At 68.1% G+C, this 111,130-nt stretch carries 106 protein-coding genes (2 of these 106 running past the window's edge); 69 read left to right on the top strand and 37 right to left on the bottom strand.

The features are described from left to right. From AC1DSC_RS18195 to AC1DSC_RS18185, 3 genes are all read right to left on the bottom strand, one after another. Positions 1-536, bottom strand: partial view of a Bug family tripartite tricarboxylate transporter substrate binding protein gene (locus AC1DSC_RS18195; protein ID WP_478131841.1) — the 5' portion only. Its footprint begins 457 nt before the window's first position; the window shows 536 of its 993 coding nt (coding positions 1-536); the start codon lies at positions 534-536; its stop codon lies off the left edge, out of view. Between the two features lie 50 nt (positions 537-586). After that, complete coding sequence (locus AC1DSC_RS18190) at positions 587-2,422, bottom strand: CocE/NonD family hydrolase (protein ID WP_018904124.1); 1,836 nt, start codon at positions 2,420-2,422, stop codon at positions 587-589. Positions 2,423-2,615: 193 nt separating this feature from the next. Further along, on the bottom strand, positions 2,616-3,563 hold the full coding sequence (locus AC1DSC_RS18185; RefSeq protein ID WP_038106945.1) for a LysR family transcriptional regulator: 948 nt from the start codon (positions 3,561-3,563) through the stop codon (positions 2,616-2,618). Between the two features lie 74 nt (positions 3,564-3,637). Between AC1DSC_RS18185 and AC1DSC_RS18180 the strand changes: the two genes are divergently transcribed. From AC1DSC_RS18180 to AC1DSC_RS18160, 5 genes are all read left to right on the top strand, one after another. Further along, the gene (locus tag AC1DSC_RS18180) at positions 3,638-4,306 is read left to right on the top strand and encodes an RraA family protein (RefSeq protein WP_026283934.1); all 669 of its coding nucleotides are present in this window, start codon (positions 3,638-3,640) and stop codon (positions 4,304-4,306) included. Next, positions 4,303-5,679: an amidase gene (locus AC1DSC_RS18175; RefSeq protein ID WP_278881017.1), complete on the top strand. Its 1,377-nt coding sequence runs from the start codon at positions 4,303-4,305 to the stop codon at positions 5,677-5,679. The genes AC1DSC_RS18180 and AC1DSC_RS18175 overlap by 4 nt, the downstream gene beginning before the upstream one ends. Next, a complete protein-coding gene (locus AC1DSC_RS18170) occupies positions 5,672-6,628 on the top strand; it encodes a Bug family tripartite tricarboxylate transporter substrate binding protein (RefSeq protein ID WP_015866094.1) in 957 nt (318 codons plus the stop codon). Before AC1DSC_RS18175 ends, AC1DSC_RS18170 begins: the two co-directional genes overlap by 8 nt. 99 nt (positions 6,629-6,727) lie before the next feature. Next, entirely contained in the window at positions 6,728-7,657 is a 930-nt protein-coding gene (locus tag AC1DSC_RS18165; protein ID WP_018904128.1) for a Bug family tripartite tricarboxylate transporter substrate binding protein, read from the top strand. Further along, positions 7,654-8,340, top strand: a complete 687-nt coding sequence (locus AC1DSC_RS18160) for a DUF4286 family protein (RefSeq protein ID WP_278881020.1) — start codon at positions 7,654-7,656, stop codon at positions 8,338-8,340. The genes AC1DSC_RS18165 and AC1DSC_RS18160 overlap by 4 nt, the downstream gene beginning before the upstream one ends. A 59-nt stretch (positions 8,341-8,399) precedes the next feature. Here the strand turns inward: AC1DSC_RS18160 and AC1DSC_RS18155 are convergent, their stop codons facing one another. Then, positions 8,400-9,071 (bottom strand): RraA family protein, encoded by a 672-nt coding sequence (locus AC1DSC_RS18155; protein WP_018904130.1) that lies wholly within the window; start codon positions 9,069-9,071, stop codon positions 8,400-8,402. 33 nt (positions 9,072-9,104) lie between these two features. Next, on the bottom strand, positions 9,105-10,313 hold the full coding sequence (locus AC1DSC_RS18150) for an aspartate transaminase (RefSeq protein ID WP_369664604.1): 1,209 nt from the start codon (positions 10,311-10,313) through the stop codon (positions 9,105-9,107). Positions 10,314-10,475: 162 nt separating this feature from the next. On the opposite strand from AC1DSC_RS18150, the gene nac reads away from it, so the two are divergent. From nac to AC1DSC_RS18080, 14 genes are all read left to right on the top strand, one after another. After that, positions 10,476-11,414 carry a nitrogen assimilation transcriptional regulator NAC gene (gene nac / locus AC1DSC_RS18145; RefSeq protein WP_049826248.1) on the top strand — a complete coding sequence of 313 codons (939 nt, stop codon included), beginning with the start codon at positions 10,476-10,478 and terminating at the stop codon, positions 11,412-11,414. Between the two features lie 147 nt (positions 11,415-11,561). Then, positions 11,562-12,002 carry an acetyl-CoA carboxylase biotin carboxyl carrier protein gene (locus AC1DSC_RS18140; RefSeq protein ID WP_018904133.1) on the top strand — a complete coding sequence of 147 codons (441 nt, stop codon included), beginning with the start codon at positions 11,562-11,564 and terminating at the stop codon, positions 12,000-12,002. Positions 12,003-12,015: 13 nt separating this feature from the next. Continuing rightward, complete coding sequence (accC, locus tag AC1DSC_RS18135; RefSeq protein WP_018904134.1) at positions 12,016-13,368, top strand: acetyl-CoA carboxylase biotin carboxylase subunit; 1,353 nt, start codon at positions 12,016-12,018, stop codon at positions 13,366-13,368. Next, positions 13,365-14,033: a 5-oxoprolinase subunit PxpB gene (gene pxpB, locus AC1DSC_RS18130; protein WP_018904135.1), complete on the top strand. Its 669-nt coding sequence runs from the start codon at positions 13,365-13,367 to the stop codon at positions 14,031-14,033. Before accC ends, pxpB begins: the two co-directional genes overlap by 4 nt. Next, positions 14,030-15,034, top strand: a complete 1,005-nt coding sequence (locus AC1DSC_RS18125; RefSeq protein WP_018904136.1) for a 5-oxoprolinase subunit C family protein — start codon at positions 14,030-14,032, stop codon at positions 15,032-15,034. The genes pxpB and AC1DSC_RS18125 overlap by 4 nt, the downstream gene beginning before the upstream one ends. Before the next feature lie 339 nt (positions 15,035-15,373). Next, positions 15,374-15,769: an acetyl-CoA carboxylase biotin carboxyl carrier protein gene (locus tag AC1DSC_RS18120; RefSeq protein ID WP_018904137.1), complete on the top strand. Its 396-nt coding sequence runs from the start codon at positions 15,374-15,376 to the stop codon at positions 15,767-15,769. A 25-nt stretch (positions 15,770-15,794) separates the two neighbouring features. Then, positions 15,795-16,559 (top strand): LamB/YcsF family protein, encoded by a 765-nt coding sequence (locus AC1DSC_RS18115; RefSeq protein ID WP_015866386.1) that lies wholly within the window; start codon positions 15,795-15,797, stop codon positions 16,557-16,559. 166 nt (positions 16,560-16,725) lie between these two features. Beyond that, positions 16,726-17,478: an SDR family oxidoreductase gene (locus AC1DSC_RS18110; RefSeq protein ID WP_018904138.1), complete on the top strand. Its 753-nt coding sequence runs from the start codon at positions 16,726-16,728 to the stop codon at positions 17,476-17,478. Between the two features lie 32 nt (positions 17,479-17,510). Further along, positions 17,511-18,212, top strand: coding sequence for an amino acid ABC transporter permease (locus AC1DSC_RS18105; RefSeq protein WP_018904139.1), 702 nt, complete (start codon positions 17,511-17,513; stop codon positions 18,210-18,212). Between the two features lie 6 nt (positions 18,213-18,218). Further along, positions 18,219-18,977 (top strand): amino acid ABC transporter permease, encoded by a 759-nt coding sequence (locus AC1DSC_RS18100; protein WP_015866389.1) that lies wholly within the window; start codon positions 18,219-18,221, stop codon positions 18,975-18,977. 81 nt (positions 18,978-19,058) lie between these two features. Then, complete coding sequence (locus AC1DSC_RS18095) at positions 19,059-19,793, top strand: amino acid ABC transporter ATP-binding protein (protein ID WP_018904140.1); 735 nt, start codon at positions 19,059-19,061, stop codon at positions 19,791-19,793. 37 nt (positions 19,794-19,830) lie between these two features. Further along, a complete protein-coding gene (locus AC1DSC_RS18090) occupies positions 19,831-20,673 on the top strand; it encodes an ABC transporter substrate-binding protein (protein WP_018904141.1) in 843 nt (280 codons plus the stop codon). A 102-nt stretch (positions 20,674-20,775) separates the two neighbouring features. After that, on the top strand, positions 20,776-20,982 hold the full coding sequence (locus AC1DSC_RS18085; RefSeq protein ID WP_018904142.1) for a hypothetical protein: 207 nt from the start codon (positions 20,776-20,778) through the stop codon (positions 20,980-20,982). A 142-nt stretch (positions 20,983-21,124) separates the two neighbouring features. Then, a complete protein-coding gene (locus AC1DSC_RS18080) occupies positions 21,125-21,400 on the top strand; it encodes a hypothetical protein (protein WP_015866393.1) in 276 nt (91 codons plus the stop codon). Positions 21,401-21,411: 11 nt separating this feature from the next. Here AC1DSC_RS18080 and AC1DSC_RS18075 read toward each other — a convergent pair whose 3' ends face one another. Together AC1DSC_RS18075 and AC1DSC_RS18070 are read right to left on the bottom strand one after the other, a co-directional pair. Next, on the bottom strand, positions 21,412-23,169 hold the full coding sequence (locus AC1DSC_RS18075; protein ID WP_307596047.1) for a chloride channel protein: 1,758 nt from the start codon (positions 23,167-23,169) through the stop codon (positions 21,412-21,414). A gap of 107 nt (positions 23,170-23,276) precedes the next feature. After that, positions 23,277-23,693, bottom strand: a complete 417-nt coding sequence (locus AC1DSC_RS18070) for a MarR family winged helix-turn-helix transcriptional regulator (RefSeq protein ID WP_018904145.1) — start codon at positions 23,691-23,693, stop codon at positions 23,277-23,279. 248 nt (positions 23,694-23,941) lie between these two features. Between AC1DSC_RS18070 and AC1DSC_RS18065 the strand changes: the two genes are divergently transcribed. The 6 genes from AC1DSC_RS18065 to AC1DSC_RS18040 are packed head-to-tail and all read left to right on the top strand — an operon-like array spanning position 23,942 to position 28,593. Continuing rightward, the gene (locus AC1DSC_RS18065; protein WP_015866396.1) at positions 23,942-24,430 is read left to right on the top strand and encodes a tripartite tricarboxylate transporter TctB family protein; all 489 of its coding nucleotides are present in this window, start codon (positions 23,942-23,944) and stop codon (positions 24,428-24,430) included. Between the two features lie 19 nt (positions 24,431-24,449). Beyond that, positions 24,450-25,967, top strand: a complete 1,518-nt coding sequence (locus AC1DSC_RS18060; protein ID WP_026283938.1) for a tripartite tricarboxylate transporter permease — start codon at positions 24,450-24,452, stop codon at positions 25,965-25,967. A gap of 24 nt (positions 25,968-25,991) precedes the next feature. After that, positions 25,992-26,825 (top strand): nitronate monooxygenase, encoded by an 834-nt coding sequence (locus AC1DSC_RS18055; protein WP_369664603.1) that lies wholly within the window; start codon positions 25,992-25,994, stop codon positions 26,823-26,825. A gap of 45 nt (positions 26,826-26,870) precedes the next feature. Further along, on the top strand, positions 26,871-27,596 hold the full coding sequence (locus tag AC1DSC_RS18050) for an RNA polymerase sigma factor (RefSeq protein WP_278878840.1): 726 nt from the start codon (positions 26,871-26,873) through the stop codon (positions 27,594-27,596). 35 nt (positions 27,597-27,631) lie between these two features. Next, positions 27,632-28,201 carry a ferritin-like domain-containing protein gene (locus AC1DSC_RS18045; protein WP_062365352.1) on the top strand — a complete coding sequence of 190 codons (570 nt, stop codon included), beginning with the start codon at positions 27,632-27,634 and terminating at the stop codon, positions 28,199-28,201. Further along, positions 28,198-28,593 carry a c-type cytochrome gene (locus AC1DSC_RS18040; protein WP_369664602.1) on the top strand — a complete coding sequence of 132 codons (396 nt, stop codon included), beginning with the start codon at positions 28,198-28,200 and terminating at the stop codon, positions 28,591-28,593. Before AC1DSC_RS18045 ends, AC1DSC_RS18040 begins: the two co-directional genes overlap by 4 nt. A 4-nt stretch (positions 28,594-28,597) precedes the next feature. On the opposite strand, the gene AC1DSC_RS18035 is transcribed toward AC1DSC_RS18040, so the two are convergent. Next, positions 28,598-29,584 (bottom strand): DMT family transporter, encoded by a 987-nt coding sequence (locus AC1DSC_RS18035; RefSeq protein WP_369664601.1) that lies wholly within the window; start codon positions 29,582-29,584, stop codon positions 28,598-28,600. A gap of 44 nt (positions 29,585-29,628) precedes the next feature. Here AC1DSC_RS18035 and AC1DSC_RS18030 point away from each other — a divergent pair, with 44 nt between their 5' ends. Beyond that, complete coding sequence (locus tag AC1DSC_RS18030; protein ID WP_369664600.1) at positions 29,629-30,498, top strand: LysR family transcriptional regulator; 870 nt, start codon at positions 29,629-29,631, stop codon at positions 30,496-30,498. An 18-nt stretch (positions 30,499-30,516) separates the two neighbouring features. On the opposite strand, the gene AC1DSC_RS18025 is transcribed toward AC1DSC_RS18030, so the two are convergent. Both AC1DSC_RS18025 and AC1DSC_RS18020 read right to left on the bottom strand, forming a co-directional pair. Next, entirely contained in the window at positions 30,517-31,074 is a 558-nt protein-coding gene (locus AC1DSC_RS18025; protein WP_278878834.1) for a flavin reductase family protein, read from the bottom strand. A gap of 14 nt (positions 31,075-31,088) precedes the next feature. Continuing rightward, the gene (locus tag AC1DSC_RS18020) at positions 31,089-32,354 is read right to left on the bottom strand and encodes an acyl-CoA dehydrogenase family protein (RefSeq protein ID WP_278878833.1); all 1,266 of its coding nucleotides are present in this window, start codon (positions 32,352-32,354) and stop codon (positions 31,089-31,091) included. Between the two features lie 136 nt (positions 32,355-32,490). Here AC1DSC_RS18020 and AC1DSC_RS18015 point away from each other — a divergent pair, with 136 nt between their 5' ends. After that, on the top strand, positions 32,491-33,027 hold the full coding sequence (locus tag AC1DSC_RS18015) for a MarR family winged helix-turn-helix transcriptional regulator (protein WP_278878831.1): 537 nt from the start codon (positions 32,491-32,493) through the stop codon (positions 33,025-33,027). 24 nt (positions 33,028-33,051) lie between these two features. Beyond that, the gene (locus tag AC1DSC_RS18010; RefSeq protein ID WP_278878829.1) at positions 33,052-34,005 is read left to right on the top strand and encodes a LysR family transcriptional regulator; all 954 of its coding nucleotides are present in this window, start codon (positions 33,052-33,054) and stop codon (positions 34,003-34,005) included. On the opposite strand, the gene AC1DSC_RS18005 is transcribed toward AC1DSC_RS18010, so the two are convergent. Genes AC1DSC_RS18005 through AC1DSC_RS17995 form a run of 3 tightly spaced genes read right to left on the bottom strand, consistent with a single transcriptional unit; the run spans position 34,006 to position 36,953 of the window. Then, positions 34,006-35,067 (bottom strand): maleylacetate reductase, encoded by a 1,062-nt coding sequence (locus tag AC1DSC_RS18005; protein WP_278878827.1) that lies wholly within the window; start codon positions 35,065-35,067, stop codon positions 34,006-34,008. Positions 35,068-35,071: 4 nt separating this feature from the next. After that, positions 35,072-35,941, bottom strand: coding sequence for an intradiol ring-cleavage dioxygenase (locus AC1DSC_RS18000; RefSeq protein ID WP_278878825.1), 870 nt, complete (start codon positions 35,939-35,941; stop codon positions 35,072-35,074). Between the two features lie 34 nt (positions 35,942-35,975). Further along, positions 35,976-36,953: an amidohydrolase family protein gene (locus tag AC1DSC_RS17995; RefSeq protein ID WP_062365361.1), complete on the bottom strand. Its 978-nt coding sequence runs from the start codon at positions 36,951-36,953 to the stop codon at positions 35,976-35,978. Between the two features lie 265 nt (positions 36,954-37,218). On the opposite strand from AC1DSC_RS17995, the gene AC1DSC_RS17990 reads away from it, so the two are divergent. After that, complete coding sequence (locus tag AC1DSC_RS17990; protein WP_012748727.1) at positions 37,219-38,595, top strand: MFS transporter; 1,377 nt, start codon at positions 37,219-37,221, stop codon at positions 38,593-38,595. A 35-nt stretch (positions 38,596-38,630) separates the two neighbouring features. Here the strand turns inward: AC1DSC_RS17990 and AC1DSC_RS17985 are convergent, their stop codons facing one another. Continuing rightward, positions 38,631-38,906 carry a hypothetical protein gene (locus AC1DSC_RS17985; protein ID WP_278878822.1) on the bottom strand — a complete coding sequence of 92 codons (276 nt, stop codon included), beginning with the start codon at positions 38,904-38,906 and terminating at the stop codon, positions 38,631-38,633. 508 nt (positions 38,907-39,414) lie between these two features. Here AC1DSC_RS17985 and AC1DSC_RS17980 point away from each other — a divergent pair. Beyond that, positions 39,415-42,261, top strand: a complete 2,847-nt coding sequence (locus AC1DSC_RS17980) for a hypothetical protein (protein WP_478131840.1) — start codon at positions 39,415-39,417, stop codon at positions 42,259-42,261. Between the two features lie 108 nt (positions 42,262-42,369). Here the strand turns inward: AC1DSC_RS17980 and AC1DSC_RS17975 are convergent, their stop codons facing one another. Both AC1DSC_RS17975 and AC1DSC_RS17970 read right to left on the bottom strand, forming a co-directional pair. Continuing rightward, positions 42,370-42,744 (bottom strand): hypothetical protein, encoded by a 375-nt coding sequence (locus AC1DSC_RS17975; protein WP_278878587.1) that lies wholly within the window; start codon positions 42,742-42,744, stop codon positions 42,370-42,372. 157 nt (positions 42,745-42,901) lie between these two features. Beyond that, on the bottom strand, positions 42,902-43,621 hold the full coding sequence (locus AC1DSC_RS17970) for a FadR/GntR family transcriptional regulator (protein ID WP_369664598.1): 720 nt from the start codon (positions 43,619-43,621) through the stop codon (positions 42,902-42,904). A gap of 174 nt (positions 43,622-43,795) precedes the next feature. Between AC1DSC_RS17970 and AC1DSC_RS17965 the strand changes: the two genes are divergently transcribed. From AC1DSC_RS17965 to AC1DSC_RS17870, 20 genes are all read left to right on the top strand, one after another. Beyond that, a complete protein-coding gene (locus AC1DSC_RS17965; protein WP_478131839.1) occupies positions 43,796-44,671 on the top strand; it encodes an amidohydrolase family protein in 876 nt (291 codons plus the stop codon). 6 nt (positions 44,672-44,677) lie between these two features. Continuing rightward, entirely contained in the window at positions 44,678-46,207 is a 1,530-nt protein-coding gene (locus AC1DSC_RS17960) for a sugar ABC transporter ATP-binding protein (RefSeq protein WP_478131838.1), read from the top strand. 17 nt (positions 46,208-46,224) lie between these two features. Next, on the top strand, positions 46,225-47,253 hold the full coding sequence (locus AC1DSC_RS17955) for an ABC transporter permease (protein WP_478131837.1): 1,029 nt from the start codon (positions 46,225-46,227) through the stop codon (positions 47,251-47,253). A 29-nt stretch (positions 47,254-47,282) separates the two neighbouring features. Continuing rightward, positions 47,283-48,233: an ABC transporter substrate-binding protein gene (locus AC1DSC_RS17950; protein ID WP_278878593.1), complete on the top strand. Its 951-nt coding sequence runs from the start codon at positions 47,283-47,285 to the stop codon at positions 48,231-48,233. Positions 48,234-48,254: 21 nt separating this feature from the next. Further along, a complete protein-coding gene (locus AC1DSC_RS17945) occupies positions 48,255-49,535 on the top strand; it encodes an L-fuconate dehydratase (protein WP_018904168.1) in 1,281 nt (426 codons plus the stop codon). A gap of 29 nt (positions 49,536-49,564) precedes the next feature. After that, complete coding sequence (locus tag AC1DSC_RS17940; RefSeq protein WP_369664595.1) at positions 49,565-50,341, top strand: SDR family oxidoreductase; 777 nt, start codon at positions 49,565-49,567, stop codon at positions 50,339-50,341. A 41-nt stretch (positions 50,342-50,382) separates the two neighbouring features. Beyond that, positions 50,383-50,712 (top strand): L-rhamnose mutarotase, encoded by a 330-nt coding sequence (locus tag AC1DSC_RS17935; RefSeq protein WP_018904170.1) that lies wholly within the window; start codon positions 50,383-50,385, stop codon positions 50,710-50,712. A gap of 215 nt (positions 50,713-50,927) precedes the next feature. Next, positions 50,928-52,223 (top strand): hypothetical protein, encoded by a 1,296-nt coding sequence (locus AC1DSC_RS17930; protein ID WP_369664594.1) that lies wholly within the window; start codon positions 50,928-50,930, stop codon positions 52,221-52,223. A 292-nt stretch (positions 52,224-52,515) separates the two neighbouring features. Further along, positions 52,516-55,188: a pyruvate dehydrogenase (acetyl-transferring), homodimeric type gene (gene aceE / locus AC1DSC_RS17925; protein ID WP_018904172.1), complete on the top strand. Its 2,673-nt coding sequence runs from the start codon at positions 52,516-52,518 to the stop codon at positions 55,186-55,188. 8 nt (positions 55,189-55,196) lie between these two features. Then, positions 55,197-56,807: a dihydrolipoyllysine-residue acetyltransferase gene (gene aceF, locus AC1DSC_RS17920; RefSeq protein ID WP_018904173.1), complete on the top strand. Its 1,611-nt coding sequence runs from the start codon at positions 55,197-55,199 to the stop codon at positions 56,805-56,807. Between the two features lie 13 nt (positions 56,808-56,820). After that, positions 56,821-58,593: a dihydrolipoyl dehydrogenase gene (gene lpdA, locus AC1DSC_RS17915; RefSeq protein ID WP_018904174.1), complete on the top strand. Its 1,773-nt coding sequence runs from the start codon at positions 56,821-56,823 to the stop codon at positions 58,591-58,593. Between the two features lie 9 nt (positions 58,594-58,602). Beyond that, entirely contained in the window at positions 58,603-59,397 is a 795-nt protein-coding gene (locus AC1DSC_RS17910) for an alpha/beta fold hydrolase (protein WP_018904175.1), read from the top strand. A gap of 17 nt (positions 59,398-59,414) precedes the next feature. Next, positions 59,415-61,700, top strand: a complete 2,286-nt coding sequence (locus AC1DSC_RS17905) for an NADP-dependent malic enzyme (protein ID WP_018904176.1) — start codon at positions 59,415-59,417, stop codon at positions 61,698-61,700. A gap of 13 nt (positions 61,701-61,713) precedes the next feature. After that, entirely contained in the window at positions 61,714-63,111 is a 1,398-nt protein-coding gene (locus tag AC1DSC_RS17900) for a dicarboxylate/amino acid:cation symporter (protein WP_018904177.1), read from the top strand. A 32-nt stretch (positions 63,112-63,143) separates the two neighbouring features. Further along, positions 63,144-64,478, top strand: a complete 1,335-nt coding sequence (locus AC1DSC_RS17895) for an NAD(P)/FAD-dependent oxidoreductase (protein WP_018904178.1) — start codon at positions 63,144-63,146, stop codon at positions 64,476-64,478. A gap of 47 nt (positions 64,479-64,525) precedes the next feature. After that, positions 64,526-65,710: an acetyl-CoA C-acetyltransferase gene (locus tag AC1DSC_RS17890; protein WP_026283941.1), complete on the top strand. Its 1,185-nt coding sequence runs from the start codon at positions 64,526-64,528 to the stop codon at positions 65,708-65,710. Positions 65,711-65,749: 39 nt separating this feature from the next. Continuing rightward, positions 65,750-66,505 carry an acetoacetyl-CoA reductase gene (phbB, locus tag AC1DSC_RS17885; protein WP_012748757.1) on the top strand — a complete coding sequence of 252 codons (756 nt, stop codon included), beginning with the start codon at positions 65,750-65,752 and terminating at the stop codon, positions 66,503-66,505. Between the two features lie 10 nt (positions 66,506-66,515). Next, positions 66,516-67,190: a DUF6781 family protein gene (locus AC1DSC_RS17880; protein ID WP_018904180.1), complete on the top strand. Its 675-nt coding sequence runs from the start codon at positions 66,516-66,518 to the stop codon at positions 67,188-67,190. Positions 67,191-67,224: 34 nt separating this feature from the next. Continuing rightward, positions 67,225-69,060, top strand: coding sequence for a sensor histidine kinase (locus AC1DSC_RS17875; RefSeq protein WP_018904181.1), 1,836 nt, complete (start codon positions 67,225-67,227; stop codon positions 69,058-69,060). After that, entirely contained in the window at positions 69,057-70,424 is a 1,368-nt protein-coding gene (locus tag AC1DSC_RS17870; RefSeq protein ID WP_012748760.1) for a sigma-54-dependent transcriptional regulator, read from the top strand. Before AC1DSC_RS17875 ends, AC1DSC_RS17870 begins: the two co-directional genes overlap by 4 nt. A 9-nt stretch (positions 70,425-70,433) precedes the next feature. Here the strand turns inward: AC1DSC_RS17870 and AC1DSC_RS17865 are convergent, their stop codons facing one another. From AC1DSC_RS17865 to AC1DSC_RS17850, 4 genes are read right to left on the bottom strand one after another with little or no spacing between them, the layout of a single operon-like run. Further along, positions 70,434-71,651, bottom strand: coding sequence for an NAD(P)/FAD-dependent oxidoreductase (locus AC1DSC_RS17865; protein ID WP_278877497.1), 1,218 nt, complete (start codon positions 71,649-71,651; stop codon positions 70,434-70,436). Between the two features lie 4 nt (positions 71,652-71,655). After that, complete coding sequence (locus AC1DSC_RS17860) at positions 71,656-71,973, bottom strand: non-heme iron oxygenase ferredoxin subunit (protein WP_278877494.1); 318 nt, start codon at positions 71,971-71,973, stop codon at positions 71,656-71,658. An 8-nt stretch (positions 71,974-71,981) separates the two neighbouring features. Beyond that, positions 71,982-72,452, bottom strand: coding sequence for an aromatic-ring-hydroxylating dioxygenase subunit beta (locus AC1DSC_RS17855; protein WP_369664593.1), 471 nt, complete (start codon positions 72,450-72,452; stop codon positions 71,982-71,984). A 1-nt stretch (position 72,453) separates the two neighbouring features. Continuing rightward, positions 72,454-73,719, bottom strand: a complete 1,266-nt coding sequence (locus AC1DSC_RS17850; RefSeq protein ID WP_369664592.1) for an aromatic ring-hydroxylating dioxygenase subunit alpha — start codon at positions 73,717-73,719, stop codon at positions 72,454-72,456. 128 nt (positions 73,720-73,847) lie between these two features. On the opposite strand from AC1DSC_RS17850, the gene AC1DSC_RS17845 reads away from it, so the two are divergent. Further along, positions 73,848-74,762, top strand: coding sequence for a LysR family transcriptional regulator (locus AC1DSC_RS17845; protein WP_369664591.1), 915 nt, complete (start codon positions 73,848-73,850; stop codon positions 74,760-74,762). Between the two features lie 86 nt (positions 74,763-74,848). After that, positions 74,849-75,559: a gamma-glutamylcyclotransferase gene (locus AC1DSC_RS17840; RefSeq protein WP_307596024.1), complete on the top strand. Its 711-nt coding sequence runs from the start codon at positions 74,849-74,851 to the stop codon at positions 75,557-75,559. A 16-nt stretch (positions 75,560-75,575) separates the two neighbouring features. On the opposite strand, the gene AC1DSC_RS17835 is transcribed toward AC1DSC_RS17840, so the two are convergent. Together AC1DSC_RS17835 and AC1DSC_RS17830 are read right to left on the bottom strand one after the other, a co-directional pair. After that, entirely contained in the window at positions 75,576-77,216 is a 1,641-nt protein-coding gene (locus tag AC1DSC_RS17835) for an AMP-binding protein (protein WP_018904189.1), read from the bottom strand. A 29-nt stretch (positions 77,217-77,245) separates the two neighbouring features. Further along, positions 77,246-77,836, bottom strand: a complete 591-nt coding sequence (locus AC1DSC_RS17830; protein ID WP_018904190.1) for a 2-hydroxychromene-2-carboxylate isomerase — start codon at positions 77,834-77,836, stop codon at positions 77,246-77,248. 158 nt (positions 77,837-77,994) lie between these two features. Here AC1DSC_RS17830 and AC1DSC_RS17825 point away from each other — a divergent pair, with 158 nt between their 5' ends. Then, positions 77,995-78,735, top strand: a complete 741-nt coding sequence (locus AC1DSC_RS17825) for an SDR family oxidoreductase (protein WP_018904191.1) — start codon at positions 77,995-77,997, stop codon at positions 78,733-78,735. Between the two features lie 10 nt (positions 78,736-78,745). Next, positions 78,746-79,732 (top strand): NAD(P)H-dependent flavin oxidoreductase, encoded by a 987-nt coding sequence (locus tag AC1DSC_RS17820; RefSeq protein WP_018904192.1) that lies wholly within the window; start codon positions 78,746-78,748, stop codon positions 79,730-79,732. A gap of 34 nt (positions 79,733-79,766) precedes the next feature. Here the strand turns inward: AC1DSC_RS17820 and AC1DSC_RS17815 are convergent, their stop codons facing one another. Then, positions 79,767-81,545 (bottom strand): acyl-CoA dehydrogenase C-terminal domain-containing protein, encoded by a 1,779-nt coding sequence (locus AC1DSC_RS17815; protein WP_018904193.1) that lies wholly within the window; start codon positions 81,543-81,545, stop codon positions 79,767-79,769. Positions 81,546-81,561: 16 nt separating this feature from the next. Next, complete coding sequence (locus AC1DSC_RS17810) at positions 81,562-82,746, bottom strand: acetyl-CoA C-acyltransferase (RefSeq protein WP_018904194.1); 1,185 nt, start codon at positions 82,744-82,746, stop codon at positions 81,562-81,564. Between the two features lie 311 nt (positions 82,747-83,057). Between AC1DSC_RS17810 and AC1DSC_RS17805 the strand changes: the two genes are divergently transcribed. Together AC1DSC_RS17805 and AC1DSC_RS17800 are read left to right on the top strand one after the other, a co-directional pair. After that, positions 83,058-83,648 (top strand): TetR/AcrR family transcriptional regulator, encoded by a 591-nt coding sequence (locus tag AC1DSC_RS17805; RefSeq protein ID WP_012748773.1) that lies wholly within the window; start codon positions 83,058-83,060, stop codon positions 83,646-83,648. A gap of 48 nt (positions 83,649-83,696) precedes the next feature. Beyond that, complete coding sequence (locus AC1DSC_RS17800) at positions 83,697-84,173, top strand: MarR family winged helix-turn-helix transcriptional regulator (RefSeq protein WP_018904195.1); 477 nt, start codon at positions 83,697-83,699, stop codon at positions 84,171-84,173. A gap of 9 nt (positions 84,174-84,182) precedes the next feature. On the opposite strand, the gene AC1DSC_RS17795 is transcribed toward AC1DSC_RS17800, so the two are convergent. Further along, positions 84,183-85,652 carry an efflux transporter outer membrane subunit gene (locus AC1DSC_RS17795; RefSeq protein WP_018904196.1) on the bottom strand — a complete coding sequence of 490 codons (1,470 nt, stop codon included), beginning with the start codon at positions 85,650-85,652 and terminating at the stop codon, positions 84,183-84,185. Positions 85,653-85,756: 104 nt separating this feature from the next. Between AC1DSC_RS17795 and AC1DSC_RS17790 the strand changes: the two genes are divergently transcribed. The 6 genes from AC1DSC_RS17790 to AC1DSC_RS17765 all read left to right on the top strand — a co-directional run bounded on the left by AC1DSC_RS17790 (position 85,757) and on the right by AC1DSC_RS17765 (position 92,734). Beyond that, a complete protein-coding gene (locus tag AC1DSC_RS17790) occupies positions 85,757-86,374 on the top strand; it encodes a TetR/AcrR family transcriptional regulator (protein ID WP_018904197.1) in 618 nt (205 codons plus the stop codon). Between the two features lie 83 nt (positions 86,375-86,457). After that, positions 86,458-87,573, top strand: a complete 1,116-nt coding sequence (locus AC1DSC_RS17785; protein WP_018904198.1) for an efflux RND transporter periplasmic adaptor subunit — start codon at positions 86,458-86,460, stop codon at positions 87,571-87,573. Beyond that, positions 87,570-90,647 carry an efflux RND transporter permease subunit gene (locus tag AC1DSC_RS17780; RefSeq protein ID WP_018904199.1) on the top strand — a complete coding sequence of 1,026 codons (3,078 nt, stop codon included), beginning with the start codon at positions 87,570-87,572 and terminating at the stop codon, positions 90,645-90,647. The genes AC1DSC_RS17785 and AC1DSC_RS17780 overlap by 4 nt, the downstream gene beginning before the upstream one ends. 41 nt (positions 90,648-90,688) lie before the next feature. Next, complete coding sequence (locus tag AC1DSC_RS17775; RefSeq protein WP_026283942.1) at positions 90,689-91,501, top strand: oxidoreductase; 813 nt, start codon at positions 90,689-90,691, stop codon at positions 91,499-91,501. A gap of 34 nt (positions 91,502-91,535) precedes the next feature. Then, entirely contained in the window at positions 91,536-92,447 is a 912-nt protein-coding gene (locus AC1DSC_RS17770) for a LysR family transcriptional regulator (RefSeq protein WP_018904201.1), read from the top strand. 56 nt (positions 92,448-92,503) lie between these two features. After that, a complete protein-coding gene (locus AC1DSC_RS17765) occupies positions 92,504-92,734 on the top strand; it encodes an antitoxin (protein ID WP_015865429.1) in 231 nt (76 codons plus the stop codon). An 87-nt stretch (positions 92,735-92,821) separates the two neighbouring features. On the opposite strand, the gene acs is transcribed toward AC1DSC_RS17765, so the two are convergent. The 11 genes from acs to AC1DSC_RS17710 form a co-directional block, all read right to left on the bottom strand. Next, positions 92,822-94,744, bottom strand: coding sequence for an acetate--CoA ligase (acs, locus tag AC1DSC_RS17760; protein WP_278876693.1), 1,923 nt, complete (start codon positions 94,742-94,744; stop codon positions 92,822-92,824). A gap of 96 nt (positions 94,745-94,840) precedes the next feature. After that, the gene (locus tag AC1DSC_RS17755; protein WP_018904204.1) at positions 94,841-95,749 is read right to left on the bottom strand and encodes an acyltransferase domain-containing protein; all 909 of its coding nucleotides are present in this window, start codon (positions 95,747-95,749) and stop codon (positions 94,841-94,843) included. Beyond that, positions 95,746-96,609, bottom strand: coding sequence for a triphosphoribosyl-dephospho-CoA synthase MdcB (gene mdcB, locus AC1DSC_RS17750; protein ID WP_018904205.1), 864 nt, complete (start codon positions 96,607-96,609; stop codon positions 95,746-95,748). The genes AC1DSC_RS17755 and mdcB overlap by 4 nt, the downstream gene beginning before the upstream one ends. Next, entirely contained in the window at positions 96,606-97,289 is a 684-nt protein-coding gene (gene mdcG, locus AC1DSC_RS17745; protein WP_436046152.1) for a malonate decarboxylase holo-[acyl-carrier-protein] synthase, read from the bottom strand. The genes mdcB and mdcG overlap by 4 nt, the downstream gene beginning before the upstream one ends. Before the next feature lie 26 nt (positions 97,290-97,315). Beyond that, the gene (gene mdcE / locus AC1DSC_RS17740; protein ID WP_015865434.1) at positions 97,316-98,017 is read right to left on the bottom strand and encodes a biotin-independent malonate decarboxylase subunit gamma; all 702 of its coding nucleotides are present in this window, start codon (positions 98,015-98,017) and stop codon (positions 97,316-97,318) included. Positions 98,018-98,031: 14 nt separating this feature from the next. Continuing rightward, entirely contained in the window at positions 98,032-98,910 is an 879-nt protein-coding gene (locus AC1DSC_RS17735) for a biotin-independent malonate decarboxylase subunit beta (protein WP_018904207.1), read from the bottom strand. Beyond that, the gene (gene mdcC / locus AC1DSC_RS17730) at positions 98,907-99,239 is read right to left on the bottom strand and encodes a malonate decarboxylase acyl carrier protein (protein ID WP_018904208.1); all 333 of its coding nucleotides are present in this window, start codon (positions 99,237-99,239) and stop codon (positions 98,907-98,909) included. The genes AC1DSC_RS17735 and mdcC overlap by 4 nt, the downstream gene beginning before the upstream one ends. Positions 99,240-99,253: 14 nt before the next feature. Further along, a complete protein-coding gene (gene mdcA / locus AC1DSC_RS17725; RefSeq protein WP_278876680.1) occupies positions 99,254-100,936 on the bottom strand; it encodes a malonate decarboxylase subunit alpha in 1,683 nt (560 codons plus the stop codon). A gap of 9 nt (positions 100,937-100,945) precedes the next feature. Beyond that, positions 100,946-101,710, bottom strand: a complete 765-nt coding sequence (gene madM, locus AC1DSC_RS17720; RefSeq protein ID WP_015865438.1) for a malonate transporter subunit MadM — start codon at positions 101,708-101,710, stop codon at positions 100,946-100,948. A gap of 5 nt (positions 101,711-101,715) precedes the next feature. Beyond that, positions 101,716-102,132, bottom strand: coding sequence for a malonate transporter subunit MadL (gene madL / locus AC1DSC_RS17715; RefSeq protein ID WP_015865439.1), 417 nt, complete (start codon positions 102,130-102,132; stop codon positions 101,716-101,718). Positions 102,133-102,261: 129 nt separating this feature from the next. After that, positions 102,262-103,176, bottom strand: coding sequence for a LysR family transcriptional regulator (locus tag AC1DSC_RS17710; RefSeq protein ID WP_278876681.1), 915 nt, complete (start codon positions 103,174-103,176; stop codon positions 102,262-102,264). 113 nt (positions 103,177-103,289) lie between these two features. Between AC1DSC_RS17710 and AC1DSC_RS17705 the strand changes: the two genes are divergently transcribed. After that, positions 103,290-104,315: an AraC family transcriptional regulator gene (locus tag AC1DSC_RS17705; protein ID WP_062364572.1), complete on the top strand. Its 1,026-nt coding sequence runs from the start codon at positions 103,290-103,292 to the stop codon at positions 104,313-104,315. 13 nt (positions 104,316-104,328) lie between these two features. Here the strand turns inward: AC1DSC_RS17705 and AC1DSC_RS17700 are convergent, their stop codons facing one another. Beyond that, complete coding sequence (locus tag AC1DSC_RS17700; protein ID WP_018904211.1) at positions 104,329-105,516, bottom strand: ABC transporter substrate-binding protein; 1,188 nt, start codon at positions 105,514-105,516, stop codon at positions 104,329-104,331. Positions 105,517-105,705: 189 nt separating this feature from the next. Between AC1DSC_RS17700 and AC1DSC_RS17695 the strand changes: the two genes are divergently transcribed. The 6 genes in view from AC1DSC_RS17695 to AC1DSC_RS17670 are tightly spaced (at most 16 nt apart) and all read left to right on the top strand, a layout consistent with a single transcriptional unit that may run on beyond the window. Beyond that, positions 105,706-106,968 carry a dienelactone hydrolase family protein gene (locus AC1DSC_RS17695; RefSeq protein WP_278876686.1) on the top strand — a complete coding sequence of 421 codons (1,263 nt, stop codon included), beginning with the start codon at positions 105,706-105,708 and terminating at the stop codon, positions 106,966-106,968. After that, complete coding sequence (locus AC1DSC_RS17690; protein ID WP_369664589.1) at positions 106,965-107,930, top strand: PDR/VanB family oxidoreductase; 966 nt, start codon at positions 106,965-106,967, stop codon at positions 107,928-107,930. The genes AC1DSC_RS17695 and AC1DSC_RS17690 overlap by 4 nt, the downstream gene beginning before the upstream one ends. A gap of 16 nt (positions 107,931-107,946) precedes the next feature. Then, complete coding sequence (locus AC1DSC_RS17685) at positions 107,947-109,275, top strand: aromatic ring-hydroxylating dioxygenase subunit alpha (protein WP_369664588.1); 1,329 nt, start codon at positions 107,947-107,949, stop codon at positions 109,273-109,275. Next, positions 109,272-109,760 carry an aromatic-ring-hydroxylating dioxygenase subunit beta gene (locus AC1DSC_RS17680; protein WP_015865446.1) on the top strand — a complete coding sequence of 163 codons (489 nt, stop codon included), beginning with the start codon at positions 109,272-109,274 and terminating at the stop codon, positions 109,758-109,760. Before AC1DSC_RS17685 ends, AC1DSC_RS17680 begins: the two co-directional genes overlap by 4 nt. Continuing rightward, positions 109,757-110,356 carry a cysteine hydrolase family protein gene (locus AC1DSC_RS17675; protein ID WP_307595991.1) on the top strand — a complete coding sequence of 200 codons (600 nt, stop codon included), beginning with the start codon at positions 109,757-109,759 and terminating at the stop codon, positions 110,354-110,356. The genes AC1DSC_RS17680 and AC1DSC_RS17675 overlap by 4 nt, the downstream gene beginning before the upstream one ends. Beyond that, on the top strand, positions 110,353-111,130 hold the 5' portion of the coding sequence (locus AC1DSC_RS17670) for an SDR family oxidoreductase (RefSeq protein ID WP_307595989.1). 11 nt of this gene lie beyond the right edge of the window; the window shows 778 of its 789 coding nt (coding positions 1-778); the start codon lies at positions 110,353-110,355; its stop codon lies beyond the right edge, outside the window. The genes AC1DSC_RS17675 and AC1DSC_RS17670 overlap by 4 nt, the downstream gene beginning before the upstream one ends.

Genomic DNA, 111,130 nt, shown 5'->3' with positions numbered 1-111,130 from the left:
GCGATCAGTTCCATCGCGATGTGGGTGGAGTTGCCGATGCCGGCGCTGCCGAAGGTCAGTTCGCCGTTCTTCGTCTTCGCCTGCTCGAGAAACTGCGCGAAGGTCTTGATGCCGCTCTTGTTGCTCGTCACCAGCACGAAGGGCGTATCGGCCACGGGCGCAAGAAAGGTGAAGTCCTTCAGCGGATCGTAGGGCAGGCTCTTGTACAGGGCTGGGTTGAAGGCGATCTGCGACACGCCCGCGAGCACCAGCGTGTAGCCGTCGGCGGGCGCCTTGGCCACGGCGCCCAGGGCCACGAGGCCGTTGGCCGCCGGATTGTTCTCCACCACCACCGCCTGGCCCAGCTGCTGGGCGAGCCGGTCGCTGAGCAGGCGCGCGATCACGTCCGATCCCGAACCCGCGCCCTGCGGCACCACGAGCTTGACCGGCCGTACGGGCCAGGGCGATTGGGCCTGCGCCGCGAGAGGCACGGATAGGAGCGGCGTGCCGGCCAGTGCCAGCATGGAAACGAACGAGCGACGGGTGACGGGGGGCATGGCGTGCCTCTCTCTTGGCATGTTGAAGGAAGAACGGGAGAGCGAAGTGCTTAGCGCAGCGCGCCGCGCAGCGGAAGATCGAACCAGCTGGCGTCGGCGCCGCGAAGGATCTCCAGGCGCGGCGGCCGCCCGTGCGGCACCTGCGGGCCGTGGCCTTCGTCGCTGCCGCCGATCGACAGCCGTATGCGGCTGCCCGCCGCAAAAGTCCACGAGACCGGCAGCAGCGCGAAGTTCAGGCGCGCGGGCTCGTGGGGCACCAGCAGCCGGGCCGAGGCACGGTCGCAGGTGTTCACGGGCCAGCTCGCCACGTAGTCCGGCGAATGCGACAGGCCTTCGCGGTGCAAGGCCCGCAGCAGGCCTTCGGTGACGTAGCGGCAGCTGCCGTCGGCCAGCACTTCGCTCAGATAGACGTAGACGGCCGCGTCGGTCTCCGACGATGCGAGCAGCAGGCTCGCGCTCACATGGCCCGTCAATTCGGCGGATGCAGCCAGCGGTGCGCTGGTGTAGTGCAGGTATCGCGCCTGGCGCTCGGTCCAGTCGGGGTAGTAGTGCTCGATGCCGACGGCACCCAGCCGTTCCAGCCGCGTCTGGCGGCCGGTCGAGACGGAGAAGTCGACCTGGTAGCTGTCGCGGCCCGGGGCGGGTGCGTGCAGCGCCAGCACGCCGTTCGCATCGGGATGGACGCGGCAGGTTCCCGCGACTGGCGGCCATGCATCGGCGGCCTGCCACTTCTCGTCGTGGATGGTGAAGTAGTGCACCGGCTGCTCCCTGTCGAGCCCGGTATCGATGCCGCGCAGGTGATGGTCGAAGAAGCGCAGCACTTCGGCCAGCAGCGGAAAGTCCGAGCCGGTCTGCTCGCGCCAGGGCGAGACGTTGCTGCGCGCACCATGGTCCCAGGGGCCGAGCAGCAGGCGGTGCTGGTGCCTGGGCAGCGTCAGGAAGCGCGTGATCGCCGAGTTGCTGTAGCCGGCACCGTCGTACCAGCCCGAGACGGAGTAGATCGCCACGTCCTCGGGAATCTGGCGCGCGTAGTGGCCGGGGCTGCACACGTCCAGCGTCAATGCGGGGTCGTGCAGCGTTGCGTCGTGCCGGAACGGAAGCTCGCGCGCCATGTCGTTCAGCCGGCAGTTGCTGCGGTGCTGGTGCAGCGCCTGGGCCAGCAGCCGGCCATCGGCATCGGCGTCCACCGGCTGCGGCCCCGCGAACAGCGGGTTGCCGTAGTACGCGAACTTGGCAAGGGCCGGGCGGTCGTCCTGGTCGAGCGCGACCATCAGTTCGTCGTAGCGGCCGGTCCAGATGGTCGAGAGCACGCCGCCCACGTAGAGCTGGTCGGTGTAGATGTCGGTCACGGCGAACAGCGGTGCGATGGCCTTGACGGCGGGGTGCCGCGTGCTTGCGAGGAACACCGCCGCCGCGCCCAGGTACGAAATGCCGGTCGAGCCGATGCGCCCGTCGCTCCAGGGCTGCTGCACGATCCACTCGGCGATCTCGTGGTAGTCGTCGCGCTCCTTCGGCGAGCGCAATGCGTCGCGCGTGCCAAAACTCGCGCCGGTGCCCCGCACGTCCACCACCACCACCGCGTAGCCATGCGGCACGAAGAAGTCGCGGTAGCGGCCGCAGTTGGGGCTGGCCTCCACCGTGGGGTCGGTGGTCACGAAGCGCCGGTAGTAGGGCGTGAAGATGACGATGGTGGGCAGGCGGGCGGGCGGCTGCGCGCCGTTGCTCGCCTGGGGCAGGTAGTAGTCGAGCGCAATGCGGCAGCCGTCGCGCATCGTGACGTAGAGCGACTCCGGCCGCCCGGGCAGGCCGAAGGCGGGCTTGCGCCCGGCGAGGTAGGCGCTGGGCGGCAGGTGCCAGGCGCCTGGCGTGCTATCGCGGTCCGACATGAGCGGGGTACTTTTCCTGAAGACAGAGGGATGGTGTTGCCACCGTTCCGCCATTCTGGGAATGCGAGCCCGCGTTGAAAAATGCGAAATCCCGATTGATCCATAGGTTGAGCCTATGGAAGGAGGCGATGCTCCACCGCGGCCGAGCAACCTGCCGACACATCAGAACCCGACAGTCGTTCTCAAGGCTTTCTCAGCCGCTGTCCCGGGACGCTCCGTCGGCCTGGAAGAACCCGGCGTCCTGCAGGCTGCGCAGCACGATGTCCAGGATGCGCGCCGTCGTGTCGCTGCGGTGGTGCGCCAGGTACGAAAAGTAGTAGGGCACGTTCGGCACCGCCGGCTTGGCGCGCAAAATTTGCAGGGATTTTTCGGCGACCTGCCGGCGCGTGATCGATGCTGGCAGCATGGCAATCGCATGGCCGGAGGCGACCAACGCCACCATGAGCGAGAGCGAGTTGCAACTGCTGTACTCCTCGAACGAATAGCCGTCCGAGGCCAGCCAGCGCGATGCCGATTCATGCAGGGTCGACGGCGGCGCATTGCAGACGATGCGGTGGTTCAAGGCGTGGGCCGGCAAAAAGTCTTCGTCGGGCATCATCAGGTCGTGGGCCGCCACCCACTGGTGTTCGGTCAGTCCGATGAACTGGCTTGTCACGTCGGGCTGGCTGCTTTGCCCCGTGTGCAGCGCCATGTCCAGTTCGTGGTTGTTGATCTTCTGAAGCAGCTGGGCGCCTCCGCCCACCGTCAGGTCCACGCGAAGCGCCGGATAACAGTCCTTGATGTCCTTGAGGATCTGCGGCATCCCGATGATCGCGCAGGACTCGTCCACTCCCATGCGCACCAGGCCGGTGATGGTGCGCCGCAGATCGAGCCGCGCCATGTCCTGCGCCGACGCCAGCACGCGCTCCGCATAGACCAGCACGTTGCGTCCCAGCTCTGTCACCAGCAGGCGCTGGCTCTGGCGTTCGAACAGCTGGATACCCAGTTCCTCCTCCAGGTCGCGGATGCGGTGCGAGATCGCCGGCTGGGTGAGATGCAGGTGGCGCGCCGCTGCATGCACCGTGCCGAGACGCGCGGTCCACACGAAAGCTTCCAGCTGGTGGAGGGTGAACCTCGTTGATAAAGAACTCGAATCAACCATCGTGAGAATTGATCAGTATCGGTGCCGGGAGCGGCTGCCTACGATTGCCGTCATTCACAACGACGATATCCGAAATGACTGCCATCGAACGAGGAGAGTTGCCGCCGCCATGCACGCTGCAACTGCTGGCCCTGCTGAAGGAGGCCGAGCCGGCCACCATCGGCCACTTTCATGATCGCGGCTTCCTGCATGGGCGGATCAAGGCCATGGCTGCGGTGGCGCGCAGCGTCGGCACTGCCGTCACCGTGCGTTGCGAGGGCTCGGACGGATCCATCCTGCATCACGCGCTGGGACAACTGCGGGCCGGCGATTTCCTGTTCGTCGACCGCGCGGGCGACGAGACGATCGCGTGCATGGGAGGCGCCAGCATGCTCGCGGCGCGCCTTCGCGGTGTCGCAGGCGTGGTGGTCGATGGCTGCGTCACGGACATTGCGGAGCTGCGCGAGCTCGGCGTGCCGGTGTGGGCCCGCGGCCTGAGCGCCCGCACCACCCGCGCCAGCGGGCACGCGGGCAGCTTCTGCCGGCCAGTGGACTGCGGGGGCGTGCGCGTGCATCCCGGCGATGCCGTGCTGGCTGACGAAAACGGCGTTCTGGTGATGCGGCCCGACGAGGCGTGGGCCTTGGCCCGGAAGGCGATCTTGCTGCAACAGGCGGAGCAGCAGACGCTGTCACGGCTGCGCGCCGGCGAGTCCTATTCCGACGTGCTGGACACGCGCCTTGTTTTCCAGGAGGCAGCGGCATGACGAGCGCCCATCAGACCAGGCCGCCCGCCTTCGCACCGATGGCGGAACTGTCCCGTGCCTTGCGAACCGGAGAGACGAGTTCGGTGATCCTCACGCGGGAGTGCCTTCGCCGCATCGCAGCGCACGACGCTGTCTTCAAGAGCTTCCTGGCGGTCTACGAAGAAGAGGCCTTGGCGGCGGCGGCCCTCGCAGACGAGGAACTTCGCGCAGGCCACGACCGCGGCCTGCTGCACGGCATTCCGTTGGCGCTGAAGGACCTGGTGAACATCCAGGGCAAGCCCACGACGGCGGGCTCACCGCTGCTGTCGGCCAACATCGCGCAACAGGACGCAGCCATCGTTCGGCGCATTGCCGACGCCGGCGGCGTCATCGTCGGCAAGACCCACATGGTGCAGTTCGCGCTGGGCGCCTGGGGCACCAATACGCACATGGGCACGCCACGCAATCCGGCCGGCCGCGCCATGGACACGCTGGTGGCAGGCGGCTCCAGCAGCGGATCGGCCGTGGCCGTGGCAGCCCACCTGGTGCCGTGGGCGATCGGCTCCGACACCGGCGGCTCGGTTCGCGTACCCGCGGCCTTCTGCGGCATCGTGGGCTTCAAGCCCACCATCGATGCGCTGCCGCGCGAGGGCGTCTATGCGCTCAGCGAGAGCCTGGACAGCGTGGGCCTGCTCGCGTCGTCGGTGCAGGATGCCCGGCTGTGCTTCGAGGCGCTCGCCGGCGCGCCCGGTTCGGGCGCGGACGCCCGCCAGCGGATCGGCGTCCTGGAGGCGGATGAACTCGCGCCGCTCGCGCCGGCCGTCGCGCGATGCCAGGCACAGTGCCTGCAAAGGCTCGAGCAGGCGGGTTTCAGCCTGGTGCCATTCCGGTTTCCGGCGCCGCTGGCGGCGTTCAAGGAACCCACCAATGCCATCATGATCGCCGAAGGCGCCTGGGTGAACAACCGGTTCCTGGACGACCCGGACGCACCGATGGATCCGTCGGTGCGGTCGCGGCTTGTCGCCGCCCGGGCGACCACGGCCGTGCAGTACCTGCAGGCCCAAACCACCGCGTCGCGCTGGCAGCAGGAGTTCGCCGGCGAGATGGACAGGCTCGGGCTGTCCGCCGTCGCCATGCCCGTCACGGCGATGACCGCGCCGCGCCTCGAGGACGTCGACCACAACGTGGCGCCGGTCCACTTCACCCGCCCGGTCAACCTGCTCGCGCTGTGCGGTATCTCGCTTCCCGCGGGTGAGGACGACGACGCACGGCCCATCGGGCTGCAACTGGTCGGGCGCGCGGGATGCGATCACGCACTGCTGGGTGTCGCTGCCGATGTCGCCGCCGCACTGCATCCGTCTCGAATTCCGTCGCAGGAGGTGCGCAATGCTTAGCAAGCTGGCTGCCGTCCTGCTGGCATTCGTCGTTCCGTGCGCGGCCGCCCAGGACTACCCGCACAAGCCGGTGCGCCTGATCGTCCCGTTTCCTCCGGGCGGCAGCGTGGATCTGGTCGCGCGCCTGGTCGGCAAGAGCCTGCAGGACGCGCTGAAGCAGCCCTTCGTGGTCGACAACAAGCCGGGTGCCTCCGGCAACGTCGGTGCCGCCTACGTCGCCAAGGCGCCGCCGGATGGCTACACGCTGCTGGTCGGCAGCGCCGGTGTCTTTGCCGCCAACCAGTTCCTGTATGCCAATCCGCCATTCGATCCGCTGCAGGCCTTTGCGCCCATCATGCGGATCGTCGATCAGCCCAACATCCTGGTCGTGGGCCAGCAGTCGCCCGTGCGCAGCGTCAACGAGTTGATCGCGCTGGCCAAGGCACGCCCGGGAAAGCTGAGCTTCGGCAGCGCGAGCGTCGGTTCCGCCCAGCACTTCTCTACCGAGATCTTCATGCAGCAGGCCGGCGTGGAGCTCCTGCACGTTCCCTACAAGGGAGGCGCGCCGGCGCTCGTGGATCTGATGGGCGGGCAGATCGACATGCTGTTCGACACCTCGCCGACGGCCTTGCCTTACGCCAGGAGCGGCAAGCTGCGTGCGCTGGCCATCACCAGCCGACAGCGCTCGCCGCTGCTTCCGGACGTTCCCACGATGAAGGAAGCGGGGCTGCCCGACTTCGAGGTCGTCACCTGGACCGGCATTGCCGCGCCGGCCGGCACACCCCAGGCCGTGATCGACAGGCTCAACGCCGCGATCAAGACCGCGCTGCGCGGCGAGTTGCGTAGGCAGCTCGAGGAGACCTCCCTCATTCCGGTCGGGGACTCGCCCGAAGCCTTCCGGGAGTTCATGCGCAAGGACGCGGACAGCTACGCGCGCCTCGTGAAGGCCGCCAAGATCACGCCCCAGTGATCTTGCAGGGCGGTCCGGACGACGAATTTTTCACTCTCTTGATTGGATGCTGACATGAAGATTGCCTTGATACGTGTTGCGTGTGCCCTCTCACTGGCAATGGCAGGGCCGGCGTTCGCAGGGGACTACCCGGACAAGCCCATCCGCATCGTGGTTCCCTATCCGCCGGGCGGCGCGTCCGACACGGTGTCGCGCCTGATCGGGCAGCAGCTGTCGCAACGCCTCAAGCAGCCCGTGGTCGTCGAGAACAAGCCGGGTGCCACCGAACAGATCGCGGCCAGCTTCGTCGCCAAGGCGAACCCGGACGGCTACACGATCCTGCTGGCCTCCACCGCGGGACTTTCGGTCAATCCGACCCTCTACAAGGGACGCCTCGCCTACGACCCGGAAAAGGACCTCGCGCCGATCGTGCTGGCCGTGACCCTGCCCAGCGTGGTCATGGTTCATCCTTCGATGCCGGTCAATTCGTTCGACGAGCTCACGGCGTTCGCGCGGTCTTCGGCGACACCGATCAACTACGCTTCCAGCGGCGCCGGCAACCCCAGCCACCTGGGCATGGAGCTGTACAAGCGCGCGGCGTCCATCGACATGACGCATGTGCCTTACAAGGGTGGCGCGCCCGCGCTCCAGGATCTGATGTCCGGCCAGGTGTCCGTGATGATGGCCATCGGTCCGGAGTCGATGCCGATGGCCAAGGCCGGCCGGATGAAGGCGCTTGCAGTGACGACAGCGAAACGCTCGCCCGCCTATCCCGGACTGCCCGCAGTCTCCGAGACCAAGGGCTTTGCCAACTTCGAGCTGCTGCACTGGTTTGCACTGCTGGCACCCGCCCGGACGCCCGACGCCGTCATTGCGCTGCTGAACAAGAACGTGAACGACATCCTGAAGGACCCGGAGGTGAAGAACAAGCTTCTCGAGATGGGAATGGAGCTCGAAGGCGGCTCGCCGCAGCGGCTGGCCGAAACGATCAAGCGGGACCGCCTCAAGTGGGAGAAGGTGATCATCGAATCGAACATCCGGATCGATTGATCCGCACCGACCCACATCATCATCCGAAAGAGAGAACCGACATGGTCTTTGCTGGCGAAGGCATCCTGATTTCATCGATGGAAGTGCTCCCCGAGGAGGAGGCCGACTTCAACGAGTGGTTCGACCGTGAGCACCTGGCCGAGAGAGTGGCAATTCCCGGTTTTCTCGAGGCGAGACGGTATGAATCCGTCGGCGCGCCGACGCGCTACCTGCAGATCTACAACACCACGCGGTTCGATGTGCTGGACAGTGCGCCTTACCGGGCAGCCCTGGCGAGCCAGACCGAGTGGTCGAATCACCACATTTCACGATTCATCGCGCCGACGCGCGTGGTCGGACGCCTGGTGCACAGCGCGGGGGTCGCGCGAGGCGTCGCAGTCGCACTTATGCGACTTCGGCCGTCCGGTGATCCGGCCATGATGCCGGCGCTTGCGGGCGTTCTGGAAGTGCTCGACCAACCGGGCACGGCTTCGATCCACTTTGTCGAGGCCGATGCTGGCCTTTCCAGGCCGGTGACGGCGGATTCGGGCTACGTGGGCAGCGAGGACTGTTATGTGCTTATCGAGTGCACCAGCGAGGCCGCCGCCGGGAAAATCATCGCCCGACTGGGAGCGCCAGTGCAGAAGTATGGAGAACTCATCGACGCGCGAGTTTTCCGGTATCGCATGGATATCAGCGCGTAAGACGACCTCCAGCGCGGGTTCCGCCGTGCAGGCGCTCGCTTCTCCCGCTCATCCAGGCTTCAGTTGGCGCAGCGCGCTTCGAGCGCGTCGATGAAGGCGCGGTCCCATCGGCCTTCCTTCATGGCCCGGATGGTCTCCGCCTCCGTTGCGAGGTGCGCGCGTGCCTTCTCGATCAGCAACTCGGCCTCGTCTGGCGCGAAGGCCATCAGCCCGTCCTGGTCGCCGACCACGATGTCGCCGGGATTGACGACCATCCCGCCGACGGACACCGGCACGTTGATCTCGCCGGGGCCGTCCTTGTAGGGACCGCGGTGGGTGACGCCGCGCGCATACACCGGGAACTCGCGCGCACGGACCTCGGCCACGTCGCGGATCGCGCCATCGACCACCACGCCCAGGATGCCGATGTGCGCGGCGTAGAACGAGAGGATGCCGCCGACCACCGCGTTGTTGAGGTCGCCGCCGGCATCGATCACCAGCACGTCGCCGGGCCGGCAGAATTCGAGCGCGCGCAGGTACGTGAGGTTGTCGCCTCCGCGCGAGCGTGCCGTGACGGCCGTGCCCGCCATGGTCCGCGCCGTTGGGCGGTGGTAGGGATGCAGGCCGATGCTGCCGATGTTGCGGTGCATGTTGTCACTGAGCGCCGCGACGGGCATCTCGCGCAGTGCGGCGAGGATCTCGGGCGCCACCGGTGCGGCCGACGGGTTCTTGCGGATGGCTTTGTAGGGCATGGTGTTGTCCTCGGAAATTCAGTCAGGCGCGCGTCAGCGCAGGGCGGCCACGGCCCGTGCGATGCGCGCGCAGCCTTCCTCCAGCGTCTCGATCGACGTGGCAATGGAAAGGCGGAAGTAGGGCGACAGGCCGTAGGCGGTGCCCGCGACCACGGCCACGCCTTCGCTCTCGAGCAGGTACATCACCACGTCGCCGTCCTGGTCCAGCCGCTTGCTCTCTGGCGTGGTCTTGCCGATCAGGCCGCCGCAGTGGATGTACAGGTAGAAGGCGCCCGGCGGCGGGCTGCAGTGCAGGCCGGGGATGTCGTTGATCAGCGCCAGGGTGCGGTCGCGGCGCTGCTTGTAGATGGCCACGCTCTCGGCCACGAAGTCCTGGTTGCCGTCGAGCGCCGCCGCGGCGGCCGCCTGGCTCACCGAGCAGCAGTTGCCGGTGGACTGCGACAGCAGTGTGTTCATCGCCTGGACCAGATCCGCCGGGCCGGCCGCGTAGCCGATGCGCCAGCCGGTCATCGCATAGGTCTTGGAGACGCCGTTGATCACCAGCGTGCGCTCGCGCAGCGCAGGCGCAACCGCAAGCAGGTGCGGCGTCGCCTGGCCGTCGAAGCGGATGTGCTCGTAGATGTCGTCGGTCATCACCATCACTTGGCGGTGGCGCTGCAGCACCTCGGCCAGCGCGCGATATTCGTCGGCGGTGTAGCTGGCGCCGGTCGGGTTGCTCGGCGAGTTGATCAGCAGCCAGCGCGTGCGCGGCGTGATCGCGGCCTCCAGCTGCGCTGGCGTCAGCTTGAAGCCGTTGGCCTCGGGGCAGGCCACGGTGACCGGCGTGCCTTCGCAGGCCAGCACCATGTCGGGATACGACACCCAGTAGGGCGCGGGAATGATCACCTCGTCGCCCGGCTCCAGCGTGACGGCGAGCGCGTTGTAGATCGCGCTCTTGGCGCCGCTGGTGGCGATGATCTCGTTCATCGCGTAGTGCAGGCCGTTCTCGCGCTCCAGCTTGGCGGCGATGGCTTGGCGCAGCTCCACCGTGCCGGCCATCAGGGTGTAGCGCGTCGCGCCTTTCTCGATGGCGGCGGCGGCGGCCTGCCGGATGTGGGGCGGCGTGTCGAAGTCGGGCTCGCCCACCACGAGGTTCACGATCGACTTGCCCTGGCGGCGCAGTTCGTTGGCGCGGTCGGCGGCCGAAGTGCTGGGCGAGGGCTTGATGCGCCGCACGCGGGCGGCAATGCGGGAGGGCGTCACTTGTCTTCCTGGGTTGGCGATGGCATGGACCGAACGGTACGCACATCGATCGCGCGAGGCCAAGACGAGATTGCACTGGTTGTATAGGCAGAGCTTATGGTGGGCCCCGATGGCCGCTGCGCGAGGGCGGTGCTAGGCTCGGCTTTTGCTTGGGGACACGGCGTGAACCTGCGACGCCTCAAATATTTCGTGAAGATCGTGGACATCGGCAGCCTGACGCAGGCGGCCGAGGTTCTTTTCATCGCCCAGCCCGCGCTGAGCCAGCAACTGGCCACGCTCGAGGGCGAGGTGCGCCAGCAGCTGCTGGTGCGCACCAAGCGCGGCGTCACGCCCACCGAGGCCGGCAAGGTGCTGTACCGGCATGCGCAGATCATCCTGCGCCAGTGCGAGCAGGCCCGCGTGGACATGGAAGCGGCCGGCGAAGGGCTGTCGGGCCAGGTGTCGGTGGGGCTTGCGCCCGGCACGGCGGCCTCGGCGCTCTCGCTGCCGCTCTTGCGCACGGTGCGTGCGCGCCACCCCGGCATCCTGCTCTACCTGAACGAAAACTACGGCACCACGCTGAGCGAGCTCATCATGAACGGCCGCATGGACCTGGCCGTGCTCTATGGCGACAAGGCGATCCACGGCCTCTCGTTCCTGCCGCTGCTCAAGGAGCCGCTGTTCCTGGTCGGGCCGGCCGCCATGCCGGCGCCGGCGCAGCCGGTGAAGCTGGCCGACCTGCGCGACATCGAGCTCTTCCTGCCGCGCCCCTACAACGTGGTTCGCAAGCTGGTCGACGCGGCCTTCGTGCGCGCGGGCATGGTGCCGCGCGTGGTGGCCGAGATCGAGTCGGCCTTCACGCTGACGGCCGCCATTGCCGACGGGCTGGGCGCCACCATCCTGCCGGCGTCGATGGCGCGCGAAGTGGTGGCGGCCTGCGGGGCCTGGCAGTTCCAGATCGTCGATCCGGTCATCGAGGCGCCGCTCGCGCTGTGCCAGTCCGACCACCTGCCGCTCTCGGAGCCGGCGCAGGCGGTGAAGAGCATCCTGCTCGAACTCGTGGTCGACCTGGCCGGCACCTTCGCGGCCACGCCCGAACCCGAACTGGCTGCGCTGTCGTAGCGTGCCGTCATAAGCCGGCCTTATCCCGGCACAGCCATTCCGTCTTGGGCTTTGTGCCCGCGGGCCGCTACCGTTCATGCCTGCCGTCACGCGTTCGCGGAATGCGTCGGCCACCAAGGATGTTCTGTCGCCACAGGCAGCCCCGGCATGAAGCAGGAACAGATCAAGACGCTCATCGACGCACTCGCGGCCTCGGACCTCGCGGAGCTGGAGTACAGCGAAGACGGCAGCACATTGCGGCTGGTGAAGCAATCGGCGCTGGCGGCCGTGCCCGCAGCCGCGCGGCGCCCGGCTGCTGCTGCGCGCAAGGCGCCCACCGCGGAGTCTGCGCAGCAGGCACCGCCGCCAGCCGCCGCGGCCGAATGCCTTGCGCCGCTCTACGGCGTGGTGCACCTGCAGTCCGCGCCGGGCGAGCCGCCCTTCGTGCAGCCGGGGCAGGCCGTCGAGGCCGGCCAGATGCTCTGCGTGATCGAGGCCATGAAGATGTTCAACGAAGTCCGCGCCGACGCTGCCGCCACCGTGCAGGCCGTGCTGGTGCGTTCGGGCCAGGAAGTGGAAGCAGGCGAGCCCCTGTTCCGCTTCGGTTGAGGAAAGCTGCGCGATGTTCGACACCGTCCTCATTGCCAACCGCGGCGAGATCGCCCTGCGCATCCTGCGCGCCTGCCACGGCCTGGGCCTCAAGACCGTGGTCGCGCATTCCGAGGCCGACAGCGAAGCCAGCTACGTCGCGCAGGCCGACCAAGCGCTGTGCATCGGGCCCTCCGCGCCGGGGCAGAGCTACCTGAACCAGTCCGCCATTCTGTTTGCCGCCGAACTCAGCGGCGCGCAGGCCATCCACCCGGGCTACGGCTTCCTGTCGGAGAACGCGGGCTTTGCCGCGCGCGTGGAGCAGGCCGGCCTCGTCTTCATCGGCCCCAGCGCCGCCTGCATCCGCACCATGGGCGACAAGGTCTCGGCCAAGCGCGCGATGCGCAAGGCTGGTGTGCCGTGTGTGCCGGGGCCCGACGAGCCGCTGCCGGACGACCCGGCCGCCGTGCAGGCCATCGCGCGCGAGATCGGCTATCCGGTGATCGTCAAGGCGGCGGGTGGTGGCGGCGGGCGCGGCATGCGCGTGGTACAGGGCGAAGCGGCGCTGCTCGATGCGATGGCGCTCACGCGCGAGGAAGCGCGCCAGGCCTTCGGCAACCCCGAGGTCTACATCGAGAAGTTCCTGCTGCACCCGCGCCACGTCGAGATCCAGGTGCTGGCCGACAGCCACGGCAACGCCATCTGGCTGGGCAGCCGCGACTGCTCGCTGCAGCGCCGCCACCAGAAGGTGATCGAGGAAGCGCCCGCGCCCGGCATCGATGAGGCGCTGATGGCCGAGGTGGGCGAGCGCTGCGCGGCCGCCTGCCGGCAGATCGGCTACTGCGGCGTGGGCACCTTCGAGTTCCTCTACGAGAAGGGCGCCTTCTATTTCATCGAGATGAACACCCGCCTGCAGGTCGAACACCCGGTGACTGAGATGACCGCGGGCATCGACATCGTGCAGCAGCAGTTGCGCATGGCGCGCGGCGAGCGCCTTGCGCTGGTGCAGCACGAGGTGCGCTGCCAGGGCCATGCGATCGAGTGCCGCATCAACGCCGAGAACCCGGACACCTTCGCGCCTTCGCCCGGGCGCATCACCGGCTGGCAGGTGCCGGGCGGCTTCGGCGTGCGGGTCGATTCGCACGCCAACGCCGGCTACCGCGTGCCGCCGTACTACGACTCGATGATTGCCAAGCTGATCGTGCACGGCAGCACGCGCACCGATGCGCTCGACCGCATGCGCCTGGCGCTCGCCGAGATGCGCATCGACGGCATCGCGACCAACGTGCCGCTGCACCGCGAGCTGCTGCGCGACGAGGGCTTTGCCGCCGGCGGCGTCGACATCCACCACCTCGAGCGCTGGCTGCAGCAAAGGAGCGCGGCATGACCGTGCAGCGGCCATCGATCAGCCTGCTGGGCACGACCGCGCTGATCTTCGAGGCGCCCGGCGAGATGAACCTCGACTCGCAGCAGCGCATCTGGGCGCTGGCGCACGAGACCCAGGCCTGGCCGGAGATCCGCGAAGCCGTGCCGGGCATGAACAACCTGATGCTGACCTTCCTGCACCCGCCGCGCGGCGCCGGCGCGCTCCAAGCCCTGGAGGCGCGCCTGCACGATGCGTGGGACGCGGCCGTCGCACGACCGCGCGAAGGCCGGGTGGTCGAGCTGCCCGTGGTCTACGGCGGCGCGGGCGGCCCGCACATGGCCGACGTGGTGGCGCACACGGGCCTCAGCATCGAGCGCATCGTCGAGCTGCACAGCGCGCCGCTCTACCCGGTGTATGCGCTCGGCAGCCATCCGGGCTACTGCTACCTGGGCGGCATGGACGCGCGCATTGCCACGCCGCGCCGCAAGGTGCCGGTGCTGAGCATCCCGGGCGGGGCGGTGTCGATCGGCGGGGCGCAGACCGGTGTCTCGGCCTCGGCCGGGCCCAGCGGCTGGAACACCATCGGCAGCACCTCGATGTGCTTCTTCGATCCCGCGCAGGACCCGCCCGCGGCGCTGCAGCCGGGCGACATGATCCGTTTTCGCGTGGAGGGCATCGTCCGATGATCGAAGTGCTTTCCTCGGCCGCGCTCGCCACCGTGCAGGACCAGGGGCGCACCGGCAGCCTGCGCTGGGGCGTGGGCACCTCGGGCGCCATGGACAACCTGGCGCTCGCGGCCGGCAACCTGCTGCTGGGTAATGCGCTGGATGCAGCCGCCATCGAAGTGCCGGTGTTTCCCTTCAAGGTGCGTTTCGGCGAGGACTGCGCCTTCGCGCTGACCGGCGCCGATTGCGCGGCCCGGCTGGACGAGCAGCCGCTGCTGCCCTGGTGGGTTCACCAGGCGCGGGCCGGGCAGGTGCTGGCGCTGGGCCTGCCGCAAGGCGGCGCGCATCAGCGCGGCAGCCGCGCCATGCTGTGCCTGGCCGGCGGGGTCGAGGTGCCCGAAGTGCTGGGCTCGCGCAGCACGCAGCTGCGTGGCGCCTTTGGCGGCCACGAAGGGCGTGCGCTGCGCCGGGGCGACGTGCTGCGCGCCGCCGCAGCGGGCGCTGCGTGCAAGACCGGCTTCGGCCTCGTGCCGCCCGCGCTCGCATTGCCGCTGCAGCAGGGCGGCGTGGCAGCCGTGCGCGTACTGCCCGCGGCCGAGTACATGGCGTTCGAGCCCGCGTCGCGCGACGCCTTCTGGGCCGGCGAATGGAAGATCACTGCGCAGAGCGACCGCTACGGCTACCGATTGGAGGGCGAGGCACTGCGCCCCATCGCACCGATGGAGCTGCGCTCGCACGGCATCGTGCCCGGCGTGATCCAGGTGCCGCACAGCGGGCAGCCGATCATCCAGATGCGTGACGCCCAGCCTTCGGGCGGCTACCCGAAGTTCGGCACGGTGATCGAGGCCGACATGTGGCGCCTCGGCCAGGCGCCGATCGGCAGCCGCGTGCGCTTCATCGAAACCACCTGGGACGAAGCGCTGGCCGCGCTCGACGAAGTGCGCGCCTGGCTCGACAAGGTGGCACGCATGGTGGAACTGCATCGCGGTGCGCCTGTTTCCGTAGCGAGGCAACCGGGATGACGCCTTGTTTTTTTATTCGCCGTGTCGTGTTTGGAGCGTGCTGTTCAGGGCGCGCTCCTGCCGACGGGGTACCTTGCTCCGCGAATGTCCCCCGCCTTCGGCTCCTCCTTTATTTCGCTGCGCAAGGCACCCCATCGACAGGAACGTTATGCGCAGCGGCGGTTGATCAGCGGTACACCACGAGCGTGCCCAAGTGCACAGGGCATCGGGTGCTCCCCGCAGCGAAATCAAGGAGGAGGCCGCAGGCCGGGGGACATTCGCGGAGGGGAGTACCCGGTGGCCTGTGCACGCGTCCCGAACAGAAGCGCCCCGAACAACAGCACCCCAAGAAAAGCTGACATGCAGGACATCGCACTGCGCACCTCGCAGCTGGCCGCCTGGCTGGCCGGCACCGACATCGGCCTGCTCGAACTGCGCACGCCAGAAGGCACGCTGCGCCTCGGACGGCAGGGCGACAACATCGTTGAACTGCCGGCGGAAGAAGCCGAACCAGAGCACTCGCCGATCCACGCCCCCTCCGTCGGCGTGTTCCTGCACAGCCATCCGCTGGCCGCGGCGCCGCTGGTGCGCATCGGCCAGCGCGTCGAAGCCGGCCAGACCCTCGGCCTGCTGAAGATCGGCCCGCTGCTGCTGCCCGTCACCGCGCCGCAGGCCGGCATCGTCGACGGCCTCCGCGCGGCCGACGGCCTTGCAGTCGGCTTCGGCGCGCCGCTGCTCGACCTGCTCCCCCTCTGACGAACGAGAGAGAAAAAGGACTCCCATGGACATCGACCTGAACGCAGACCTCGGCGAAGGCTTCGGACCCTGGCGCATGGGCGAGGACGAGGCGCTGCTCGACATCGTTTCTTCCGCCAACGTGGCCTGCGGCTTCCATGCGGGCGATCCGGTCATCATGGACCGCACCGTGCGCCTGGCGCTGGCGCGGGGCGTTGACGTGGGCGCGCACGTGGGCTTTCCCGACCTGCTCGGGTTCGGCCGCCGGCCGATGCAGATCGAGCCGAAGGAACTCGTCGCCTACGTGCTCTACCAGCTGAGCGCGCTGGACGGCATGGCGCGCACCGCCGGCCACCGCATGACGCACATGAGCTTTCACGGCGCGCTCGGCAACATGGCCGCGGCCGACGCCGCGCTGGCCGAGCCGCTGGTGCGCGCGGTGGCGGATTTCGATCCGATGCTCATCGTCAGCACTTCCGCCAGCCGCGCCATCGAGGACGCGGCCGCGCGCTGCGGCCTGCGCGTGCGCACCACCTTCCTGGCCGACCGCGCCTGCGGCGACGACGGCCTGCTGGTGCCGCGCAAGCTGCCCGGTTCGGTGATCCACGACCAGGGCGCGGTGCTGGCGCGCGTGCGCCAGCTGCTGGAGGAGGGCACGGTCACCAGCCACAGCGGCAAGAAGATCCCGATGCGCGCGCATTCGATCCTGCTGCACGGCGACACGCCCGGTGCGGTGGAGCTGGCGCGCGCGGTGCGCAGCGTGGTCGAGCAGGCGGGGCGCGTGGTGCCGATCTCGAAGCAGCCGGACTAGCAGGTCTGCAGCCCGGACATGGTGCTTACCCTAGGCCGTATGCACGAACACGGGGCAACATAAGGGCGGCTTATCGCTCCACAGCCAATCCGTCTTGGCGCCGCGAAGAAGCGCTCGATACAGTGAATTCAACGCAGCGATCTCCAGTTCCACGAAAGAAACAAAGATGCCCTTCTCCGACTACAAGACCGCGCTGGTGACGGGGGCCTCCTCGGGCATCGGTGCCGCCGTCGTCGAGCGCCTCTGCAAGGAAGGCCTCCAGGTCCACGCGCTGGCGCGCAGCGCCGGCAAGCTGGCCGAACTGGCCGCGCGCACCGGCTGCATCCCGCATGCCATCGACGTGAGCGACCTCGCCGGCATCACCCGCCTCACGCAGGAGGTGGCATTCGACGTGCTGGTCAACAACGCCGGCGTCGACCGCCCCGGCTCCATCCTCAAGGCCGATGCCGAGGGCATCGACCTGCTGGTCGACGTGAACCTGCGCGCCGTGCTGCACCTGTGCCGGCTCGTGGTGCCCGGCATGGCCGCGCGCGACCGGGGCCACGTGATCAACATCAGCTCCATTGCCGCGGCCTACAACTTCGGCGGCAACAGCACCTACCACGCGACCAAGGCGGCCGTAAGCATGCTGTCGCGCCAGCTGCGCATCGACGTCTTCGGCAAGCGCGTGCGCGTGACCGAGATCTGCCCGGGGCGCGTGGCCACCGACATCTTCGCGCACGTGCACGGCGACTCCGAAGAAACCCACAAGCGCTTCGTCGAAGGCTACGAGCTGCCGCAGGCCGAGGACATCGCCAATGCCATCGCCTTCGCGATTGCGGCGCCCATCGCGGTCAACGTGGGCCACATGGAAATCACGCCCACGCTGCAGGTGCCCGGCGGACTCTCGACCGCGCGCCCGGAAGCGCCGCAGGCCTGAACGCCCCGCACGGCCACGCCAAGGAGCAGCACATGAAGGACTTCGACCTGCTCGCGATCCTGCTGAAGCCGGAGTTCGGCGCGATGCTGCTGCACGGCCTGCAGGAAACGCTGAAGATCGCGGCCGGCTCCTGGCTGCTGGCCATGGCCATGGCGGTCGTGCTGCTGGTCGTGCGCCTCATGCCGAGCCGGCTGGCCGAGCGTGTGGTGATGGGCTATGTCTCGTACCACCGCAACGTGCCCACGCTGGTGCAGCTCATGCTCTGGTACTTCGGCATCTTCAGCCTGCTGCCCGATGCGCTGCAGGGCTGGCTGTCGGTGCACAACGCGGAGACGATTCTCTCGATCGTCGCGCTCGGGCTCTGCCAGGCCGCCTACTTCAGCGAGGACATGCGCTCGGGCCTGCGCTCCATCCCGCCCGGCCAGGCCGAGGCCGCGCGCGCGCTCGGCCACGGCTACATCGGTTCGATGCGCCACGTGATGCTGCCGCAGGCCATCCGCAACGCGGTGCCGGCACTGGTGAACCACAGCGTGTCGCTGTTCAAGAACAGCAGCCTGGCGATGGCCATCGGCGTGGCCGAGCTGACCCACGCGGTGAAGGAGATCGAGAGCCAGAGCTTCCGCACCTTCGAGGCCTACAGCATGGCGACGGTGCTGTACCTCGTGTGCTCGCTGCTCATCATGGCCGTCGGCGGCTGGCTGTCGCGGCGCTACCGCATCGCCCAAGCGAGGTAAGAGGCCATGTTCAGCGTCTTTGAAATCCTGCGCGACAACTGGCTGCTGCTGCTCGTCGGCCAGTACCCCAGCGGGCCGCTCGGCGGCATCGTCGCCACGCTGATCCTGTCGGTGCTGGGCATCGTGCTGGCGTTTCCGCTGTCTGTGCTGCTGGCGCTCGCGCGGCTGTCGCCCTGGCGCCTGCTGCGCTGGCCGGCCACGGTGCTGGTCTACGTGGTGCGCGGCGTGCCGCTTCTCATGGTGATCCTGTGGGTCTACTTCCTGGTGCCGATCCTGATCGGGCGCGATGTGTCGGGCTTCACCACCATGCTGTGCACGCTGGTGATCTACGAGGGCGCCTACCTGTCGGAGGTGGTGCGCGCCGGCATCCAGGCGCTGCCCAAGGGCCAGGCCGAAGCGGCGCGCGCGCTCGGCCACAGCCACCTGGGCACGATGTGGTTCGTGATCCTGCCGCAGGCGCTCTACAACATGCTGCCGAGCATGCTGAGCCAGTTCATCTCCACCATCAAGGAGACCACGCTGGGCTACGTCATCAACGTGCAGGAGCTGACCTTCGCGGCCAACCAGATCAACAACCAGCTGCTGACCAAGCCGTTCCAGGTGTTCTTCATCCTGGCGATGACGTACTACGTCGTCTGCTTCAGCCTGACGCAGCTCGCGCAGTGGCTGGAGCGGCGCATTGCCCACAAGCGGCTCGGTGCAGCTTCCGTGAAGACATCCGAAGACGGTGTTTCGCTGCCGCCGCCGGTGGCAGCAAACCCGTGAGGCCGCGCTCGACGGCCATCGACCACAAGACCAGGAGACAGCGCCATGAACCCCGTTCCACACCCCGCAGGGGATGACACCATGATCCTGTTCTCCAACATCAACAAGTGGTATGGCGACTACCAGGCGCTCGCCGACGTCAACGCCGAGGTCAAGAAGGGCGAGGTGGTGGTGGTCTGCGGCCCTTCGGGCTCCGGCAAGTCCACGCTGATCCGCACCGTCAACCGGCTGGAGGAAGTGAAGTCGGGCCAACTGCTGTTCGACGGCCACGACATCCACGCGCCCATGAGCAGCGCGGCGCTCAACAAGCTGCGCAGCCGCATCGGCTTCGTGTTCCAGAGCTTCAACCTGTTTCCGCATCTCTCGGTGCTGGAGAACATCATGCTGTCGCCCATGCGGGTGCTGGGCGTGAAGCGGTCCGACGCAAAGGCGAGGGCGGCGCAGCTGCTCGAGCGCGTGGGCCTGTCGAACAAGGCAGGCGCCTACCCGGCGCAGCTGTCGGGCGGACAGCAGCAGCGCGTGGCGATTGCGCGCGCGCTGGCCATGGAGCCGCCTGCGATGCTGTTCGACGAGCCCACCAGCGCGCTCGACCCCGAGATGGTGGGCGAAGTGCTGTCGGTGATGCGCGGCCTGGCCCACGACGGCATGACCATGATGTGCGTCACGCACGAGATGAACTTCGCCCGCGAGGTGGCCGACCGCGTCTGGTTCATGGACGCGGGCCGCATCCTCGAGAAGGCCGACCCCGAGGCCTTCTTCAAGAGTCCGCAGCATCCGCGTGCGCAGCGCTTCTTGTCGGACCTGCGCGCGCACTGATTTTTTTCTTCCCCCAGCATCTCCTCAGGAGCTCACCATGTCGAACAGAAACGTCTTCCGCCTCACCACGATCGGAACCTGTCTTTGCGCCGCCTCTCTGCTGGCGCATGCCGACCAGTGGAGCGACATCAGCGCGCGCAAGGAGCTGCGCTGCGGCACCTTCGCCGACGTTCCGCCCTTCGCCGCGCCGGATCCGAAGACGCGCGAGATGGTGGGCCACGACGTCGACCTGTGCCACGCGCTGGCCAAGGAACTCGGCTTGACGGCCAAGGTCACGCCGCTCTCGGTGGAAGCGCGCGTGCCCGAGGTCAAGCTCGGGCGCGTCGACGTGACCATTGCCAACCTGGCCTACACCAAGAGCCGCGGCGAGCAGATCCAGTTCAGCGACCCGTACTACGTGGCCAAGGAAATGCTCGCGGTGAAAGCCTCCGACCCGGGTGCCGCCAAGGCCGACTTCAAGGGCAAGCGCCTGAGTTCGACCAAGGGATCGACCTCGGAGCTGTCGATCAAGATGAACGGCTCGGAGCCCGTGACCTTCCAGGACACCGGTTCGGCCTTCATGGCGGTGCAGCAGAACAAGTCGGTCGGCATGGTCGCGAACACCATGACCATCACCAAACTGGTCAATCAATCGAAGACCGAGGGCGTGGCGCTCAAGATGATCAAGGAGCCGATGGTGCTGCAGCCCATCGGCATCGGCATGAAGAAGGACGAGCCGGTGCTGTTGGCCAAGGTGAACGGCGCGCTCTACGCGCTCGAGAAGTCGGGCGAGCTCGACAAGATCTGGGCCAAGTGGCTCGGCCCGAACACCGAATACAAGATGGTGCGCGAAGAAAAGGTCACGCCGCTGGCCGACCTCAAGTTCGAACTCCTGCCCTGAGAGCATCCACCTTGCCGCCAGCGCACCCAACTAGTTATAAGAACTAATTATTAAAACGAAACTGCGTATTGTTTTTGCGCGTTTCTTGGGCATCATTTCCGCATGGAGAAGACAAAGGCCCTGGTGACCGTGATCGAGATGGCGCGCGCCGGCCTCGGCTTTACGCCTGCCGACGCCCTCGACCACATCGCCGCTCTCATCGCCCAGGAGGATGCACAAAGCCCGTTCCACGACCGCCGGGTCGAGGAACTGCTTCGCCTCGGGGCCTGCATCTGGAGCCTGCGGCGGGACCTCGTGACGCCGCGCTGAGCTTTGCTTCGCCCCGCCGCCTCGCGCGCACGGGCTATGCCGTGTGGCCAGATGCAGGAAAGGGTACTTAAGGCTACATTTTCCAGACCAAGAAAAGCCGGCATTCTTTGGGTCGAACAAACGCCGGCAATCGGAGGACTGAATGCCGCTCTTGTTCCTGCTGAGGCTCCAGCACACGCTGCTGCCTGTCCGAGTCGCGCTTCCGGAGGAAGTGCGGATCGTCTCGGTGCTCGTGGCCACGGGCTTGATCGAGGCCGAGTTCGCACCCGTGAGGCCCGCTGGCCGGGATGCCGCATCGCGCATTGCGACGGTGAGGCGCATCACCGAGGAAGGCCTCGCCGAGCTCGCGCAGATGAGCGACGCCCCCAAGTTCGTGAAGACCTCGATGCAGTTCGCGCGCGGATTGCGATTGATGTAGGGCTTGCAGGATCAGGCCTGCCACGGCAGCCCGCGCATCCGCTCGCGCTTTTCTTCCTCGTCGAAGTGCGCGAGCGAAGGCTTGATCAGGTCGCTGCGCGCCACGATGCCCACCAGCACCAGCGACTGCGCGTCCTTCACCACGGGCAGCCGCTCGAGCCGATGGCGCGCGAGCCGCGTGGCCACCGCGCGGCAGTTCTCGCCCGGCAGCGCAAAGAACAGCGGCACGTCGGCGCATGCGTCGCCCACGGTGGCAATGGGATCGCGCGTGCCGCACGCGGCCAGCATCGCGCGGTCCGCCACGCCGATCACCGCGCCGTTGCGCACCACGGGGAACGCACGGTGGGCCTGGCCGTCGCCGAAATGCTCGAACAGCGCCCGCGCCACCGGCAGGGCCGCGTCGATGCTGCGCACCTCGCGCGTCATGACCTCTTCCACCGAGTGCCGCTCGAGCGGATCGACGCCGTATTCGCGGTAGATGTGATAGCCGCGGCGCGCGATCTTCTCGGTGAGGATCGAGCGGCGCATGGTCAGCACCGTGAAGCCATAGGCCACGGCGGAGGTGGTCAGCAGCGGCAGCAGCGCATTGCTGTCGTGCGTGAGCCCGAAGGCGAAGATGGTGGCGGTGAGCGGTGCGCGCATCACGCCGCCCAGCGTGGCGGCCATGCAGACCAGCGGCCACAGCATCGGGTCGTTGCCGGGCAGCACGTGCGAGAGCACCACGCCCAGGCCCGCGCCCATCATCAGGAGCGGCGCAAGCACGCCGCCCGAAGTGCCCGAGCCCAGCGAGATGACCCAGATCACCGCCTTCACCGCGAGCAGCGCGGCCACCACGCCGAGCGCCAGGTGGTTGTGCAGCAGATCGCCGATCACGTCGTAGCCCACGCCCAATGCACGCGGCTCGAAGTAGCCGCCGATGCCCACCGCCAGGCCGCCGATCGCCGGCCACCACATCCAGTGGATCGGCAGCTTACCGAACAGGTCTTCGACCTTGTAGAGCGAGATCGAGAGCGAGGCCGACAATGCGCCGCACAGAAGCCCCGCGGCCACGCACGAGAGCATCGCGAGCGGGCCGGGCACCGCGGTCTGCAGCGGAAACAGCGGGCCGGCATCCATCAGCAGCGGACGTGTGAACCCCGCCACCGCGCAGGCCACGGCCACCGGCAGCAGGCTGCGCGGCCGGAGCTCGAACAGCAGCAGTTCCACCGCCAGCAGCACGGCCGCCACCGGCGTGCCGAACACCGCCGTCATGCCCGCGGTGGCGCCGGCCACCAGCAGCGCCTTGCGCTCGGCGGCCGTGAGATGGAAGTGCTGCGCGATCAGCGAGCCGATGGCGCCGCCGGTCATGATGATCGGCCCTTCGGCGCCGAACGGGCCGCCGCTGCCGATCACGATGCCCGAGGACAGCGGCTTGAGCAGCGCCACCTTCGGCGACATCTTGCTCTTGCCGAACAGGATCGCCTCGATCGCCTCGGGAATGCCGTGGCCGCGGATCTTGTCGGAACCGTAGCGTGCGACCAGCCCCACGATCAGCCCGCCGATCACCGGCACCGCAATGACCCAGGCGCCCAGCGTGTGCCCGGCCGGCGAGCGGTCCGCCAGCGAGAAGGTCTGGAAGAAGAACAGGTTGGTGAAGAAGCGGATCAGGTCGAGCAGCACGCGCGCGGCCACGGTGCTGACCGCCCCGACCACGATGGCCATGACGGTGATGCGCAGCAGGCGCGCATTGAGGGCGAAGTCGCCGCGGGGCGGGTGGGGGACTGGAGTCATGGCTGTTCGGGAAGAGTCGATCTGCCTCATCCGAGGCCAGCCCTCGAATATATCATTTCATGACATATTCGGTTCGCCCCCTGCGTTGAGAAACCCGCAGCGGCCTGCTAGGCGCCGCCCTTGCTGGCGAGCGCCACCACCTTGGCCAGTTCGGCCACCTGGTCCGCGTGCAGCACCGCGAGCCGTTCCAGCTTCCTGCGTCCCGCGGCCAGCAGATGGACCTCGACCTGGCGCCGGTCCGCATGGCTGGGCTTGCGCTTGACCAGGCCGGCCTCCTCGCAGCGCGACACCAGGGCGACCACGCCGTGGTGCTGGGCCTGCAGTCGCTCGGCGATCTCGCTGATGGTGGCCCACTCGCGGCCGGGAAAGCCCTGGGTGTGGAGCATCAACTGGTATTGAAGGACGGTGATGCCTTCCTCCCGCGCCGCGTCTTCGCTGAAGCGAAGGAAGCTGCGCAGCCTGAATCTGAAGTCGGACAGTGCCTCGAAGTGCTGCTTCTCGATGGATCCCCGTTGGCTGGCCATGAACTTTCCAAGAATGATTGTGCGAACGGAAAGCAATGTAGCAGCCGGCCCGATTCCGACGCAGGGTAATTACTCACAATGTGATGCAATAAACCTCATAACATGATGCATCTGACTTGAACCTGACCTGTGCGATGCCGGCTGCCTTCTCGGCATGCCGCGCGCACTTCCCCGTTGTCCGCTGCCGTTGCCCGTGCATCAGTGCGGGTTGCCGTATCCATTCCATTCGAGAGAGAGAAAGATTGCGTATGCAGATCAAGAGCCAGAAGACCTTCTTCTCGGGCATCATGTTCACCTGCGTCGGCGCGGCGTTCGCGCTGGGCGCCGCCAACTACAACGTCGGGAGTGCGGCCCGCATGGGGCCGGGCTACTTCCCGCTGATCGTGGGCGTGCTGCTGACCCTGCTGGGCCTGGTGGTGATTGCCACCGCGTTCACGGGCCCCACGTCCGACGGCGAGCCGGTCGGAAAGATCGCATGGAAGCCGCTCGGCTTCATCATCGGCGCCAACCTGCTGTTCGGCATCCTGCTGGCGGGCCTGCGCAGCATCGGCCTGCCGGCCATGGGCCTGATCCTCGCCATCTATGCGCTGGTGATCGTGGCCTGCATGGCCGGTGCCAACTTCTCGATGAAGCTGTCGCTGGTGCTGGCAACCGTGCTGGCCATCGGCAGCTACCTGACCTTCATCGTGGGACTCAAGCTGCAGTTCCAGGTGTGGCCCACCTTCATCACCGGCTGAGCGCGAGGCACCACCCATGATGGATCTGATCAACCACCTGTCGCTCGGCTTTTCCACCGCGGTGACGCTGCAGAACCTGGTCTATGCGTTCATCGGCTGCCTGCTGGGCACGCTGATCGGCGTGCTGCCGGGCATCGGCCCGACGGCCACCATTGCCATGCTGCTGCCGGCCACCTACGCGCTGCCGCCCGTGGCCGCGCTCATCATGCTCGCGGGCATCTACTACGGCTCGCAATATGGCGGCTCGACCACCGCCATCCTGGTCAACCTGCCGGGCGAATCGTCGTCCGTGGTGACGGTGATCGACGGCCACCAGATGGCCAAGCGGGGGCGCGGCGGACCGGCGCTCGCGGCCGCGGGCCTGGGCTCGTTCTTCGCGGGCTGCGTGGGCACGCTGATCCTTGCCGCGTTCGCGCCGCCGCTGACCGAGATCGCCTTCAAGTTCGGCCCGGCCGAGTATTTCTCGCTCATGGTGCTGGGCCTGATCGGCGCGGTGGTGATGGCCTCGGGCTCGCTGCTCAAGGCCATCTGCATGATCATGGTGGGCCTGCTGCTGGGCCTGGTCGGCACCGACGTGAATTCGGGCGTGGCGCGCTACAGCTTCGACATTCCGGAACTGACCGACGGCCTGGGCTTCATCGCGATCGCCATGGGCGTGTTCGGCTACGGCGAGATCATTGCCAACCTGGCCCGGCCCGAGGACGAGCGCGAGGTCTTCACGGCCAGCGTCACGGGCCTCATGCCCACCAAGGAAGACTTCAAGCGCATGTTTCCGGCCGTGCTGCGCGGCACCGCGCTGGGCTCGTCGCTGGGCATCCTGCCGGGCGGCGGCGCCACGCTGTCGGCCTTTGCGGCCTACACGCTCGAAAAGAAGATCAAGCTCAAGGCGGGCGAAGTGCCCTTCGGCAAGGGCAACATCCGCGGCGTGGCCGGGCCCGAAGCCGCAAACAACGCGGGTGCGCAGACCTCCTTCATTCCAATGCTGACGCTGGGCATTCCGCCCAACCCGGTCATGGCGCTGATGGTCGGCGCCATGACGATCCACAACATCCAGCCGGGCCCGCAGGTGATGACCAGCAACCCGGAGCTGTTCTGGGGGCTGATCGCCTCGATGTGGATCGGCAACCTGATGCTGGTGATCCTGAACCTGCCGCTCATCGGCCTGTGGATCAAGCTGCTGACCATTCCCTACCGGTGGCTGTTCCCGGCGATCGTGCTGTTCTGCGCGATTGGCGTGTACTCGACCAACAACAACGTGTTCGACATCTGGCTGGTGGCGATCTTCGGTGTCGTGGGCTACACCTTCATCAAGCTCGGATGCGAGCCGGCGCCGCTGCTGCTCGGCCTCATCCTGGGGCCGATGATGGAAGAGAACCTGCGGCGCGCGCTGCTGCTCTCGCGCGGCGACTGGAGCGTGTTCGTCTCGCGGCCGATTTCCGCGGGGCTGCTGGCGGGCGCGGTCGCGCTGCTGCTGATCGTGCTCCTGCCCTCGATCAGATCGAAGCGCGAAGAGGCGTTTGTCGAGGAAGCAGGTTAGCCAAGGCAAGACAAGGAGCCGCCCATGTCCAGTTCCCGCCAGGCTTCGGCGCCCGAATCCGCCGCGGCGCTGCACCGGCCGGTGTGCGAGCTGCTCAAGTGCAGCCTCCCGCTGGTGCTGGCCGGCGCGGCCGACCCCGAACTGGTCGCGGCCGTGACGCAGGCCGGCGGCTTCGGCTTTCTCGGCACGTCGGAGGCGCCGCCTGCGCGCCTCCGCGAAGAGGTGCTGGCGGTGCGGGCGCACACGGACCGGCACTTCGGCGCTGAATTGAATCCGGCCGCCACGGAGCCGGCGCTGCTCGACGCGCAGATTGCTGCCTGCATCGAACTGCGCGTGCCGGTGGCCGGGCTGCTCGGCGCGCTGTCCAGGACCGCCGTGCGGCAGCTTCGCGAAGCCGGGGTGGTGGTGGCCTGCCAGGTGTCATCGGTCAGCGGCGCGTGCGAAGCAGAAGGCGCCGGGGCGCAGATCCTGATCGTGCAGGGCCGGGAGGCCGGCGACGCCGTGCGCGGTGCGCAGCCGCTGGCTGCCATTCTTGCGGATGTGCTGGTGCTGGCGTCGGTTCCGGTGCTCGCCGCGGGCGGTATTGCCGATGGGGCGGACATTGCCGCCGCGCTGGCTGCGGGCGCGCAGGGCGCCGTTCTGGGTGCCGCGGCCCTGCAGGCGCGCGAGGGCGAAGGTGAGGCCGAAGGCACGGCACCGCTGGAGAAGATCGCCAGCGCCAGCAGGCGCCTGCACCAGCTCGCATCGGACGCGGCGGCCTCGCTGCGGGGCCGGGCACTGCGCTTTCCTGAACGCGTGATGCTGTCCTCGCCGGTCTGCTATGCCGACGAACTCGCGCCATCGAGCAAAAATAATTGAAACGCGGCGCGGGGCTGCTTCATCCAATGGGAAAGAGAAGCACACATGTCCCACGCCGCCCCCTCCCCAGTTGCCGCATCGGCGAGCCCCGCACAGGGCTCCGACCGCGAACTCGCGGCGCGCGCCGCGCAAGGCGATGCGCCGGCCTTCGAGTGCATCATGCGGCGCCACAACCAGCTGCTGTTCCGCACGGCGCGCAGCATCCTCAAGAGCGACGAAGAAACCGAGGACGCGCTGCAGGACGCCTACCTGCGCGCCTGGCGCGCCATCGGCAGCTTCCGCGACGATGCGCAGCTCTCGACCTGGCTGGTCCGCATCGTGATCAACGAGGCCCTCGGGCGCCTGCGGCGCCGCGGTGCGCAGGTGATTCCGCTCGACGGCGCCGCCGCGCCCGGCTTCGATGAAGACGAGCCCGAATCGGCCGCCGCCGACGATCCCGACAAACAACCGGAACGCCACGCCATGCGGGAAGAACTTCGGCGGCTGATGGAGCGCCGCATCGATCGCCTGCCCGATGCCTACCGCACCGTCTTCATGCTGCGGGCGGTCGAGGAAATGAGCGTCGAGGAAACGGCCGCGGCCCTGGCGCTGCCCGAAGCCACCGTGCGCACCCGCTTCTTCCGCGCGCGCAGCCTTTTGCGCGAAGGCCTGTCCCGCGACATCGACGTGGCGGTGGGCGATGCATTTTCATTCGACGGCGCGCGCTGCGATCGCATCGTGGCGCGTGTGCTGGCGAGCCTGGCCGACGGGCGGGAATCACCCCGCCCCTGAAGCTCTTACCCACGATCACTACGAGGAAAACAACCATGTCCTTCTTTCAAATGACTTCTCCCGTCGCCGCGCGGCGCATGTTCCTCGGCCAGTCGGGGCTGGTGCTGTCCGGTGCCGCGGTCGCGCTGCTGGCCGGCCGCGATGCCCTGGCCGCCAAGACCGGCGGCGCCACCGGCAACGACGTGCAGATCCTCAACACCGCGCTTGCCGCCGAACTCGAGGCCATTGCGGCCTACCAGGCCGGGGCCGAGAGCAAGCTGCTCGAGAAGCCCGTGCTCGACCTGGCGCTGAGCTTCCAGGGCCACCACAAGGCGCATGCGGACCTGCTCGCCAAGACGGTCGCCAAGCTCGGCGGCCATGCCGTGGCGGCCAAGGCCAGCTACGGCTTTCCGCTGGAGCAGCTGAAGTCGCAGGCCGACGTGCTGCGCTTTGCGGCCAAGCTGGAGCAGGGTGCCGTGAGCGCGTACCTGGGTGCCGTGCCGCTGTTCGGCAATCGCGACCTGTCGAAGGCGGCTGCGAGCATTCTTGGCGACGAGGCGATGCACTGGGCCGTGCTGCGGCAGGCACTCGGCGAAACGCCCGTGCCTTCGGCCTTCATGTCATGAGCTCAGGCCGGTGGCTCCTTGCGGCCGCCGCACTGGCCGCGGCCGCGCACGCGTGGGCAGTGCCCGACGCGGTGCGCGGCGAGCAGGTCTACGCGCGCTGCCTGGCCTGCCATGCGCTGGCGGTCGACCGCGTCGGGCCCCGGCACTGCGGGCTGTTCGGCCGGCTGGCCGGCAGCGTGCCCGGCTTCGCCTACTCGGAGGCCATGAAGAAATCGAAGATCGTCTGGAACGACAAGACGCTCGACCGCTTCCTGGCCAAGCCGCTGGCCATGGTGCCCGGCACCGCCATGACCTACGACGGCGTGCCCGACGCCGCAGAGCGCGCGGACCTGATCGCCTACCTCAAGCATGCCAACGAAGCGCCGCCATGCAGCGGCCGCGCACGCGAGTGAGCCATCAGCCGCCGCCCGCCGCATTCTGCTTCGGCTGCTTGATCGTCCACAGCGCTGCCGCCATCAGCGCGACACCCGTAAGCTGGACCCCGTTCAAGCGGCGCCCGTACACACCCCAGTCCACCAGCACCGCAGTCAATGGGTACACGAACTGCAGCACGGCGATCCTGCCGAGCGAAAGCCGGGCCATGCCCGCAAAGAGAAGGGCGTAGGCCAGCCCGGTGTGCAACACGCCCAGGCCCGCGAGCCACGCCCAGGCGGGCGCCGAATCCGGCCAGCCGAACACAAGAGGCACCCACGCCAGGACAACAACGCCGATCAGGCACTGCCACCAGGCCAGCGCGTAGGACGTGATGGCTTTTTCCGTATTGGCGAGGATGGTCACCGCGGCATAGCAGAGCGATCCGCCCAGGCACATGAGCAGGCCGAGCGTGTAGCCGCTGCCCCATGAGGCCACCGATGCCATGTTGCCGAAAAGCCCGGTCGTCAGCGCGAGGCCGCACAGTGCGGCCAGTGTGGCGGCCCACTGGCGCGGCGACACGGCTTCGCGCAGGACCAGTGCGCCGAAGAGAATGATCCACACCGGCTGGATGTGAAAAACAATGGTGGCCACCGCAATCGAGATGCGCGGGATCGCCGCGAAGAACAGCGCCCAGTTCAGCACCATCAGGCAGCCCGTCGCGCAGGCGATCCATCCGCTCTTGCCGCGCAGCCGCAGCTCGTTCGTTCGGCCGGTTGCCAAGCCCCATGCGAGCAGCGCCAATGCACCGAAGGCGCAGCGAAACAGCACCGTGACCAGCGGATGCTGGTGCGCCTCTTCCACGAAGACGCCGATCGTGCCGAGCAGCACGCCGCCGGCAATCAGCAGCCATTGCCCCGTGCTCTCCCGTTTCGATTGCCGGCGCGTCGCCGCGAACGCGGGGTGCACCTGGACTGCCTTCTTTTGCATGAAGGCGATCGTCCGCCCATGCGACAGCGGCGTAAAGCGCATAGTTCGAAGGCCTATCATTCGAACATCGAATGAGAAGCGCGACGATGAAATATCCCGATCTCCAGATCGACTGGCTGCGCGCCCTGGTGGCGGTGGTGGATGCCGGCTCGCTCTCTGCCGCGGCACCGCTGGTCCACCGCTCGCAGTCGGCGGTGAGCATGCAGATCAAGAAGCTGGAGAACGCGCTCGGCCAGGCCGTGCTGCTGCGAGGCCCGCGGCACCTGGAAGTGACGCCGGCGGGCGCGCAGCTGCTGGGCTATGCGCGCCGCATGCTCGAACTGCAGTCGGAAACGCAGAACGCCATGTTCGGACCGGAGCTCGCGGGCCGCGTGCGGCTCGGCGTGCCGGACGACTACGCCTCCACCTACCTGACGCCGGTGCTGCGCAGCTTTGCCGGCCGCTACAAGGGCGTGGAAATCGAGCTGACCTGCGAGCAGTCGACCTCCCTCATTCCCAAGATCGCGCGGGGCGAGCTCGACCTGGCGCTGGTCTCTCGCGACAAGCCGCAACGCGGACAGCTCCTGTTCCACGAACCGCTGGTGTGGGTGGGCACGGCGCAGCATGAAGCCTGGCGCCGCAATCCGTTGCCGATCGCCGTCTACGAGGCGGGCAGCATGGCCCGAACTGCCGCGCTCTCAAGCCTGGCCGCCAGGCGGCGCGCCTATCGCATCGTCTATCACAGCTCCAGCCTCGCCGGCCAGCTCGCGGCCGTGGAGAGCGGCCTGGCCGTCGCCGTGTTCACGCGCTGCAGCGTTCCGGCCCACCTGCAGATATTGCAGAACCTGCCCAGCGGCTTCGACCTGCCCAGGCTCAAGTCGATGGATGTGGCGGCGCTGCGCAGCAAGGTGTCGCTGCGCTCGCCCGCGGTGGATGCGATGTACGAGCAGATGGTGCGGACCTTGAGCCCCGCATAGGCGAGGGCACCGGCGCGATCAACTGCCTCCGCCCTGCGGCCGCGCCAGGGTCTCGGCAAGCTCCCACAGCGAGCCCATCTGGCCTGAATGAAAAAGCAGGGGTGGCACATCGGTCCGCGAGAAGCGCTCCACGCGGCCGAGGATGATGGTGTGGTCACCTTCCTGGTGGCGCGAGTAGGTCGAGCACTCGAAGGTCGCGACGCTCTCGACGAGCCGAGCGCATCCGTTGGACCCGATCTCGAAGGCTTCGGCGAAGCGCTCGAACTTGTCGGCCGCGGGCTTGGCGAAATGCCAGGCCAGCTCGCGCTGCCCGGCGGTCAGCACGCTGAGGTTGAACGGCCGCGTCGCCAGGAATGCATCGGCGCTGCGCGTGTCGTCGCGGATGCTCCACAGGATCAGCGGCGGGTCGAGCGACACCGATGCGAAGGAGTTGATCGTCATGCCTTCGCGCTTGCCGTCCGGCGTGGTGGTGGTCACGAGGCACACCCCCGTGGGAAAGGCGCCGAGCGCCTGCCGCAGCTGGCGCGCATCGACCGTCTCGGCCGCGTCGCCCGTGATGAGAGCCCAGGAGTACATGGCCGGTGCCTCGGTCAGTACTGGCCCTTCGGCTCCAGGCCGAGCAGGTACTGGCCCACCATCGAGGAGACCGCGTCCCAGTTGAGGCTGATGTGGCGCGAGATCGCATTCGTGTCGCGCCACATGCGCTGGATCGGCTGGTTCAGCGACAGGCCCGCGCCTCCGACGCTCGCGAACACCGCCTCGACGGCATCGCGCGAGAGCCGCGCGGCAAAGGCATGGTCGCGCCGGTTGCGGATCCGCTGCTCGATGCTGATGACGTGGCCGTCCACGGCCATCTGCTCCACCTGCGCGGTGTCGCGATAGAGCAGCAGCCGCGCCGCATCGACGCTGGCCGAGGCTTCGGCCAGGCGCGACTGCACGGGAAAGAATTCGCTGAGCCGGCTGCCGCCGCCGGCCACGGCGCCCCGGGTGACGCGCGTGCCGGCCAGTGCGATCAGTTCGTCGACCGCGCCTTGCGCGGTGCCGACGATCGGCGACACCAGGCAGACCGGCACCGCCGACAGAAAGGGGATGCGGTAGATCGGATTCGCGTTGACCTTGGCGCCCGGCGGATTGTTGGAGGATGCCTCCGCGAAGGTCAGCTTGCGGTGCCCCGGAATGAACACCGGCTTGTCGATGACGATCGCCTTGGACCCGGTGCCTGCCTGGCCGGCCACGTGCCAGTTGTCCTCGATGGCCCAGTCCGAGCGCGGCGCGAGCAAAAAGCCGGCTGTCGGCGGGGCGCCTTTTTCTTCAGGCGGAAACTGCACGCCCAGCAAGGCCCACTGCGAGTTGTCCACGTTCGAGGCAAAGAGCCACTTGCCTTGCACCCGATAGCCGCCGTCGACCTTCTCGGCCATGGTCGCGGGCGCATACGAGCCGCAGACGATCGCGCGCGGGTCCTTGCGCCAGACGTCGTCCTGCGCCTCTTCCGGAAAGATCGCGACCAGCCACTGGTGGATGGCGCCGAGCGAGCAGCCCCACGATGACGAGGTGCAGCCCCGCGCCAACTCGCTGACCACGTCGATGAACGCAGTGAACCCGTACTCGTAGCCGCCGTAGCGCGCGGGCTGCATCAGCCTGAAGAAGCCCGCGTCGTGGAAGGCCTGCGTGGTGGCCTCGGAAACGCGGCGGTCCTGTTCGGTTTGCTGCGCCCGCTCGCGCAGCATCGGCACCAGATTGCTTGCAGATGCAGCTATTGTTTCGATCGAAGGCGCGTCCGTCACGGGCGACTTTCGGCCCGGAGCGGGGAGGTCTACGCGGTCCAGTTGGGCAAAGGGGTTGGCGGCTTCAGTCATTGGTGGTCTCCGGATGGTGGGTGGGAACTCGACGGTGGCAAGGCTTCGATTGAAGCGCATGAAATTTGCAAATGCAAATAATAAATGCTTGGGGTTTACGCTATATCGATGCCGGCAATCGCCTGTAGCATTCGGTATGGCCACCAGAAAACAGACCGCAGCGAAGTCGACGCAGCCACGCAAGGCGCGCACCGAGGCACCTCCAAAATTGAATGCAAACGCAGATAAATTAACGGACCATGACCTCGAGCGGGCCATTCCGTACCTGCTTGCCCGCGCAGGCATGCGCATGGGGCAGTCGTTCAGCAAGGAGCTCAAGCAGTTCAAGCTCTCGCTGACCGAGTGGCGGGTGTGCGTGGCGCTGCACCACAAGGCGCATCAGCGCCTCTCGGATCTGGCGCTGCACACGTCGACGGACGCTTCCACGCTCTCGCGGGTGGTCGATGGCCTCCTGCAGCGCGGCGTGCTGGTGCGCGACCGGTCGGACGAGGATGCGCGCGCGCTCGCGCTGAGCCTGACCGAGGCGGGCCGCGACCTCACGCTGCGGATCATTCCGCTGGCCCAGGTCTACGAGCGTGTCTCGCTGGCCGGCTTGACTACCACGCAGGCCGAATCGCTTCGGGACATGCTCCGGATGGTCTACGACAACCTGGCCGTGCTGGACAACGAATGACCGTTCGGTGAAGGAGGCGGCGCCATGAACATCAACTCCATCGACCTGAACCTTTTCCTGGTGTTCCAGGCGATCTACGCCACGCGCAGCGTCACGCTCGCGGGCGACCGCCTCGGCATGACGCAGTCCGCGGTGAGCAATGCCCTCAAGCGCATGCGCGAACGCTTCAACGACGCGCTGTTCGTGCGCTCGGCCGACGGCATGGTGCCCACGCCGGTCGCCGAGCGGCTCATCGCGCCCATCGAGGAAGGCATCGCGTGCCTGGTGCAGGCGGTCGACCAGGGCCGGACCTTCGAGCCCGAGACCTCCAGCCGCACGTTCCGGATCGCCGTCAACGACATCGGGCAACTGGTCATGGTGCCCGAGCTGCTTTCGGTCGCGCGCGGCATCGCGCCGGGGGTTCGTTTCGAAACCGTGGATGTCTCCGTGGCCGAGGCCCGGCAGCGCATGCTCCACGGGCAGATCGACGTCGCCCTGGGCAGCTGGGAAGCGATGGGGCCATCGTTCTACCAGCAGCGGCTGTTCGACGAGACCTTCGTCGTGCTGATGTCGAAGGCGTCGCCGCTGGGCGCGCGCGAGCGCATCGAGCTCGACGACTACCTTGCGGCCGAGCACATTGCCTACCGGCCCCAGGGCACCACCGACTTGCAGCTCCAGCAAACCCTGGAGAGGGCCGGCGCGCTCGACCGGCGGCGGGTCGTGCTTACCGCCGCCCATTCGCTCGGCCTGACGTCGATCGTCGCCACGTCGGGGTTGCTGCTGACCGCGCCGGCACGCCTTGCCAAGGCCATGGTGGCGTCGCGCGCGGACCTGCACAGCGTCGACGCGCCGTTCGAGGTCAGGCCCTTCGAGATCCGCCAGCAGTGGCACGAGCGCTTTCACCAGGACAGCGGCAACCGCTGGCTGCGCGAGCTGATCTTCGGGCTCTTCCATGAACGGTCGAGCCGCGAGCCTGCGCCGCAGGCGCGAGCCACCTGATCAGGCTTGCGGCGGCGCGCCCTCCCATGCGCGGCCGAGCAGGGCGCGCAGCGCCGCCTTCTCGAGCGGCCGCGGATTCGGATACTGGTTGGAGACTGCCAGATCGGCTGCATGCTCAAGACCGGCGGCCGGCATGCCGATAGCCTTCAGCGACACGGCAGCGCCGTGCGTTCTTGCGAGTTCGAAGAACCCCATGGCCGCCTCCGCGGTTCCCAGGGCTCTTGCAATGCGCGCCATGGCCTCTGGCGCCGCGCTCGCGTTGTACGCAAGCGCATGCGGAAGAACCACGGTGTGCACCTGCGCATGCGGCAAATCGAAGGTGCCGCCCAGCGTGTGGCACAGCTTGTGGTGCAGGCCCATCGACACGGCACCGAGCACCGTGCCGCACAGCCAGGCGCCGTAGAGGGCCTGGCTGCGTGCGGGCAGGTCGCGCGGGTTGTCCCGCAGCGGTTGCAGCGACGCCGCGCAGGCGCGGATGCCTTCTTCTGCCATCAATGAGATCACCGGGTTGCCGTCGTGCGCATACAGGCCTTCCGCCGCGTGCGCCATCGCATTGATCGCGCTCGTGACCGTCAGGTCCAGGGGCAGCGACAGCGTGAGCCTGGGGTCGTAGATGACGACACGCGGAAGCACGCGTGCATCGCGTCCGGTCTTCTTCAGCCCCGCTTCCGTGATGCCGTAGATGGGCGTCGCTTCGCTGCCCGCATAGGTCGTCGGCACCGCGATGATCGGCAGGCCGGACTCCAGCGCAATCGCCTTGCCGAGCCCGATGGTGGAGCCACCACCCACCGCCAGCGCGCAATCCGCCTTCAGCTCCGAAGCCAGTGCGCGTGCCTTGCGCGCGGTCTCGATCGGCACGTGCATGGCTGCTTCATCGAAGATCCCTGCGATGCGGCCCGGCAGCCGGTCGGCAATGGCTTGCGCCTGCTCGCGCTGGTTGGGCGTGCACAGGACGAGGGCGCGCGTCGCGCCCAGGCGCTCGATCTCCGCTGGCAGCTGGTCGATGCTGTCCGCACCGAAGACGATGCGCGAAGGGCTCGCGGTGTAGACGAAGCGCTCCATGCCCCTAGTCCCTGGATGCGTTGTTCAGGACGAAGTCGTAGTCGAGCGTGTGGAACGGCACCTTCATGTGCGTTCCGTCGGGCGCGATGCCGGGCTCGTGGCGCTTCCAGTCGGCGATGAGGGAAGAGCGCACGCCGAACACGGCGTCCGAGCCCAGGTAGCTGCCGCCCGAGCGGAACACGTGGGTGATGAGCGGCTCGTAGCCCGGCGCCTTGATCATGAAGTGCAGGTGCGCGGGACGCCACGGGTGGCGGCCGAGCTGCTCCAGCAGCTGGCCCACCGGGCCGTCGTGCGGAATGGCGTAGGGCACGGCCACGATGGACTTGAAGTGGTAGCGCCCGTCCTCGAGGCTCTTCAGGTGGCCGCGTCCCTGCGCATGGTCCAGCCCGGGGCGCTGCACGTCGTACCAGCCTTCATCATCGGACTGCCACACGTCGATGCTCGCATCGCCGATCGGCTCGCCACCGATGCCCCGGATGGTGCCGGCGACGAAGCAGGGCTCGCCGCTCGCGCCGTTGGAGATGTCGTCGCCATTCTCGTACTGCGGCGCATCGGGCACGTAGAAGGGCCCGAACACCGTCGCCTCGGTGCATCCCGTCGGGCGCCGGTTGCACTGCGCGGTGACCAGCGTCGAAAGCCCCAGCACGTCGGACAGCAGGATGAACTCCTGGCGCTTGTCGTCCGTGATCTTTCCGACCCGCGTGAGAAAGTCGATGCCGCAGGCCCACTCGGCCTCGGTGAGCTGCACCTCGCGCGCAAAGTCGTGCAGATGCCGCACCAGGCTGTCCATCACGGCCTTCAGGCGCGGGCTGGGCGTGGCGGCCTGCGCCTTCAGGGCCGCGCTGGTGATGGTCCATTCGTCGATGTCGATCATGGGTGCCTGTGCCTTGTCGATGAGCGCCTTGGGATCAGGCCAGCTTGAACAGCGACATCGCGTTCGTCCGGCCGATCTTCTTGCGGTCGGCCTCGCTGATGCTCGTGTCGTTGAACCAGTTCGAGGCATGGTCGATGTTCTCGAACGGCCAGTCGGTCGAGAACAGGATGCGGTCCGATCCAACCTCCAGCATCGCATCGATCAGCGTCTGGGTGCGGAAGTTGCCGGAGGTCGTGAGATAGAAGTTTTCCTGGAAGTACTCGCAGAGCTTGCGCTTGGCCGGATAGCCCTTGGGCGCCTTGACCCAGGCGTTGCGGTGATCGACGCGCCACATGTTGTAGGGCAGGCCCTCGCCCAGGTGGCCGAGGATGATCTTGAGCCCCGGATGGCGATCGAAGAGGCCGCTTGCCATGAGCCGCAGCGCATGAACCGCGGTCTCCTGCGCAAAGGCCCAGGTGGGGCCGAGCAGCCAGGGGTGGCCTTCGTAGATCTGCGCCCAGCTCGCGATGGGGTTGCGCGGATGCAGGTAGAACGGCGCATCGAGCCGCTCCGCGGCGGCCCAGAAGGGCGCGTACTGCGGCGCATCGTAGTAGGCGACGTTGTCGGGCGTGCCCACCTGCGAGAAGCCATTGACCAGCGCGCCGCGAAAGCCGAGCACGGTCATGCAGCGCTCGAGTTCCTGCGTGGCCTTCTCGGGGTCCTGCATCGGCAAGGCGGCAAAGGCCTGGAAGCGGTCGGGCCTCTTCGCCACCTGCTCCGCGAGAAAGTCGTTGGCGCGCACCGCGAGCTCGTACGCCTTCACCGGATCGGCCACCGCCTGGACCGCGGGCGCGTTGAGCGAGAGGATCATCATCTCCATGCCGTGCTCATCCATCTGGCGCAGGCGCCCGTCATGGATGTCGAGCAGGCGGCTGCTGAGCTCCTTCCAATAGACGCCGGGCACGAAGCCCGCTGAATCCTGCAGCGTCTGTGGAATTGCGAAATGTTCTTCGAGACCGATCTTTCCTTGCATGCCTATCTCCTGTGTGCGGGCGGATGGGCCAATCTATGGGCGGCGGCAGGCACGGTCCAACAAAAATCGGTGATAGCGCGCATTCGAAGATCGCATGCAGGGGCAGGGTGGCCGCAACCCATGGGTAGACCCGCCCCAACATTCACAGGCTGCATAGAGGACATCCGGAAAATGCGTTGGACCCTCGAAACCGGCACGCCCATGATCGCTGCCACTGCCAGCCATGCCTGGCCGCGATCTTTGCCATTCGAAGGAGACAAGAGCCATGCGCCAAATCGATCTTCACAAGCTGGCCGACGATGCCCGCTTCAACCGCTTCCACGGCCTCGTGCTGTTCTGGTGCGCGCTGATCATCGTGTTCGACGGCTACGACCTGTCGGTCGTGGGCATCGCATTGCCCTCGATCATGAAGAAGATGGGCGTCGACGCCACCAACGCGGGCTTCATGGTCAGCTCCGCGCTTTTCGGAATGATGTTCGGCGCCATCTTCATGGGGACCATTGCCGACCGGATCGGCCGCCGCTGGGCGATCGCCATCTGCGTGGGCCTCTTCAGCGTGTTCACGGCCTGCGCCGGGCTGGCGGAGGACGCCATTGCGTTCAGCGCCATGCGCTTTCTTGCCGGGCTCGGCATCGGCGGCGTGATGCCGAACGTCGTCGCGCAGATGACCGAGTACTCGCCGAAGAAGATCCGTGCGACCCTCGTCACGCTGATGTTCAGCGGCTATGCGGTCGGGGGAATGATCGCGGCGATCCTCGGCAAGGGGCTCATCGAAAGCTACGGTTGGCAATCGGTGTTCTTCGCGGCCGGCCTGCCGGTCTTGCTGATTCCCTTCATCCTCAAGTCGGTTCCGGAATCGATGCCCTTCCTGCTGGCCCAGGGCCGTACGGAAGAGCTGAAGAAGATCGCCTCACGGCTCGACCCCAGCTACACGCCGCAGGCGACCGACCGCTTCGCGGTGCCGGCCAAGGACCGGGCCGACAGCGCGCCGATCAAGCACCTCTTCTTCGATGGCCGCGGCTTCAGCACCGTGATGTTCTGGATCGCGTTCTTCATGTGCCTGTTCATGGTCTTCGCGCTGAGCTCATGGCTCACCAAGCTCATGGCAAGCGCGGGCTACAGCCTGGGCTCGGCCCTGACCTTCGTGCTGGTGCTGAACGCGGGTGCGATGGTCGGCGCCATCGCGGGCGGCTGGCTCGCCGACCGGTTCCACATCAAGTACGTGCTCGCCGGGATGTATGCGCTGGCCGCGGTGTCGCTCACGCTGCTGGGCTACAAGATGCCGACACCGGTGCTGTTCATCCTGATCGGGCTGGCCGGCGCATCGACGATCGGCACGCAGATCGTGGCCAACGCCTACACCGGCCAGTACTACCCGATGGCCGTGCGCGCCACCGGCCTGGGTTGGGCATTGGGCGTGGGCCGCAGCGGCGCGATCCTGGCGCCGATCGTCATCGGCATGCTGGTCGGCATGAACCTGCCGCTGCACCAGAACTTCATTGCGATTGCCATTCCGGCGGTCATCGGCATGGTCGCGGTGCTGCTCATCCAGCACGACCGCTCGGCCTCGGTGCTGAAGGCGGAGGCCGCGCCTGCGCTGGGCAAGGTGGCGGCGGGCGTCTCCGGAACCGCCGGGAGCTGACCGGGCAGCGCAGGCCGCCCGCACCTGTCCCGCACCTATCCGTGCGGATCGGCTTCCGCAAGCGGACGCGTCAATGCCGCCGCCGTGTCGAGCAGGACGACGGCGCGGTCCGGGTCATGGCCCATGTAGGGGCTGACCAGCAGCTGGCCGATGAGCCGGTCGAAGCCGTGCCGCACCTTGGCCGGCTCTGGGTGCGCCGCATACATGGCGCGCAGCATCGACACCACCGCACTGAACTGCGTTCCCAGGACCTCCATGGCGCCCAGGCGGCCGCTCGCCTCGAAGACTGCTTGTGGATCGGTGGTGGTCATGCGGGGCTCCCGTCTCGGTGTTGAGGCGCCAGAACGTAAAAAGAGGCCTAATGGATTACATCTCAATCCAAAATCCCCAAAGCTGGTGACATTGCCGCCGAAGAGCGTGAGATTTGTCACGGTGGCCGCGGCCTGCCTGGGCGCCATTGCCATCGCGGTTCGATATCGCGCTCGGTCCCACCGTGCCAATCGCCGCCGTTGGGTGTGGGCTGATGTCCCGAGCTTGCAGCGAGGGTTTGGATCTTGTTGTCCCGCATATCCAAAGGCCAAAGGCCCGGCCGGATTGCAGGCTGTGTTACGCGGTACGCGCTCCCCCGCGTAACGTAGCAACAGCCAAAAGCTTGGGTGCCTGTGACGAACGGCGCTGCTTCCGCCGCACGCATGAATGGAGAAAAAGCCTTTTTAATCAACCGTTTGCAATAAATCGCACGAGGCTTCCCCGGAGTGGAAGGGCAGTGGCACGCATGTTGCCACTTGTGACCATCCAATAAACGAGGAGGCCTCTCACATGACCGCGTCGCAGACATCGATTCCATCCACTTCCGGAGCCGTCAACAACGACGTTGCACCGGTGGTCATCGCCCAAGCCACGGTGACCCCCATCGCTCCGATGGGATCGTCTCCAGTGCCGCCGGTCGCCGCCCCCGGGCCGTCCAGCATCGGATCGCTTTCCAATGCCACACCCGGCACCGCGCTGATTCGCGACGGCGTCCGGATTCCCGTGGACGGCAGCCACGCCCTTCTCACCGGCGACCGCGTGCTGGTCCCCGAAGGTGGCCAGGCCGAGGTGTTGTTTCCGGGCTCGCCTTCCAACAAGGCGCCGCTGGCCGGCGTCTTTACCGGCGGCACCGACGCAACGCTCGGATCGACCAAGCTGCCGGGCGGCCTCGAGCAGGTGAACGTCGACGTCGCCACGGGCGACCTCAAGATCACGCCGCCCGACAACGATGCCGATGCGGCGGCAGTTGCCGTCACCAAGGCGCACACCGGTGCAGCCGGCATCGGCCTGGGCGAGTTCGCCCTCGGCGCGCTCGGAGCAGTCGCGCTCGGCGCGGCCTTGGGCGGCGGTGGCGGCAGCGACGGCGGAACGGTTCCGTTCTTCCTTGGCAGCGGCACCGGCGGCGGTACGGGGGGCGGCCTCGACGATGGTGACAGCGACAGTGATGCTGATGCCGATGCCGATGCCGATGCCGATGCCGATGCCGATGCCGATGCCGATGCCGATGCTGATGCTGATGCTGATGCCGATGCCGATGCTGATGCCGATGCCGATGCCGATGCTGATGCTGATGCTGATGCTGATGCTGATGCCGATGCTGATGCTGATGCGGACGCCGATGCGGATGCGGATGCGGACGCCGATGCGGATGCGGATGCGGATGCGGATGCGGATGCGGACGCCGATGCCGACGCCGACGCCGACGCGGATGCTGACGCGGATGCCGATGCCGATGCCGATGCCGATGCCGATACTGACGCGGATGCTGATGCTGATGCTGATGCTGATGCGGACGCCGACGCCGATGCCGACGCCGACGCCGACGCCGACGCCGACGCCGATGCAGATGCAGATGCAGATGCCGATGCCGATGCAGATGCAGATGCAGATGCAGACGCAGACGGCGATCACCTCCTCGATCCGGGCGACGACCTCACCGGCGGCTTGATCGGCTCGACCGACGACAACCTGGGCCTGGGTGGTTCACTCACCCCGGTGCCGGGCGTCATCGACGGCGCGACCGACCTGGTCGATGACATCGTGTCTCCGATCCTGGGCGAGGAGTTCACACGGGACGATCCGAACCAGTTCGATCCGGTGGACGATTTCACCGAGACCGTGGTCGACAGCGTGGACGGCGTGGCAGCGCCCATCATCGATCCCCTGCTGGGCGAAGGCGCTACCGATGCGCTGGTCGGCCAGGTCGACCACGTCACCGATGCGCTTCAGAACGGCCTGGACAACCTCGTGGGCGAAAACGGCATCCTGAGCGGCGCGACCACGGCCCTCGGTCTCGACGGTGTCGTGGAAGACCTCGTGGGCGACGGCGGCGTCGTCGAGAACGTGGTCGAAGGCGTGCTGGGCGAGAACAGCCTGCTGAGCGGCCTGGTCCAGGAAGAAGGCCTGGTAGGGGGCCTGCTCGCCGAAGACGGCCTGGTCGGCAACCTGCTGGGTGAAGACAGCGCCGTCGGCGGCCTGCTGGGCAACGTGCTGAGCGACGAAGGCGTCGTCGGTGGCCTCCTGGGTGAAGACGGCGTGCTGGGCGGCCTGCTCGGCGGACCGCTGGGCCAAGAGGGTCTGCTGGGCGGCCTGCTCGGCGGCGACGGCGCACTCGGCGGCCTGCTGGGCGGAGACGGTACGCTGGCCGGCGTGCTGGGCAGCGAAGGCCTGACCGGCAGCCTGCTCGGCCAGGACGGCGTGGTGGACAACCTGCTCGGCGTGGACGGCGTCGCCGGCGGCCTGATCGGAGACAGCCCGCTCGGTGGCCTGCTGGGCGGCGAGGACGGCCTGCTCGGCGGCCTGACCGACGGCGTGCTGGGCAACGTGCTCGGTGGCGATCTCCTGGGTGGTGACTTGCTCGGCGGTGATCTGCTGGGTGGCGTGCTGGGTGAGGACGGCCTCGTTGGCAACCTGCTCGGTGGCGATCTCCTGGGTGGTGATCTTCTCGGCGGTGATCTGCTGGGTGGCGTACTCGGTGAGGACGGCCTTGTTGGCAACCTGCTTGGCGGCGATCTCTTGGGTGGTGATCTTCTCGGCGGTGATCTGCTGGGTGGCGTGCTGGGYGARGACGGCCTCGTYGGCAACCTGMTYGGYGGCGATCTCTTGGGTGGCGACTTGCTCGGCGGTGATTTGCTGGACGGCGTGCTGGGTGAAGACGGCCTGGTCGGCAACCTGCTCGGCGGCGACCTCCTGGGCGGTGATCTGCTCGGCGGCGATCTGCTCGATGGCGTCCTCGGCGAAGACGGCCTGGTCGGCAATGTGCTCGGTGGCGACCTCTTGGGTGGTGATCTGCTCGGCGGTGATCTGCTGGATGGCGTGCTGGGTGAAGACGGCTTGGTCGGCAACGTGCTCGGCGGCGACCTCCTGAGTGGCGACGTGCTCGGCGGCGACCTGCTCAACGGCGTGCTGGGCGAAGACGGCCTCGTCGGCAACGTGCTCGGCGGCGATCTCCCGGGCGGTGATCTGCTCGGCGGCGACCTGCTGGACGGTGTGCTGGGTGAAAACGGCCTCGTCGGCAACCTGCTCGGCGGTGACCTCCTGGGTGGGACCACCACGCCGATCACCAGCCAGGTCGATCAAGGGCTTGGCGGCGGCGGAACGCCGGTGGCCGGCATCCTGGACAGCGTGCTGGGCTGATCGATGGTCCGGCCACCGTCCTTCGTCGAGAGGGGCGGTGGTGGATGCTTCTGAAAAGAAGGGACGGGCCTTAGCGGCCCGCCCCCGACAAGCCCGCGCAGTTCCGGCTCAGCGCAATGCTGCGGCCGGATCGGCGCGGCGCACTTCCATCACGCCATGCACAGTGGCCTGCTCGTAGACCGATGGCACGCGCGTGGCCAGGTGCAGCAGGATGCGCGGCGCGTGGCTCTTGACAGACCATCGGAGCAGAATGCCGGCCGCCACCAGCGGCCCGCCTGCCCATGGAAGGCCGGCCAGCGCCAGGGCGATGCCCGGGCCGATGAGGGCAATCGCCAGCGGCATGGCGTAGGTCCTGTGAGACACGAAGGCCGCTGCCAGCGCGGGATTGACGATCACGCGAAAACGCCCCTGCGGCAGGCCTTGGCGGAATTCCTCGAAAGGGACGTATTCGGCGGTGTCCTGCATGTCGCTGTGGTTGTTCATGCGCTGCATTCTGATGCGGTGTTCAGCCGCGTCCCGCCTGCTTGAGCGAGGCCGCCGCCAGCGCGCAGGCCATCCGGCCGGAATGCACCTCGACCGATGAGGACGCCTCCACTGTGCTGCTGGCGCAAGTCGGCCATGATGCGGCGCTGCGGGGCTGTCAGCCCGCCGCAGGCAGCGCCGATTCCTCCGTCCACCGCGCATGCGAGGCGCTCAGGTGATGCAGCATGGCTGCCACCGCGGCCTGCGGGTCCCGCGCTTCGAGCGCGCGGTAGATCGCCTCGTGCTCGGCAAAGGCCGCCTTCCACGCATGCGAATTCTCGGCGCGCTCGCTCATGCGCGAGGAGATCGGGCTGTGCCGGCCATCGAACAGTTCCCCCACCAGCCGCACAAGCACCGAGTTGCCGGTCATCTCGGCGATGGCGATGTGGAAGCGCCGGTCGTTCTCGATCTGCGCGCGGCCGTTCAGGCCGTCCTCGCGCATGCTTTCCAGCGAGGCCTTCACGCGCTCCAGGTGCTGCGGGTTCACGCGGGCGGAGGCCAGCGTGACGACCGAGCCTTCGAGCATCGCGCGCGCCTGGATCATTTCGGACGGGCTCTCGCCCACCGCCGGCGTGGCGCGCTCCGGCGTGTCGGGCGACGCGCAGACATACACGCCCGACCCCATCCGTATCTCGATGCGCCCGTCGATCTCCAGGGCAATCAGCGCTTCGCGCAGCGAAGGCCGCGACACACCCAGCTGCAGGGCCAACTCCCGCTCCGGTGGCAGGCGCGCGCCGACGGGCAGGTTGCCGTCGCGGATGACAGCCCGGATCTGGTCGGCAACCTGCTGGTAGAGCCGGCGGGTGTCGGTGGGTTTGGTGGTGGCGGGGGGAAGCATGAGAAGGGCAGGCCGTCGATCTGGTCATGCCAGTTTGCCACCCTCGATGTAGTGATTGCTACTAATGAGCGGTATTTCGCGGGAAAACCCGCAAAGGGTTTGTTCCGGTGGGGCCATTTTGGGCGCTATGGCAAAGTGGCCTCGCCAAATTGGTAAGGCCAAAAGAGACGGAGCATGAGACAGCGCATCGACTCGCATCAGCATTTCTGGCGGCCCGCGCGCGGCGACTACACATGGCTGCGCGCCGATGTGCCCGCCCTTGCGCCGCTGGTGCGCGACTTCCTTCCCGAGCATCTCGCGCCCCTGCTGCGGGCGCATGGCGTCGAGCGGACCGTGCTGGTGCAGGCCGTCGATTCGCAGGCCGAGACCGGCTTCATGCTCGAGCTGGCCAGTGCGCACGAGGTGGTGGGCGGCGTGGTTGGCTGGGTCGACCTGGGCAGCCCCGACGCCGTGGCCTCGCTCGAGCGCATGGCGCAGCACCCCAAGTTCAAGGGCGTGCGGCCGATGCTGCAAGACCTGCCCGACGACGACTGGATCGCGCGCATGCCGCGTGCCGATGCCATCGAGGCCCTGATCCGCCTGGGCCTGCGCTTCGATGCGCTGGTGAAGCCGCGGCACCTGCCTTCGCTGCTGCGCTTCCTGGAAGACTGGCCGCAATTGCCCGTGGTGATCGACCACGCCGCCAAGCCGCCCGTGGGCGCGCACGGCAGCGAAGCCTTCGCGGCCTGGCGCAAGGACACGGCCGCGCTCGCCGCGCTGCCGCAGGTGTGCTGCAAGTTCTCCGGGCTCTGGGGCGAGGCGCCGCAGGCGGCGCACCACGATGTCGATGTGGCGGTGCACGCCGTGCGCCCGGTGTGGGAGCCGCTGCTCGAGAGCTTCGGCCCCGCGCGCCTCATGTGGGGCAGCGACTGGCCGGTGCTCACCCTGGCCGGCGACTACGCGGGCTGGATCGCCGTCAGCGAAGCCTGCATCGGCCGCCTCTCGGACGCCGAGCAGTCGCACATCTGGCGCGGCACCGCGCAGCGCTTCTATGGCCTCTCGGCGGACTGAACACGCATGGCACCCATCGTCACCATCCGCGACCTCTGCAAGTCCTTTGCCGGCGTGCGCGCGCTCGACAAGGCGCAGTTCGACCTGCTGCCCGGCGAGGTGCATGCGCTGATGGGCGAGAACGGCGCGGGCAAGTCCACCCTCATGAAGGTGCTGGCCGGCGTCTACAGCAAGGATTCCGGCGAAGTGCTGATCGACGGCCAGCCCGTGGACATCGCGAGCCCGCGCGCGGCGCAGGCGCTGGGCATCGGGATCATCCACCAGGATCTCAACCTGATGAACCACCTGAGCGCCGCGCAGAACATCTTCATCGGCCGCGAGCCGCGCGGGCGCTTCGGCCTCTTCATCGACGAAGACACGATGCGCACCCAGGCCGAGCGCATCTTCGCGCGCATGAACCTGCGGCTCGACCCGCACACGCCGGTCGGCGAACTCACGGTCGCCAGGCAGCAGATGGTGGAGATCGCCAAGGCGCTGTCGTTCGATTCGCGCGTGCTCATCATGGACGAGCCCACCGCCGCGCTCAACAACGAGGAGGTGGCCGACCTGTTCCGCATCATCGGCCAGCTCCGGTCGCAGGGCGTGGCCATTGTCTACATCTCGCACAAGATGGACGAACTCAAGCGCATCGCCGACCGCGTGACCGTGATGCGCGACGGCCAGTACATCGCCACCGTGCCGATGGCCGGCACGCCGATGGACTCGCTGATCGCGATGATGGTGGGCCGCCAGCTCACCGAGGTGGAGAACGACTTCCCCGACACCTCGGGCAACGAGGTCGTGCTCGACGCGCGCGGCATCACGCGCGGCGCGCTGGTGCGCAACGCCAGCTTCGTGCTGCGCAAGGGCGAGATCCTGGGCTTTGCGGGGCTCATGGGCGCGGGCCGCACCGAGCTCGCGCGCGCGGTGTTCGGCGCCGACGCCATCGACGCGGGCGAGGTCTTGGTGCACGGCAGGAAGGTGTCGATCAAGTCGCCCGAAGATGCCGTGCGGCACGGCATCGGCTATCTCTCCGAAGACCGCAAGCACTTCGGCCTGGCCACCGGCATGGACGTGGAAACCAACATCGCGCTGCCGAGCATGAAGAAGTTCCTGTCGATGGGCGTCTTCATCGACCAGGCGGCCATTGAGGCCGCGGGCGAGCGCTACGTGAAGCAACTCAGCATCAAGACGCCCTCGGTGCGCCAGCAGGTGCGGCTGCTCTCGGGCGGCAACCAGCAGAAGATCGTGATCGCCAAATGGCTGCTGCGCGACTGCAGCGTGCTCTTCTTCGACGAGCCCACGCGCGGCATCGACGTGGGCGCCAAGGCCGAGATCTACCGCCTGCTCAACCAGCTGGCAGCGGAGGGCAAGGCCATCGTGATCATCTCTTCGGAGCTGCCCGAGATACTGCGCGTGAGCCACCGCGTGCTGGTGATGTGCGAAGGCCGCATCACCGGCGAACTCGCGGGGCGCGAAGCCTCGCAGGAAAAGATCATGCAGCTCGCCACCCGGCGTGAAACCGCTGTTGCTGCCGCTGCTGACGCCACCGCCTGAGGACTGGAGACAACGCCTTGACAACCCCCACCGCCACCACCGCCGCCGCCGCACCGGGCTTCTCGCTGAAGGCGCGGCTCTTTCGTCCCGCCACGCGGCAAAAGCTCCTGGCCTTTGCCAGCCTGATCGCGCTGCTGGTGTTCTTCAGCTTCGCGTCGCCGCAGTTCCTGCAGACCGACAACCTCGTGAGCATCCTGCAGTCGACCGCGGTGAACGGCGTGCTGGCCATTGCCTGCACCTTCGTCATCATCACCGCGGGCATCGATCTTTCGGTGGGCACGCTGATGACCTTCTGCGCGGTCATGGCCGGCGTGATGCTCACCTACATGGGCATGCCGCTCGCGCTGGGCATCACGGCGGCGATCTTCTTCGGTGCGCTGGCGGGGTTTGTCTCGGGCGTGCTGATCGCCAAGCTCAAGATCCCGCCCTTCATTGCCACGCTGGGCATGATGATGCTGCTCAAGGGCCTGTCGCTCGTGATCTCGGGCACCAAGCCGATCTACTTCAACGACACGCCGGACTTCCCGGCCATCTCGCAGGATTCGCTGATCGGCTACTTCATTCCATCGCTGCCGATTCCCAACGCGGTGCTGATCCTCTTCCTGGTGGCGGTGGCCGCGAGCATCGTGCTCAACAAGACCATCCTCGGGCGCTACACCTTCGCGCTCGGCAGCAACGAGGAGGCCGTGCGCCTGTCGGGCGTGAACACCGATTTCTGGAAGATCGTGGTCTACACGGTGAGCGGCGGCATCTGCGGCATCGCGGGCCTCCTGATCGCCTCGCGCCTGAACTCCGCGCAGCCGGCGCTGGGGCAGGGGTACGAACTCGATGCGATTGCGGCGGTGGTCATCGGCGGCACCTCGCTCAGCGGCGGCACCGGCACCATCGTGGGCACGATCATCGGCGCCTTCATCATGAGCGTGCTGACCAACGGCCTGCGCATTCTCTCGGTCGCGCAGGAATGGCAGACGGTGGTCACGGGCGTGATCATCATCCTGGCCGTGTACGCGGACATCCTGCGCCGCCGCAGCAGCAGCGCGCACTGATCCTTTTCCACAACCCAAGGAGACTTCGCATGATCCAAAGAAGAGCAGCCACCGCCGCGCTGGCCGCGGCCCTCGTCGGCCTGCCGGCCTTCGCCCAGGCGCCGCAGCAGGAGATCTACATTCCGCTCGTGTCCAAGGGCTTCCAGCACCAGTTCTGGCAGGCCGTGAAGTCCGGCGCCGAGCAGGCCGCCAAGGACCTGAAGGTGAAGGTCACCTTCGAAGGCCCCGAGACCGAGGCGATGGTCGACAAGCAGATCGACATGCTCGCCGCCGCGCTCGCCAAGAAGCCGCAGGCCATCGGCTTTGCCGCGCTCGACAGCCAGGCCGCCATTCCGCTGCTGAAGAAGGCGCAGGCCGCGAAGATTCCGGTGGTGGCGTTCGACTCGGGCGTGGACAGCGACATTCCCGTGACCACCACCACCACCGACAACAAGGCCGCCGCCGCGCTGGCTGCCGACAAGATGGCCGAGATGATCGGCAAGTCCGGCGAGGTGGCGCTGGTGGTGCACGACCAGACCAGCCGCACCGGCGTGGACCGGCGCGACGGCTTCGTCAACCGCATCAAGTCGGCCTACCCGAACATCAAGATCGTGAGCGTGCAGTACGGCGGTGGCGACCAGCTGAAGTCGACCGAAATCACCAAGTCGATCCTGCAGGCCTCGCCCAACCTGAAGGGCATCTTCGGCGCCAACGAGGGCTCGGCCATCGGCGTGGTCAACGGCGTGAAGGAGATGAAGCGCAGCGGCAAGGTCGTGATCATCGGCTACGACTCCGGCAAGCAGCAGAAGAACGCGATCATGGACGGCAGCATGGCCGGCGCCATCACGCAGAACCCGGTGGGCATGGGCTACAAGACGGTGGAGATGGCGGTGAAGGCGATCAAGGGCGAGAAGCTGCCCAAGGTGGTCGATACCGGCTTCTTCTGGTACGACAAGACCAACATCGCTGACCCGAAGATCGCATCGGTCCTGTACGACTGATTTTTTGCAGAAAGCCCGTTCATGACCATCGTCCGATCCATGCGCGTGCTGGACGTGCGCTTTCCCACTTCGCAGCAGCTCGACGGCTCCGACGCGATGAACCCCGACCCGGACTATTCGGCGGCCTACGTCGTGCTGGAGACTGACCAGCCGGGGCTCGAAGGCCACGGCCTGACCTTCACCATCGGCCGCGGCAACGAGATCTGCTGCGCGGCCATCGAGGCGATGCGCCACTTGGTGGTCGGGCTCGACCTGCAGTGGGTGGCCGAGGACATGGGCCGCTTCTGGCGCCACATCACCTCGGACAGCCAGCTGCGCTGGATCGGACCCGACAAGGGCGCCATCCACCTCGCGACCGGCGCGGTGGTCAATGCGATGTGGGACCTGTGGGCCAAGTCCGAAGGCAAGCCGGTGTGGCAGCTGGTGGCGGACATGAGCCCCGAGGCGCTGGTGCGCTGCATCGACTTTCGCTACATCACCGACTGCATCACGCCAGAGGAAGCGCTTGTGTTGCTGCGCGATGCGGCCGCCGGCAAGGCCGAGCGCATCGCCACGCTGAAGGCCGATGGCTACCCCTGCTACACCACCTCGGCTGGCTGGCTCGGCTACCCCGACGAGAAGCTGCGGCGGCTCGCGCAGGAGGCGGTGGATGCGGGCTTCAACCACCTCAAGCTCAAGGTGGGGCGCGACCTTGCGGACGACATCCGCCGGTTGACGGTGGCGCGCGAAGTGCTCGGTCCCGACCGCCACCTGATGATCGACGCCAACCAGGTCTGGGAGGTCGGCCAGGCCATCGAATGGGTGCGGCAGCTGGCCTTTGCCAAGCCCTGGTTCATCGAGGAACCGACGAGCCCCGACGACGTCGAGGGCCATCGCAAGATCCGCGAGGGCATTGCGCCGGCGGTGAAGGTGGCCACGGGCGAGATGTGCCAGAACCGCATCATGTTCAAGCAGTTCATCATGCGCGGCGCGATCGACGTGGTGCAGATCGATGCATGCCGCCTCGGCGGCGTGAACGAGATCCTCGCGGTGATGCTGATGGCCGCGAAGTACCAGCTGCCCGTGTGTCCGCACGCCGGCGGCGTGGGGCTGTGCGAGTACGTGCAGCACCTGTCGATGATCGATTACCTGTGCATCTCGGGAACGCGCGAAGGGCGCGTGATCGAATATGTGGATCACTTGCATGAACACTTCGCCGAGCCCTGCGTGATCCGCGGCGCGGCCTACATGCCGCCCACGGCCGTGGGCTTCTCGATCACGATGAAGCCCGACTCGCTCGAGCGCTACCGCTTCCGCGGATAGTTGGATCAACAGAAAGGCATCGGGCGCTCATGGACCTGAATCTGAAGGACAAGGTGGTGCTGGTCACCGGCGGCGGCAGCGGCATTGGCGCGGCCATTTCGCTCACGCTCGCGCGCGAAGGCGCGGTGCCCGTGATCTGCGGGAAGAACCCGCTGGACGCGCCGTTCGAGCAGGAGCTGCACGCGCTGCAGCCGCGGGCGCGGTTCCTTCAGTTCGACCTGATGGAAGAGGCCGCCTGCGGCCAAGCCGTCGAGAGCAGCGCCGCGGAGTTCGGGCGCATCGACGGGCTGGTCAACAACGCGGGCGTGAACGACAGCGTGGGACTCGAAGCGGGGCGCGAGGCATTCATCGCATCGCTGGAGCGGAACCTCGTCCACTACTATGTGATGGCGCATTTCTGCCTGCCGCACCTGAAGGCCAGCCGCGGCGCGATCGTCAACATCTCCTCGAAGACCGCCCTCACGGGGCAGGGCAATACCAGCGGCTACACCGCGGCCAAGGGCGCGCAGCTGTCGCTGACGCGCGAGTGGGCGGCCTCCTTGCTGGAGGAGGGCGTGCGCGTCAACGCGGTGATACCGGCCGAGGTGATGACGCCGCTCTACCAGCGCTGGATCTCGGCCTTCGACGAGCCCGACCGCAAGCTCGCGGCCATCACCGACAAGATCCCGCTCGGCCGCCGCATGACCACGCCGCAGGAGATTGCGAACACCGTGGTGTTCCTGCTCTCCGAACAGGCCTCGCACACGACGGGGCAGTGGGTGTTCGTGGACGGCGGCTACACGCACCTGGACCGGGCGCTGACCTGATCCTTCGCGCTTCCCTTCACCCGCCACCAGACCCGACGACCATGCGCCACTGCCTTGCCCTCGACCTGAAAGACGACCCCGCACTGATCGCCGAGTACGAGGCCTATCACCGCGACATCTGGCCCGAGGTGCGCGCACATCTGCATGCGCACGGCGTGACGGGCATGGAGATCTACCGGCTCGGAACGCGGATGGTGATGCTGATGGAAACCGACGACGCGCGCTACGACGCCGAGGCGATGGCGGCCGCGACGCGCAGCGATCCGAAGATCCGCGCGTGGGAAGAATTGATGTGGAAGTTCCAGGCGCCGACGCCCTGGACGCCCGAAGGGGAGAAGTGGTTGGAGATGGATCGGATCTTCAAGCTGTAGCTGCCTGCAGTTTCGACATTCCCTTTTTGTCGGCTGCAGCGTGAACGCCGGCCAGGGCTGTCGCAGGTCGGTCCCGGAAGCGACGCTCCGTGTCACTCTTTCGGTCCGATCTGCATGTTCCTTCCTCCCTGCATGCGCGGGTACGGATCGTGCACCTTGTGCCGCGGCATTCGATTCGCTTTTCAATCTCGATCAACCTTTCTCTTTCATTTCCCATGTTTTCTCGACGATGCGTTTTCGCGCTGATGCTTTCGGTGCTCCTGTTCGGCTGTGGCGGTGGCGGCGGAGGCGGCGGTAGCCAGGGTGGCGGCGGCTTCGCCGGCCTGGCGGGCCTGGCCGGCAGCAATGGCAGCCAGGGCCCTACCGGCGGCCAAGGCGGCGGCGGCACCGGTGCTGCAGGTGGCACGGGCGATGCAGGCGGAGCCGGCGGCACAGGCAGCGGCGCTTCGCCCACCGTCCCGGCGACTGCCGCATTGGCGGCCAAGCTCGGCAAGCCCGCGCGCGTGCTGCTCGGACTCGGCGCGGGCAACACCCTCGCGCAGATGAAGAGCCAGGACATCCACCCGGACATCATGGACGCCTACCTCGTGGGCGTGGGCGCAGGCGCCTGGCCCACCTGGAACAGCCCCGACGGGGCCTACGTCACCGTCACCGCGCAGGCCGCCCAAGCCTACGGCGCCGTCCCGATGTTCACGCTCTACCAGATGGCAACGAGCGGCGAGGGCAACATGAGCACCATCAACGACACGGCCTTCATGAACGGCTACTGGTCGCAGGTGCGGCTGATGTACCAGCGCATCGCAGCTCTGGGGACGCCCGTCCTGGTCAACCTGGAGCCGGACTTCTGGGGCTTCGTTGCGGCGCAAGCGCCGGGCCGTGACGCAACGCGGCTGTCGGCCCTGGTGAACAGCCAGCCCGAATGCAGCGGATTGCCCAACACCGCCGCGGGCTTGGGCCAATGCCTGGTGCAGATGGGCAGGCAGATTGCGCCCAAGGCACTGCTCGGGTTCCCGCCCGCATTCTGGAGCGGCACCGCTGCCGAGATCGGCGCGCAAATGCGCGCGGTGGGGGCGCATCAGGCGGACTTCATCGTCGCCCAGACCACCGACCGCGACGCGGGTTGCCGGGAAGTTGCGTCGCCGCCCGCGGAATGCACAGGGCGAAGCGGCCCGTTCTACTGGGACGAAAGCAACGTCGCCAGCCCCAACTTCCACGAGTCGCAGCGCCAGATCTCGGACTACCGCGCAGCGCTGGGCAACGGGCTGCCGATCCTGTGGTGGCAAACGCCGATGGGCGTGCCCTCCGCCACGCCGGGCGGCACCGACCTGCACTACCGCGACAACCATGTCGACTACATGCTGCGCAACGCCCAGGAGTACGGCGACACCTCCGCCTTCGCGATCGTCTTCAGTGCCGGAGGCAGCGTCCAGACCTCGATCAGCACCGATGGCGGCCAGTTCGCGCGCCTGTCGGCGCTGTACCTCGCACGCGGCGGTGCCGCCTTGAAGTAGCAGCGGTCGGCAACGGCGGAGGCATGGCACTCCTGCCCTTGCCGCGCCCGGCATGAGAGCCGGCATGACGTCAGGGTTCACCCCAATCACCGGTCCGGCGATTCGGACGGCCCCATCGCCGCGCATCCGGATCGTCGGCGGGGCGTCCATTTCATTCCTGCCTCGTTCCCCATGAAATCAACGACTTAGCGTGCCCTGCGCGCCACGCATCGCGTGGCACATCGATTGCTCTGTACCAAGGCTGGCCGCATCGCCCGATGCAGGTCCCGGCCATGACACAGGAGACAAACCGATGAGCACCATGGGTGACCTTGACCCCACGGAAACCGGCGAATGGGTCGACGCGCTCGGCGCGGTCCAGCAGCACCGCGGCAGCGAGCGCGCGAACTTTCTGCTGAACCGCCTCGTCGACGAGGGCCGCCGCGAAGGCGTGTACGTGCCGCGCTCGCTGAACACGGCCTACAGGAACACCATCCCGCCCGAGAAGGAAGAAAAGTCTCCCGGCAACCGCGAGATCGAGCACCGCCTGCGCTCGATCATCCGCTGGAACGCGATGGCGATCATCCTGCGCGCCAACAAGGATTCGTCCGAACTCGGCGGCCACATCGCGAGCTTCCAGTCGGCGGCCACGCTCTACGACATCGGCTTCGGCCACTTCTGGCATGCCGCCACCGACACCCACGGCGGCGACCTGCTGTTCATCCAGGGCCACAGCTCGCCCGGCATCTACGCGCGTGCCTTTCTCGAAGGCCGCTTGAGCGAGCAGCAGCTGCTCAATTACCGGCAGGAATCCGAAGGCAACGGCATCCCGTCGTACCCGCACCCCTGGCTCATGCCCGACTTCTGGCAGTTTCCCACCGTGTCGATGGGCCTGGGCCCATTGATGGCGATCTACCAGGCACGCTTCCTCAAGTACCTGCATGGCCGGGGTCTCGCCGACACGGCGCCGCGCAAGGTCTGGGCCTTCATGGGCGACGGCGAGATGGACGAGCCCGAGTCGCTCGGCGCCATCTCGCTCGCAGGCCGCGAGAGCCTGGACAACCTCGTGTTCGTCATCAACTGCAACCTGCAGCGCCTCGATGGCCCGGTGCGCGGCAACGGCAAGATCGTGCAGGAACTCGAGAGCGTGTTCCGCGGGGCCGGATGGAACGTCATCAAGGTGCTCTGGGGCAGCGGCTGGGACGCGCTGCTTGCCAAGGACAAGAGCGGCAAGCTCTTGCAGCGCATGGAAGAGTGCGTGGACGGCGAGTACCAGGACTTCAAGAGCAAGAGCGGCGCCTACGTGCGCGAGCACTTCTTCGGCAAGTACGACGAGACCCGCGCGCTGGTCGCAGAGATGAGCGACGACGAGATCTGGGGCCTCACGCGCGGCGGCCACGACCCCGAGAAGGTGTTCGCCGCCTACGCCGCGGCCGTCAGGCACAAGGGCCAGCCCACGCTGATCCTGCCCAAGACGGTGAAGGGCTACGGCATGGGCGAATCGGGCGAGGGCCAGATGATCGCGCACCAGGCCAAGAAGATGACGCAGGACGCGCTGCGCGGCTTCCGCGACCGCTTCCAGATCCCGGTTTCCGACGAAGAGCTGCCCAACGTGCCCTTCATCCGGCTGGCCGAGGACAGCCCCGAGATGAAGTACCTGCACGAGCGCCGCGCCGCGCTCGGCGGCTACCTGCCCCAGCGCCGCCGCAAGTCGACCGCGCTCGAGATTCCGCCGCTTTCCACCTTCGAGCGCCTGCTCAAGGACACCGGCGAGCGCGAGATATCGACCACCATGGCCTTCGTGCAGATGCTCGGCACCTTGGTGCGCGACAAGCAGATCGGCAAGCACGTGGTGCCCATCGTGCCCGACGAATCGCGCACCTTCGGCATGGAAGGCATGTTCCGCCAGCTCGGCATCTGGTCGTCGCTCGGCCAGCTCTACAAGCCGCAGGACGCCGACCAGCTCATGTACTACCGCGAGTCGAAGGACGGCCAGGTGCTGCAGGAAGGCATCAACGAGGGCGGCGCGATGTCCAGCTGGATCGTCGCGGCCACCTCGTACAGCACGAACAACGTGCCGATGATTCCGTTCTACATCTACTACTCGATGTTCGGCCTGCAGCGCGTGGGCGACCTGGCCTGGCTGGCCGGCGACATGCGTGCGCGCGGTTTCCTGCTGGGCGGCACTGCCGGGCGCACCACGCTCAACGGCGAGGGCCTGCAGCACGAGGACGGCCACAGCCACATCCTGGCCGGCACCATTCCCAACTGCGTCTCGTACGACCCGACCTTCGCCTACGAGGTGGTGGCCATCGTGCGCGACGGCATGCGCCGCATGTACGCCGAGCAGGAGGACGTGTATTACTACATCACCCTCATGAACGAGAACTACCCGCACCCCGGCATGCCCGAGGGCAGCGAGGCAGGCATTCTCAAAGGCCTCTACCAGCTCAGCGATGGCGGCAAGACCCCCAAGAAGGGCCACCGCGTGCAGCTCATGGGCAGCGGCACCATCCTGCGCGAGGTGATGTTCGCGGCCGAGCTGCTGAAGAACGACTTCGGCATTGCCGCCGACGTGTGGAGCGCCACCAGCTACAACGAGCTGCGCCGCGACGGCATGGCCGCCGAGCGCTGGAGCCGGTTGCACCCGACCGAGCCGGCGCGCAAGAGCCATGTCGAGCAATGCCTCGAAGGACACGAAGGCCCGGTCATCGCGGCCACCGACTACATGCGCAACTACGCCGACCAGGTGCGCGAGTACGTGCAGGCCGCGGGCCGGCGCTACACCGTGCTCGGCACCGATGGCTTCGGCCGCAGCGACTACCGCAAGAAGCTGCGCCGCTTCTTCGAGGTCGACCGTTGGCACGTGGCCGTGGCCGCGCTCAAGGCGCTGGCCGACGACGGGGTGATCAAGCACGCCGTGGTGGCCGAGGCCATCGAGAAGTACGGGCTCGACGCCGAGCGCGCCGCCCCCTGGACCGTCTGAGGCACGACATGAGCAATGCAATCGACATCAAGGTGCCCGACATCGGCGACTTCAGCGACGTGCCCGTCATCGAGATCTTCGTGAAGCCGGGCGACACGGTGAAGGCCGAGGACCCGCTGGTCTCGCTCGAATCCGACAAGGCCACGATGGATGTGCCCGCGCCGCGCGGCGGCGTGGTGGAGTCCATCACCGTGAAGCTCGGCGACAAGGTCAGCGAAGGCAGCGTCGTCATGACGTTCAAGGCAGAGAGCGGTGCCGCTGCGGCCGCACCGGCACCGGCCGAAGCCGCCAAGCCCAGCGTCAGCGCCGCGCCGTCGGCCACCAGCGCGCCGGCCGGCGTGGCCGAGGTGCGTGTGCCCGACATCGGCGACTTCAAGGACGTGCCCGTCATCGAGATCTTCGTGAAGGTCGGCGACACGGTGAAGGCCGAGGATCCGATCATCTCGCTCGAATCGGACAAGGCGACGATGGATGTGCCGGCGCCGCTCTCGGGCGTGGTGACGGCCATCGGCATCAAGATCGGGGACAAGGTCAGCGAGGGGTCGGTGATTCTTTCGCTGGCGACGGGCGATGCGCCTGTGGCGGCGGCCGCTCCCTCACCCCAGTCCTCTCCCGCGAGCGGGAGAGGGAGCGAAGCGGCGGCGGCGTTGCCGCCTGTCGGCAATGCGGAGGTCGAAGCCGGCTTCGCGCTCGCCTATGCGGGCCCTGCGGTGCGCAAGCTCGCACGCGAACTCGGCGTCGACCTGGGCAAGATCAACGGCACCGGCGACCATGGCCGCATCGTGCGCGCCGACGTCGAGGCCTTCGCGAAGGGTGGCGGTGCATCTGCCGCGCCCGCTGCCGGCAAGGCTGCAGCAGCCCCCGCAGGCGGTGGCGTCGGTGGCATCGACCTGCTGCCCTGGCCCAAGGTCGACTTCGCCAAGTTCGGCCCGACCGAGCGCAAGGAGCTCTCGCGCATCAAGAAGATCAGCGCCGCGAACCTGCACCGCAACTGGGTCGTCATTCCGCATGTGACGACGCACGACGAGGCCGACATCACCGAGCTCGAACCCTTCCGCGTGCAGATGAACAAGGAGCTGGAAAAGTCGGGCGTGAAGATCAGCATGCTGCCCTTCATGATGAAGGCGGCCGTCGCCGCGCTGAAGAAGTTCCCGGAGTTCAACGCGAGCCTCGACGGCGACGCCTTGGTGCTCAAGAACTACTGGCACATCGGCTTCGCCGCCGATACGCCCAACGGGCTCATGGTTCCGGTGATCCGCGACGTCGACAAAAAGACTGTGCCCGAGATCGCGAAGGAGATGGGCGAGCTCGCCAAGCTTGCGCGCGACGGCAAGCTCAAGCCCGACCAGATGTCGGGCGGCACCTTCACCATCAGCTCGCTCGGCGGCATTGGCGGCATCTACTTCACGCCGATCATCAACGCGCCCGAGGTCGCCATCATGGGCGTGTGCAAGAGCTACTGGAAGCAGCACTCTTCGGACGGCAAGACCTACAGCTCGCGCCTCACGCTGCCGCTGTCCCTGTCGTGGGACCACCGCGTGATCGACGGCGCCGCCGCCGCACGCTTCAACGTCTATTTCGCCAACGTGCTCGCCGACCTGCGGCGCGTGCTGTTCTGAAGGAAGCTCCCAAATGGCACACACGGTGGAAGTCAAGGTCCCGGACATCGGCGAATTCAAGGATGTCGCGGTCATCGAACTGCTGGTCAAGCCGGGCGAAGTCATCGCGGTCGATACCGGGTTGATCATGGTGGAGTCGGACAAGGCTTCGATGGAGATTCCTTCGAGCCATGCGGGGACCGTGAAGGAACTGAAGGTGGGGCTGGGGGACAAGGTGAGTGAAGGCTCCGTCATCCTGGTCATCGAGACCGCCGCGGCGGGAGCGGGGGCACCCTCACCCCAGCCCTCTCCCGCAAGCGGGAGAGGGAGCGAAGCCGCGCCCGCATCTGCACCAGTGCCGACACCTGCGGCAGGCAGCTACACCGGCCAGGCCGACATCGAATGCGAGGTCCTCGTGCTCGGCGCCGGCCCCGGCGGCTACTCGGCCGCATTCCGCAGCGCCGACCTCGGCATGAAGACCGTGCTGGTCGAGCGCTACGCCACACTCGGCGGCGTGTGCCTCAACGTGGGCTGCATTCCCTCGAAGGCGCTGCTGCACACAGCCGGCGTGATGGATGAAGTGAAACTGCTCGCCAAACACGGCATCAAGTACGCCGCGCCCGAAGTCGACATCGACGCGCTGCGCGGCTTCAAGGATGGCGTCATCAAGAAGCTCACCGGCGGCCTGGCCGGCATGGCGAAGGCGCGCAAGGTCGAGGTGGTCACCGGTGTCGGCAGCTTCCTTGATGCGCATCACGTCGAGGTGGTGGGCGAGGGCGGCGGCAAGCGCGTGCTGAAGTTCGCCAAGGCCATCATCGCCGCGGGCTCGCAGGCCGTGAAGCTGCCCTTCATGCCAGAGGACGAGCGCGTGGTCGATTCGACCGGCGCGCTGCTGCTCAAGGGCATTCCCAAGCGCATGCTGGTGATCGGCGGCGGCATCATCGGCCTGGAGATGGCCACGGTGTACTCGACACTGGGCACGCGCATCGACGTGGTCGAGATGCTCGACGGCCTCATGCAGGGCGCCGACCGCGACCTCGTCAAGGTGTGGGAGAAGTTCAACGCGCCGCGCTTCGACAACGTAATGCTCAAGACCAAGACCGTCGGCGCCAAGGCGACCAAGGCCGGCATCGAGGTCAGCTTCGAAGGCGAGAAGGCACCTGCCACACCGCAGCTCTACGACCTCGTTCTGGTCGCCGTGGGCCGCAGTCCCAACGGCAAGAAGATCGCCGCCGACAAGGCCGGCGTGGCCGTCACCGAGCGCGGCTTCATCGAGGTCGACCGGCAGATGCGCACCAACGTGCCGCACATCTTCGCCATCGGCGACATCGTGGGCCAGCCCATGCTCGCCCACAAGGCCGTGCACGAGGCGCATGTGGCGGCGGAAGCGGCGCACGGCGAGGCTTCGTTCTTCGATGCGCGGCAGATTCCTTCGGTGGCCTACACCGACCCCGAGGTGGCCTGGGCCGGCAAGACCGAGGAGCAGTGCAAGGCCGAAGGCCTGAAGTTCGGCAAGGCGGTGTTCCCCTGGGCCGCATCGGGCCGCGCCATCGCCAACGGGCGCGACGAAGGCTTCACCAAGCTGCTGTTCGACGAGGCCACGCACCGCATCGTCGGCGGCGGCATCGTCGGCACGCATGCGGGCGACCTGATCAGCGAGCTGTGCCTGGCCATCGAGATGGGCTGCGAGCCCGCCGACATCGGCAAGACCATCCACCCGCATCCGACGCTCGGCGAATCCATCGGCATGGCCGCCGAGCTGTTCGAAGGGGTGTGCACCGACCTGCCCCCGGTGAAGAAGAAGTAGGCCGCCACGATGCCGCTCGCACTGGCTTTCGAAGCGCTGGGATCGGGGCCTCCGGTGGTGATCCTGCACGGCCTGTTCGGCGCGGGGCGCAACTGGATGCGGGTTGCAGAGACGCTGGCCGCAGACCACCGCGTCTATCTGCCCGATGCCCGCAACCACGGCGCCTCGCCGTGGGCCGAGTCCATGTCGTACGTGGAGATGGCGGGCGACGTGCTCGCGCTGGTCGAGCAAGAGCAATTGCAGCGGCCCTTCGTGATCGGGCACAGCATGGGCGGCAAGACGGCAATGGCCCTCGCGCTCTCGCATCCGCAGGCCATCGGCGGCATCGCCGTGATCGACATCGCGCCGGAGAGCTACACCGACCAGTTCTCGTCGTACGTGTCGGCCATGCGGAGCCTCGATGTGGCGGGTGCCGCCAGCCGCCGCGAAATCCACCAGGCACTGGCCGACAGCCTCAACGCGGAGGCCCCGGTCGACTTCCTGATGCAGAACCTGCGCCGGCAGAACGACCGCTTCGACTGGCGGCTGAACCTGCTGGCCACGGGCCTGTGCATGCGCGAGCTCTGCGGCTTTCCCGAGACGCTGCACGAAGCGCGTTATGCCGGGCCCGCGCTCTTCGTCCACGGGGCGGAGTCCGACTACGTGCGGCCCGCGTCGTTCGCGGGCATCCGCGCGCTTTTTCCGCGTGCGGGAACCGAGAGCATTGCCGATGCGGGCCACTGGATACACGCCGACCAGCCCGCGGCGCTGCTGTGCGGGCTGCGCAATTGGCTGGCCGGCGGCGGCACGGCCGTCCCTCAATGACATTCCACGGAGACACCATGTCCGACGACAAACTGCGCGAAGCCGCCCTCGACTACCACCGCTATCCCACGCCAGGGAAGATCTCGGTGAACCCGACCAAGCCGATGGCCACGCAGCGCGACCTTGCGCTCGCATACTCGCCCGGCGTGGCCGAGGCCTGCATGGAGATTGCCCGCGACCCGGCCGAGGCCATGAACCTCACCTCGCGCGCCAACCTCGTGGCCGTCATCACCAACGGCACCGCGGTGCTGGGGCTGGGCAACATCGGGGCGCTGGCCGGCAAGCCGGTGATGGAAGGCAAGGCCTGCCTCTTCAAGAAATTCGCCGGCATCGACGTGTTCGACATCGAGCTCGACGAGAACGACCCCGACGCGCTCATCGACACCATCGCGCGCATGGAGCCCACCTTCGGCGGTATCAACCTGGAGGACATCAAGGCGCCCGAGTGCTTCTACATCGAGAAGAAGCTGCGCGAGCGCATGAAGATCCCGGTCTTCCACGACGACCAGCACGGCACCGCCATCGTCGCGGCCGCCGCCATCCTCAATGCGCTGCGGCACGTGAAGAAGGACATCCGCGAAGTGAAGCTGGTGGCCTCGGGCGCCGGTGCGGCGGCACTGGCCTGCCTCGACCTGATCGTGAGCCTGGGCCTGCCGATGAAGAACATCTACGTGTCCGACAGCGCGGGCGTGGTGTACACCGCCCGCAAGGAACAGATGGACCCGAACAAGGCCCGCTATGCGCAGGAGACTTCGGCGCGCAAGCTCGCCGACGTGATCGACGGCGCCGACATCTTCCTCGGCCTCTCGGCCGGCGGCGTGCTCAAGCCCGAGATGGTCAAGGAGATGGCGCGCGACCCGATCATCCTCGCCATGGCCAACCCGGCGCCGGAGATCCTGCCGGAAGACGCGCTGGCCGTGCGGCCCGATGCGATCCTGGGCACCGGCCGGTCGGACTATCCGAACCAGGTCAACAACGTGCTGTGTTTTCCGTTCATCTTCCGCGGCGCGCTCGACGTGGGTGCGACGGCCATCAACGAAGAGATGAAGCTGGCCGCGGTGCGGGCCATCGCCGAACTCGCGCATGCCGAGATTCCCGAAGTGGTGGCGCAGGCCTACGGCGCGCTCGGCCTGCGCTTCGGCCGCGACTACCTGATCCCCAAGCCCTTCGACCCGCGGCTGATCGAGGCGGTCGCGCCCGCGGTGGCCCAGGCCGCGGTCGACAGCGGCGTGGCAACGCGGCCCATCGCCGACATGAAGGCCTACCGCCAGCGCCTGTCGCAGTTCGTCTACCAGTCGGGCAGCAGCATGCAGCCGCTGTTCGCTGCCGCCAAGCAGTCGCCCAAGCGCGTGGTCTACGCCGAGGGCGAAGACGAGCGCGTGCTGCGCGCCGCGCAGGTGGTGGTCGACGAAGGCCTGGCACGCCCGCTGCTGCTGGGCCGCCCCGAGGTGATCGCCGATCGCATCGCGCAGTACGGCCTGCGCCTCACGCTGGGCGCCGACTGCGAGGCCGTCGATCCGCTCGATGCGGCCGTGCATGGCGATGCGGCCGAGGCCTACTACCAGCTCAAGCGCCGCGAGGGCGTCTCGCGCCTGGTGGCGCAGACCGAGATGCGCAGCCGCGGCACGCTGCTGGCGGCCATGCTGGTGCGCCAGGGCCGGGCCGACGCCATGCTGTGCGGCACGCTCGGCAGCTACGGCGACCACCTGCGCCATGTGCGCGACGCGATCGGCCTGCGCGCGGGCGCCAGCACCATGGCCGCGATGCAGATGCTGATGCTGCCGGGGCGCCAGCTCTTCATCTGCGACACGCACGTGAACCGCGACCCCGATGCAGCGCAGATCGCCGAGATCGCGCTGCTCGCGGCCGAGGAGGTGCGCCGCTTCGGCGTGACGCCGAGCGTGGCGCTGCTGTCGCACTCGAACTTCGGCGGCTCGGACGCGGCCTCGGCCGTGAAGATGCGCGAGGCGCTCGCGCTCATCAAGGCGGCCGATCCGCAGCTCGCGGTGGAAGGCGAGATGCGCGGCGACGCGGCGCTGTCCAAGACCATCCTCGACCACGAGTTTCCGGATTCGGCGCTGGAGACCGAGGCCAACGTGCTCGTCATGCCCAACGTCGACGCGGCCAACATTTCGTACAACCTGCTGCGCATGGCGGCCGGCAGCGGCATCACGGTGGGCGGCATCCTGCTGGGCGCGGCGCGCTCGGTGCACATCCTCACGCCGTCGTCCACCGTGCGCCGCATCGTCAACATGACTGCGCTGGCGGTGGTCGATGCCAACTCGCACCGCAATGCGGCCTGAGGAGGGTGCGGCCATGAACGACACCGTGACGCCGCCGGCGTCTGAAATTTTCCAGGAGATTCCCGTGGACCAACCATCCGTCGCACCCAAGCCCTTCTACAGATCGCTCTACTTCCAGGTCATCACCGCCATCGTGCTCGGGGTGCTGCTCGGGCACTTCTGGCCCGACACCGGCGCATCGATGAAACCGCTGGGCGACGGCTTCATCAAGCTCATCAAGATGATCATCGCGCCGATCATCTTCTGCACCGTGGTGGTGGGCATCGCGGGCATGGAAGACATGAAGAAGGTCGGCAAGACCGGCGGCCTGGCGCTCCTGTACTTCGAGATCGTGAGCTCCATCGCGCTGGTGGTGGGCCTGGTGATCATCAACATCGTGCGCCCCGGCGCCGGCATGAATGTCGACGTGAGCCAGCTCGACGCCAAGAGCATCGCGGCCTACACCGGCCCTGGCAAGATGCAGAGCACCACCGACTTCCTGCTCAACGTGATCCCCAGCACGGTGGTCGATGCCTTCGCCAAGGGCGAGATCCTGCAGGTGCTGCTGGTCGCGGTGATGTTCGGCTTTGCGCTGCACAAGTTCGGCGGCCGCGGCACGCTGGTGTTCGACGTGATCGAGAAGGGCTCGCACGTGCTCTTCGTGATCGTGGGCTACATCATGAAGGTCGCGCCGATCGGCGCCTTCGGCGCCATGGCCTTCACCATCGGCAAGTACGGCGTGAGTTCGCTGCTGCAGTTGGGCCAGCTGATGGCCACCTTCTACCTGACCTGCCTGCTGTTCATCTTCGTGGTGCTGGGGAGCATCGCGCGCTTCCACGGCTTCAGCATCTGGAAGTTCATCAAGTACATCAAGGAAGAACTGCTGATCGTGCTGGGCACCTCGTCGAGCGAATCGGTGCTGCCTCGCATGATGGCCAAGCTGGAGAACCTGGGCGCCAAGAAGTCGGTGGTCGGCCTGGTGGTGCCCACGGGCTACTCCTTCAACCTGGACGGCACCTCCATCTACCTGACGATGGCGGCGGTGTTCATCGCGCAGGCCACCAACACCGACATGACGCTCACGCAGCAGTTCACGCTGCTGGCGGTGCTGCTGCTCACCTCGAAGGGCGCAGCGGGTGTCACGGGCAGCGGCTTCATCGTGCTGGCGGCCACGCTGTCGGCCGTGGGCCACGTGCCGGTCGCGGGCCTGGCGCTCATCCTGGGCATCGACCGCTTCATGTCGGAAGCCCGCGCGCTGACCAACCTGATCGGCAACGGCGTGGCCACGGTGGTGGTCGCCAAGTGGACCAACGACCTGGACACCGTGCGCATGAAGCGCATCCTGGACAACGAGACATCGGCCGAATCCGACGCGCCCGAGGCGGTGCTGGACAAGGTCGAGACCCACATGCCCGTGGCCCAGCCGCGCTGAGGCGGCCACATGCCTGTACGGAACAGCCCACCATGAACAGCCCCGTGCAGAAGCACCGCGTGGTCATCGTGGGCGGCGGCGCCGGCGGCCTGGAACTGGCCACGCGCCTGGGCGATTCGCTGGGAAAGAAGGGGCGGGCGGAGATCACGCTGATCGACAAGCACCGCACCCACGTGTGGAAGCCCAAGCTGCACGAGATCGCCTCGGGCAGCATGGACATGAGCGCGCACGAGGTCGACTACCTCGCGCAGGCGCACTGGCACCACTTTCGCTTCCGGCTCGGCGAGCTGACCGGCATCGACCGCGAGCGGCGCGAAGTGCAGGTGGCGCCGTACCTCGACGACGAAGGCCGGCTGGTCACGCCCGAGCGCGCCTTCGGCTACGACACGCTGGTGGTCGCCGTCGGCAGCCTCAGCAACGATTTCGGCACGCCCGGCGTGCGCGAGCACGCGCTGCGGCTCGAATCGAAGGCCGATGCGCAGCGCTTTCACCAGCGCATGGTCAACGCCTGCATCCGCGCGCATGCGCAGGCCACGCCGCTGCGGCCCGAGCAGCTGCACGTGGCGATCATCGGCGCAGGCGCCACGGGCGTGGAGCTGGCGGCCGAGCTGCACCGCACCACGCGCGAAGTGGTGGCCTACGGGCTGGACCGCGTGGATGCCGAGAAAGACATCCAGGTCAGCGTGATCGAAGCGGCCGACCGCGTGCTCCCCGCATTACCCGCGCGCATGTCGGCCGCCACCGAGGCACTGCTTCGCAAGCTGGGCGTGGATGTGCATACCTCCGCCAAGGTGGCCGAGGTGCTGCCCGAGGGCGTGCGCCTGGCCGACGGCCGCGTGCTGCCGGCCGAGCTGGTGGTGTGGGCCGCGGGCGTGAAGGCGGCCGATTTCATGAAGGACATCGCGGGCCTGGAGACCAACCGCAGCAACCAGCTCGCGGTGCTGCCCACGCTGCAGACCACGCGCGATGAGCACATCTTCGCCATCGGCGACTGCGCGGCCTGCGACTGGCCCGAGGCCAACGGCGGCAAGGGCGGCCTGGTGCCGCCGCGCGCGCAGGCGGCGCACCAGCAGGCCTCGCACGTCGCGGCGCAGATCCGCCGGCGCCTGGACGCAAAGGCGCTCGAGCCCTACCGCTACCGCGACTTCGGCTCGCTGGTCTCGCTCGGCGAATTCAGCACCGTGGGCAACATGATGGGCGGCCTGATCGGCGGGAGCCTGATGGTCGAGGGGCTGTTCGCGCGGCTCATGTACATGTCGCTCTACAAGATGCACGAGCTGGCGCTGCACGGCGTCGTCAAGGTCTCGCTCGACACGCTCGCCCGCCTCATCACGCGGCGCACCGAACCCCACGTCAAGCTGCATTGAGCAGCCCAGCGCAATCCTTCTTTCGCACCAACCTCAAGGAGATTTTCATGTCAGACGATATCGTGATCGTGGCCGCGCAACGCACGGCGGTCGGTAAGTTCGGCGGCGCGCTGGCCGGCACGGCCGCGCCGGAACTGGGCGCGCATGTGGTGAAGGGGCTGCTCGAGAAGGCCGGCGTGCCGGGCGATGCGGTGTCCGAGGTGATCATGGGCCAGGTGCTCGCGGCCGGCGCGGGGCAGAACCCGGCGCGCCAGACGGTCATCAAGGCGGGGCTGCCCATCGGCGTGCCGGGCCTCACCATCAACAAGGTCTGCGGCTCGGGCCTGAAGGCCGTGATGCTGGCGGCGCAGGCCGTGAAATGCGGCGATGCCGAGATCGTGGTGGCCGGCGGCCAGGAGAACATGAGCGCCGCGCCGCACGTGCTGCCCAACTCGCGCAACGGCCAGCGCATGGGCGACTGGAAGCTGGTCGACACCATGATCGTGGACGGGCTGTGGGACGTCTACAACCAGTACCACATGGGCACCACGGCCGAGAACGTGGCCAAGAAGTACGGCATCACGCGCGAGATGCAGGACGCGCTCGCGCTCGCCTCGCAGCAGAAGGCCGCGGCTGCGCAGGACGCCGGGCGCTTCGACGACGAGATCCTGCCGTTCAGCATCGCGCAGAAAAAGGGCGAGCCCATCGTCTTCGCGGCCGACGAGTTCGTGAACCGCAAGACCAACGCCGACGCACTCGCCGGCCTGCGCCCGGCCTTCGACAAGACGGGCTCGGTGACGGCCGGCAATGCTTCGGGCCTGAACGACGGCGCGGCTGTGGTGCTGGTGATGTCGGCCTCGCGCGCCGCCGCGCTAGGCCTGCAGCCGCTGGCGGTGATCCGCGCCTATGCGAGCGCGGGCCTGGACCCGTCGCTCATGGGCATGGGCCCGGTGCCCGCTTCGCAGCTCGCGCTCAAGAAGGCCGGCTGGAAGGCGCAGGACCTCGACCTGATGGAGATCAACGAAGCCTTCGCGGCCCAGGCCTGCGCGGTCAACCGCGAGATGGACTGGGACACCAGCCGCATCAACGTGAACGGCGGTGCCATTGCCATCGGCCACCCCATCGGCGCCTCGGGCTGCCGCGTGCTGGTGACGCTGCTGCACGAGATGCGCCGCCGCGGCGCCAACAAGGGCCTGGCCTCGCTGTGCATCGGCGGCGGCATGGGCGTGGCGCTTGCAGTCGAACGCGCTTGAACGGATTTTTTGTCACACAACGCACCAAGGAGAATGCAGATGAGCGAAAGCAAGCAGCAACAAGTGGTCCTGGTCACCGGCGGCATGGGGGGCCTGGGCGAGACGATCTCCACCAAGATGGTCGATGCGGGCTACAAGCTCGCGGTGACCTATTCGCCCGGCAACAAGTCGCACGCCGACTGGGTCGCGCAGATGGCCGGGCGCGGCTACCAGATCCTGGCCGTGCCCTGCGACGTGGCCGACTACGACTCCTGCGCACGGGCGGTGGGCCAGGTGCAGGAAGCCCTGGGCCCGGTCGACGTGCTGGTCAACAACGCCGGCATCACGCGCGACATGACCTTCAAGAAAATGGACCAGATCAACTGGAACGCCGTGCTGCGCACCAACCTAGACAGCCTGTTCAACATGAGCAAGCAGGTGGCCGACGGCATGGTGGAGCGGGGCTGGGGCCGCATCATCAACGTGTCGTCGGTGAACGGCTCGAAGGGTGCGTTCGGGCAGACCAACTACTCGGCCGCCAAGGCCGGGGTGCACGGCTTCACCAAGGCGCTGGCGCTGGAGGTGGCCAGGAAGGGCGTGACCGTGAACACCATCTCGCCCGGCTACATCGGCACGAAGATGGTCACGGCCATTCCGAAGGAAGTGCTCGACAGCAAGATCCTGCCGCACATTCCCGTGGGGCGCCTGGGCAAGCCCGAGGAAGTGGCGGGGCTGATCATCTACCTGGCCTCGGAAGAGGCGGCCTTCGTGACGGGCGCCAACATCGCCATCAACGGCGGCCAGCACATGCAATGAACGCACGACCATGATCCTCAAGAACGGCATCGATCAGGCCGCACTGATCACCAAGTTCACCGACGCCTCCGCCAGGCAGGGCGAGACCATCCGCAAGACCGTGCACGAGGCCACGCTCAAGGCGCTGCAGGGCCGCGAGCTCACGCTGGCGAACATCCGGCAGGTGCTGGGCACGGTCACCAAGGCGGCTTCGGCCGGCGCAGAAGGCAGCAAGCTGCCCGCGCCCGACGTGCAGGCGCTGCTGGCCAAGGCCTTCGCCGGCATGGACGGTGCGCTGGAGCAGGCGGTGCTGGCCAACCAGCGCGCGCTGCAGCAGTTGGTGGACCAGGGCGTGAGCCTGCGCGAGACGCAGCTCAAGAAGGCGCTCGCCGACATCGAGAAGATGGAAGACACGCTGTTCGCCAGCGTCAGAAAGGCGGCCCCGGTGGACGGCCCGTGGAGCGGCGTGTTCCAGGCGCTGCAGGGCAAGGGCACCGGCACCGGCGCGCGCGCCACCGCGGCGCTCGAGCAGCTCATGCAAGACACGCACAAGAACCTGCGCGACGGCCGCGCGCTGAGCCTGCGCGCCACGCAGGCAATGCTCGACAGCTATGCCACGCTCGCGAGCGGCGTGCTGATCGGCATGTCCGAAGCCCTGAAGCAGGGCGGGGCGGCTTCCGGACGCACGCCATCGGGCAGCCACTGATGCGGCGGCGGCGGCCTTGTGCAATAACGGGTTCATGATTCCACGGGAGCCGGCCCGGCGCTTCGACTTGCCTTCCCGCAGCCCGAGACGGTGGCGCGGCCTGCCGCGCTGGTGCGGCGCACTGGCGCTCGTGGCCGCGGCCGCCTTTGCGGGGCACCACTTCGCCATGCAGAACGGCCTCGCGCGGCTGCGCGAGGCAGCCGACCACCGGCTCGACATGCTCGCCACCGGGCTCGATGCCGACCTGGCCCGTTTCGAGTACCTGCCGGCGCTGCTGGAGATGACGCCCATCGTCCCCGGGCTGCTCGGCACGCCCTCGGACGCGTCGCTGCGCGATGCGGTCAACCGCTACCTCGACGGCGTCAACGCCGCCGCCGGCGCGGAGATGCTCTACGTGCTGGATGCCGCCGGCACCTCGCTGGCGGCTTCCGACTGGAACCGGCCCGGCACCACCGTCGGCCAGGACCTGTCGTTCCGGCCCTACGTGATCGATGCGCTGGGGCAGGGCAAGGGCCGCTTCTACGGCGTCGGCATCACCAGCCGCAAGCCCGGCTACTACCTCTCGTATGCCTTGCGCCGCGGCCAGCCCACGCGCGGCGTGGTCGCCGTGAAGGTCAACCTGGAAGAAACCGAACGCGCCTGGCGCAAGCTGCCGGGCGACGTGGCGCTGATCGACCAGCGCGGCGTGGTGATCCTCGCCACCCGCGAAGAGCTCAAGTTCCGGCCGCTGCTGCCGCTCGACGCCGTGCAGCGGGCCGAGGTGCAGCGCTCGCGCCCCTACGGCGAGGCCGGCCTGCAGCCGCTGCAATGGACGCTGAAGCAGACGCTGGCGCGCGATGTGAAGGTGATCGCGCTCGACGGCGTCGACCAGCTGGCCTCGACGCGTTCGCTGCGCGGTGCGCCGTGGCAGCTGATGGCGCTCGACGACCTGGCGCCGGTGCGCGTGGGCGCGCGCAACGCGGCCATCACCGCGAGCCTGGCAATGGCGGTGCTGCTGCTGATGGCCGTCACGCTGTGGCAGCGCCGCCGCGCCGTGCGGCAGAAGCTGGCCAACCAGGCTGCGCTGCAGGCGGCGCACGACACGCTCGAATCGACCGTGGTGGCGCGCACCGCGCAGCTGCGCGCCGCCCAGGGCGAGCTGGTGCATGCCGGCAAGATGGCGGCGCTGGGCCAGATGTCGGCCGGCGTGGTGCACGAGCTGAACCAGCCGCTCACCGCGATGCGCACGCTCTCGGAGAGCGCCGCCATCCTGCTCGACAAGAACCGCCTGGACGACGTGCGCGGCAACCTGCAGCGCATCCGGGGCATGGTCGACCGCCTGGCGCGCCTGACCTCGCAGCTCAAGACCTTCGCGCACAAGAACGAGCTTCCGCTCGCGGCAGTGCTGATGGCGCGAGCCGTGGCCGACGCGCAGGCCATCGTGGCCGAGGCCACGAAGAAGAACGGCGTCGCCATCGAGGTCGACGTGCAGCCCGCGAGCCTGAGCGTGATGGCCGAAGAGGCCGCGCTGGGCAGCGTGCTCGTCAACCTGATGCGCAACGCCATCGACGCCATGCAGGCTTCGCCCCGGCGCAGGCTGCGGCTCGAGGCGCGGCCGCAGGAGGGCCGGGTGATCCTGCGCGTGAGCGACACCGGGCCGGGCATTCCACCCGACATCCTGCCGCGCCTGTTCGAGCCCTTCGTCTCCAGCAAGCCGGCGGGCGCGGGCCTCGGGCTCGGGCTCGCGATCTCGGCACAATTGGTGCGGGCCATGGACGGCACGCTGCGTGCGGCCAACCTGCCGGAAGGCGGTGCCTGCTTTGTCGCCGACCTGCCCGCCGCCGTTTACGCCATCCCTATTCCCGCCCTTACAGGAGTGATCAACAAGTGAGCGAAAGCCCCGCCATCCGGGTGATGCTGGTCGAGGACGACGAAGACGTCCGCATCAGCACGACGCAGGTGCTGACCCTGGCCGGTTTCGAGGTCGAGTCCTTTGCAAGCGTCGAACGCGCACGCGGCCACATCCGCTTCGGCGTGCCGGCCATCGTGGTCTGCGACGTGCGCCTGCCGGGCCTGAGCGGCGCCGAATGGCTGCCCGAGCTGCACGGCATCGATGCCGAGCTGCCCGTGATCCTGGTCACCGGCCACGGCCATATCGCGATGGCGGTGCAGGCCATGCGCGAGGGCGCCTACGACTTCATCGAGAAGCCTTTCGGTTCCGAGCGGCTGGTGGCCATCGTGCGCCATGCCGTCGAGCGCCGGCAGCTCTCGCTGCAGGTGCGCGCGCTGCGCGATGCATTGGAAAACTGGAACGGCATCCAGTCGGTGCTGATCGGCCGGTCGGCCCAGATGCAGCTGGTGCGCCGCAACGTGATGACGCTGGCCGAAACCTCGGCCGATGTGCTGATCTACGGCGAGACCGGCACCGGCAAGGAACTGGTCGCGCGCTGCCTGCACGACCACAGCGAGCGCCGCCGCCAGCATTTCGTTCCGCTCAATTGCGGCGGCCTGCCCGAGGCGCTGGCCGAGAGCGAGCTGTTCGGCCACGAGGCCGGCGCCTTCACCAGCGCCAACCGCGTGCGCGTGGGAAAGTTCGAATATGCCAACGGCGGCACGCTCTTCCTCGACGAGATCGAGAGCATGCCGGTGGCGGTGCAGATCAAGCTGCTGCGCGCGCTGCAGGAACGCTGCATCGAGCGCATCGGCTCCAACAAGGCCATTCCCTTCGACTGCCGCGTGGTGGCCGCAAGCAAGGACGACCTGAAGGAAATGAGCGACCGCCAGAAGTTCAGGGCCGACCTGTACTACCGGCTCGGCGTCGCCTTCATCGAGCTGCCGCCGCTGCGCGAACGGCGCGAAGACATTCCCCTGCTGTTCGAGCACTTCACGCTGCTGGCCGCGAGCCGCTACGAACGTGCGGCGCCGCTGCCCACCAACGCTCAGCTGGCCGACCTGATGGCCTATGCGTGGCCGGGCAACGTGCGCGAGCTGCGCAACGTGGCCGACCGCTTCGTGCTGGGCCTGCTCGGCGAGCGGCTGACGCAGACCCGCGGCACCGGCGAGGGCTCGCCAGCGCTGCCGCGCGCGCTGCCGCAGCAGGTCGAATCCTTCGAGCGTGCGGTGATCGTCGAGGCGCTGCGCAAGCACCAGGGCGACCAGCCGGCCACGGCCGCCGCGCTGGCCATCGCGCGGCAGACGCTGCACGACAAGCTGCGCAAGCTCGGCATCGCGGCGGAGGAGTTCAAGGCCCAGTGACCTGCTGACTCACAGCTTGGCGAGCGGCACCTGCAGGTCGGCGAGCTGCGCCGCATCGACGCGGGTGCGGCGCTCGATCAGCCGCCGCGCAACGCGCAGGTCGCGCGCGGCATTGGGGCCCAGCGCCGCAACGACCTTGCCGGCATCCAGGAAGAACATCACGAAGCTGCTGGAATTCCGGTCGCCGCGCACCACCACATCGTGCGCCGGCGTGGGCATGCCGAAGATCTGCAGGTTGACCTCGTACTGGTCCGACCAGAACCAGGGCAGCGGCTGATGGTTCACCGCGATGCCGAGCGCGGCGCGCGCGGCGGCAATGCCTTGCTCCTGGGCGTTCTGCCACGATTCGAGCCGCATCCGCCGCCCCGCCCATTCGCAGTGCCACGTGGCCACGTCGCCCGCGGCCAGGATGTCGGGATCGGATGAGCGGCATTGCGAATCGACCCGCACGCCGCCATCGCACGCCAGGCCCGCCTCGCGCGCGAGCTCGTCGTTGGGGACCAGGCCGACACCGACGAGGACCGCGTCGCATTCGAGCGCGCGTCCATCGGTGAATGACGCCGTGAGGCCACCTTGCGCGCTCTGCGCCAGGCGCTCGATGCCGGTGCCGAGCCGGACATCGACGCCATGCGCGGCGTGGAGCTGCAGCAGGTAGCCGGAAATTTCCGGCGGAACGGTGCGCTCGCAGAGCCGGCCCGTCGCTTCGACGACGGTCACACCCAGGCCCTTCTTCCGCGCCGTCGCGGCCACCTCGAGCCCGATCCAGCCGCCCCCGACCACGAGCAGCCGCCTGCCGGCCGACAGCGCGGCACCGAGCGCCGCCGCATCCTCGATGCTGCGCAGGCTGAAGACGCCGGGCAGATCCGCACCCGGAATATTCAGACGGCGCGCCCGGCCGCCGCTGCAGAGGATCAGCTTGTCGTACGGAACATGTTCTCCCTGCGTCAGGTGGAGCTGCTTCGCCGCCCGGTCGATGAAGGTCGCGCCGACATTCGGCCGCCAGTCGATGTCGAGCGCATCGAAGGCCTCCGGTTTCAGCAGATGCGTGGTGTCCGCAGGCGCGTCCCCGGCGAGCACCGCCTTGGACAGCGGCGGGCGTTCGTAGGGACGATGGGGCTCGTCGCCGACCAGCACCACGCGGCCCGCGAAACCCTCGCTGCGCAGCGTTTGCGCGGCCCAGCCGCCGGCCTGGCCGGCGCCCACGATGGCGATGGTCCCGCTGCTCATGGCTTCAGTCGAGCGAGAGGAACACGCGGCCCGCCTCGATCCTCACGGGGTAGGAGCGGATCGCCTCGGTCACCGGCGCGCAGATCGGCTTGCCGTTGCGCACGTCGAACTTGCCCTGGTGCAGCGGGCATTCGATCTCGTGCCCTTCGAGGAAGCCCTCGCACAGGCGCGCATGGCCATGGGTGCACACGTTGTCGGTCGCGTAGATCTGGCCGTCCACGTTGTACAGCGCAATGTCGCGCCCGCCGACCTGCATGCCGACGACATCGTCGGCGGGCACTTCGTCGACCGCTGCGGCCTCGGTCCATTGGGAATCGCTCATGGCTGGCCTCAGAGGGGATAGATGACGGAGTTGGGGATCATTTCGCTGTCGTAGATGACCTGGCGCGAGGCGAACTTCAGCCCCTCCGGGGTGCGCACGACCACGTCGATGTAGCGGCCCACGTTGAACACGCTCGACAGTTCCGAGAGCTTGGTGCGGAACACCGCGTAGTTGGCCTCGCACTCGAAGCGGTCCGCCTCGGCCTTCAGCACGAGCGGCGTCCCGACCACGTGGCGCTGGTAGTAGGGGTCGTGGAACAGGGTCTCGTGGATGCCGTAGACGCGGTCCTTCAGCATGCCCTTGCTCTCGAACGACAGCGTGGCCAGCGGAAAGCCGCGTTCGTGGTTCTCGCGCGGCTGCAGGCGGTAGCTGCAGTCTTCCGTGAAGAATTCCGGCCAGAGTTCCCATTGGCCGGAGCTCACCGCCTGGGCGTAGCGGGCGTAGAGCTGGGTCAGCTCGAAGTAGTCCTGGAAGTTCATTTCAAACCTCCATCACCTTGCGCCAGTATTCGTACATGCCGCGGATCAGGGTCTCGGTGACCATATGGTCCGTGTCGCCGACCTCGCGGCCGCCGAGCTCGGCGAGCGTGCGGTGGAAAGGCTTCTGCTCGAAGCCTTTCTGCGAGAGCTCGATCACCTCGCCATCGTCGGCCGAGACGAAGCCCGCCGGCCCGAAGAGGTTGGCCTGGCGCAGCCGCCGAAGCGTCATGGCCTCGTCGTCGTCCTCGAAGCCGAAGTGCGTCCAGACGAAATCGAAGGCGCCGGGGCCGCTCGGCTGGATGTGCCGGGTCGAGACGCTGTTGACCTGCTGCTGGAAGATCACGCTCGGGAACAGCGTCATCATCACCGCCGTCGGGCCGCGCCACCACGGCTCGGGCACGATGTCCAGGAAGCGGTCGTCGTTGAGCTTCATGCTTTCCTTGAAGCTCGACACCTGGGTGACCTGGTCCGCCTTGCCGCTCGCGCCGCGGGTCGAGATCATGGCGGCGTGGCGGTGATGGCGGTCCATCTTCAGCTCCGACTTGTTGTCCGCGCGCCAGAGGCCGAAGGTGACGAACCACGTGTGCAGCAGGCCCGGGTGGTAGGGGTCCTTGATGTTCTCCTGCATCAGCTTCCAGTTGCCGGGAATGCGCTGGCGGTTGTAGCCGAGGATCGTGAGCTTGCGGCCGTTGAAGAGCCGGTCGAAGTAGCCCAGGATCTCCGGGCCCATGAAGTCCTCGAGCGGTTCCACCTCTGCATCGAAGGACGCGAACACGACGCCGCCGCGTGTCGCAACCCTGAGCTTGTTGAGGCCGTGCTCGGCCGGCTTGAAGTCGGCCGGCATCCCGCCGTTGACCTTGCCGTCCTGCTTGACGCCGCGGCGGAAAGGCACGCCCTGCAGGTCGCCGCCGAGCGAATAGTTCCACTGGTGGTACGGGCAGGTGAAGCCGCCGGCCTTGCGGTTGCCGTGCCGCTCGCGGCAGAACTGCATGCCCCGGTGCGCGCACACGTTCTCCACCACGCTGATGGAATCCTCGGCATCGCGGACCATGATCACCGAGCGCTCGCCGATCACCGTGCGCTTGAAATCGCCGACCTCCGGAATCTCGGCCTCCAGGCCCACGTAGCACCAGTGGCCCCGGTAGAAGAGGCGCTCGAGCTCGCGCCGGTGCTGGTCGGCGTCGGTGTAGGCCATGAAGGGGATGCGGCTCGTGCCCTTGTCTTCCCAGCGGATCTGCTGCGGAAAGACGGCGGATGTGTCGTCCATTTCTTGTCTCCTGTGCGGCCGCGTCGCCCGGGCCGCTCGTCTCGTGGTGCCCGATGATCGGCCGTTCGAGGCTATCGTTCAATAGAATGTGCCGAATAGTTCATATAGATTTCGCGAATGGGGATGCCGTGGAGCTCAAGGACATCGACCTCAACCTGCTGGTGGTGTTCAACCAGCTGCTGATCGACCGGCGGGTGTCGAAGGTGGCGGCGAATCTCGGCCTTTCGCAGCCGGGCGTGAGCAACGCGCTGGCGCGCCTTCGCAAGCTCACCGACGACCCGCTGTTTCTCAGAACACCCAAGGGCATGGAGCCCACGCCTTTCGCCGAGCAGCTGGCCGCGCCGACCGCGAGCGCGCTGCAGACGATCCATGCCGCCATCAACCAGCGCAGCTCGTTCGATCCGGCCACCTCGGCGCGCGCCTTCACCATCGGCATGACCGACATCGGGGAGATCTATTTCCTGCCCAAGCTGATGCAGGAGCTGGCGCGCGTGGCGCCGGGCCTGTCGATCAGCACCGTCCGCAACACGGCGGTCAATCTCCAGGACGAGATGGAATCCGGCCACGTCGCGCTGGCCATCGGCCTGCTGCCGCAGCTGAAAAGCGGCTACTTCCAGCGCCGGCTGTTCAAGCAGCACTACGTCTGCATGTTCCGCCGCGGGCATGCGCTCGACAAGCGGCAGATCTCGCTGGCCGAGTTCTCGAAGGCCGATCATGTGGTCGTGGTGTCGGAAGGAACCGGCCACGGCAAGGCGGACGAGCTTCTCGGCCGCAAGAAGATCGTGCGCAAGGTCGTGCTGACCGTGCCGCACTACGTGGCGGTCGGCCATATCCTGCATGGCTCCGACCTGGTGGCGACGGTGCCCGAACGGCTCGCGCAGGCCCTGGCCGAGCCGTTCGACCTGTCCTATGTGCGCCATCCGGCCCGGCTGCCCGAGATTGCGATCAGCCTGTTCTGGCACGGCCGCTATCACCGGGACCCCGCCGTGGCGTGGCTGCGCGCCTTGATCGTGCGGCTTCACGGGGAAGGTGCGCCCGGCTGAAGCTCTCCAGTGAATTCACGATCGTTCACTAAACGATCTCAATGCTATCATCGGGTCTTTCCCACAGGATCCCGAGAGGCCCGCCCATGCGTTATCCCGGCCCGCGCGAGAACGACCGAGCTGGATCGAAGGCAGCGGCCGAGCCCGTGCGGGTCACCCGCGAAGGGCTGCTCGACGACGCCTTCATGGCGCAGGTCTACGCGCAGCTCCCGGCGGGCGTGCGGCTGCGCAGCGCAGAGGAGCTGGAAGCCTCCATCGAAGGCATCCTGTCGCGGCACGATGGCCATGCGGCCGTTCATGTGTTCGGATATGGATCGCTGATGTGGAACCCCGCGGTGGAGCACACAGCCATGCATCCGGCGAAAGTCCACGGTTGGCACCGCGCCTTCTGCCTGCGCTCGGTCGTCGGGCGAGGCTCGCAGGAGCGCCCCGGGTTGATGCTCGCCCTCGACCGGGGCGGCGCGTGCCAGGGCGTGCTGCTGCAGATCGAGCCGCGCAAGGTGCGCGATGAGCTGCGGGTGCTCTGGCGAAGGGAGATGCTGACCGAGGTGTACCAGGCCCGGTGGGTGACCGCCCATGTGGAGGGCCGGCCGGTGCGCGCGATCACCTTTGCGGTCGACCGGTCCCATCCCCGCTACACGAAGGCGCTCTCCCCGCATGAGATGGCCCGGATGATCAACACGGGAGCGGGCAGCCTCGGCAGCTGCCGCGAGTATTTCGATGCCACGCTTCGAAAGCTCGAGGCGCTCGGCATACGCGACATGGGGATGGAGCGCCTGCGCAGCGCCGCGGGCTGAAGCCCCATCCACACCCTCAGGCCGCCGCTGGGGCCCGCAGTTCCTTGCGCAGGATCTTGCCCACGGTCGATTTGGGCAGTGCCTCGAGAAAGGTGATGCGCCGAGGCACCTTGTAGGGCGCCAGGAGCTCGCGGCAGTGCGATTCGACCTGGTCCGCCTGCAGGCCCGGCGAGCGGCGCACGACGAACAGGTGGGGGACTTCGCCGGAGCGCTCGTCGGGTACGCCGACGCAGGCGCACTCCAGCACGTCCGGATGCAGCGCGACCACGCCCTCGATCTCGTTCGGATACACGTTGAATCCGGACACCAGGATCATGTCCTTCTTGCGGTCGACGATGGTCATCAGCCCCTGTGCATCCATGGTGACGACATCGCCCGTGCGGAACCAGCCATCGCTGGTGAATGCCAGGCGCGTTTCTTCCTCGCGCTTCCAGTAGCCGGCAAACACCTGCGGCCCCTTGATGAGCAGCTCGCCGGGCGCGCCCTGCGCCACCGGCCCGCCCGCGTCGTCGACGATCATCACGTCGGTGGAGGGCACCGGAACGCCGATGGTGCCGTTGCAGCCCGGCGCATTGAAGGTGGCGCTGGGCGACGTTTCCGTGAGCCCGTAGGCCTCGGTGATCGGCGGGCCGCCGGCCGCCTCCCACCTGCGCGCGACCGCCGCCTGGATCGAGGCGCCGGCGCCGATGACCATGCCGCAACGCGAGAAATCGACCGACGACAGTTCGGGCAGGTTCACCATGCCGTTGAACATGGTGTTGACGCCGATCAGCACGTCGAAAGGCGCTCGCCGCAATTCGGCGCACAGCGCCTGGATGTCGCGCGGATTCATGACGAGCCGGTTGTGTCCGCCGCTCGCCAGCGCCATCAGCGCCATGCCGAGCGGGAAGATGTGGTACAGCGGCAGCGGCGTGACCAGCTCGAAGTTCTGGATCTCGAGGTTCAGCCGCAGCCAGGACTGCATCTGCAGCACACTCACCAGGACGTTGCGATGCGTGAGGCAGGCGCCCTTCGACACGCCGGTCGTGCCGCCCGTGTATTGCAGGAATGCGAGGTCGGAAGGGCGCACCTGTGGGGCGCTGAAGCCGGCAGCCTGCACCGATGCGATGGCGGCGTGCAGCGGGACGAGATGCACGTCGGAGCCGCGCGCCCGCACCGGCCGATCGCCGGCGGGCGCGAGCAGCGACCGCCTCAGCTCCTGCATCGGCACGGTGACGACGTGCCGCACTTCCGTCCGCTCGATGGCTTCGGCCGCGAGTCCCGCGAACGGATCGGCAACCACCAGCGCCACCGCGCCGGAATCCGCCAGCTGGTAGGCCACCTCGCGGGCTGTGTAGAGCGGGTTCATCGTCACCCCCACGAAGCCTGCGCGTGCAATCGCGGCCAGGGCAACCGGATAGAGAAGGTGGTTCGGCAGCAGCAGCGCCACGCGGTCGCCGGGCTGCAGGCCTGCCGACTGCAGGAATGCCGCAAAGCGAGCCGATGCTTGTTCGAGCTCGGCGAAGCTCAGCGATTCGCCGTTGCAGGTCACGGCCGGCCGGCTGGCGTTGCGAGCGAAGGCACCTTCGAACAGGGTGGCGAGGGTGTCGTGCTCGCCGTACACGAGGTCGCGGGGCAGTCCTGCCGGGTAGGACGCATGCCAGATTCTTTGATCCACGTTGTCTCCTTTTTTCTTGAGGGGTCTGGTCAGGACAGCGCTTCGCGAACGAAGTCCATCCGGTCCTGGCCGAAGAACATCTGGTCGCCGACGAAGAGCGTGGGTGCGCCGAACACGCCGCGCTCGACCGCCTCTTGCGTGGTTGCCTTCAATGCGGCCTTGGTCTCGGCGTCCTGCGCCAGGCGCTCGATCTCGGCGGGGTCGAACCCGCCTTCGGCCAGCGTGCGGGCCGTGAGCTGCGCATCGTTCAGGTTGAGCGCATCGATCCACAGCGCCTTGAACACGCAGCCCAGCAGCTGCTGCAGCTGTTCGGGCCGGCGCAGTTGAATGCCGGTGACCGCACGCATGAGGAACAGCGTGATGACCGGGAAGTGCGGATTGCCCTGGAACGGCACGCCATAGCGGCGCGCATGGCGCTCGTAGTCCATCTGCGTATAGCGGCCCTTGACGGGAATGGTGGCCGGCGAGGCGTTGCCGGTGGCCTGGTAGACGCCGCCCAGCAGCATCGGCCGGTAGACGAGCTCGGCGCCGTGGCTTGCGCACAGGGCAGGCAGCTGCGTCCATGCCAGGTACGACGACGGGCTTCCGACATCGAAGAAGAAATCGACTGACTTGCTCATTCAAGCTCCTTTAAGTTAACGGACGTTTGGTAAACGGAAGCTATGTGATTGAGCGGCCTTCGTCAACGGGGTTTCCTTGGGCCTTGCCCTCAATTGACAAACGAACGTTCATTGATTAACGTGCAATGACCTAACGAACGTTTTTTAAAGGAGACCGTATGGACCCATCAGCCAACCACCGCGGCGTGGCTCTCGTCGTCGGCGCGGGCGACGCCACCGGCAGCGCGATCGGCGCGCGCTTCGCCCGCGAGGGCTATGTCGCGTGCCTCACGCGGCGATCGGCCGACAAGCTGGAGCCGGCCGTCGAGCGCATCCGCGCGGCCGGCGGCCAGGCCTTCGGCTACGGCAGCGATGCGCGCAAGGAGGAGGAGGTCGTGGCCCTCGTCGACCAGATCGAGAAGGAGCGCGGCCCGATCGAGGTGATGGTGTTCAACATCGGTGCCAACGTGTCCAGCAGCATCCTGGAAGAGACCGGGCGCAAGTACATGAAGATCTGGGAGATGGCCGCCTTCAGCGCCTTCCTGAATGCGCGCGAGGTCGCCCGCAGGATGGTCGAGCGCGGGCGCGGCACGATTCTTTTTACCGGCGCGACGGCCGGCATCCGCGGCTCGGCGAAGTTCGCGGCCTTTGCCGGCGCCAAGCATGCGCTGCGCGCCCTGGCCCAGAGCATGGCGCGCGAGCTCGGTCCGCGCGGCATCCACGTGGCCCACATCGTGGTCGACGGCGCGATCGACACGGAGTTCATCCGCAGCAACTTCCCCGAACGCTATGCGCTGAAGGAGCAGGGCGGCATCCTGAACCCCGAGCACATTGCGGAGAACTACTGGTACCTGCACACCCAGCCCCGGGACGCCTGGACCTTCGAGATGGACCTGCGCCCCTACATGGAAACCTGGTGAAAGAAGACACATGAAAACACGCATCACTGAACTCTTCGGCATCCGCCACCCGATCATCCAGGGGGGCATGCACTACGTCGGCTTTGCCGAGCTCGCCGCGGCCGTGTCCAACGCCGGCGGACTCGGGCTCATCACGGGCCTCACGCAGCGCACGCCCGAGCTGCTGGCCAAGGAGATCGCCCGCTGCCGAGAGATGACGGACCAGCCCTTCGGCGTGAACCTCACGTTCCTGCCGACCTTGTCCTCGCCGCCGTACCCCGAGTACATCGCGGCCATTGCCGAAGGCGGCGTTCGCATCGTCGAGACGGCAGGGCGCAGTCCCGAGGCCTACATGCCCGCGCTCAAGAAGGCGGGCATCAAGGTGATCCACAAGTGCACCTCGGTGCGGCACGCGCTGAAGGCCGAAGCGATCGGATGCGACGCCGTGAGCGTGGATGGTTTCGAGTGCGGCGGCCACCCGGGCGAGGACGACCTGCCCAACATGATCCTGCTGCCGCGCGCGGCCGAGGAGCTGAAGATCCCGTTCGTCGCCTCCGGCGGCATGGCCGATGCGCGCAGCCTGGTGGCGGCGCTGGCACTGGGCGCGGAAGGCATGAACATGGGCACGCGCTTCGTGGCCACGCAGGAAGCGCCGATCCACCAGAACGTGAAGGACGCCATCGTGGCGGCCACCGAGCTGGACACGCGGCTGGTGATGCGCGGCCTGCGCAACACGGAGCGCGTGCTGACCAATGCATCGGTCGAGCAGCTGATCCGGATCGAGAAGGAAAAGGGCGCCGATCTCAAGTTCGAGGACATCATCGACCAGGTCGCGGGCGTCTACCCGCGCGTGATGCTCGAAGGCGAGATGGATGCCGGCGCCTGGAGCTGCGGCATGGTGGTCGGCCTGATCAACGACATTCCGACGGTGCAGGAACTGATCGACCGCATCATGGAAGAGGCCGAGCAGCTGATCGTCCAGCGGCTCGCCGGTTTCCTGGAGCCTGCGCTGGCCTAGCCAGGCTCCGTGGCAGCGATGCGGTGGCGCTGCCCTAGAAAAGCTCGACGGCCGGCTCCATCAATGCGGATGACCCGGCCCGGATCTCCTGGCAGAGCCCCGCCGCCTGCGGTAGCAGCCGCTGGAAATAGAAGCGGGCCGTTGTAATCTTCGATGCATAGATCGGGTCGCTCGATCCAGCGTTCTTGAACCCCACCTCGGCCATGCGCGCCCAGGTCCACGCAAGCGCCAGGTGCCCGACCAGGCGCAGGTAGGGCGCAGCGGCCGCGCCTGCCGCATGCGGGTCCTGCGCCGACGCGGCCACCAGCTCGCCCGTGAGCTGCCTGATCTCGGCGGCCAGTTCGATGAGCGGCTGCGTGAATTCGCGCATCGCCTCGCGCGGGCTGCAGGTCTCGGCGAATGCGCCGGCCATGTCGAGGAAGGCGCCCATCTGCCGGCCCTGGTCGGCCAGCACCTTGCGCCCGAGCAGGTCCATGGCCTGCACGCCGTTCGTTCCCTCATAAAGGCCCACGATGCGCACGTCGCGCAGGTGCTGCTCGACGCCGTTCTCGCGGATGTAGCCGTGCCCGCCGAACACCTGCATCGCGAGCAGCGTGCATTCCACTGCGAGGTCGCTGGACAACGCCTTCACGAGTGGGGTCAGCAGGCCCAGCAGTTCGGCCGTCTCGTTGCGCCTGGCGGGGTCGGGATGAAGGCGCTGCAGATCGCTCAGCTGCGCGGTCCACAGCGCCAGGGCGCGCGCGCCCTCGATGTTCGCCTTCTGCGTGAGCAGCATGCGGCGCACGTCGGCGTGCCCGATGATCGGATCGGCCGCTTCGCCGGAGGGTCTTGCACCGCTCGCGCGGCCCTGCAGGCGCTCCTTCCCATAGGCCAGGGCCTTCTGGTAGGCCGCTTCCATCAGGCCGATGGCGATCATGCCGACCAGCACACGCATGTGGTTCATCTGCACGAACATGCCCGCGAGTCCCTTGTGGGGCGCGCCCAGCAGCCAGCCGGTCGCACCGTCGAAGTTGATGGTGCAGGTCGAGTTGCCGTGGATGCCCAGCTTGTGCTCGATGGAGCCGCAGACCACCGCATTGCGCGCGCCGGCCGCGCCGCTCGCGTCGGGGATGAACTTCGGCACGATGAAAAGAGAGATGCCCTTCACGCCCGGCGGCGCATCCGGCATGCGCGCGAGCACCAGGTGCATGATGTTCTCGGTCAGGTCCTGCTCGCCGCCCGAGATGAAGATCTTGCTGCCGGTGATGCGGTAGCTGCCGTCGGGCTGCGCCACGGCGCGGGTGCGCATCAGGCCCAGGTCGGTGCCCGCATTGGGCTCGGTCAGGCACATGGTGCCGGCCCACTCGCCCGAGGCGATCTTCGGCAGGTAGAGCGCCTTCTGCGCCTCCGATCCGTTGGCCGACACGTTCACGTAGGTGGCATGCGACATGCCCGGATAGGACGACCACGCCATGTTCGCGCCGCCGAACACTTCGTAGACCGCGTTGGCCACGACCGAAGGAAAGCCCTGGCCGCCGAACTCGGGGCTGCAGGCGAGCCCGGGCCAGCCGTTCTTGGTGAATTCGTCGTAGGCCTTCTTGAAGCCCGGCGGCGTCTGCACTACGCCCGGCGAGGGCATGCTGCAACCGTGCTCGTCCCCTGCTGCGTTGAGCGGCGCAATCACCTCGGCGGCGAACTGGCCGGCCGCGGCGAGCACCTGGTCGATGGTTTCGGCGTCGAGGTCGGGCTGGCCGCAGTCCTGCAGCATGGCCGGCACCTGGAGCAGTTCGTGCAAGACGAACTGGATGTCGCGCATCGGGATCTGGTAGGTCATGGTGCTGCTCCTTGCCTCAGGCCACTTCGAACAGGCCCGCGGCACCCATGCCGCCGCCGACGCACATCGTCACGACGACGAAGCGCGCGCCGCGCCGTTTGCCCTCGATGAGCGCATGTCCCACCAGCCGCGAGCCGGTCATGCCGTAGGGGTGGCCGATCGTGATGCCGCCGCCGTTGACGTTCAGCTTCTCGGGGTCGATGCCCAGCCGGTCGCGCGAATACAGCACCTGGCAGGCGAAAGCCTCGTTCAGTTCCCACAGGCCGATGTCGCTCACCTTGAGCCCGTGGGTCTTCAGCAGCTTGGGCACGGCCAGCACCGGGCCGATGCCCATCTCCTCGGGCGCGAGGCCGGCCACCGCGATGCCGCGGTACGTGCCCAGCGCCTTGAGCCCGCGGCGCTCGGCAACCGCGCGCTCCACCAGCACGCAGGCCGATGCGCCATCGGACAACTGGCTCGAGTTGCCGGCCGTGATGACACCGCCTTCGACGACCGGCTTGAGACTGGCAAGGCCTTCGAGCGTGGTGTCGGGGCGGTTGCCCTCGTCGCGGTCGAGCGTGACCTCGCGGTAGCTGATCGCGCCCGTCTGCTTGTCGGCCACGGCCATGCGCGCCGTGATCGGCACGATCTCGTCGTCGAACAGATGGCGCTCCTGCGCCAGCGCGGTGCGGCGCTGCGCTTCGGCCGAATACGCGTCCTGCGCCTCGCGCGAGATGCCGTACTTCTTCGCGACGATCTCGGCCGTGTGGAGCATCGGGATGTAGGCGTGCTGCACGCGCGCGATGAGCAGCGGATCGGCCTCTTCGCCCACCCACTTGACGAAGGGGTTCTGCACGGCGGAGATGTTCTCCTGCCCGCCGCCCATGGTCACATCCATGCCGTCGACGATGATCTGCTTGGCCGCCGTCGCGATGGCCATCAGGCCCGAGGCGCACTGCCGGTCCATCGTCTGGCCCGGCACCGACTGCGGCAGGCCCGCCGCGAGCGCCGCGAGGCGCCCGATGTTCATGCCCGCGGTGCCGGCGGCCATCGCGCTGCCGATCACCACGTCCTCCACCTCGCCGGGATCGATGCCCGCCCGCTGCACGGCGTGCTGGACCGCGTGGCCCATCAGCGTGGGCGACTTGATGTTGTTCAATGCGCCGCGAAACGCGCGGCCGATGCCCGTGCGTGCGGTGGAAACGATGACGGCTTCTCTCATGGTCAGACTCCAGGGGGTTGGCTAGGCAAGTTGTTGGCGCAGCGGCTCGCCGCGGTTGCGCGGTTCAGGTGCAGGGCGGGCGGGAGCTCCTCATCGCCATTGCCTCGTCCGCAGTCCTTTAAATAACGATCGTTTGTTAAACGATAGTGAACTATAGGTTTGCGCCCACGGCAGCGTCAACACGCTGGAGCGGGTTTGCAGCAGGGGGAAACCCTTGATGCGGAGTCCAGGTAGCGCAATGGAATCACGACCGTTTATCAAACGAGTGGCATGCTATGATGAACACCTCCACGATCTGCAGAGGCCCACTCATGCGCTATCCGTCCACCCACAAAGAGGAAACCCGCAAGAAGCTGCTCGCGAATGCCCGCGCCATCGCCAAGAAAGGCGGCTTCGGCACCACCGGCGTCGATGAATTGATGGCGAGCATCGGCCTGACCGGGGGCGCCTTCTATGGACACTTCCCGTCCAAGGAGGCGCTGTTCGCCGAACTGCTCGAACACGAGATCTCCAACAGCACCGACATGCTGGCCGGAGACCGCGACTCGCCGCCCGACCACGTCGCCAAGCGGCTGCGCAGCTACCTGAGCTCGTACCACGCGCTGCATCCGGAAACCGGCTGCGTGCTGCCGGCACTGGGACCCGAGATCGCCAGGGCCGGGCCCGAGGTGCGTGCCTCGGTCGAAGAAGGCCTGAAGCGCCTGCAGAAAAGCTGGAGCTCGCGCATCGGCGACCCCGACGCCGCATGGGCGCTGATTGCCCAGTGCGTGGGCGCGCTGGTGCTGTCCCGCGCGGTCGAATCCGAGCGCACGCGCAAGGAAATCCTGGCCTCGAGCCGGCGCTTCATCGACCAGACGCACGCGCTGGACGCGGCGCCCGCGAAGCCATCCAAGGCCTCCTGACGGCCGCAGCCGATGCTGCCCCGGCGCGCCACTGCAGCACCTGCGCTGATGCCAACGCTTCCCGCACCGCAGGCGCAGGCGGCCGATGCCGCCGGCCCCGAGCGGCCGGCCTGCACCTACACCACGGCGCATCAGCTCGCCCGCCTCGTCAGGCAGCACTACGACGCGGAACTGGGCGCCATCGGTCTCAGGGCCACGCAGTACCGGCTGCTGGTGGAAATCCTCGCACATGGGCCGGTGCGCCCCTGCGACCTGGCCGAGCGCATGTCGCTCTCTCCCTCGACGCTGACGCGCAATCTCAAGCCGCTGATCGCGGCGGGATGGGTCGATCTTGGGCCCGGGTTGGACGGACGCACCCGCAGTGTGTGCATCACCGCTGCGGGCCGCGGCAAGTGTGCCGAGGGCCGGCCTCGCTGGAGCCTGGCACAGGCCAAGGTGCACCGGTTGATCGGGAGCCGGCAGGTCGGTGCCTTGCATGCGCTCGTCGGCCAATGCTTGACGATCATGTCGGCGGCGGCCGAATGAACGCGGTGGTCAATCCCGACGCGGTTCGATGGCCGCCGCCCGGATGGGCTCGGCCTGCCAGCCGCCGCCCAGCGCCTTGAATGCACCGACCGCCGCGCGTGCCGATTCCGTCTGCGCCTGCGCCCTGGCATCGGCCACGCGCAGCATGCTCTCGTCGGCCTGCAGCACTTCGATCAGGCTGACCACGCCGCGCTGGTAGGCCGCGAACGACGCGCCCCGCGCACGGCCCAATGAGGCCTCACCCTGCGCGAGCAGCGCGGCCTGCTCTTCGCGCTTGACCAGGGCCGAGAAGGCGTTCTCCACGTCTTCGGTGGCACGCAGCGCGGCGAGCCGGTAGGCCGCGAGCAGCTCCGCGTCCTGCCCCTTGGCGAGCTCGATCTGCGCATCGATGCGCGCGAAGTCGAACAGCCGCCAGCGCAGCCCGAGCAGGGCCGCGGCCTGGCTCGCGCCGCCGGTGAACAGGTTGCCGCTGGCCACCGACGTGGCGCTGCCGATGGTTCCCGCGAGCGACAGCTTCGGGTAGTACTCGGCCACGGCCACGCCGATGCGTGCGTTCGATGCCGCCAGGCGCCGCTCGGCGGCGATCAGGTCGGGCCGGCGGCGCAGCAACTCGGCGGGCGAGCCGGTGGCGCCGATGCCGGGCGCAACGGGAATGGCCGCGGCCGCCGCCAGTTCGGCGCGGTGCGCGCCCGGCGCTGTGCCCAGCATCACGTCGAGCGCGTTCATGGCCGCGGACTCGCCGGCCTCGAGCGCCGGCACCGACGCCCGAACCTGCGCCAGTGCGCCCTCGGCCTGGTGCAGTTGGAGCTCGGTGGCCAGCCCCTTGCCGTGGAGCAGGCCGATCTTCGCGAGCAGGTCCTGCTGCGTGGCGACCTGCCGGCGCGCAATGTCCAGGCGGGCCTGCAGGCCGCGGAGCGTGATGTAGATGTCGGCGGTCTGCGCGGCCACGGCCAGGCGCGTGGCGGCCGCGCCGGCTTCCGAGGCCTGGTAGTCGGCCAGCGCGGCCTCGCGTCCCCGGCGCAGCCCGCCGAAGATGTCCAGCTCCCAGCTGGCGCCGAGGTTCGCTTCGTAGGCGCTACCGTAGCGGTCGAAACCCGGCTGCGCGTTCAGCACCTGGCCCAGCGGCGTTTCCACCGACTGGTAGGCCCTGGCCGCTTGCGCGCCCAGATTGCCCGAAGGCAGCAGCGCCGCATTCGCCGCACCGAGCCCGGCCCGGGCCTGCGACACGCGCGCGGCGGCCTGCGCAAGATCGAGGTTCTGCTTCAACGCCTGTTCGACATAGCCGGCCAGCTGCGCATCGCCGAAGCCGGTCCACCATGCCGCGAGCTCGGCGTTGGCGGTGGCCGATCGCTGGCCGAGCGCCGCCTCGCCCATGAAGCGGTCGGGCAGGGCCGGGGCCGGCCGGACATAGTCGGGCCCCACGGCGCAGCCTGCGAGGAGGCTGAACAGCAGGGGCAGGGCAAGCGTGCGTGGGGACATGGGAGTGCTCCGGGCGACGGGCGAAAAAAGCAAAAGAAGTGAGTGACTATAATTCAATTTGGTCACTTGTTGTTGTTTGTTTGTCCAGGCGCTAAGCTCCCGGCATGAACAACGCAACCTCTTCCCCGCCGGCCGCGCGGGGGCCGGCCGACCACGACGTGCGCGCGCAGATCGTCGTGGCGGCCACCGAGCACTTCAGCCAGTACGGCTACGAGAAGACCACGGTTTCCGACCTGGCCAAGGCCATCGGCTTCTCCAAGGCCTACATCTACAAGTTCTTCGAGTCCAAGCAGGCGATCGGCGAAATGATCTGCGCGAACTGCCTGCGCGAGATCCAGCTGGAGATCCGCGCCGCGGTCGACGGGGCCGGCAGCCCGCCCGAGAAGCTGCGCCGCATGTTCAAGGCCATCGTGGATTCGGGCCTTCGGCTGTTCTTCCAGGACCGCAAGCTCTACGAGATCGCCATCTCGGCCGCCAGCGAGCGCTGGCCGTCGGCCATCGCCCATGAAGAGTGCATCCGGCAGATGCTGCTCGAGCTGCTGAAGCAGGGGCGCGAGTCCGGCGACTTCGAGCGCAAGACGCCGATCGACGAGACGGCGGCGGCCATCTACCTGGTCATGCACCCCTACGTCAACCCCGTGATCCTGCAGCTCAGCTCCAGTTACACGGAGCAGGCGCCGGCCCAGCTGTCGGGCCTGGTGCTGCGCAGCTTGTCGCCTTAGCCGAATAAGTTCCCAGTGACTATTGACTAAATTGGTCACTGTTATCAGAATCGGGCTCTGATCGATTCGTCAATGGGCCCCTCATGCACACGCGCCGCTTCCTCACATCCGCCTTGGTCTGCGCCTTGCCGTTCGCGCTGGCCGCCTGCGACGACAAGGCCCCGCCCGATCCACGCACCCAGACGCCGCTGGTGCGCGCCGCCACGGTCCAGGCCGCCGGGCCGGCATCGCGCTCGTTCACCGGCACCGTCGCCGCGCGGGTCCAGAGCGACCTGGGCTTTCGCGTCTCCGGAAAAGTGCAGGAGCGCCTGGTCGACGCAGGTCAGGCGGTCAAGCGCGGGCAGCTGCTCATGCGCATCGACCCGGTCGACCTGAGGCTGGCGGCGCGTGCGCAGCAGGAGGCCGTGAGCGCCGCACGGGCGCGCGCGAAGCAGGCCGGCGACGAGGAAGCACGCTTTCGCGACCTGCGCGGCACCGGCGCGATTTCCGCCTCGGCGTACGACCAGGCCAAGGCGGCGGCGGATGCCGCGCAGGCCCAGCTCGCTGCGGCAGAAGCGCAATCGGAAGTCGCGCGCAATTCGAATCGCTATTCGGAACTCGTTGCCGACGCAGATGGCACGGTGCTCGAGACGCTGGCCGAGCCCGGCCAAGTCGTCAACGCCGGGCAGCCGGTGGTCCGCGTGGCGCAGGCCGGGCGCAGGGAGGCCGTGGTGCAGTTGCCCGAAACGCTGCGTCCGGCCGTCGGCTCCGGCGGGCAGGCCACGCTGTTCGGCAAGGAAGACGTTGCCGTGCCCGTCAAGCTCAGGCAGCTCTCCGATGCGGCCGACAGGCTCACGCGCACCTTCGAGGCGCGCTACGTGCTCGAAGGCGCGCTCGCCAATGCGCCGCTGGGCGCCACGGTGACCGTCGACATCTCGGACGGCAAGCCGGCCCGTGCAGGAGGCGTGCAGGTGCCCATCAGCGCCTTGTTCGATACAGGCAAGGCGACGGGCGTGTGGGTCATCGGCGGCGATCCGTCGACGGTGCGCTGGCAGCCGGTGGCCGTCGAGCGCCTGGATGGCGAGCGCGCGCTGGTGGCCGGGCAGCTCAAGCAGGGCGACCAGGTGGTCGCGCTGGGCGCGCACCTGCTGCGCGAAGGCGAGAAGGTGCGTGTCGCGGCCTCGGCCGCGCCCGCCGCGGCGGGCGGAGCGCGCCCATGAGCGAAGGCCGCTTCAACCTGTCGGCGCTGGCGGTACGCGAGCGATCCATCACGCTGTTTCTCATCGGCCTGATCTCGCTCGCGGGGCTGGTCGCGTTCTTCAAGCTCGGCCGCGCGGAAGACCCGGCCTTCACGATCAAGGTGATGACCATCATCACGGCCTGGCCGGGCGCCACCGCGCAGGAGATGCAGGACCAGGTGGCCGAGAAGCTCGAGAAGCGCCTGCAGGAGCTGCGCTACTACGACCGCGCCGAAACCTACACGCGGCCCGGCCTCGCGTTCACCACGCTGACGTTGCAGGACAGCACGCCGCCCTCCAAGGTCCAGGAAGAGTTCTACCAGGCGCGCAAGAAGGTCGGCGACGAAGCGGGCAGCCTGCCGGCCGGCGTGATCGGGCCGATGATCAACGACGAGTATGCGGACGTCACCTTCGCGCTGTTCGCGCTCAAGGCCAAGGGAGAAGCGCAGCGCGTGCTGGTGCGCGACGCCGAGGCGCTGCGCCAGCGCCTCTTGCATGTGCCGGGCGTGAAGAAGGTCAACATCGCGGGCGAGCAGTCGGAGCGCATCTACGTCGAGTTCGCGCACGACCGGCTGGCCACCCTGGGCATCGGGCCGCAGGACGTGTTCGCCGCGCTCAACGGCCAGAACGCGCTGAGCCCGGCCGGCTCTGTGGAAACCCGCGGCCCGCAGGTGTTCATCCGGCTGGACGGCGCATTCGACACGCTGCAGAAGATCCGCGACACGCCCCTGGTTGCGCAGGGCCGCACCCTGAAGCTGTCGGACGTGGCCACGGTCAGGCGCGGCTACGAAGACCCGGCCACCTTCATGATCCGCAACGGCGGCGAGCCTGCCTTGCTGATCGGCGTCGTGATGCGCGAGGGCTGGAACGGGCTCGACCTGGGCAAGGCGCTGGAGGTGGAAGCTCAAGCCATCAACGCCGAGCTGCCGCTGGGCCTCCGCCTCACCAAGGTCACGGACCAGTCGGTGAACATCAGCGCGTCGGTCGACGAGTTCATGGTCAAGTTCTTTGCGGCGCTGCTGGTCGTGATGCTCGTGAGCTTCCTCAGCATGGGCTGGCGTGCGGGCCTCGTGGTGGCCGCCGCGGTGCCGCTGACGCTGGCCGTGGTCTTCGTGGTGATGGCCGCGACCGGCAAGAACTTCGACCGCATCACGCTCGGCTCGCTGATCCTCGCGCTCGGCCTCCTGGTGGACGACGCCATCATCGCCATCGAGATGATGGTGGTGAAGATCGAGGAGGGCTACAGCCATGTGGCCGCGTCCGCCTACGCCTGGAGCCACACGGCGGCGCCGATGCTCTCGGGCACGCTGGTCACTGCCGTCGGCTTCATGCCCAACGGCTTTGCGCCGTCGACCGCGGGCGAGTACACGAGCAACATGTTCTGGATCGTCGGCATTGCGCTGATCGCGTCCTGGGTGGTCGCGGTGGTGTTCACGCCTTACCTGGGCGTCAAGCTGCTGCCGAACTTCAAGAAGATCGAAGGCGGCCATGCCGCGATCTACGGCACGCCGCGCTACAACCGGCTGCGCGGCGTGCTGGCGCGCGTCATCGCGCGCAAGTGGCTGGTGGCGGGCGCGGTCGTCGGGCTCTTCGTGGCGGCCATCCTCGGCATGGGCGTGGTCAAGAAGCAGTTCTTCCCGATCTCCGACCGTCCCGAGGTGCTGGTCGAAGTGCAGATGCCCTACGGCAGTTCGATCACGCAGACCAGCGATGCCACGGCCAAGGTCGAGACCTGGCTGTCCACGCAGCCCGAGGCGCAGATCGTCACGTCGTACATCGGGCAGGGCGCGCCCCGCTTCTTTTTCGCGATGGGGCCGGAACTGCCCGACCCCTCGTTCGCCAAGATCGTGGTGCGCACGGCCAGCCAGGAGGAGCGCGAGGCACTGAAGCACCGCCTGCGCCAGGCTATTGCCGATGGCCTCGCGTCCGAGGCGCGGGTGCGCGTGACGCAGCTGGTGTTCGGGCCGTACTCGCCGTTCCCCGTGGCCTACCGCGTCAGCGGACCCGATGCGAACGAGCTGCGCCGGATCGCGGCCGAGGTGCGGCAGGTGATGGATGCCAGCCCGATGATGCGCACCGTCAGCACCGACTGGGGCACCCGCACGCCCACGCTGCACTTCACCCTGAAGCAGGACCGCCTGCAGGCCGTCGGGCTGAGCTCCAGCGCGGTGGCGCAGCAACTGCAGTTCCTCCTGAGCGGCGCGCCGGTGACCACCGTGCGCGAGGACATCCGCACCGTGCAGGTGGTGGCCCGTTCGGCCGGCAGCACCCGGCTCGATCCCGCCAAGCTCGCGGACTTCACGCTCGCCGGTGCCGGCGGCCAGCGCATTCCGCTGTCGCAGGTCGGCGAGGTCGAGGTGCGCATGGAAGAACCCGTGATGCGGCGGCGCGACCGCATGCCCACGATCACGGTGCAGGGCGACATCGCCGAGGGGCTGCAGCCGCCCGACGTATCGAACGCGATCACCGCGAAGCTGCAACCCCTGGTGCAGAAGCTGCCGGCCGGCTACCGCATCGCCGAGGCCGGCTCGATCGAGGAATCGGAAAAGGCAACCGCAGCGATGCTGCCGCTCTTCCCCATCATGCTGGCGGCCACGCTGCTCATCATCATCTTCCAGGTGCGCTCGATCTCGGCGATGGTCATGGTGTTCCTCACGAGCCCGCTCGGGCTGATCGGCGTGGTGCCGACCTTGCTGCTGTTCCAGCAGCCCTTCGGCATCAATGCGCTCGTGGGGCTCATCGCGCTGTCGGGCATCCTGATGCGCAACACGCTGATCCTGCTCGGGCAGATCCACCACAACCAGCAGGAGGGGCTCGATCCCTTCCATGCGGTGGTCGAGGCGACCGTGCAGCGTGCGCGGCCCGTGATCCTGACGGCGCTGGCGGCGATCCTCGCGTTCATTCCGCTGACGCACTCGGTGTTCTGGGGCGCGCTGGCGTACACGCTGATCGGCGGCACTTTCGCGGGGACGATCCTCACGCTGGTGTTCCTGCCGGCGATGTATTCGATCTGGTTCAGGATCAAACCCGGCAACGCCGACCAGCCCGCGCATTGACGCGCCGCATCACCATTCATCAAGAGATCGAAGGAATTGCCATGTCGAGTTCATCAGTCGTTGTCGTGACGGGCGGATCCTCGGGCATCGGACGCGCCGCTGCAGAAATGTTCGTGGCGCGCGGCTGCCGCGTGTTCGGCACAGCGCGCGACCTGCGCAGGGCACCCGCGCTGCCCGGCGTCGAGTTCGTCGAGATGGACGTCCGCGAGGAAGGCTCGGTCCAGGCGGCCATCGACTCCATCATCGAGCAGGCCATGCGCATCGACGTGCTGGTCAACAACGCGGGAATGATGATGATCGGCGCGGTCGAGGAAACCGCGACGGCCGAGGCCGCGGAGCTGTTCGACACCAACGTCTTCGGCCTGCTGCGCGTGACGCGCGCGGTGCTGCCGTACATGCGTGAGAAACGCCGCGGGCGGATCGTCAACGTCAGCTCCGTGCTCGGCGTGCTCCCGGCCCCGTACATGGGCCTGTATGCGGCCACCAAGCATGCGGTGGAAGGGCTGTCGGAGTCGCTGGACCACGAGGTGCGCCAGTTCGGCATTCGCGCGACCTTGGTGCAGCCGGCCTTCACCCGGACCAACCTCGATGCCAACGCCCCGCGCACCAAGGCGCGGATCGCAGGCTATGACCGCGAACGCGACCTGGTGGCGCTCTCCGTGGCCGACAGCGTGGGCAGTGCGCCCGAGCCGCACGGCGTGGCGGGCACCATCGTCGAGGCGGCGCTCGGCCCCTGGCGCATGCGCTGCACGCCGCCGGGGGAGGCGTCCTTGCTGACGAAGCTGCGCCGCTTCATGCCCGCGGGACCGGTGGACGCGAGCCTCAGGAAAAAGCTCGGGCTCGGTTCCTCCTGAACGCTCGCCCCGTCCGGCAACGAAGGAGAACATCATGGACAGCCTGGATCTCCTGCGCACCTTCAGCGAGGTGGCCTCTTCCGGAAGCTTCTCCCGCACCGCCAAGCACCTGGCGCTGTCGCGGGGAACCGTCAGCAAATACATCGCGGCCCTCGAGCACCGCTTCGGCGTGCGGCTGCTGAACCGGACCAATCGCGCCGTCAGCCTCACGGACGCAGGCCTCCTGCTGCTCGACAGGAGCAGGCCGATACTGGAACTGGCCGATGTGACGCGCGCCGAGCTGCAGGACCGCGCGCGCGTCCCGAGCGGGCGCCTGCGCGTCTCGGCACCGCACGGCATGGACCTCACGCAGCTGCCGGCGCTGATCAACGACTTCCTCGGCCACTACCCCGAGGTCAGCATCAGCCTCGTGCTCTCGAACCGCCTGGTCGACCTCACCGAAGAGGGCGTCGACATCGCACTTCGCTTCGCCCCCTCGGCCAACGAGAACCTGATCGTTCGGAAACTGATGCCGATGGCGCTCAGCGTCTGCGCCGCGCCCATGTACTGGCGCAAGCACGGCGTGCCCACCCACCCGGACGAGCTTGCGCACCACGCCGCGTTGATCAGCACCCAACTGAATCCGCTGCCGAAGTGGCGCTTCGAGGCCGACCGCCAGCCGATCGAGGTGGCGGTCCGCGGCCGGCTGGACGCCACGGAAGCCAGCCCGCTGATCCAGGCGGCACTGCTGGGCGCAGGCGTCGTCTACCTGCCGTCGGTGATGCTCGATCCCTACATCGAGAGCGGGCGGCTGGTGCCCGTGCTGTCGGAGTTCGTCCGCAGCGACATGTGGCTCTCGGCCGTCTATCTGCAGCGCCGGCACAGCACGGCGGTGCAGCGCGCGTTCCTGGATTTTCTGGCGGTGCGGCTCAAGCCTGCGGGCAAGGAGGGCAGGGCAGCCGGTTGACGGATCCATCGTCGATGCATATACATTTTGTACATACGCAGCATCAGGAGGCTCCGGTGATCTACGCCCGTGTTTTCAAATCCGGCAACAGCCAGGCAGTGCGCTTGCCGAAGGAGTTTCGATTGACCTCCGAGCAGGTGGAGATCTTTCGCCAAGGCAACGACATTGTTTTGCGTGAGCGGCCCGCGAGCGCAACCGCGATCTTCGATGCGCTCGCCGGAATGCCTCCCGGCTTCATGGCCGGTGGCCGCACCGATAGCGCGCCCCAGGAGCGGGAGTCGTTCTGAATGGCCATCGGCGATCTGCTCGACTCAATATCTGCATCTACATCGCCAAAACATAAACCGGATGTGATGCTCCAATGCATCGCCCCCTCAGTTCCGCTCCGACAGCTGCGCCAGGATGGCCGGGTTCTCCAGCGTCGACGTGTCCTGCGTGATCGGCTCATCCTTGGCCACCGAGCGCAGCAGGCGGCGCATGATCTTGCCGCTGCGCGTCTTGGGCAGGTTGTCGCCAAAGCGGATGTCCTTGGGCTTGGCGATCGGACCGATCTCTTTTGCGACCCAGTTGCGCAGCTCGTTCGCGATCTTCTTCGCTTCGTCTCCCGTGGGGCGCGCGCGCTTGAGCACGACGAAGGCGCAGATCGCCTCGCCCGTGGTGTCGTCGGGGCGGCCGACCACCGCGGCCTCGGCCACGAGCGCGGTGCACGACACCAGCGCCGATTCGATCTCCATCGTGCCCATGCGGTGGCCCGAGACATTGAGCACGTCGTCGATGCGGCCGGTGATCGTGAAATAGCCGGTCTTCGCATCGCGGATGGCGCCGTCGCCCGCGAGGTAGAAGCCCTTGAGTTCCGGCGGGTAGTAGCTGGCCTTGAAGCGCTCCGGGTCGCCCCAGATGGTGCGGATCATGCTCGGCCAGGGCTTCTTCACCACGAGGATGCCGCCTTGGCCGTTCGGCACGTCGGCGCCGGTCTCGTCGACGATGGCCGCCGCGATGCCGGGGAAGGGCAGGGTGCAGGAACCCGGCACCAGCGGCGTGGCGCCAGGCAGCGGCGTGATCATGTGGCCGCCGGTCTCCGTCTGCCAGAAAGTGTCGACGATCGGACAGCGGCCGCCGCCGACGTGCTGGTGGAACCACTCCCAGGCCGCCGGATTGATCGGCTCGCCGACCGAGCCCAGGATGCGCAGGCTCGACAGGTCGTAGCGCCTGGGATGCACTTCTGGGTTACCTTCGGCCGCCTTGATCAACGAGCGGATGGCCGTGGGCGCGGTGTAGAACACGCTCACCTTGTGGTCCTGGATCATCTTCCAGAAGCGGCCCGCGTCGGGATAGGTGGGGACGCCCTCGAACACCACTTCGGTGGCGCCCAGCGCGAGCGGACCGTAGGCGATGTAGGTATGGCCCGTGACCCAGCCGATGTCGGCGGTGCACCAGAACACGTCGGCGGGCTTCAGGTCGAAGGTCCACTTCGTCGTCAGCGCGGCATGCAGCAGGTAGCCGCCGCTGGAATGCTGCACGCCCTTGGGCTTGCCGGTCGAGCCGGAGGTGTAGAGCACGAAGAGCGGATGCTCGGCGCCCACCCATTCGGGCTCGCAGGTCTCGGGCTGGCCTTGCGTCTCTTCATGCAGCCAGCGGTCGCGCGAGGGCACCCAGCCGATCGGCCCGCCGGTGCGGCGGTAGACGACGACGTTCTTCACGCTCTCGCAGCCGCCCAGCGCGATGGCTTCGTCGACGATGGCCTTGAGCGGCAGCGGCTTGCCGCCGCGCACCTGTTCGTCGGCGGTGACGACCATCACGGCGCCGGCATCCTGGATGCGGTCGCGCAGGCTCTGCGCCGAGAAGCCGCCGAACACCACCGAATGCGTGGCGCCGATGCGCGCGCAGGCCTGCATCGCGACCACGCCTTCGATGCTCATCGACATGTAGATGACGACGCGGTCGCCCTTCTTCACGCCGCGCGCCTTCAGCGCATTGGCCATGCGGCAGGTGCGCGCGAGCAGCTCGCGGTAGCTGGCCCGCGTGACCTGTCCGTCGTCGGCCTCGAAGATGATCGCGGTCTTGTCGCCCAGGCCGCGCTCGACCTGGCGATCGAGGCAGTTCCAGGACACGTTCAGCGTGCCGTCCTCGAACCACTTGAAGAAGGGCGCCTGGCTGTCGTCGAGCCCCCGGGTGAACGGCGTTTTCCAGCCCAGGAACTCGCGCGCGAGCCGCGACCAGTAGCCGCTGTGGTCGGCCTCTGCCTCGGCCACCAGTTTTTCATAGGCGTCCATGCCGTACACATGGGCGTCCTTCATGTCCGGGGCTGGAATGAGAGGGCTTGCTGCTTCGTTGCTGCTCACGATGGGTCTCCTGATGGTTTGATGCGAGGCGTCGCGGATCTGGTGGCTGTTTCACGGGTCCGCATGGCTGTTCAGCCAGGCTGCAACCGCTGCAGCGCTGCGGAAGTCGTCGCAGGCGCGCGCGGGAACGCCGGGGTAGCGCTGGTTCCACATGCGCGCGAGCGCCTGGCCCGGCCCCACTTCCAGCACGCAGCGCACCTGCCGCGCCATGATGTTTTCAATGCATTCGTCCCAGCGAACCGTCTGGGCGATCTGGGCAGCCAATGCCGTGCGGGCAGACCGTGCATCGCGGATGCGGTCCCCCGCATTGCTGAACAGCACGGCGCGGGGCGCCTGAAACGGCACCTGCGCCAGCACCAGTGAAAAGCTCTCCGCCGCTTCGCGCATCCAGCGCGTATGGGACGCGACGTTGACCCGCAGGCGTGTGCACTGCGCACCGGCTGCGATTGCCATGCGCTCGGCATCGTTCAATGCCGCGATCGGACCGCCGAGGACCACGCTGGCGCTGCCGTTGCGAATCGCGAGTTCGAGCCCCGCATCGATGCGCAACTGCTCCCACTTCTGCTCGGGCAAACCGCTCACGGCCAGCAGGCCGCCGGGCGCGCGTGCGGCGCAGCGGTCCATCGCCGCGGCCCGCTGCGGCGCGAGTGCTGCGGCCGCGCCCGCGTCGATCACGCCGGCCGCGCTGAAGGCAGCGAGTTCGCCGACGCTGTAGCCGGCGACCGCGGCGGGCGGCGAAACCATGGGCGCAAGCTGTGCCCAGGCCGCGAGGGCAAGGCCGGTCAGCAGCGTCTGCGCGTTGTCGTTGCGTTCGGCCCAGTGCGGATCCGCGAGGGCACGGCGCCAGTCGTCGACGCCGAGTTGCGCGCACATGTCATGCACAAGTGCGTCGTCCGCGAGCCATGGCAGCATCGCGGGATGCTGGTTGCCCTGCCCGGAGAAAAGCAGTGCGAAGCTCATGAGCCTGGGCACACGCGCTGGAGCCAGCACGCGGCGGCCAGCGTATCTGCCGCGCCGCCGGGCGACAGGCGGCGCCGCACGAAATCGTCTGCAATGGCTTGCGCCTCTTGCAACCCTTCGGGCCGTGCGATCCCGCCCCGATCGAGAAAGCCCTGCGCCGCGCGTTGGGCGCCGCGCAGGCCGGCCAGGCCGCCGCGGTGCGCAAGATTGCTGTCGTCCAGCACCGCAATGATGTGGAACAAGGTATCGAGCCGCGCCAGGCGGGGCGCGAGGCCGCGGGCCAATGCCTTTCTCAGCGCAGGAAGCGCCGTCTCGAACAGCACCGGAAACGCCAGCGCCGCCTCTTCGGATGCGCTGCGCAGGCCATGGCGCCGTGCCGCGATGCCGCCCGGCAGCACGGGCGCGCGCTGGCTGCGCCCGGCCAGTGCCTCGCCCCAGTGCCGGCGCAGCGCATCGCGCAGTGCCGCCGGATCCCATGCACTGCCATGCGCCCGCAACGCGGCACCGGCCGCGGCGCACAGCAGGCCGAGCATGAAGATCGCGCCCCGGTGCGTGTTGACGCCGCCGGTGGCGGCCAGCATGCGCGCCTCCGCCGCAATGCCGTGGCGCTCGAGCACTGCGAAATCCGCGCCTGCGGCGCCGGCCTCGGCGATCCGGACGAAGTAGCGGCGCAGCGAGAACAGGCTGCGCATGAAGGTGTGTGCGTCCATGTCGTCGTGGCTGCCGCAGTCGATCAAGGTGACCAGGCCGGGCTTGGGCGACAGCGACAGTTCGTCGTAGAGCGCAAGCGTGGCCGCGCGTCCGATCGCCGCCGGTGCCAGGCGCGAATCCGGTGACGGCAAGCGCGCGAAGTTCCTCATGCGGCGATCTCCATCGGCTCCGTGTGGCCACACCAGGCGGCATCGCGATGCAGGTGCACGCCGTCGAGCCGCTTGGCCATCACGGCCCGCGCACGCCCGCCGCGCCATTCGGCCCATTCACGCCAGGCCACCGCTGCGCCGTCGCCGAACATGAGCTCGCCGTCCAGCCGGAGCTGCGGTGCCTCGAACAAGCCGAGCGCGCGCGCCACGGCATCCGCATGGATCGCTCCTTCGACCGCGATCGACAGGTCCAGATCGGAGCCCGCGCGCACATGGTCGAGACCGCTGATCGCCTGCCAGCCGTAGCTGCCGAACACGCGTGCCGCCGCGTGGCATTGGCTGAGCCTGCCGAGCAGTTCGCGCAGCACATCCCATGCTGGCGGCGGCAGCAGGTCCTGCACGTCGGCGAGCCGCGGGAACTCGCCGAGGCCATCCACCGCGGCGCGCGGCACCTGCAGCACAAGCCGGCGCCGGCCCCAGCACGCAGGCGCGGGCAAACCCAGCGCGATCCATCCATCGGCGCCGGCATGGGCCGGCTGGCGCGTCACGACCAGCGGCAATCGATGCAAGGCCCAATGCGCGAGGCAGCCGCGCGCCTGTTCGTCCCAGGGCCGGCCCAGCACGGCGGCCCACCCGCTCCGGGTGAGCCAGGCGAGTTGGTGGCGATGCAGCGAAACCATGGCGGTCATCCGAACTCAGCCCGCGTTCAGGCAGCGTCCAGCACGCGCTGCACGACCGCGGCGGCGAGCCGGCGTCCACCGCGTTCGGCGCCGTCGCGTGCGCGCCTGTCTTCTGTCGGCGTGTGGGCCAGCGCATCGCGCAGGCGGGTTTGCAGGTCGCCGGTCCACAGCGCACGCACGCCGCCCATCGCCACATAGTTCTGCACGCCGGGCGCGAACACCGGGTTGGATTTCGACAGCTCGGTGAGCCGGTCCTCCGGCAGCTTGGTCACGCGCGCCATCGCGGGAATGCGCATCACACGGATCTCGGCCTCCGGCAGCGCGTAGCAGGCGTCGGCGATCAGCCCCGAGGTGATGAAGCCGCCCGACAGCGCCTGGTCGTACACCAGGCCGATCACGCGATGGCCGCGGCGCCGCGCCAGGTCGATGCTCGCGCCCAGGTGCGCCATCGCGCGATTGATGCCGAGCAGTTCGTCGCGCCGGCGCAGTTGCTGGCCCTGCGTGTCGATCAACAGCAGGATCGGACGGCCCGGATGCTGCCTGACGGTGTCGAGCACCGCGCGCGCCTGCGCCAGCGCGAGCCGCACGCCGATCGGCGCGTGGTTCGTGGTGCCGATCACCGTGAGCGGCTCGCGTTCGAAGATCACTTCGCCCTGCAGAAAATCGCCATCCGCACGCAGGCCGTGGAAGGAGCCGAAGAGCTGGGTGACCAGGGAATTCCATTGCATCTGATGCTCCTTGCTCACAGGGTGCGCAGCGCGCGCACCGCTTCCACCGGAAGGTCCGGGACGTTTTCCGCGCCGGCAATGCCGAGCGCGCGCCAGAGCAGCGTCGCTTCGTCGCCGCCGGCGTCGCCGTCCGGCAGCGCATGCAGGCGCTGCGTGAGCAGGCTGTGCTCCTGCTCCAGCGCCGCCTGGGTCAGCGGCTGCTGCCGTTCGAGCGCCGCGATGGCGGCTGCGCGGAATTCCGCGACGTCGTCCTCGACCAGCGCATCGCAATCGCCGGTCAGCCAGCGGTGCTTGCCACCGGTCGTGCGCCAGACCAGCGCCCGGTCGCGCGAGTCGAATTCATCCACGCCGTGGGAGGCCTCGATCACTTCCGGGCCCGACATCGCGAGCCGCCCGACATCGCTCATCACGATGTGGTCGGCGCAGCGCGCCACGATGCCCATGCCGCCGAAGCAACCGTTGGCGCCGCCGATCAGCACGATGACCGGTATGCCCGCGGCGCGCACGTCGAGCACGGCGCGCATCACTTCCGACACCGCGATGAGGCCGGCGTTGGCCTCGTGCAACCGCACGCCGCCCGATTCGGCCAGCAGCAGCACCGCGGCCGGCCGGTCGCGCAGCGCGCGCTGCAGCAGGCCGACCAGCTTGGCGCCGTGCACCTCGCCCACGCCGCCGCCCATGAACGCGCCTTCCTGCGCAGCCGCGAAGACCTCGCGGCCACCCAGCATCGCGCGGCCGATCGCCACGCCGTCATCGAAGGCCGAGGGCACGCCAAGCTGCGCGAGGTGCGGGCTCATGACCCGCTCGCTCGGCGGCAGCCATTCGTGAAAACTGCCGGCGTCGAGCAGCAGCGCCAGCCGCTCGCGCGCCGAGCATTCGGCATAGCTGATCATGGCCGGCCTCCGTCGATCTCGGCCACCGCCTGATCCAGGCGCAGGCTCACCACGGCGGGCGTGGCACCCATGTCGTTGATCGAGATGCGCACACCGGCCAGCGGATGGCGCGCGTGGAAGTCGTTCATCACGGCCTGCCAGATCGGCCCGAAACCGCGCGCCGAGGTTTCGACGCGCACCGCGCAGCCATCGCCGCCGGCGGGCTCGAGCATGACCTCGAGGTTGCCCGAGCCGACCACGCCGACCAGCACCGGCGCAAAGGCGCCGGCCGGCCGGCCGCCGGAGAAAGAAAAGTCCAGGGTTTCGAGCCCTGCGGGAACGTCGCTCATCGTCGGATCTCCTGCTACCAGTTTCTGAAGCGCCTGGGCGGTTGGTACAAGCCGCCGGAGGCGCGCACCAGGTCGCGCATGCTGCGTGCGGCCAGCAGGTTGCGCGTGGCCTGGCGCGGGTCGATGCCCAGGTCCTGCGGCCGGCGGATCACGCCGCGGTCGCGCAGGTTCTCGACCGCGCGCTGGTCGCGCGCCAGGCCCACTGCCGTGTAGCCCGCCACGCCGCGGATGGCCTGCTCGCGCTCCGCGTCGCTGCGGCACAGCAGCAGGTTGGCAATGCCCTCTTCGGTGAGGATGTGCGTGACGTCGTCGCCGTAGATCATGATCGGCGGCAGCGCCATGCCGGCCTGCTCCTGCAGCGTCCAGGCATCGAGCCGGTCGACGAAGGCCGGCTGCATGTGCTCGCGGAAGGTCTCGACCATCTGCACCACCAGCTTCTGCCCGCGCGGCGTGCCGGCCGCGCCGCTGCGGCCGTCGCGCGCTTCGCGCCCGGCCTTCAGCCAGGCCGGGCTCGCATGGCGGCGGCCGCGCGCATCGGCGCCCATGTTGGGGGCGCCGCCGAAGCCGGCGATGCGGCCCAGCGTCGCGGTGGAGCTGTTGCCGTCCAGGTCGATCTGCAGGGTCGAGCCGATGAACATGTCGCAGGCGTAGTGGCCGGCCGCCTGGCACAGCGCGCGGTTGCTGCGCAGGCTGCCGTCGGGGCCGGTGAAGAAGACGTCGGAGCGCGCGCGGATGTAGTCCTCCATGCCCAGCTCGGAGCCGAAGGAATGCACCGACTCCACCCAGCCCGCCTCGATGGCCGGTATCAATGCCGGGTGCGGGTTCAGCGCCCAGTGCTTGCCGATCTTGCCCTTGAGACCGAGCGACTCGGCATAGGTCGGCAGCAGCAGCTCGATGGCCGCGGTGTCGAAGCCGATGCCGTGGTTCAGCCGCTGCACGCCGTACTCGGCATAGATGCCCTTGATGGCCATCATCGCCATCAGCACCTGCACCTCGCTGATCTGCGCCGGGTCGCGCGTGAACAGCGGCTCGATGAAATTGGGGCGCGGCGCCTTCACGACGAAGTTCACCCAGTCGGCCGGTATGTCGATGCGCGGCAGCGTCGTCGTGTGGCCGTCGACCAGCTCGTTGACCTGGGCAATCACGACGCCGCCCGAGAAGGCGGTGGCCTCCACGATGACGGGCGTGTCCTCGGTGTTGGGGCCGGTGTAGAGGTTGCCCTGGGCATCGGCCGCGTGCGCCGTCACCAGCGCCACCTGCGGCGTGAGATCGACGAAGTAGCGCGCGAACAGCTCCAGGTAGGTGTGGATGGCGCCGATCTCGATGCGTCCGGCCGACACCAGCTTGGCCAGCCGCGCGCCTTGCGGACCCGAGAAGCTGAAGTCCAGCCGGGCGGCCACGCCGTTCTCGAAGAGGTCCAGATGCTCCGGCAACGCCAGCACCGACTGCACCATGTGCAGCCCATGCACTTTCGTGGAATCGACCTGGACCAGCGCACGCGCGAGAAAGTCGGCCTGCTTCTGGTTGTTGCCTTCGAGGCAGACCCGGTCGCCCGGCTCCAGCACGGCCTCCAGCAGCTGGCCGATGGCCTCGGTGGCGACGCGCTTGCCCGCCAGTTCGGCGCCGAGCGCGTTGGCCGCCCGCGCAAGGCGTGCCGCGCGATTCTCGGCCTTGGTGTTCCAGTTCATGCGGTCCATGGAGATCCCTCAACCCACCAATGCCTTGGTGGCAAAAAACAGCACCGACGGCCCCATCAGGCAGCCCAGGCCGGTGTGAAAGGTCGCGACGAGCGCGCCGTAGGGCACCAGCTTGCGGTCGGTCGCGGCAAGGCCGGCGGAAACACCGCTCACGGTGCCTGCGAGGCCGCCGAACACCATTGCCGAGCGCGGCGTCTTCAGTGCGAGAAAGCGCGCGGCGATGGGCGTGCCCACCATCACGATGATGGCCTTGACCAGCCCCGTCGCAATGCTCAGCGCCATCACGTCCGGGCTCGCGCCGATGGCCGCGCCCGTCACCGGGCCGACGATGTAGGTGACCGCGCCGGCGCCGATGGTGGTCATGCTCACTGCGTCGGAGTAGCCGAAGGCGCGTGCAATGCATGCGCCCACGATGAAGGGCAGCACCGTGCCCAGCAGCAGCGACACCACGCCGATCAGCCCGGCCTTGCGCGCCTCGGTGGCCTGCACTTCGAAGGCGGTGGCCACGATCGCGAAGTCGCGCAGCATCGCGCCGCCCATCAGCCCGATGCCGCCGAACAGCGACATGTCGGCCAGGCCCTTGTGGCCGCCGGTCTGTGTGCCGCCCCAGTAGGCGAGCGCCAGGCCGATCACGATCGCGATGGCCGAGCCGTGCACGCGGCCGAAGGTCAGCCGGCGCGAGATCTGGCCCGACAGCAGGATCACCAGGCCGACCACCGCAAAGGCGGTCACGAGGCCGTTCTGGAGCGCGGCTTTTTCGAGGATTTCGATCATGCCGTTCACTCCGCTTCGGCCAGCAGGGGGTTGTCGTGCAGCTTGGGCGCGCCCTGCGCTTCCACCTGCGGCCGCTCCGCGCGATTGATCACCGCGATCACGCAGGCGCAGACCGCGACGGCGGCAATGGCCGAGAGCAGCGCCACCGGTCCGCCGCGCAGCGCCGCGACCATGTCCTGCTGCGCCGCCATGGCCACGACCACGGGGATGTACATCGCGCCCCAGTACTCGACGCCGAGCTCCGTGAGCTTGGGCAGGAAGTCGCGCTTCTGCATGTAGAGCCGCGCGAAGATCAGCAGCAGCATCGCGATGCCGACGCCCCCGACGTTGGTCTTCACGCCCAGCGCCTGCCCGAGCAGGTCGCCCAGGAAGATGCCCAGCAGATGGCATACGGCCAGCAGGGCGGTTCCGAAAATGATCATGGGCGTCTCCGTTGTGTGCCGCGCGAGATGCGCGGTGTTCTGGAGACGTACGGTATCGGCGCCCCTGCGCGCGATCAATTAACGGGGGACGGCGACGCTTACGGCGCGTGAAACGATCGCGGGTAAACCCTAGGCCAGTTCGGCCTTCGAGCTGCGGCACAGCGCCAGCAGCGCGAGCAGGTTGGGATCGCGCTCGCGCGTGCGCAGGAAGTTGAGCGCGATGGTCTGGCGCATCAGGTAGCGGGGCTGCAGCGGAATCAGCTGCACGTTCTGCGGCATCACCCCCCACACGCGGCCCGGCAGCAGCGTGTAGCCGACGCCGCCGCTCACCAGGTTCATGAGCGAAAAGATGTCGCCCGTCTCCATCACCACGTTGGGCGTGAAGCCGGCCACGCGAAACGACTCCACGAAGCCGCTGTAGGTGACGAAGCCTTCGCTCAGGCTCACGAAGCGCTCGCCGGCGCAGGCGGCCAGGTCGATCTCCTTCTGCCCCGAATAGGGGGAGCCCACCGGGGCGGCGAACCGGATGTCGTCCTCGAACAGCGGCTCCGACTCGACGTCCGCCGTTCCCTCGGGCACCGCCATGAGGGCGGCATCGATCGCGCCGTCGCGCAGCTTCTGCAGGAGGTCGGCGTTGGAGCCGAGCACGAGCTCGGTGTGCAGCTCGGGCCTGCGCAGCTTCAGCCCCATGATCAGCCGCGGCACCGTGCGGCTCGTCAGCGAATAGAGCGATCCGATGCGGATCCGGTCGGACGAGTAGCCGGCCACTTCCCGTGTCGCGCGGATGCCCTCGGACATGGTGCGCAGCACATCGCGCGCCACGTCTGCCAGCGCCTGTGCCGCATCGGTCGGATGCAGGTTGCGGCCCTCGTGCCGGAACAGCGCGCAGCGCAGGCCGGTTTCCAGCGAATGCAGCGCGCGGTGCACGCTCACGGTGCTGATCTCGAGCTTTTCGGCCGCGCGCGCAAGATTGCCGGTCTCCATGAAGGCCAGCAGGATCTCGAGCTTGCGGAAGGTGATCTCTTCGTCGACGTGGAGGAGCATGGAGGGCCTGCGGATGATGTCCGATCGTAATCCTGGAACGGGCCCACAAATTGCGGTACAACGCGGCGCAGAGCAAAACTGTCTCAACGTTGAACCTGAGTGAGGAAATGCCTATGGACGCGTGGTCGAACGAGCAGCTTTCCCCCTTGTACGAGAGAGAACTCTTCCGTTCGCATGATGCAGAGGAGACGCATGCGCGTGTCTCCCGCGAGCTCAAGCCGCACCGCAGCGTGTGGGGCCGCGGCGACGTCGACGCCATCTTCTGCCGCGCGGAGCTGAGCGCACTGTCGTTGTGCATCCTGCGCTACGGCTGCGATGTCGACATCGAGCCCGACGCGCTCGGCAACTTCGTGCTGGTGCAGATGCCGCTTCGCGGCCATGCCGACGTCCATACCGGCGGGCACACCCTGCAGATCCATCCCGGGCAGGGCGCGGTCATTTCCGCCCACAAGCCGGTGCGGCTGCACTGGCATGCCGACTGCGAACAGCTGATATTGAAAATCGAGCTCAGCCGGCTGCAGGAGGTGGCACGCCATGCCTTCGCCTTGCGCGGCACCGACGACGTGGGCGAGATCGATTTCGCGATGCCCTTTTGCCTGGACGACGCCGCCGGCACGCAGTGGTGCCGCATGGTGGCCGGCCTGGCCTCGCTGCTGCCTTCGGGCGACCTGGGAACCTACGACCCGCGGTGGATGGCGCACTGCGAAGACAACCTGATGCTCTACCTGCTGTGCCACCGGCCGAATTCAGCCCTGCAACGGCATGCCGCCGTGCGGCGCGGCTGCGAGGAAGCCGGCCTGCGGCAGCTGCGGCGAGCCGAGGAGTTCATGCGCGAGCGGCTCGACACGCTGCTGTCGCTCGAAGACGTGGCGCAGGCCGCGGGCGTCACGCGCCGCAGCCTCGCCTTGCTCTTCAAGCGCTATCGCGACCTCTCGCCCGGCGAGGTGCTGCGCAACATGCGGCTGGACGCCGCGCACGCGCAGCTGGCGCGGCACGACGGTGCCAGCGTCACCGAGGTGGCGCTGAGCTGCGGCTTCTCGCACCTGAGCCGCTTTGCCGCCTGCTACCGCGAGCGCTTCGGCCAGCTGCCGCGCGACACCTCCCGCGATCCCGCACCGCTGCCGGCCGCGCGGCACTGAAGCGCACGCATCCTCAGGACTTCATCGCGCACTGGGCGGCAGTCCGGTCCTGGTAGCGCTCCAGCACGGTGCCGATCACCTTGTTGGCGATGCGCCCGTTCGCGTCCTTGGCGATCACGCGCAGGTAGTAGTTCTGGATCGGGAAGTTGTTCGGGCCATAGCGGAAATCGCCGCGCACCGACTTGTAGTTGGCCGCCTTGATCGCCTTGAGCAGCGCGGGCTTGTCGGCCAGCTTGCCGCCGACGTCGCGCACGGCCGCATCCATCGCCATCAGCACGTCGTAGGCCTGGCCGGCATAGAAGGACGGATTGCGCCCGTTGTTCTGCTGGCGGAAAGCCGCCACGAAGCGCTGGTTGGCGGCGTTGTCGAGGTCGAACGACCAGTGCGCGGTATTGAACAGGCCGAGCATCGGCTCGCCGACGGCGGGGATCATGTCCTCGTCGGCCGAGAACGCGGTGGAGATCAGCGCCACGTCCTTCGACAGCCCGGCGCCGACGAACTGCTTGATGAAGCTCACGCCCATGGCGCCGGGCAAAAAGAAGTACAGCGCATCGGGCTTCGACGCGCGGATCTGCGCCAGCTCCGCCGAGTAGTCGAGCTGCCCGAGCTTGGTGTACAGCTCGTCGCTCACGCTGCCCTTGAAGGTGTGCTTGAAGCCGTTGATGGCGTCCTTGCCGCCGGGATAGCTGGGCGCGATCATCGCGACCTTCTTGAAGCCCTTGTCCGAGGCGAACTTGCCGGCCGATTCATAGTACGCATCGTTCGGGTAGGAGGCGCCGAAGAAGTACGGATTGCAGCGCGCGCCCGAATAGTCGCTCGGGCCGGTGTTGCTCGACAGGTAGGGCACCTTGGCCGCAAAGAGCGGCGGGCCTACCGCCAGCGCGACCGACGAGCCGACGGGCCCGGTGAACAGGTCGATCTTGTCGCGCAGCAGCATGCGCTCGACCACCTGGCGCGCCATCTCGGGGTTGCCTGCCGTGTCGGCCTCGACAAATTCCACCGGTACGCCGCCGAGCTTGCCGCCCAGCTGCTTCATCGCGACGGCGAAGCCGGCCTTGGCCTCGGCACCGCCGACGGCAAACGGGCCGGACAGGTCCATCGCCAGGCCGACCTTCACGGTCTGCGCCTGTGACGGCAGTGCCAGCGCGCCCACCAGGACGGTGAGCGCGCACAAGACGGATCGGGGCGTGGCCTGCGGCATGGAAAGTCTCCTCGGGAGTGGGTTCATTGAACGTGGGTGGGGCAGCAAATGCAGGCCGCAGTCTCTGTGCGGCGGCGCCGCCTCGCTATCCGTTTCGTGCGGCGCAAACCGCTGCACGAAATGGACAGACAACGGCCCGGCACGCTCCACAGAATCGCCGCCGACCCCACCACTTCGAGAGACGAACCGATGAGCGACACCATCGACATCCCGGCCGGCGACGGCACCCAGACCTTTCGCGGCTACCTGGCCCTGCCGGCCTCGGGGCGCGGCCCCGGCATCGTGCTGTGCCAGGAGATCTTCGGCATCAACGACTACGTGCGCGAAGTGGCCGACCTCTACGCCGAAGAGGGCTACGTGGTGCTAGCGCCCGACCTGTTCTGGCGCATGGAGCCCGGCGTCGAGCTGGGCTACTCGCCCGAGGACTGGCAGCGCGCCTTCGGCTTCTTCCAGAAGTTCGACATCGAGGCCGGCGTGGCCGACGTCACGGCGAGCGTGAAGGCGCTGCGTGCGCACCCGGCCTGCACCGGCAAGGTCGGCGCGCTGGGCTTCTGCCTCGGCGGCAAGCTGGCCTACCTGGCCGCCGCGCACTCGGGCGTGGACGCGGCCGTGGGCTACTACGGCGTGGGCATCGAGGGCGCGCTCGACCTGGTGCCGAAGATCGATTGCCCCATTGCGCTGCACTTTGCCGAGCTCGACCAGTTCTGCCCGCCCGAGGCCCGCGCCCAGGTGCTCGCGGCCTTCGCCGGCAAGCCCGCTGCGCACATGTATGTCTACCCGGGCGTCGACCATGCGTTCGCGCGCACCGGCGGCGAGCATTTCGACAAGCCCTCCACGCTCATGGCGCACCAGCGCTCGATGGCGCTGTTCAAGGAAGCGATCGGCCCGGTGTACGACCTCTCGGCGCTGTGGGACAAGCACTGCGAGTACGAGTTCGCCACGCGCGACGTGGTCGCCACCATGGCCACGATGGTGGGCGAGCCCTATGTGAACCACATTCCGACCATGACCGGCGGCGTCGGCGCCAGGGAGCTGTCGCGCTTCTACAAGCACCACTTCATTCCGACGACGCCGCCCGACACGCGGCTCACGCCCATCTCGCGCACGGTGGGTGCGACGCAGATCGTGGACGAGATGCTGTTCAGCTTCACCCACACGGTCGAGATCGATTGGCTGCTCCCGGGCATCGCGCCCACCGGCAAGCCGGTGGAGATTCCGCTCGTGGCCATCGTGAAGTTCCGCGGCGACAAGCTCTACCACGAGCACATCTACTGGGACCAGGCCAGCGTGCTGGTGCAGATCGGCCTGCTCGATCCGAAGGGCCTGCCCGTGGCCGGCGCCGGGACGGCGCGCAAGCTGGTCGACGAAACGCAGCCGTCGAACACGCTGATGCCGCGCTGGGAAAAATCGGCCGCGCTCACCATCGCCGATCCGGCGCTGCCCTTGGGATGAGCGGCGACTCCGACATGCTCGCGCTGGTCGTGGACTCGGCCACGCCGCTCACGCCGGGCATCAAGGCCTTCGTGCTGCGATCGGCGAACGGCGAGCCCTTGCCGCCGTTCGCGCCGGGCGCGCACCTGGGCGTGCGGGTGGTGCAGGCCAACGGCCGCGCGGGGCAGCGCGCCTACTCGCTCGCCCGGCCGCACGACGGCTCGGACCGCTGCGAGATCGCGGTGCTGTGCGAGCCACAAGGCGAGGGCGGCTCGGCCTGGATGCATGCGCTGCAACCCGGCGCATCGCTGGCCGCGCACCCGCCGCGCAATGACTTCGCGCTGCACGCCGGCAGCGCGCCGCCGCTGCTCCTTGCGGGCGGCATCGGCATCACGCCGCTGCTGTGCATGGCGCGCTCGCTCGCGGCCGAGGGGCAGCCCTTCGAATTCGTCTATGCCACGCGCAGCGCAGAAGCCACGGCTTACCTCGGCGAAGTGCGCGCGCTGGGCGGCACCGTGGTGCACGACGGCGGCGACCCGGCACGCGGCCTCGACCTGCACGCGCTGCTGGCCGCGCCCGTGCCGGGCCGCCACCTGCATGTGTGCGGCCCGCGCGGCATGGTGCAGGCCGTGGTCGACACCGCCCGCGCGCTGGGCTGGCCTGGCGACCACGTGCACTTCGAGCTCTTCGCCGGTGCCATCGCGCAGGCGGGCGACGCGGCCTTCGAGGTGCGCACGCTGCGCTCGGGCAAGACGCTGAGCGTGCCGCCCGGCCAGAGCCTACTCGACGTGCTCATCGCCGCGGGCCTGGACCCGCTGTACGACTGCCGCCAGGGCGACTGCGGCGTGTGCGTGGTGGACGTGGTCGAGGGCGTGCCCGACCACCGCGACCACAACCTCAGTCCGCGCGAGAAGGCGGACGGCAAGACCCTGTGCACCTGCGTGTCGCGCGCGAAGACGCCGCACCTGGTGCTCGACATCTGACCAGGAGACCCACCCCATGACCATCGACCTGCAAGGGCTCGTGCAGCCCGACCGCGTGCACAAGCGCGTCTACACCGACCCCGCCATCTTCGAGCTGGAGATGGACCGCGTGTTCGGCCAGGCCTGGATCTACGTCGGCCACGAAAGCCAGGTGCCCAAGCCCGGCGACTACTTCACCACCCGCCTGGGCCGCGAGCCCGTGGTGATGGTGCGGCACACCGACGGCCAGGTGCACGTGATGTTCAACCGCTGCCCGCACAAGGGCGCCAGGATCGTGCCCGACGGCAGCGGCAGCGCCGGCAAGTTTTTGCGCTGCCTGTACCACGGCTGGACCTTCAAATGCGACGGCAGCCTGCTGTCGGTGCCGCTGCGCAGCGGCTACGAATGCACCGCGCTCGACCTGAAAGACCCGCAGTACGGCGTGCGCAAGGTGGCGCGCGTGGCCACGCACCGCGGCTTCGTGTTCGCGAGCCTGTCGGCGGACGGGCCGGAACTGAAGGAATTCCTGGGCGGCGTGGCCACGTCGCTCGACAACTTCTGCGACCGCGCCCCGGAGGGCGAAGTGGAGGTGGCGGGCGGCGTGCAGCGCGTGATCCAGCGCAACAACTGGAAGATCTTCTTCGAGAACCTGCACGACACCATCCACGCCGTGGCCACGCACGAATCGTCGTGGCGCGCGGCCAAGGAAGAGTACGAAGCCATGCCGGCCGGCACGCCCAAGCCCTTCGAGGTGGTGATCGTCGACGGCAACGGCGAGCCGCTGGAGTTCTGGGAGAAGCTCGAACTCAAGGGCTACGACCACGGCCATGGCTTCATGGAAGGCATCTTCGTGCCGCCGACCGATCCGGTGAGCCTGGCGTATGTGGCGTCGCTCGAAGCGGCGAAGGGTGCCGAGCGCGCCGGAGAGATCCTGCGCGTGAACCGGCACAACACCATCGTGTACCCGAGCTGTTCGCCGCACACCTCGTTCCAGCAGATCCGCGTGATCCGGCCGCTGTCGGTGGACCGCACGCTGGTCGAGATCTTCAGCTTCCGGCTGAAGGGTGCGCCGGAGGCCACCTTCCAGCGCACGCTCAAGTACACCAACATCGTCAACTCGCCTTCGTCGAACGTGATGCCCGACGACCTGGAGGCCTACAACCGCGTGCAGGAAGGCCTGGGCTCCAATGGCGGCGACTGGGTCAGCATGCACCGCGCGGCGGGGCGCGACCAGCCGCTGCCGGGCGGGCGCGCCTCCAACGGCAACAGCGAGATGCCATCGCGCAACATGTTCGCGGCCTGGGCCGGCTACATGGGCGTCAAGACGAACGAACACGCGAACGAACACGCCGGGAGCGCCGAATGAACTTCCGCGACTGGAACGAGCAGCAGGACCTCACGCAGTTCCTGCACCACGAGGCGCGCCTGCTCGACGAGCACCGCTGGGACGAATGGCAGAAGCTCTTCACGCCCGACGGGCTGTACTGGGTGCCGCTGGTGCACGGCCAGGCCGATCACCTCAACCACGCCTCGCTGTTCTGCGAGGATGCCTTGCTGCGCTCGATGCGCGCGCGGCGGCTCGAGCAGGCCCGCGCCTATTCGCAGCAGCCGCCCACGCGCACCGTGCACGTGCTGGGCAACATCGCGCTCGAGTCGCGCGACGACGACGCGGGCTGCACCGTGCGCTCGACCTTCCTGCTGCTGGAGTGGCGCAAGACCGAACAGCGCAGCTTCGGCGGCAGCGTGTTGCACACCCTGCGCCGCGCCGAGGACGGCTGGCGCATCCAGACCAAGCGCATCGACCTTGTCAACTGCGACGCGCCGCACGAAGCCTTGCAGGTGTTCATGTGAAGGCCGCGCTGCTGGCCATGCACTACCAGAACGACGTGCTGCACGTCGACGGCAAGGTGCGCGTGGGCGTGGCCGCCGACGACCCCGCACGCCCGCGCCTCATCGCCTCGGCCGCACGGCTGATCGCCGCTGCGCGCGCGAACGGCGTGCCGGTGATCTTCGTGCGCATCGCCTTCGCGCCCGACTACTCGGATTGCCTGCGCAACTGCGCGCTGTTCCGGCGCGTGGCCGAGAGCGGCGCGGTGCAGGAAGGCAGCTGGGGTGCCGGGTTCTACGGCGAACTCGCGCCGCTGCCGGGCGAAGCCGTCGTCACCCACAAGCGCAACAACCCCTTCTGGGCCAGCGGGCTCGAGGAGGTGGTGCGCGCCACCGGTGCCAGCCGCTTGTACCTGGCCGGCATCGCCACCAACCATGTGGTGGAGCACGGCGCGCGCCACGCGAGCGACCTGGGCTACGACGTGGCGGTGGTCGCCGACGCCTGCAGCACCGCGCAGGCGCACCTGCAGGCCGCCAGCCTCGAAACCCTGTCGATGCTCGCGGACGTGGTCCGCGTGGACGATGCCGTGGCACAGATGGAGAGGGGAGGCCGGCCATGACCCCGCTGCAAGGCAAGGTCGCCGTCGTGACCGGCGCCGCCGCGCTGCTGGGCAACGCCATCGCGCGGGCCTTCGTGCAGGCCGGCGCGCGCGTGGTGGCGGTCGACATCGACGCGGTGCGCGGCGAGGCGCTGGCGGCCGGGTTGGGCGAGGGTTGCCGCTTCGTCGCCTGCGACATCGCCTCGGACAATGCGCTCGATGCGCTGGTGGCCGGCGTGCTGCGCACCGAAGGCCGCATCGACTGCCTCGTCAACAACGCCGTGGTCTACGGCGACGCGGGGCTCGGCGCCGCGCGCGCCGACTGGCTGAGCGCGCTGAACGTCAACCTGGTCTCGGGCGCGATGCTGGTGCAGAAGAGCGCCGACGCGCTGGCCGCGCAGGGCGGCGCCATCGTGAACATGGGCAGCGTCGGCGGCAAGTTCGGCGCGGCGGGGCGGGCGCTGTACCCGGCGGCCAAGGCGGCCATCCTGCAACTCACGCGCAACCAGGCCGCCACGCTGGCGGCCCGGGGCGTACGAGTGAACTCGGTGTCGCCGGGCTGGACCTGGTCGGACGCGCTGTCGCGCATGGCGGACGGCGACCGTGCAAGGGCCGACCGCGTTGGCGCGCCGATGCACCCGCTGGGCCGCGTGGGCGACGGCGACGACGTGGCGCAGGTGGTGCTGTTCCTGTGCTCGGACGCGGCGCGCTTCGTCACCGGCGCCGACATTCCGGTGGACGGCGGCTTTTCGATGCTCGGTCCGGACCAGGGTCGATCCGCGGGCGATTGGTTCG

The organism is Variovorax sp. 01N425 (assembly GCF_056399465.1).
This window is presented reverse-complemented; position numbering and strand designations above follow the sequence as displayed.

What these genes read in the sequence shown, in the direction of transcription:
- AC1DSC_RS18005 (WP_278878827.1), bottom strand. Translation starts at nt 35,067, where the DNA reads ATGGAGCGCTTCGTCTACACCGCGAGCCCTTCGCGCATCGTCTTCGGT.
- AC1DSC_RS18025 (WP_278878834.1), bottom strand. Translation starts at nt 31,074, where the DNA reads ATGTACTCCTGGGCTCTCATCACGGGCGACGCGGCCGAGACGGTCGAT.
- AC1DSC_RS18105 (WP_018904139.1), top strand. Translation starts at nt 17,511, where the DNA reads ATGAAGGACTTCGACCTGCTCGCGATCCTGCTGAAGCCGGAGTTCGGC.
- AC1DSC_RS17700 (WP_018904211.1), bottom strand. Translation starts at nt 105,516, where the DNA reads ATGCCGCAGGCCACGCCCCGATCCGTCTTGTGCGCGCTCACCGTCCTG.
- AC1DSC_RS17790 (WP_018904197.1), top strand. Translation starts at nt 85,757, where the DNA reads ATGAACAACGCAACCTCTTCCCCGCCGGCCGCGCGGGGGCCGGCCGAC.
- madM (WP_015865438.1), bottom strand. Translation starts at nt 101,710, where the DNA reads ATGATCGAAATCCTCGAAAAAGCCGCGCTCCAGAACGGCCTCGTGACC.
- AC1DSC_RS17815 (WP_018904193.1), bottom strand. Translation starts at nt 81,545, where the DNA reads ATGACCTACCAGATCCCGATGCGCGACATCCAGTTCGTCTTGCACGAA.
- pxpB (WP_018904135.1), top strand. Translation starts at nt 13,365, where the DNA reads ATGACCGTGCAGCGGCCATCGATCAGCCTGCTGGGCACGACCGCGCTG.
- AC1DSC_RS17875 (WP_018904181.1), top strand. Translation starts at nt 67,225, where the DNA reads ATGATTCCACGGGAGCCGGCCCGGCGCTTCGACTTGCCTTCCCGCAGC.
- aceE (WP_018904172.1), top strand. Translation starts at nt 52,516, where the DNA reads ATGAGCACCATGGGTGACCTTGACCCCACGGAAACCGGCGAATGGGTC.
- AC1DSC_RS17800 (WP_018904195.1), top strand. Translation starts at nt 83,697, where the DNA reads ATGCCAACGCTTCCCGCACCGCAGGCGCAGGCGGCCGATGCCGCCGGC.
- AC1DSC_RS17770 (WP_018904201.1), top strand. Translation starts at nt 91,536, where the DNA reads ATGGACAGCCTGGATCTCCTGCGCACCTTCAGCGAGGTGGCCTCTTCC.
- AC1DSC_RS17880 (WP_018904180.1), top strand. Translation starts at nt 66,516, where the DNA reads ATGATCCTCAAGAACGGCATCGATCAGGCCGCACTGATCACCAAGTTC.
- AC1DSC_RS17905 (WP_018904176.1), top strand. Translation starts at nt 59,415, where the DNA reads ATGTCCGACGACAAACTGCGCGAAGCCGCCCTCGACTACCACCGCTAT.
- AC1DSC_RS18090 (WP_018904141.1), top strand. Translation starts at nt 19,831, where the DNA reads ATGTCGAACAGAAACGTCTTCCGCCTCACCACGATCGGAACCTGTCTT.
- AC1DSC_RS18040 (WP_369664602.1), top strand. Translation starts at nt 28,198, where the DNA reads ATGAGCTCAGGCCGGTGGCTCCTTGCGGCCGCCGCACTGGCCGCGGCC.
- AC1DSC_RS17775 (WP_026283942.1), top strand. Translation starts at nt 90,689, where the DNA reads ATGTCGAGTTCATCAGTCGTTGTCGTGACGGGCGGATCCTCGGGCATC.
- AC1DSC_RS18060 (WP_026283938.1), top strand. Translation starts at nt 24,450, where the DNA reads ATGGATCTGATCAACCACCTGTCGCTCGGCTTTTCCACCGCGGTGACG.
- AC1DSC_RS17910 (WP_018904175.1), top strand. Translation starts at nt 58,603, where the DNA reads ATGCCGCTCGCACTGGCTTTCGAAGCGCTGGGATCGGGGCCTCCGGTG.
- acs (WP_278876693.1), bottom strand. Translation starts at nt 94,744, where the DNA reads ATGAAGGACGCCCATGTGTACGGCATGGACGCCTATGAAAAACTGGTG.
- AC1DSC_RS18110 (WP_018904138.1), top strand. Translation starts at nt 16,726, where the DNA reads ATGCCCTTCTCCGACTACAAGACCGCGCTGGTGACGGGGGCCTCCTCG.
- AC1DSC_RS17935 (WP_018904170.1), top strand. Translation starts at nt 50,383, where the DNA reads ATGCGCCACTGCCTTGCCCTCGACCTGAAAGACGACCCCGCACTGATC.
- mdcA (WP_278876680.1), bottom strand. Translation starts at nt 100,936, where the DNA reads ATGGACCGCATGAACTGGAACACCAAGGCCGAGAATCGCGCGGCACGC.
- AC1DSC_RS17890 (WP_026283941.1), top strand. Translation starts at nt 64,526, where the DNA reads ATGTCAGACGATATCGTGATCGTGGCCGCGCAACGCACGGCGGTCGGT.
- AC1DSC_RS18010 (WP_278878829.1), top strand. Translation starts at nt 33,052, where the DNA reads ATGAACATCAACTCCATCGACCTGAACCTTTTCCTGGTGTTCCAGGCG.
- AC1DSC_RS17985 (WP_278878822.1), bottom strand. Translation starts at nt 38,906, where the DNA reads ATGACCACCACCGATCCACAAGCAGTCTTCGAGGCGAGCGGCCGCCTG.
- AC1DSC_RS18165 (WP_018904128.1), top strand. Translation starts at nt 6,728, where the DNA reads ATGGCAGGGCCGGCGTTCGCAGGGGACTACCCGGACAAGCCCATCCGC.
- AC1DSC_RS17945 (WP_018904168.1), top strand. Translation starts at nt 48,255, where the DNA reads ATGACCATCGTCCGATCCATGCGCGTGCTGGACGTGCGCTTTCCCACT.
- AC1DSC_RS18140 (WP_018904133.1), top strand. Translation starts at nt 11,562, where the DNA reads ATGAAGCAGGAACAGATCAAGACGCTCATCGACGCACTCGCGGCCTCG.
- mdcE (WP_015865434.1), bottom strand. Translation starts at nt 98,017, where the DNA reads ATGCAATGGAATTCCCTGGTCACCCAGCTCTTCGGCTCCTTCCACGGC.
- AC1DSC_RS17975 (WP_278878587.1), bottom strand. Translation starts at nt 42,744, where the DNA reads ATGAACAACCACAGCGACATGCAGGACACCGCCGAATACGTCCCTTTC.
- AC1DSC_RS17795 (WP_018904196.1), bottom strand. Translation starts at nt 85,652, where the DNA reads ATGTCCCCACGCACGCTTGCCCTGCCCCTGCTGTTCAGCCTCCTCGCA.
- AC1DSC_RS17930 (WP_369664594.1), top strand. Translation starts at nt 50,928, where the DNA reads ATGTTTTCTCGACGATGCGTTTTCGCGCTGATGCTTTCGGTGCTCCTG.
- phbB (WP_012748757.1), top strand. Translation starts at nt 65,750, where the DNA reads ATGAGCGAAAGCAAGCAGCAACAAGTGGTCCTGGTCACCGGCGGCATG.
- AC1DSC_RS17965 (WP_478131839.1), top strand. Translation starts at nt 43,796, where the DNA reads ATGAGACAGCGCATCGACTCGCATCAGCATTTCTGGCGGCCCGCGCGC.
- AC1DSC_RS17735 (WP_018904207.1), bottom strand. Translation starts at nt 98,910, where the DNA reads ATGATCAGCTATGCCGAATGCTCGGCGCGCGAGCGGCTGGCGCTGCTG.
- AC1DSC_RS18170 (WP_015866094.1), top strand. Translation starts at nt 5,672, where the DNA reads ATGCTTAGCAAGCTGGCTGCCGTCCTGCTGGCATTCGTCGTTCCGTGC.
- AC1DSC_RS18185 (WP_038106945.1), bottom strand. Translation starts at nt 3,563, where the DNA reads ATGGTTGATTCGAGTTCTTTATCAACGAGGTTCACCCTCCACCAGCTG.
- AC1DSC_RS17940 (WP_369664595.1), top strand. Translation starts at nt 49,565, where the DNA reads ATGGACCTGAATCTGAAGGACAAGGTGGTGCTGGTCACCGGCGGCGGC.
- AC1DSC_RS17850 (WP_369664592.1), bottom strand. Translation starts at nt 73,719, where the DNA reads ATGGACGACACATCCGCCGTCTTTCCGCAGCAGATCCGCTGGGAAGAC.
- aceF (WP_018904173.1), top strand. Translation starts at nt 55,197, where the DNA reads ATGAGCAATGCAATCGACATCAAGGTGCCCGACATCGGCGACTTCAGC.
- AC1DSC_RS18175 (WP_278881017.1), top strand. Translation starts at nt 4,303, where the DNA reads ATGACGAGCGCCCATCAGACCAGGCCGCCCGCCTTCGCACCGATGGCG.
- AC1DSC_RS17755 (WP_018904204.1), bottom strand. Translation starts at nt 95,749, where the DNA reads ATGAGCTTCGCACTGCTTTTCTCCGGGCAGGGCAACCAGCATCCCGCG.
- AC1DSC_RS17900 (WP_018904177.1), top strand. Translation starts at nt 61,714, where the DNA reads ATGAACGACACCGTGACGCCGCCGGCGTCTGAAATTTTCCAGGAGATT.
- accC (WP_018904134.1), top strand. Translation starts at nt 12,016, where the DNA reads ATGTTCGACACCGTCCTCATTGCCAACCGCGGCGAGATCGCCCTGCGC.
- AC1DSC_RS18070 (WP_018904145.1), bottom strand. Translation starts at nt 23,693, where the DNA reads ATGGCCAGCCAACGGGGATCCATCGAGAAGCAGCACTTCGAGGCACTG.
- AC1DSC_RS18115 (WP_015866386.1), top strand. Translation starts at nt 15,795, where the DNA reads ATGGACATCGACCTGAACGCAGACCTCGGCGAAGGCTTCGGACCCTGG.
- AC1DSC_RS18080 (WP_015866393.1), top strand. Translation starts at nt 21,125, where the DNA reads ATGCCGCTCTTGTTCCTGCTGAGGCTCCAGCACACGCTGCTGCCTGTC.
- AC1DSC_RS18190 (WP_018904124.1), bottom strand. Translation starts at nt 2,422, where the DNA reads ATGTCGGACCGCGATAGCACGCCAGGCGCCTGGCACCTGCCGCCCAGC.
- mdcG (WP_436046152.1), bottom strand. Translation starts at nt 97,289, where the DNA reads ATGGTTTCGCTGCATCGCCACCAACTCGCCTGGCTCACCCGGAGCGGG.
- AC1DSC_RS18045 (WP_062365352.1), top strand. Translation starts at nt 27,632, where the DNA reads ATGTCCTTCTTTCAAATGACTTCTCCCGTCGCCGCGCGGCGCATGTTC.
- AC1DSC_RS17990 (WP_012748727.1), top strand. Translation starts at nt 37,219, where the DNA reads ATGCGCCAAATCGATCTTCACAAGCTGGCCGACGATGCCCGCTTCAAC.
- madL (WP_015865439.1), bottom strand. Translation starts at nt 102,132, where the DNA reads ATGATCATTTTCGGAACCGCCCTGCTGGCCGTATGCCATCTGCTGGGC.
- AC1DSC_RS17820 (WP_018904192.1), top strand. Translation starts at nt 78,746, where the DNA reads ATGAAAACACGCATCACTGAACTCTTCGGCATCCGCCACCCGATCATC.
- AC1DSC_RS18050 (WP_278878840.1), top strand. Translation starts at nt 26,871, where the DNA reads ATGTCCCACGCCGCCCCCTCCCCAGTTGCCGCATCGGCGAGCCCCGCA.
- AC1DSC_RS18000 (WP_278878825.1), bottom strand. Translation starts at nt 35,941, where the DNA reads ATGATCGACATCGACGAATGGACCATCACCAGCGCGGCCCTGAAGGCG.
- AC1DSC_RS17780 (WP_018904199.1), top strand. Translation starts at nt 87,570, where the DNA reads ATGAGCGAAGGCCGCTTCAACCTGTCGGCGCTGGCGGTACGCGAGCGA.
- AC1DSC_RS17895 (WP_018904178.1), top strand. Translation starts at nt 63,144, where the DNA reads ATGAACAGCCCCGTGCAGAAGCACCGCGTGGTCATCGTGGGCGGCGGC.
- AC1DSC_RS18155 (WP_018904130.1), bottom strand. Translation starts at nt 9,071, where the DNA reads ATGCCCTACAAAGCCATCCGCAAGAACCCGTCGGCCGCACCGGTGGCG.
- AC1DSC_RS18030 (WP_369664600.1), top strand. Translation starts at nt 29,629, where the DNA reads ATGAAATATCCCGATCTCCAGATCGACTGGCTGCGCGCCCTGGTGGCG.
- AC1DSC_RS17680 (WP_015865446.1), top strand. Translation starts at nt 109,272, where the DNA reads ATGAACTTCCGCGACTGGAACGAGCAGCAGGACCTCACGCAGTTCCTG.
- AC1DSC_RS17690 (WP_369664589.1), top strand. Translation starts at nt 106,965, where the DNA reads ATGAGCGGCGACTCCGACATGCTCGCGCTGGTCGTGGACTCGGCCACG.
- AC1DSC_RS18100 (WP_015866389.1), top strand. Translation starts at nt 18,219, where the DNA reads ATGTTCAGCGTCTTTGAAATCCTGCGCGACAACTGGCTGCTGCTGCTC.
- AC1DSC_RS18125 (WP_018904136.1), top strand. Translation starts at nt 14,030, where the DNA reads ATGATCGAAGTGCTTTCCTCGGCCGCGCTCGCCACCGTGCAGGACCAG.
- AC1DSC_RS18020 (WP_278878833.1), bottom strand. Translation starts at nt 32,354, where the DNA reads ATGACTGAAGCCGCCAACCCCTTTGCCCAACTGGACCGCGTAGACCTC.
- lpdA (WP_018904174.1), top strand. Translation starts at nt 56,821, where the DNA reads ATGGCACACACGGTGGAAGTCAAGGTCCCGGACATCGGCGAATTCAAG.
- AC1DSC_RS18015 (WP_278878831.1), top strand. Translation starts at nt 32,491, where the DNA reads ATGGCCACCAGAAAACAGACCGCAGCGAAGTCGACGCAGCCACGCAAG.
- AC1DSC_RS17855 (WP_369664593.1), bottom strand. Translation starts at nt 72,452, where the DNA reads ATGAACTTCCAGGACTACTTCGAGCTGACCCAGCTCTACGCCCGCTAC.
- AC1DSC_RS17840 (WP_307596024.1), top strand. Translation starts at nt 74,849, where the DNA reads ATGCGTTATCCCGGCCCGCGCGAGAACGACCGAGCTGGATCGAAGGCA.
- AC1DSC_RS17970 (WP_369664598.1), bottom strand. Translation starts at nt 43,621, where the DNA reads ATGCTTCCCCCCGCCACCACCAAACCCACCGACACCCGCCGGCTCTAC.
- mdcC (WP_018904208.1), bottom strand. Translation starts at nt 99,239, where the DNA reads ATGAGCGACGTTCCCGCAGGGCTCGAAACCCTGGACTTTTCTTTCTCC.
- AC1DSC_RS18095 (WP_018904140.1), top strand. Translation starts at nt 19,059, where the DNA reads ATGATCCTGTTCTCCAACATCAACAAGTGGTATGGCGACTACCAGGCG.
- AC1DSC_RS17785 (WP_018904198.1), top strand. Translation starts at nt 86,458, where the DNA reads ATGCACACGCGCCGCTTCCTCACATCCGCCTTGGTCTGCGCCTTGCCG.
- AC1DSC_RS17810 (WP_018904194.1), bottom strand. Translation starts at nt 82,746, where the DNA reads ATGAGAGAAGCCGTCATCGTTTCCACCGCACGCACGGGCATCGGCCGC.
- AC1DSC_RS17710 (WP_278876681.1), bottom strand. Translation starts at nt 103,176, where the DNA reads ATGCTCCTCCACGTCGACGAAGAGATCACCTTCCGCAAGCTCGAGATC.
- AC1DSC_RS17865 (WP_278877497.1), bottom strand. Translation starts at nt 71,651, where the DNA reads ATGAGCAGCGGGACCATCGCCATCGTGGGCGCCGGCCAGGCCGGCGGC.
- AC1DSC_RS18075 (WP_307596047.1), bottom strand. Translation starts at nt 23,169, where the DNA reads ATGACTCCAGTCCCCCACCCGCCCCGCGGCGACTTCGCCCTCAATGCG.
- AC1DSC_RS17805 (WP_012748773.1), top strand. Translation starts at nt 83,058, where the DNA reads ATGCGCTATCCGTCCACCCACAAAGAGGAAACCCGCAAGAAGCTGCTC.
- AC1DSC_RS17995 (WP_062365361.1), bottom strand. Translation starts at nt 36,953, where the DNA reads ATGCAAGGAAAGATCGGTCTCGAAGAACATTTCGCAATTCCACAGACG.
- AC1DSC_RS17705 (WP_062364572.1), top strand. Translation starts at nt 103,290, where the DNA reads ATGGACGCGTGGTCGAACGAGCAGCTTTCCCCCTTGTACGAGAGAGAA.
- AC1DSC_RS18180 (WP_026283934.1), top strand. Translation starts at nt 3,638, where the DNA reads ATGACTGCCATCGAACGAGGAGAGTTGCCGCCGCCATGCACGCTGCAA.
- AC1DSC_RS18085 (WP_018904142.1), top strand. Translation starts at nt 20,776, where the DNA reads ATGGAGAAGACAAAGGCCCTGGTGACCGTGATCGAGATGGCGCGCGCC.
- AC1DSC_RS17825 (WP_018904191.1), top strand. Translation starts at nt 77,995, where the DNA reads ATGGACCCATCAGCCAACCACCGCGGCGTGGCTCTCGTCGTCGGCGCG.
- AC1DSC_RS17685 (WP_369664588.1), top strand. Translation starts at nt 107,947, where the DNA reads ATGACCATCGACCTGCAAGGGCTCGTGCAGCCCGACCGCGTGCACAAG.
- AC1DSC_RS17950 (WP_278878593.1), top strand. Translation starts at nt 47,283, where the DNA reads ATGATCCAAAGAAGAGCAGCCACCGCCGCGCTGGCCGCGGCCCTCGTC.
- mdcB (WP_018904205.1), bottom strand. Translation starts at nt 96,609, where the DNA reads ATGAGGAACTTCGCGCGCTTGCCGTCACCGGATTCGCGCCTGGCACCG.
- AC1DSC_RS17860 (WP_278877494.1), bottom strand. Translation starts at nt 71,973, where the DNA reads ATGAGCGATTCCCAATGGACCGAGGCCGCAGCGGTCGACGAAGTGCCC.
- AC1DSC_RS18120 (WP_018904137.1), top strand. Translation starts at nt 15,374, where the DNA reads ATGCAGGACATCGCACTGCGCACCTCGCAGCTGGCCGCCTGGCTGGCC.
- AC1DSC_RS18065 (WP_015866396.1), top strand. Translation starts at nt 23,942, where the DNA reads ATGCAGATCAAGAGCCAGAAGACCTTCTTCTCGGGCATCATGTTCACC.
- AC1DSC_RS18035 (WP_369664601.1), bottom strand. Translation starts at nt 29,584, where the DNA reads ATGCGCTTTACGCCGCTGTCGCATGGGCGGACGATCGCCTTCATGCAA.
- AC1DSC_RS17830 (WP_018904190.1), bottom strand. Translation starts at nt 77,836, where the DNA reads ATGAGCAAGTCAGTCGATTTCTTCTTCGATGTCGGAAGCCCGTCGTCG.
- AC1DSC_RS17695 (WP_278876686.1), top strand. Translation starts at nt 105,706, where the DNA reads ATGAGCGACACCATCGACATCCCGGCCGGCGACGGCACCCAGACCTTT.
- AC1DSC_RS18055 (WP_369664603.1), top strand. Translation starts at nt 25,992, where the DNA reads ATGTCCAGTTCCCGCCAGGCTTCGGCGCCCGAATCCGCCGCGGCGCTG.
- AC1DSC_RS17960 (WP_478131838.1), top strand. Translation starts at nt 44,678, where the DNA reads ATGGCACCCATCGTCACCATCCGCGACCTCTGCAAGTCCTTTGCCGGC.